Origin of the sequence: Veillonella ratti, assembly GCF_003992115.1 — a bacterium.
In the GTDB taxonomy this organism is placed as follows: domain Bacteria; phylum Bacillota; class Negativicutes; order Veillonellales; family Veillonellaceae; genus Veillonella_A; species Veillonella_A ratti.
In genome coordinates, this window is sequence record NZ_RQUX01000003.1 from 1 (window position 1) to 115343 (window position 115343).

At 41.7% G+C, this 115343-nt stretch carries 116 protein-coding genes, 1 pseudogene and 3 riboswitches (1 of these 120 running past the window's edge); of the genes and pseudogenes, 55 read left to right on the forward strand and 62 right to left on the reverse strand.

Annotated features, from left to right (window positions below; translation table 11 throughout):
* Window positions 1-155: 155 nt before the first annotated feature.
* Window positions 156-278 (reverse strand): hypothetical protein, encoded by a 123-nt coding sequence (locus EO124_RS10370; RefSeq protein WP_277600389.1) that lies wholly within the window; start codon window positions 276-278, stop codon window positions 156-158.
* A 259-nt stretch (window positions 279-537) separates the two neighbouring features.
* Here EO124_RS10370 and EO124_RS01690 point away from each other — a divergent pair, with 259 nt between their 5' ends.
* Window positions 538-726, forward strand: coding sequence for a hypothetical protein (locus EO124_RS01690; RefSeq protein ID WP_127058070.1), 189 nt, complete (start codon window positions 538-540; stop codon window positions 724-726).
* A gap of 235 nt (window positions 727-961) precedes the next feature.
* Window positions 962-1324, forward strand: a complete 363-nt coding sequence (locus EO124_RS01695; RefSeq protein WP_127058071.1) for a hypothetical protein — start codon at window positions 962-964, stop codon at window positions 1322-1324.
* A gap of 88 nt (window positions 1325-1412) precedes the next feature.
* Here the strand turns inward: EO124_RS01695 and EO124_RS01700 are convergent, their stop codons facing one another.
* Together EO124_RS01700 and EO124_RS01705 are read right to left on the reverse strand one after the other, a co-directional pair.
* Complete coding sequence (locus EO124_RS01700; protein ID WP_241230645.1) at window positions 1413-2000, reverse strand: GH25 family lysozyme; 588 nt, start codon at window positions 1998-2000, stop codon at window positions 1413-1415.
* Between the two features lie 83 nt (window positions 2001-2083).
* Entirely contained in the window at window positions 2084-2695 is a 612-nt protein-coding gene (locus EO124_RS01705) for a sigma-70 family RNA polymerase sigma factor (protein ID WP_127058072.1), read from the reverse strand.
* Between the two features lie 575 nt (window positions 2696-3270).
* Between EO124_RS01705 and EO124_RS01710 the strand changes: the two genes are divergently transcribed.
* The 10 genes from EO124_RS01710 to EO124_RS01755 all read left to right on the forward strand — a co-directional run bounded on the left by EO124_RS01710 (window position 3271) and on the right by EO124_RS01755 (window position 14485).
* Window positions 3271-4335, forward strand: a complete 1065-nt coding sequence (locus EO124_RS01710; RefSeq protein WP_127058073.1) for a hypothetical protein — start codon at window positions 3271-3273, stop codon at window positions 4333-4335.
* Window positions 4336-4418: 83 nt separating this feature from the next.
* Window positions 4419-4553, forward strand: a riboswitch (FMN riboswitch).
* 181 nt (window positions 4554-4734) lie between these two features.
* On the forward strand, window positions 4735-6000 hold the full coding sequence (gene ribD, locus EO124_RS01715; RefSeq protein WP_127058074.1) for a bifunctional diaminohydroxyphosphoribosylaminopyrimidine deaminase/5-amino-6-(5-phosphoribosylamino)uracil reductase RibD: 1266 nt from the start codon (window positions 4735-4737) through the stop codon (window positions 5998-6000).
* Complete coding sequence (locus EO124_RS01720) at window positions 5981-6682, forward strand: riboflavin synthase (RefSeq protein ID WP_127058075.1); 702 nt, start codon at window positions 5981-5983, stop codon at window positions 6680-6682. The genes ribD and EO124_RS01720 overlap by 20 nt, the downstream gene beginning before the upstream one ends.
* Window positions 6683-6769: 87 nt before the next feature.
* Window positions 6770-7966, forward strand: coding sequence for a bifunctional 3,4-dihydroxy-2-butanone-4-phosphate synthase/GTP cyclohydrolase II (locus tag EO124_RS01725; protein ID WP_127058076.1), 1197 nt, complete (start codon window positions 6770-6772; stop codon window positions 7964-7966).
* Window positions 7967-8048: 82 nt separating this feature from the next.
* On the forward strand, window positions 8049-8510 hold the full coding sequence (ribH, locus tag EO124_RS01730) for a 6,7-dimethyl-8-ribityllumazine synthase (protein WP_127058077.1): 462 nt from the start codon (window positions 8049-8051) through the stop codon (window positions 8508-8510).
* Window positions 8511-8667: 157 nt separating this feature from the next.
* Entirely contained in the window at window positions 8668-9558 is an 891-nt protein-coding gene (gene hslO, locus EO124_RS01735; protein WP_021842100.1) for an Hsp33 family molecular chaperone HslO, read from the forward strand.
* A 192-nt stretch (window positions 9559-9750) separates the two neighbouring features.
* Window positions 9751-10572, forward strand: coding sequence for an S-methyl-5'-thioadenosine phosphorylase (gene mtnP / locus EO124_RS01740; RefSeq protein ID WP_127058078.1), 822 nt, complete (start codon window positions 9751-9753; stop codon window positions 10570-10572).
* A 47-nt stretch (window positions 10573-10619) separates the two neighbouring features.
* Window positions 10620-11672, forward strand: coding sequence for an S-methyl-5-thioribose-1-phosphate isomerase (gene mtnA, locus EO124_RS01745; protein ID WP_127058188.1), 1053 nt, complete (start codon window positions 10620-10622; stop codon window positions 11670-11672).
* A gap of 143 nt (window positions 11673-11815) precedes the next feature.
* Window positions 11816-13060 carry an adenosylhomocysteinase gene (locus tag EO124_RS01750; protein WP_127058079.1) on the forward strand — a complete coding sequence of 415 codons (1245 nt, stop codon included), beginning with the start codon at window positions 11816-11818 and terminating at the stop codon, window positions 13058-13060.
* 90 nt (window positions 13061-13150) lie between these two features.
* Window positions 13151-14485 (forward strand): amidohydrolase, encoded by a 1335-nt coding sequence (locus EO124_RS01755; RefSeq protein ID WP_127058080.1) that lies wholly within the window; start codon window positions 13151-13153, stop codon window positions 14483-14485.
* Between the two features lie 236 nt (window positions 14486-14721).
* Here the strand turns inward: EO124_RS01755 and tpx are convergent, their stop codons facing one another.
* Window positions 14722-15237 (reverse strand): thiol peroxidase, encoded by a 516-nt coding sequence (tpx, locus tag EO124_RS01760; protein ID WP_021841871.1) that lies wholly within the window; start codon window positions 15235-15237, stop codon window positions 14722-14724.
* Window positions 15238-15508: 271 nt separating this feature from the next.
* Here tpx and EO124_RS01765 point away from each other — a divergent pair, with 271 nt between their 5' ends.
* From EO124_RS01765 to EO124_RS01825, 13 genes are all read left to right on the forward strand, one after another.
* A complete protein-coding gene (locus tag EO124_RS01765; protein ID WP_127058081.1) occupies window positions 15509-17254 on the forward strand; it encodes an ABC transporter ATP-binding protein in 1746 nt (581 codons plus the stop codon).
* Window positions 17251-19029, forward strand: a complete 1779-nt coding sequence (locus EO124_RS01770; RefSeq protein ID WP_127058082.1) for an ABC transporter ATP-binding protein — start codon at window positions 17251-17253, stop codon at window positions 19027-19029. The genes EO124_RS01765 and EO124_RS01770 overlap by 4 nt, the downstream gene beginning before the upstream one ends.
* 2 nt (window positions 19030-19031) lie before the next feature.
* Window positions 19032-19811, forward strand: coding sequence for a TrmH family RNA methyltransferase (locus tag EO124_RS01775; protein ID WP_127058083.1), 780 nt, complete (start codon window positions 19032-19034; stop codon window positions 19809-19811).
* Window positions 19811-20590 carry a nickel pincer cofactor biosynthesis protein LarB gene (gene larB / locus EO124_RS01780; protein ID WP_127058084.1) on the forward strand — a complete coding sequence of 260 codons (780 nt, stop codon included), beginning with the start codon at window positions 19811-19813 and terminating at the stop codon, window positions 20588-20590. Before EO124_RS01775 ends, larB begins: the two co-directional genes overlap by 1 nt.
* Window positions 20591-20594: 4 nt before the next feature.
* Window positions 20595-21041 carry a nickel pincer cofactor biosynthesis protein LarC2 gene (larC2, locus tag EO124_RS01785; RefSeq protein ID WP_127058085.1) on the forward strand — a complete coding sequence of 149 codons (447 nt, stop codon included), beginning with the start codon at window positions 20595-20597 and terminating at the stop codon, window positions 21039-21041.
* A 245-nt stretch (window positions 21042-21286) separates the two neighbouring features.
* Entirely contained in the window at window positions 21287-22141 is an 855-nt protein-coding gene (locus EO124_RS01790) for a ChbG/HpnK family deacetylase (protein WP_127058086.1), read from the forward strand.
* Window positions 22138-23160 (forward strand): lysylphosphatidylglycerol synthase transmembrane domain-containing protein, encoded by a 1023-nt coding sequence (locus EO124_RS01795; RefSeq protein ID WP_127058087.1) that lies wholly within the window; start codon window positions 22138-22140, stop codon window positions 23158-23160. Before EO124_RS01790 ends, EO124_RS01795 begins: the two co-directional genes overlap by 4 nt.
* Window positions 23153-23602 (forward strand): ACT domain-containing protein, encoded by a 450-nt coding sequence (locus tag EO124_RS01800; RefSeq protein WP_127058088.1) that lies wholly within the window; start codon window positions 23153-23155, stop codon window positions 23600-23602. The genes EO124_RS01795 and EO124_RS01800 overlap by 8 nt, the downstream gene beginning before the upstream one ends.
* Before the next feature lie 121 nt (window positions 23603-23723).
* The gene (locus EO124_RS01805) at window positions 23724-25013 is read left to right on the forward strand and encodes a homoserine dehydrogenase (RefSeq protein WP_127058089.1); all 1290 of its coding nucleotides are present in this window, start codon (window positions 23724-23726) and stop codon (window positions 25011-25013) included.
* Window positions 25014-25025: 12 nt separating this feature from the next.
* Window positions 25026-25940, forward strand: a complete 915-nt coding sequence (thrB, locus tag EO124_RS01810) for a homoserine kinase (protein ID WP_127058090.1) — start codon at window positions 25026-25028, stop codon at window positions 25938-25940.
* A 153-nt stretch (window positions 25941-26093) separates the two neighbouring features.
* Window positions 26094-26957 (forward strand): zinc metalloprotease HtpX, encoded by an 864-nt coding sequence (gene htpX / locus EO124_RS01815; RefSeq protein WP_127058091.1) that lies wholly within the window; start codon window positions 26094-26096, stop codon window positions 26955-26957.
* Between the two features lie 11 nt (window positions 26958-26968).
* Window positions 26969-27379, forward strand: coding sequence for a nucleoside-diphosphate kinase (gene ndk, locus EO124_RS01820; RefSeq protein ID WP_127058092.1), 411 nt, complete (start codon window positions 26969-26971; stop codon window positions 27377-27379).
* Between the two features lie 33 nt (window positions 27380-27412).
* Entirely contained in the window at window positions 27413-27919 is a 507-nt protein-coding gene (locus EO124_RS01825) for a cob(I)yrinic acid a,c-diamide adenosyltransferase (protein WP_021841858.1), read from the forward strand.
* Between the two features lie 143 nt (window positions 27920-28062).
* Here EO124_RS01825 and EO124_RS01830 read toward each other — a convergent pair whose 3' ends face one another.
* Window positions 28063-28404 carry a hypothetical protein gene (locus EO124_RS01830; RefSeq protein WP_127058093.1) on the reverse strand — a complete coding sequence of 114 codons (342 nt, stop codon included), beginning with the start codon at window positions 28402-28404 and terminating at the stop codon, window positions 28063-28065.
* Between the two features lie 116 nt (window positions 28405-28520).
* Between EO124_RS01830 and cobU the strand changes: the two genes are divergently transcribed.
* The 26 genes from cobU (at window position 28521) to dapA (ending at window position 50903) form a co-directional block, all read left to right on the forward strand.
* Window positions 28521-29096 carry a bifunctional adenosylcobinamide kinase/adenosylcobinamide-phosphate guanylyltransferase gene (cobU, locus tag EO124_RS01835; RefSeq protein ID WP_127058094.1) on the forward strand — a complete coding sequence of 192 codons (576 nt, stop codon included), beginning with the start codon at window positions 28521-28523 and terminating at the stop codon, window positions 29094-29096.
* On the forward strand, window positions 29096-30619 hold the full coding sequence (locus tag EO124_RS01840) for a cobyric acid synthase (RefSeq protein ID WP_127058095.1): 1524 nt from the start codon (window positions 29096-29098) through the stop codon (window positions 30617-30619). Before cobU ends, EO124_RS01840 begins: the two co-directional genes overlap by 1 nt.
* On the forward strand, window positions 30619-31596 hold the full coding sequence (gene cbiB, locus EO124_RS01845; RefSeq protein WP_127058096.1) for an adenosylcobinamide-phosphate synthase CbiB: 978 nt from the start codon (window positions 30619-30621) through the stop codon (window positions 31594-31596). The genes EO124_RS01840 and cbiB overlap by 1 nt, the downstream gene beginning before the upstream one ends.
* Window positions 31593-32333, forward strand: coding sequence for an adenosylcobinamide-GDP ribazoletransferase (gene cobS, locus EO124_RS01850; protein ID WP_127058097.1), 741 nt, complete (start codon window positions 31593-31595; stop codon window positions 32331-32333). The genes cbiB and cobS overlap by 4 nt, the downstream gene beginning before the upstream one ends.
* A gap of 130 nt (window positions 32334-32463) precedes the next feature.
* The gene (locus EO124_RS01855; protein ID WP_127058098.1) at window positions 32464-33372 is read left to right on the forward strand and encodes a GHMP family kinase ATP-binding protein; all 909 of its coding nucleotides are present in this window, start codon (window positions 32464-32466) and stop codon (window positions 33370-33372) included.
* Between the two features lie 13 nt (window positions 33373-33385).
* Complete coding sequence (locus EO124_RS01860) at window positions 33386-34594, forward strand: aminotransferase class I/II-fold pyridoxal phosphate-dependent enzyme (protein ID WP_127058099.1); 1209 nt, start codon at window positions 33386-33388, stop codon at window positions 34592-34594.
* Window positions 34548-35180, forward strand: a complete 633-nt coding sequence (gene cobC / locus EO124_RS01865) for an alpha-ribazole phosphatase (protein ID WP_127058100.1) — start codon at window positions 34548-34550, stop codon at window positions 35178-35180. The genes EO124_RS01860 and cobC overlap by 47 nt, the downstream gene beginning before the upstream one ends.
* Window positions 35181-35196: 16 nt before the next feature.
* The gene (locus tag EO124_RS01870; protein ID WP_127058101.1) at window positions 35197-35943 is read left to right on the forward strand and encodes a pseudouridine synthase; all 747 of its coding nucleotides are present in this window, start codon (window positions 35197-35199) and stop codon (window positions 35941-35943) included.
* 60 nt (window positions 35944-36003) lie between these two features.
* Entirely contained in the window at window positions 36004-37074 is a 1071-nt protein-coding gene (locus EO124_RS01875; protein ID WP_127058102.1) for a M24 family metallopeptidase, read from the forward strand.
* A 14-nt stretch (window positions 37075-37088) separates the two neighbouring features.
* The gene (efp, locus tag EO124_RS01880) at window positions 37089-37646 is read left to right on the forward strand and encodes an elongation factor P (protein WP_006556749.1); all 558 of its coding nucleotides are present in this window, start codon (window positions 37089-37091) and stop codon (window positions 37644-37646) included.
* Between the two features lie 86 nt (window positions 37647-37732).
* Window positions 37733-38107 (forward strand): Asp23/Gls24 family envelope stress response protein, encoded by a 375-nt coding sequence (locus tag EO124_RS01885; protein WP_021841847.1) that lies wholly within the window; start codon window positions 37733-37735, stop codon window positions 38105-38107.
* A 21-nt stretch (window positions 38108-38128) separates the two neighbouring features.
* On the forward strand, window positions 38129-38527 hold the full coding sequence (locus tag EO124_RS01890) for an Asp23/Gls24 family envelope stress response protein (protein ID WP_021841846.1): 399 nt from the start codon (window positions 38129-38131) through the stop codon (window positions 38525-38527).
* Entirely contained in the window at window positions 38511-39020 is a 510-nt protein-coding gene (gene nusB, locus EO124_RS01895; RefSeq protein ID WP_127058103.1) for a transcription antitermination factor NusB, read from the forward strand. Before EO124_RS01890 ends, nusB begins: the two co-directional genes overlap by 17 nt.
* Before the next feature lie 12 nt (window positions 39021-39032).
* Window positions 39033-40058 (forward strand): tRNA (adenosine(37)-N6)-threonylcarbamoyltransferase complex transferase subunit TsaD, encoded by a 1026-nt coding sequence (locus EO124_RS01900; protein ID WP_241230646.1) that lies wholly within the window; start codon window positions 39033-39035, stop codon window positions 40056-40058.
* Window positions 40059-40118: 60 nt separating this feature from the next.
* Complete coding sequence (xseA, locus tag EO124_RS01905) at window positions 40119-41324, forward strand: exodeoxyribonuclease VII large subunit (RefSeq protein WP_127058105.1); 1206 nt, start codon at window positions 40119-40121, stop codon at window positions 41322-41324.
* Window positions 41317-41544 carry an exodeoxyribonuclease VII small subunit gene (gene xseB / locus EO124_RS01910; protein ID WP_127058106.1) on the forward strand — a complete coding sequence of 76 codons (228 nt, stop codon included), beginning with the start codon at window positions 41317-41319 and terminating at the stop codon, window positions 41542-41544. The genes xseA and xseB overlap by 8 nt, the downstream gene beginning before the upstream one ends.
* Window positions 41545-41671: 127 nt before the next feature.
* Entirely contained in the window at window positions 41672-42550 is an 879-nt protein-coding gene (locus EO124_RS01915; RefSeq protein ID WP_127058107.1) for a polyprenyl synthetase family protein, read from the forward strand.
* 1 nt (window position 42551) lies between these two features.
* The gene (locus tag EO124_RS01920; protein WP_127058108.1) at window positions 42552-43019 is read left to right on the forward strand and encodes a divergent PAP2 family protein; all 468 of its coding nucleotides are present in this window, start codon (window positions 42552-42554) and stop codon (window positions 43017-43019) included.
* A 35-nt stretch (window positions 43020-43054) separates the two neighbouring features.
* Window positions 43055-43858 carry a TlyA family RNA methyltransferase gene (locus EO124_RS01925; protein WP_127058109.1) on the forward strand — a complete coding sequence of 268 codons (804 nt, stop codon included), beginning with the start codon at window positions 43055-43057 and terminating at the stop codon, window positions 43856-43858.
* An 8-nt stretch (window positions 43859-43866) separates the two neighbouring features.
* Complete coding sequence (locus tag EO124_RS01930; RefSeq protein ID WP_127058110.1) at window positions 43867-44748, forward strand: NAD(+)/NADH kinase; 882 nt, start codon at window positions 43867-43869, stop codon at window positions 44746-44748.
* Window positions 44745-45371, forward strand: a complete 627-nt coding sequence (gene mnmM / locus EO124_RS01935; RefSeq protein ID WP_127058111.1) for a tRNA 5-(aminomethyl)-2-thiouridylate-methyltransferase MnmM — start codon at window positions 44745-44747, stop codon at window positions 45369-45371. Before EO124_RS01930 ends, mnmM begins: the two co-directional genes overlap by 4 nt.
* Before the next feature lie 3 nt (window positions 45372-45374).
* Entirely contained in the window at window positions 45375-45830 is a 456-nt protein-coding gene (gene argR, locus EO124_RS01940; protein WP_021841836.1) for an arginine repressor, read from the forward strand.
* Window positions 45831-46013: 183 nt separating this feature from the next.
* On the forward strand, window positions 46014-47687 hold the full coding sequence (gene recN, locus EO124_RS01945) for a DNA repair protein RecN (protein ID WP_127058112.1): 1674 nt from the start codon (window positions 46014-46016) through the stop codon (window positions 47685-47687).
* A gap of 108 nt (window positions 47688-47795) precedes the next feature.
* Window positions 47796-47963: riboswitch (Lysine riboswitch) on the forward strand.
* 113 nt (window positions 47964-48076) lie between these two features.
* Complete coding sequence (gene dapB / locus EO124_RS01950) at window positions 48077-48874, forward strand: 4-hydroxy-tetrahydrodipicolinate reductase (protein ID WP_127058113.1); 798 nt, start codon at window positions 48077-48079, stop codon at window positions 48872-48874.
* 91 nt (window positions 48875-48965) lie between these two features.
* Window positions 48966-49997 carry an aspartate-semialdehyde dehydrogenase gene (locus tag EO124_RS01955; protein ID WP_127058114.1) on the forward strand — a complete coding sequence of 344 codons (1032 nt, stop codon included), beginning with the start codon at window positions 48966-48968 and terminating at the stop codon, window positions 49995-49997.
* 24 nt (window positions 49998-50021) lie between these two features.
* Window positions 50022-50903, forward strand: coding sequence for a 4-hydroxy-tetrahydrodipicolinate synthase (gene dapA / locus EO124_RS01960; RefSeq protein WP_127058115.1), 882 nt, complete (start codon window positions 50022-50024; stop codon window positions 50901-50903).
* A gap of 147 nt (window positions 50904-51050) precedes the next feature.
* Here dapA and lexA read toward each other — a convergent pair whose 3' ends face one another.
* Window positions 51051-51734 (reverse strand): transcriptional repressor LexA, encoded by a 684-nt coding sequence (lexA, locus tag EO124_RS01965; RefSeq protein ID WP_021841831.1) that lies wholly within the window; start codon window positions 51732-51734, stop codon window positions 51051-51053.
* A 270-nt stretch (window positions 51735-52004) separates the two neighbouring features.
* On the opposite strand from lexA, the gene EO124_RS01970 reads away from it, so the two are divergent.
* A complete protein-coding gene (locus EO124_RS01970) occupies window positions 52005-52319 on the forward strand; it encodes a LysM peptidoglycan-binding domain-containing protein (RefSeq protein ID WP_127058116.1) in 315 nt (104 codons plus the stop codon).
* A gap of 173 nt (window positions 52320-52492) precedes the next feature.
* On the opposite strand, the gene EO124_RS01975 is transcribed toward EO124_RS01970, so the two are convergent.
* From EO124_RS01975 to EO124_RS01995, 5 genes are all read right to left on the reverse strand, one after another.
* The gene (locus EO124_RS01975) at window positions 52493-53491 is read right to left on the reverse strand and encodes a site-specific integrase (RefSeq protein ID WP_127058117.1); all 999 of its coding nucleotides are present in this window, start codon (window positions 53489-53491) and stop codon (window positions 52493-52495) included.
* 171 nt (window positions 53492-53662) lie between these two features.
* A complete protein-coding gene (locus EO124_RS01980; RefSeq protein ID WP_127058118.1) occupies window positions 53663-54502 on the reverse strand; it encodes an ABC transporter ATP-binding protein in 840 nt (279 codons plus the stop codon).
* Window position 54503: 1 nt separating this feature from the next.
* Window positions 54504-55454 (reverse strand): FecCD family ABC transporter permease, encoded by a 951-nt coding sequence (locus EO124_RS01985; RefSeq protein ID WP_241230648.1) that lies wholly within the window; start codon window positions 55452-55454, stop codon window positions 54504-54506.
* 68 nt (window positions 55455-55522) lie between these two features.
* The gene (locus EO124_RS01990) at window positions 55523-56635 is read right to left on the reverse strand and encodes an ABC transporter substrate-binding protein (protein WP_241230649.1); all 1113 of its coding nucleotides are present in this window, start codon (window positions 56633-56635) and stop codon (window positions 55523-55525) included.
* 223 nt (window positions 56636-56858) lie between these two features.
* Window positions 56859-59678, reverse strand: a complete 2820-nt coding sequence (locus EO124_RS01995; protein WP_127058120.1) for an FAD-binding and (Fe-S)-binding domain-containing protein — start codon at window positions 59676-59678, stop codon at window positions 56859-56861.
* Window positions 59679-60220: 542 nt separating this feature from the next.
* On the opposite strand from EO124_RS01995, the gene EO124_RS02000 reads away from it, so the two are divergent.
* Window positions 60221-60733 carry an S-adenosylmethionine decarboxylase family protein gene (locus EO124_RS02000; RefSeq protein ID WP_021841824.1) on the forward strand — a complete coding sequence of 171 codons (513 nt, stop codon included), beginning with the start codon at window positions 60221-60223 and terminating at the stop codon, window positions 60731-60733.
* Between the two features lie 144 nt (window positions 60734-60877).
* On the opposite strand, the gene EO124_RS02005 is transcribed toward EO124_RS02000, so the two are convergent.
* On the reverse strand, window positions 60878-61555 hold the full coding sequence (locus tag EO124_RS02005; RefSeq protein ID WP_127058121.1) for an HAD hydrolase-like protein: 678 nt from the start codon (window positions 61553-61555) through the stop codon (window positions 60878-60880).
* A gap of 164 nt (window positions 61556-61719) precedes the next feature.
* Between EO124_RS02005 and EO124_RS02010 the strand changes: the two genes are divergently transcribed.
* The gene (locus tag EO124_RS02010; protein WP_021841822.1) at window positions 61720-61971 is read left to right on the forward strand and encodes a (2Fe-2S)-binding protein; all 252 of its coding nucleotides are present in this window, start codon (window positions 61720-61722) and stop codon (window positions 61969-61971) included.
* A gap of 131 nt (window positions 61972-62102) precedes the next feature.
* Here EO124_RS02010 and sufU read toward each other — a convergent pair whose 3' ends face one another.
* The 39 genes from sufU to EO124_RS02205 form a co-directional block, all read right to left on the reverse strand.
* Complete coding sequence (sufU, locus tag EO124_RS02015; protein ID WP_127058122.1) at window positions 62103-62537, reverse strand: Fe-S cluster assembly sulfur transfer protein SufU; 435 nt, start codon at window positions 62535-62537, stop codon at window positions 62103-62105.
* 37 nt (window positions 62538-62574) lie between these two features.
* On the reverse strand, window positions 62575-63804 hold the full coding sequence (locus EO124_RS02020) for a SufS family cysteine desulfurase (RefSeq protein ID WP_021841820.1): 1230 nt from the start codon (window positions 63802-63804) through the stop codon (window positions 62575-62577).
* Window positions 63805-63826: 22 nt separating this feature from the next.
* Entirely contained in the window at window positions 63827-64876 is a 1050-nt protein-coding gene (locus EO124_RS02025) for a SufB/SufD family protein (RefSeq protein WP_127058123.1), read from the reverse strand.
* A 9-nt stretch (window positions 64877-64885) separates the two neighbouring features.
* A complete protein-coding gene (gene sufB / locus EO124_RS02030; protein ID WP_021841818.1) occupies window positions 64886-66295 on the reverse strand; it encodes a Fe-S cluster assembly protein SufB in 1410 nt (469 codons plus the stop codon).
* A 9-nt stretch (window positions 66296-66304) separates the two neighbouring features.
* Window positions 66305-67048 carry a Fe-S cluster assembly ATPase SufC gene (gene sufC / locus EO124_RS02035; protein WP_006556777.1) on the reverse strand — a complete coding sequence of 248 codons (744 nt, stop codon included), beginning with the start codon at window positions 67046-67048 and terminating at the stop codon, window positions 66305-66307.
* Between the two features lie 369 nt (window positions 67049-67417).
* Window positions 67418-68671 carry a diaminopimelate decarboxylase family protein gene (locus EO124_RS02040; RefSeq protein ID WP_127058124.1) on the reverse strand — a complete coding sequence of 418 codons (1254 nt, stop codon included), beginning with the start codon at window positions 68669-68671 and terminating at the stop codon, window positions 67418-67420.
* A 170-nt stretch (window positions 68672-68841) separates the two neighbouring features.
* Window positions 68842-70242 (reverse strand): phospholipase D-like domain-containing protein, encoded by a 1401-nt coding sequence (locus tag EO124_RS02045; RefSeq protein WP_164726534.1) that lies wholly within the window; start codon window positions 70240-70242, stop codon window positions 68842-68844.
* A 219-nt stretch (window positions 70243-70461) separates the two neighbouring features.
* Window positions 70462-71088, reverse strand: coding sequence for a single stranded DNA-binding domain-containing protein (locus EO124_RS02050; RefSeq protein WP_127058126.1), 627 nt, complete (start codon window positions 71086-71088; stop codon window positions 70462-70464).
* 299 nt (window positions 71089-71387) lie between these two features.
* Window positions 71388-73016: a chaperonin GroEL gene (groL, locus tag EO124_RS02055; protein ID WP_127058127.1), complete on the reverse strand. Its 1629-nt coding sequence runs from the start codon at window positions 73014-73016 to the stop codon at window positions 71388-71390.
* Window positions 73017-73095: 79 nt separating this feature from the next.
* The gene (groES, locus tag EO124_RS02060; protein WP_127058128.1) at window positions 73096-73383 is read right to left on the reverse strand and encodes a co-chaperone GroES; all 288 of its coding nucleotides are present in this window, start codon (window positions 73381-73383) and stop codon (window positions 73096-73098) included.
* A 210-nt stretch (window positions 73384-73593) separates the two neighbouring features.
* Entirely contained in the window at window positions 73594-74169 is a 576-nt protein-coding gene (locus tag EO124_RS02065) for an ANTAR domain-containing response regulator (RefSeq protein ID WP_127058129.1), read from the reverse strand.
* 103 nt (window positions 74170-74272) lie between these two features.
* Complete coding sequence (locus tag EO124_RS02070) at window positions 74273-75766, reverse strand: sensor histidine kinase (RefSeq protein WP_127058130.1); 1494 nt, start codon at window positions 75764-75766, stop codon at window positions 74273-74275.
* 21 nt (window positions 75767-75787) lie between these two features.
* Window positions 75788-76828: a tRNA (adenosine(37)-N6)-threonylcarbamoyltransferase complex transferase subunit TsaD gene (tsaD, locus tag EO124_RS02075; protein WP_127058131.1), complete on the reverse strand. Its 1041-nt coding sequence runs from the start codon at window positions 76826-76828 to the stop codon at window positions 75788-75790.
* Window positions 76825-77280 carry a ribosomal protein S18-alanine N-acetyltransferase gene (rimI, locus tag EO124_RS02080; RefSeq protein WP_438873610.1) on the reverse strand — a complete coding sequence of 152 codons (456 nt, stop codon included), beginning with the start codon at window positions 77278-77280 and terminating at the stop codon, window positions 76825-76827. The genes tsaD and rimI overlap by 4 nt, the downstream gene beginning before the upstream one ends.
* Window positions 77276-78061: a tRNA (adenosine(37)-N6)-threonylcarbamoyltransferase complex dimerization subunit type 1 TsaB gene (gene tsaB / locus EO124_RS02085; RefSeq protein WP_127058133.1), complete on the reverse strand. Its 786-nt coding sequence runs from the start codon at window positions 78059-78061 to the stop codon at window positions 77276-77278. The genes rimI and tsaB overlap by 5 nt, the downstream gene beginning before the upstream one ends.
* Window positions 78045-78566, reverse strand: coding sequence for a tRNA (adenosine(37)-N6)-threonylcarbamoyltransferase complex ATPase subunit type 1 TsaE (gene tsaE, locus EO124_RS02090; RefSeq protein ID WP_127058134.1), 522 nt, complete (start codon window positions 78564-78566; stop codon window positions 78045-78047). The genes tsaB and tsaE overlap by 17 nt, the downstream gene beginning before the upstream one ends.
* 5 nt (window positions 78567-78571) lie before the next feature.
* Window positions 78572-79552: a thiamine-phosphate kinase gene (gene thiL, locus EO124_RS02095; RefSeq protein ID WP_127058135.1), complete on the reverse strand. Its 981-nt coding sequence runs from the start codon at window positions 79550-79552 to the stop codon at window positions 78572-78574.
* A gap of 203 nt (window positions 79553-79755) precedes the next feature.
* The gene (locus EO124_RS02100) at window positions 79756-80322 is read right to left on the reverse strand and encodes a GerMN domain-containing protein (protein ID WP_127058136.1); all 567 of its coding nucleotides are present in this window, start codon (window positions 80320-80322) and stop codon (window positions 79756-79758) included.
* A 5-nt stretch (window positions 80323-80327) separates the two neighbouring features.
* Window positions 80328-81554 carry an N-acetylmuramoyl-L-alanine amidase family protein gene (locus EO124_RS02105; protein ID WP_438873607.1) on the reverse strand — a complete coding sequence of 409 codons (1227 nt, stop codon included), beginning with the start codon at window positions 81552-81554 and terminating at the stop codon, window positions 80328-80330.
* 375 nt (window positions 81555-81929) lie between these two features.
* Entirely contained in the window at window positions 81930-82883 is a 954-nt protein-coding gene (locus tag EO124_RS02110; protein ID WP_438873608.1) for a ComEC/Rec2 family competence protein, read from the reverse strand.
* 129 nt (window positions 82884-83012) lie between these two features.
* Window positions 83013-84563, reverse strand: coding sequence for an NAD(P)H-hydrate dehydratase (locus EO124_RS02115; RefSeq protein ID WP_127058139.1), 1551 nt, complete (start codon window positions 84561-84563; stop codon window positions 83013-83015).
* 117 nt (window positions 84564-84680) lie between these two features.
* Window positions 84681-85043 (reverse strand): holo-ACP synthase, encoded by a 363-nt coding sequence (gene acpS / locus EO124_RS02120; RefSeq protein ID WP_127058140.1) that lies wholly within the window; start codon window positions 85041-85043, stop codon window positions 84681-84683.
* Window positions 85044-85208: 165 nt separating this feature from the next.
* A complete protein-coding gene (gene rpe, locus EO124_RS02125; protein WP_127058190.1) occupies window positions 85209-85856 on the reverse strand; it encodes a ribulose-phosphate 3-epimerase in 648 nt (215 codons plus the stop codon).
* Window positions 85857-85860: 4 nt separating this feature from the next.
* On the reverse strand, window positions 85861-86721 hold the full coding sequence (gene rsgA, locus EO124_RS02130) for a ribosome small subunit-dependent GTPase A (protein ID WP_127058141.1): 861 nt from the start codon (window positions 86719-86721) through the stop codon (window positions 85861-85863).
* Window positions 86722-86728: 7 nt separating this feature from the next.
* The gene (gene pknB / locus EO124_RS02135; protein WP_127058142.1) at window positions 86729-88660 is read right to left on the reverse strand and encodes a Stk1 family PASTA domain-containing Ser/Thr kinase; all 1932 of its coding nucleotides are present in this window, start codon (window positions 88658-88660) and stop codon (window positions 86729-86731) included.
* Window positions 88661-88675: 15 nt separating this feature from the next.
* The gene (locus EO124_RS02140; protein WP_127058143.1) at window positions 88676-89377 is read right to left on the reverse strand and encodes a Stp1/IreP family PP2C-type Ser/Thr phosphatase; all 702 of its coding nucleotides are present in this window, start codon (window positions 89375-89377) and stop codon (window positions 88676-88678) included.
* Between the two features lie 26 nt (window positions 89378-89403).
* Window positions 89404-90444, reverse strand: coding sequence for a dual-specificity RNA methyltransferase RlmN (gene rlmN, locus EO124_RS02145; protein ID WP_127058144.1), 1041 nt, complete (start codon window positions 90442-90444; stop codon window positions 89404-89406).
* A gap of 182 nt (window positions 90445-90626) precedes the next feature.
* On the reverse strand, window positions 90627-91976 hold the full coding sequence (gene rsmB, locus EO124_RS02150; protein ID WP_127058145.1) for a 16S rRNA (cytosine(967)-C(5))-methyltransferase RsmB: 1350 nt from the start codon (window positions 91974-91976) through the stop codon (window positions 90627-90629).
* Entirely contained in the window at window positions 91969-92751 is a 783-nt protein-coding gene (locus EO124_RS02155) for a DUF116 domain-containing protein (RefSeq protein WP_127058146.1), read from the reverse strand. Before EO124_RS02155 ends, rsmB begins: the two co-directional genes overlap by 8 nt.
* Window positions 92744-93709 (reverse strand): methionyl-tRNA formyltransferase, encoded by a 966-nt coding sequence (gene fmt, locus EO124_RS02160; protein ID WP_127058147.1) that lies wholly within the window; start codon window positions 93707-93709, stop codon window positions 92744-92746. The genes EO124_RS02155 and fmt overlap by 8 nt, the downstream gene beginning before the upstream one ends.
* Window positions 93710-93718: 9 nt before the next feature.
* Complete coding sequence (gene def, locus EO124_RS02165) at window positions 93719-94243, reverse strand: peptide deformylase (protein ID WP_127058148.1); 525 nt, start codon at window positions 94241-94243, stop codon at window positions 93719-93721.
* 11 nt (window positions 94244-94254) lie between these two features.
* Window positions 94255-96435, reverse strand: coding sequence for a replication restart helicase PriA (gene priA, locus EO124_RS02170; protein ID WP_127058149.1), 2181 nt, complete (start codon window positions 96433-96435; stop codon window positions 94255-94257).
* Window positions 96436-96626: 191 nt separating this feature from the next.
* The gene (locus tag EO124_RS02175; RefSeq protein WP_127058150.1) at window positions 96627-98303 is read right to left on the reverse strand and encodes a malolactic enzyme; all 1677 of its coding nucleotides are present in this window, start codon (window positions 98301-98303) and stop codon (window positions 96627-96629) included.
* A 363-nt stretch (window positions 98304-98666) separates the two neighbouring features.
* Window positions 98667-99857 carry a methionine adenosyltransferase gene (metK, locus tag EO124_RS02180; RefSeq protein ID WP_021841791.1) on the reverse strand — a complete coding sequence of 397 codons (1191 nt, stop codon included), beginning with the start codon at window positions 99855-99857 and terminating at the stop codon, window positions 98667-98669.
* 54 nt (window positions 99858-99911) lie between these two features.
* Window positions 99912-100010, reverse strand: a riboswitch (SAM riboswitch).
* A 59-nt stretch (window positions 100011-100069) separates the two neighbouring features.
* Window positions 100070-101251, reverse strand: coding sequence for a bifunctional phosphopantothenoylcysteine decarboxylase/phosphopantothenate--cysteine ligase CoaBC (gene coaBC, locus EO124_RS02185; protein ID WP_127058151.1), 1182 nt, complete (start codon window positions 101249-101251; stop codon window positions 100070-100072).
* A gap of 29 nt (window positions 101252-101280) precedes the next feature.
* Window positions 101281-101493 carry a DNA-directed RNA polymerase subunit omega gene (gene rpoZ, locus EO124_RS02190; RefSeq protein WP_127058152.1) on the reverse strand — a complete coding sequence of 71 codons (213 nt, stop codon included), beginning with the start codon at window positions 101491-101493 and terminating at the stop codon, window positions 101281-101283.
* A gap of 6 nt (window positions 101494-101499) precedes the next feature.
* A complete protein-coding gene (gmk, locus tag EO124_RS02195; RefSeq protein WP_021841788.1) occupies window positions 101500-102126 on the reverse strand; it encodes a guanylate kinase in 627 nt (208 codons plus the stop codon).
* Window positions 102127-102134: 8 nt separating this feature from the next.
* Window positions 102135-102401 carry an extracellular matrix/biofilm regulator RemA gene (gene remA / locus EO124_RS02200; RefSeq protein WP_006556813.1) on the reverse strand — a complete coding sequence of 89 codons (267 nt, stop codon included), beginning with the start codon at window positions 102399-102401 and terminating at the stop codon, window positions 102135-102137.
* 25 nt (window positions 102402-102426) lie between these two features.
* The gene (locus EO124_RS02205) at window positions 102427-103308 is read right to left on the reverse strand and encodes a YicC/YloC family endoribonuclease (RefSeq protein ID WP_127058153.1); all 882 of its coding nucleotides are present in this window, start codon (window positions 103306-103308) and stop codon (window positions 102427-102429) included.
* A 164-nt stretch (window positions 103309-103472) separates the two neighbouring features.
* Between EO124_RS02205 and EO124_RS02210 the strand changes: the two genes are divergently transcribed.
* On the forward strand, window positions 103473-105221 hold the full coding sequence (locus EO124_RS02210; protein WP_127058154.1) for an Rqc2 family fibronectin-binding protein: 1749 nt from the start codon (window positions 103473-103475) through the stop codon (window positions 105219-105221).
* Between the two features lie 122 nt (window positions 105222-105343).
* On the opposite strand, the gene EO124_RS02215 is transcribed toward EO124_RS02210, so the two are convergent.
* The 11 genes and pseudogenes from EO124_RS02215 to EO124_RS02265 form a co-directional block, all read right to left on the reverse strand.
* Window positions 105344-105796, reverse strand: a complete 453-nt coding sequence (locus EO124_RS02215) for a hypothetical protein (RefSeq protein WP_021841785.1) — start codon at window positions 105794-105796, stop codon at window positions 105344-105346.
* A 20-nt stretch (window positions 105797-105816) separates the two neighbouring features.
* Window positions 105817-106305: a pantetheine-phosphate adenylyltransferase gene (coaD, locus tag EO124_RS02220; RefSeq protein WP_021841784.1), complete on the reverse strand. Its 489-nt coding sequence runs from the start codon at window positions 106303-106305 to the stop codon at window positions 105817-105819.
* 4 nt (window positions 106306-106309) lie between these two features.
* A complete protein-coding gene (gene rsmD / locus EO124_RS02225) occupies window positions 106310-106864 on the reverse strand; it encodes a 16S rRNA (guanine(966)-N(2))-methyltransferase RsmD (protein WP_127058155.1) in 555 nt (184 codons plus the stop codon).
* An 83-nt stretch (window positions 106865-106947) separates the two neighbouring features.
* Window positions 106948-107949 (reverse strand): NAD(P)H-dependent glycerol-3-phosphate dehydrogenase, encoded by a 1002-nt coding sequence (locus EO124_RS02230; RefSeq protein WP_127058156.1) that lies wholly within the window; start codon window positions 107947-107949, stop codon window positions 106948-106950.
* Window positions 107946-108551, reverse strand: a complete 606-nt coding sequence (gene plsY / locus EO124_RS02235) for a glycerol-3-phosphate 1-O-acyltransferase PlsY (protein WP_127058157.1) — start codon at window positions 108549-108551, stop codon at window positions 107946-107948. The genes EO124_RS02230 and plsY overlap by 4 nt, the downstream gene beginning before the upstream one ends.
* Window positions 108551-109885 (reverse strand): ribosome biogenesis GTPase Der, encoded by a 1335-nt coding sequence (gene der, locus EO124_RS02240; protein ID WP_021841780.1) that lies wholly within the window; start codon window positions 109883-109885, stop codon window positions 108551-108553. The genes plsY and der overlap by 1 nt, the downstream gene beginning before the upstream one ends.
* Before the next feature lie 147 nt (window positions 109886-110032).
* Window positions 110033-111940 carry a bifunctional 4-hydroxy-3-methylbut-2-enyl diphosphate reductase/30S ribosomal protein S1 gene (locus EO124_RS02245; protein WP_127058158.1) on the reverse strand — a complete coding sequence of 636 codons (1908 nt, stop codon included), beginning with the start codon at window positions 111938-111940 and terminating at the stop codon, window positions 110033-110035.
* Window positions 111941-111950: 10 nt separating this feature from the next.
* On the reverse strand, window positions 111951-112568 hold the full coding sequence (locus EO124_RS02250) for a lysophospholipid acyltransferase family protein (protein WP_127058159.1): 618 nt from the start codon (window positions 112566-112568) through the stop codon (window positions 111951-111953).
* 14 nt (window positions 112569-112582) lie between these two features.
* Window positions 112583-113257: a (d)CMP kinase gene (cmk, locus tag EO124_RS02255; RefSeq protein ID WP_021841778.1), complete on the reverse strand. Its 675-nt coding sequence runs from the start codon at window positions 113255-113257 to the stop codon at window positions 112583-112585.
* A 25-nt stretch (window positions 113258-113282) separates the two neighbouring features.
* Complete coding sequence (locus EO124_RS02260) at window positions 113283-114536, reverse strand: BaiN/RdsA family NAD(P)/FAD-dependent oxidoreductase (RefSeq protein WP_127058160.1); 1254 nt, start codon at window positions 114534-114536, stop codon at window positions 113283-113285.
* Window positions 114537-114670: 134 nt separating this feature from the next.
* Window positions 114671-115343, reverse strand: a pseudogene (locus EO124_RS02265) (pseudouridine synthase) (its annotated part continues 44 nt past the right edge of the window); the annotation flags it as partial.

Sequence of the window (115343 nt, forward strand, 5' to 3'; positions counted from 1 at the left end):
ATTTGAAGGACAAAATAAAAAAATAATAATTTTTCTATAAAAAAAGGCGATGAAAATTCATCGCTTTTTTTAAATTAAATTTAGCACATAAACATAAGGAATTTAACTACTTATTAATAGAAGTGGTTAATTATTCATTTAAGATTTTTTTTGAATTAGTCCCCTATTGTACTCTTCTTTTTCCGTTCTGGTTCCGGATCGGCCACGATGGTATAAATGGCTATTGTTTTTGGAGCCGCTTTTTCTGCAACAGGTTCTGCTTTTACTAATTGCGGCATAGGTTCATGAGCTTACCCGTCAGTTGTTGGATGAGGGACATGATGTGTTGTTGTATCAGCAAAGCTCCCTAATCGTGTTAATACGGCGCTTAATAGTTGATAAAATCTCAATACTAAATGCCATTTAAATTTTAATGAAAATATAATGAGTAAGCAGTTATCTAGTTTATATTTTTTTATCTCCCACCCTTATGTCCGGGTGTTTTGCTACAGTAGGTATGCACCGATAATTATATGTTTAGGCGAAGGGGAGGATATTATGGAAAGAATCAAGCATTTATTTTTAATTATTGAGAATAAGCCTGAAGATGTAAAGTTTATGGAACGAGTCGATTCAAAGTTGTTTATGTTTATTACATTTTTCTTTTTATTTGCATTGCCAATCGGAGGAGTATTACATGGTACATTTCACATAACAATACCAATGGATGAAATATTTTTTTGTTAGCGCCTCATGGGTATTGAATACGATTTGGGCACTATTTAGTAATCGGGAAGATAGTCATAATGTGAGATTCGCCATAAATTGTATATTGTGTCTGGGTAGTATACAAATTTTAGGTTCTTTTATTTTTATTTATCCCATTTATTCGCTGGTTATTCTGGTAGCTACACTTTTTTTGTTACTATTTCTAAATACCTTAACCGATAGTTTGAAAAAGTATTGGGAGGATATTATTCAGTTGCGTTGGGGATTCTTTGGCTTAATGCTTTTATGCTATGGTTTTGTCATTTATAATGAGACAGCGTATACTAGTATTCCGTATAAAATAGCTGATCCTATAACATATGCACTTGAATTATATAGTGAGTATCTTTGTTGTATTGCAATTTATATATTTCAAAAAGATGTTAAAAGCTTTTACAACGAGCAAACGGTTTTAGCACATCCGGATAGTGAGTCTGTATATGATATTGGTGATGAACTGGGTGGGCTGAATTGTGTAATGAAATCTTTTGCTGAGAGTTTTATCCATTTTATTATGCTATTAATAGTTTGCACACAGATAGGTATTAATATCTTAGCTGAATTTATATGGAAGTAACATAAAAAATGTTAGGAAAGTAAAAACCGGCGATGAATTAACAACGTCGGTTTTACTTTACCTTAATTTTCTCTAATTCATTATATTTTTACGACCACAACACATCCCCGTCAAACAGCGTTTCACCAATCCGCAGTGAATCGGTATACTGCCACATATGGGCAGACGGTAGATCGCAGGTGGTATTATACTGGGCGCACCATTTAGGGCACATGAGCTGGGTACCGTCGATGTGATGGGTCCACCAATCTAAATTGGCATACACGCCGGCATAGGCGTAACCGGCTTGCCAGGCCGTATTGATGAAGGCGCTGCAACGGTTGGTGATTTGTTGTGTGTCCCAATAAGGGGCTTCTTCCGCATCATACCAAAGGCCCATGGTCAGTCTTGCAGGGACGAGGCCGCAGTCATTTAAGATATGGGTGGCAAAAGCGGCTTCTTCGATGGCATCATTGCAGTTTTGCGCATATGAATAATAGTATACGTCAATGCTTATGCCTGCATTTAAGGCTCCGTTTACATTACGATAAAATTGACTATCCAAATGCCCGCGCCCATAGCCAAGGCGTATGATGGCAAATTCGATGCCTGCGTCACGTACCTCTTGCCAATTTACAATGCCATTATGTTCGCTCACGTCAATCCCGTAGTGTCTATTTAATTGATTCATTTTCATAGTATCTTTCGTATCTCCTTAGTATCGTATTTATAATTTATATATATTTATATTTATTTGTAGAAATTCATTGTTATTCATAGTTATTTATTCTGTTCTTCGTTAAAAAGCACGGTCAATGCTGCTAATGCTCGATGTTTATGTTGCTGCATGGCCTGTCGGCTGATGCCGTGTTGTTTGGCCAGTTGAGCCAGGGGAATGTTCTCAATATAATAAGCATAGAGTAGTTTTTGTTGCTGTGGCATGAGTCGCTTGAAGGCTCGTGCTACGGCTTTTTTATTTGCATTAGCTAAAGCTATTGTTTCGGCACTGTCGGAAGGGGCTAAGATATCCTCAAACGTCATGGTTTTATTGTCCCCGTCAGTAGATTGATCCATAATAAAAGTTTCCCGCTGCCATTGTTTCCTAAGTTTTCGAAACGCATTGTATTGACCGTATTTAATCCGACTTTTGACAAAACCGGAGAAGGGGACGTCGCCGTTAATGTCGTATTCTTTGACGGCCCTAATGAACACTTCCCACAGTAAGCTTTCCATATCATTGGCTTCACATTGTACGGCGCTCACATGAGCGTACTTGTGAATAAGTCCTTCGTATTTGCGACATAATGCTTTAAGAGCGGCCTGATTATTTTGCTGAGCTGCGTTAATAGTCGCCATTAATTGATTATCGCTCCATGCTACATTAGGAGTCATAGTAAAAACCTCTTTTCCTTATACGTTTAAACTAAAGATTTCCTCGAGGATGTTTCATTTTTAAATTTTGCAGCCTGCTATTACAAACTAATTTGTTGAAACGTGTATTGCAATCACGAGTCTTAGTATAGTAAAGTGGCGGTTTTCAAGCAAATCCGGGGAAAACTCGAAAAAGTTTACCACTTATGAATCTTGATTTATTGCGTGCCAAGGTATAGAGTAGAGCATGTCGGTAATATGTCTGATTTTTTCATAATTACAGTTTTATAATGACTAATAAATGATGATATTAGTACGCTATTTTTTGCGAAAATATATCGGGTTTGAAGAATCGGTAGTTGGGGGCAAGTAAATCCATTAGAATAGCGTAGTAACGCAAGTATTAAGTGTAGCGCATTTTAAATGGATACGCTGATTAGGAATAAGGCGGCTAAGTATTTTGACAAAAAAGAGACCATTTGACAGATTCTATTCTTGTTTATTGCTAAGAGTATGTATTTTTTCGTTAATAAGGATTTTTCAAATTTAAATTAATTGACCACGGGGATTTATCGTTATAGGGGAGTGTTGTATATATGGCGGAAAATGACACGTATACTTCGATCGAGCGAACGTATTGTATTGATGCCGGTAAAGATTTTATAATTCCACAGTATCTTAATTTCTTTCTGTGTATTTTGGAGGAGCGGTTGCAGGAGTCGTTGCTCGATACCGCGCCCATAGATTCTGTAATGAAGCCTTTTAATGAAGGATACATGCTCTTGGTGGAGTATTTGAAATTAAATATATTTTCCAGGCGGCATGCAGATAAAATCGTGGATATGTTCAACGATGGTTATATGAAGGCCATGGATCCTGAATTGCTTTGGGAGGAAGAAGAATATGCGGATTATGTCGAAGATGCCCATATCATTATTTCTAAAATCTGCCATTTAGTACATTATGAGCAGCGTTATACCTGTCTTACTCATAATCGGTACTCCATGTTAGCCCCATTTTCCCTGCATGATTTGATCAATGCTACCAGACTTAGTAATAAAGAAATGACCTGCAAATCTAAAGAGAGGCGGGAGTTTACGTATGGTCGTATTTATCTCAAGGGATGTCGGCGTATCATACGCGATATCAATGTCGCTTTAGTGAATTTTGGCTATAAAGAATTGTCCTCGCCGTTCCAAATTTTATTATGCCGAACTATGGATTTGTATGACATAGTAGAGCGTTTGAAGAACATGGTAAGCTACATTGAAGTTTCGAAAAAGATTCCACGGCCTTACATACGTCGTGAAATGGAATCGGTGCATCAGTCTTTTCATGCCTTTGAAGCCGCCTTTTTGAATGCGTTTTCACAACAAGCGACCAAGAGCGATGTACCCGTGGGTATTAATAATCAGTCACATCAAGGCGGACCGACGTCTCTTAATTCACAACCTCATAAAGTAAAAGTGGCACGAGTTTTGAAAAGTTTAGCCGTCAACTTGGCTTCGCTCCGTTGGGGCCTGTATTTTCTCACACTTAATTACGGCAGCGGTTATATTAATCAATTTGGCGAACTGGCAATCAAAAAAGGAAATGTGAAAAATAGAGCTGCCGGTAGAATACAAAAACGGATAGTGCAAACCTCTTGCACTATCAGCTAAATGATAGTATAATCAACTATAGAAAAGATGCTCGATTTGATACTAATTAGATTCGGAAGAGTCATCTTAAATAATTATATATAGATAGTCTTTGAGGCAAGGTGCGGAATGTAAGCATTCCAATTCCTGACCGGCGGTCATAGTCCGCAAGCTCTGAAATGGGTTGACTCGGTGCGATTCCGAGACCGACAGTATAGTCTGGATGGGAAAAGACACGCTATACGTTTGCGTTTTAATTAAGCTGTTAGGATTCAAGGCGTTTGCCTTATGATTTGCTGTGAATCAATTAGAGGTAATTGAAGGCTTTCAGCAATTTTAAACAATAAACGATATATAACGTAAATAACTCAAGGACTATAGATACTATAGTCCTTTTTTGTTAGGAGTTGAGTTCATAATATGAGAGATGAACAATATACGGGGAAGCCGCAGACAGCTGAATATGAACAAGATAAGCAGTATATGTTGCGGGCATTAACGTTGGCCAAGCGGGCGACCGGTTTTACACATCCTAATCCTATGGTGGGCGCGGTGGTTGTGAAAAACGGTAAAATCATCGGCGAAGGGTATCATCAAAAAGCCGGCGAGGCTCATGCCGAGGTACATGCTCTAAAGGCAGCCGGTGAAAACGCCAATGGGGCGACACTTTATGTAACGCTCGAACCTTGTGCGCATTACGGCAAAACACCGCCTTGTGCGAAGCGTGTTATCGAAGCGGGCATTAAACGGGTTGTAGTTGGTTTAATTGATCCGAATCCGTTGGTTGCCGGTAAAGGTATTAAGATGATTCGCGAGGCGGGGATTGAAGTAACTACCGGAATCCTCGAAAAGGAATGCGCTAAACTGGTGGAAGGTTTTCTGACATTTATAAAGACGGGCAAGCCTTTTGTCACCTTGAAGTCGGCCATGTCGCTGGACGGTAAGATTGCCACGCGAACCGGTCATTCACAGTGGATTACGAATGAAACGGCACGCATGGACGGGCATAAACTTCGAGCCCTTCATGATGCGATTTTAACCGGTATCGGCACGGTATTGAGTGATAATCCGAGTCTTAATTGCCGTTGGCAACCGGAAGACGTCAATGAGTATGCAGTTCATCAGCCGGACGTAATTGTTCTCGACAGCATGGGCCGTACACCAACGGATGCCAATATATTTAAACAAATAAATCGTAAAGTATATATCTTCGTAAGCTCAAAGTGTGAAGCATCTCGTATTAATGAACTGGAAAAGGCCGGTGCACAAGTGGTTATCTTGGCTGATACGACTAATACGACTGACACGCTTGGCACGACTGACACGCATGACACTGATGATGCTTCGGCGATAAAACAATCCGGAGCAACAAAAGCGCAACTACCGATTGAAGAGATTTTAACAAAATTGGCTGAACTTGGTTTTACTTCGGTCCTCGTTGAGGGCGGCAGTCAGGTTATTGCCTCATTTGTGGAAGCACGAGCTTTTGACAAAATCGTAACTTATATCGGGAACACCATAATTGGTGGTCAGGCAGCTTTAGGTGCCATCAGCGGTACGGGCATTGATCAATTGGCCGACGGTGTTGATTTAGTCTTTGAATCGGTTGAAATTTTAGCTAATAATATACGAATTGAAACATATTTAGCAGGAAGGAGCGGTGCCTATGTTCACGGGGATTATTGAAGAAGTGGGTCATGTGGTCAGCGCTCAACGGAATGCGCAAGCCATGCGACTCACCATTGCGGGTGACGTGATTTTTTCAGATATGAAAATCGGTGATTCCATTGCGGTTAACGGTGTTTGCCTTACCGTAACATCCTTTGCGGGCAAGCAGTTCGTAGCCGATGTTATGCCGGAATCGGTGAATATGACGACGTTTTCTAAATTTACATCCGGCCAGCCGGTTAATTTGGAACGAGCCATGGCGTCAAACGGGCGCTTCGGTGGCCACATGGTAGCTGGTCACGTAGACGGCCAAGGGCGAATTCGTCAAATCCGTAACTTGGATAATTCGGTAGTGTTCACAATTGAGACGACACCCGATGTATTGGACTATATTATTTATAAGGGCTCTATCGCTGTTGACGGCGCCAGTCTTACCGTTTCCAAACGAGAGAGCACGTATTTTGAAATATCCATCATTCCTCACACCATAGCCAATACTGTATTGGCTAACGCCAAAGTGGGCACGGTAGTGAATTTAGAAACCGATATAGCCGGTCGTTACATTCGTCATTTTATGACGCTCGATAAAGAACCTAGTTCGGGTACCGGAGCAGCCAATGCTTCGAGGGCAACCGGTGAGGCCAAGCAGGAGTCAAAGAGTTTTTCAAAAGACTGGCTCATGAGCAAAGGCTTTATCTGATAAAAACAATATAATTAACAAGCAACAAAGAACTCATAACAGTTTATTTTTATAGATTTACAATTCATGTTTTAAGGAGATGCTAGTATGGCGAAAACAGTGAACACCATTGAAGAAGTATTAGAGGATATCAAGGTTGGCAAACCGGTTATTATCGTGGACGACGAAAAACGCGAAAACGAAGGGGACCTCATGATTGCCGCTGAATTTGCAACTATGGAAAATATCAATTTCATGGTTAAAGAAGCGCGCGGTATTGTTTGCACACCTATGAAAAAGGTTGATTTGGACGCCCTTCAAATCGGTCAAATGGTGACTAAAAATACAGATAATCACGAAACGGCTTTTACCGTAAGTGTTGACCATGTGGATACGACGACCGGTGTTTCGCCATACGAACGTGCTTTGACAATTCGTGCGTTGGTTGACGGTAAAGCTCGTCCGGAAGATTTCCGTCGCCCGGGCCACGTATTCCCATTGCAGTATAAAGAAGGTGGCGTGTTGGTTCGTCAGGGCCATACGGAAGCATCTATTGATTTATGCCGTTTGGCAGGCCTTAAGGAAGCATCCGTTATTTGCGAAATTACCAAAGATGACGGCAACATGGCCCGTCTTGATGATTTATTGGCATTTGCCGAAAAGCACGATTTAAAAATTGCGTCCGTTGCCGAACTTATCGAATACCGTAAATTGCACGAACCAATCATTACCTTGGCAGCTGAATCTAATTTGCCGACTGAATTTGGCGATTTCAAGATTTTTGTTTTCAAAAACTACTTGGATCACAAAGAACATTTAGCAATTGTTAAAGGTGATGTTAAAGATTTTGAAAATGTCCTCGTACGCGTTCACTCCGAATGTCTTACCGGCGATGTATTCGGTTCTAAACGTTGTGACTGCGGTGAGCAGCTTCACAATGCTTTACGCACCATTGAAAAAGAAGGTAAGGGCGTTGTTGTGTACATGCGCCAGGAAGGTCGCGGCATCGGCTTAACCAATAAGATTAAAGCGTACGCTTTGCAGGAAAAAGGCCTCGATACGGTGGAAGCCAATGTGGAATTAGGTTTCCCGCCTGATATGCGTGAATACTCGTTGGCGGCGCAAATTATTCGTTTCTTGGGCATTAAGAGTGTAAATCTTATCACCAATAATCCAATTAAGAAAAACAGCTTGGAACACTGGGGCATTAAAGTAAATAAACGCGTTCCGGTGATTGTAAAAGCCAATAATATCAATGCCGGCTATTTACAGACAAAAAAAGAAAAAATGGGTCATTTACTATAATTAAGATGAGCCTATTATTATAATTTAGAAGAAGTTGAAGCTTTAATTTTTAGAAAATCGCTTAGACTATTAGGAGGCTATTATGATGGTTACAGAAGGTAAATTATTAGGCACAGGAAAACGCTTTGCTATTATCGGTTCTCGTTTTAACGAATTCATTACATCCAAATTAATCGGTGGCGCTATGGATGCATTGTTACGTCACGACGTAGAGGAAGAAAATATTAACACAATTTGGGTGCCGGGCGCTTTCGAAATTCCGATTGTTGCCAAAAAAGCAGCTCTTAGCGGTAAATATGACGCTATCATCTGTGTTGGTGCCGTAATTCGCGGATCCACAACTCACTATGATTATGTATGTAGCGAAGTTTCCAAAGGTATCGCTCATATCAGCCTTGAAACAGGTGTTCCGGTTATGTTCGGTGTTCTTACGACTGAAAATATCGAACAAGCCATTGAACGTGCCGGCACTAAAGCAGGCAACAAAGGTTTCGATTGTGCTATGGGCGCTATTGAAATGGTTAATTTGTTGGAACAAATCTAAGAGTTTTATAGTAAGTGAGTATCAGTGCCAATTATTGGAAGTATAATTGGCACTGTTTAATTATTAACGTTAAGTGGCGTTTAATATTTTAGTTGAATTTTATGATTTAATTTTAAGTTGAATTTTTAAATTACACGTATCAGAAAGGAAAATAGATATGGATTTTATTCGTCGTTATACGACTAAAGAAGGTGTACGTATGGCCTTTGCCGTAACGACTGACACTGTAGAAGAAGCCAGAGTGCGTCACGATTTGAGCCCTGTAGCTACGGCGGCTCTCGGCCGTACCATGACGGGGGCCCTTTTAATGGCAGGAGATTTTAAAAACGAAGAAAATGTAAGCTTACGTTTGAACGGTAAAGGCCCGTTAGGTGTTGTTCACGTGGATGCTTTCAGTGACAACACAGTGCGTGGTTATGTGGATAACCCACATGTGGAAGTACCTTTAAAATATGCCGGCAAACTCGATGTAGGCGCTGCTGTCGGTCATGATGGTGAAGTACAGGTAACTCGTTTTACCAAACTTCGTCAAGATTACACGTCCCAAAGCCCTATGCAAACCGGTGAAGTAGCGGAAGACTTAGCCTACTATTTATATACCTCCGAACAGATTCCGGCCACTATCAGCTTAGGTGTTCTGGTAAATACGGACAGAACGACTAAGGCTGCAGGCGGTTTTCTCGTGCAGGCTCTGCCGGATGCAACTGATGAAGCATTGGCACAAGTAGAAGCTAATATTAATGAATTGGGACCAATTTCTCACTATTTAGAAGCGCATCCTAATGGCGAAGGTTTAGTAGAAAAAGTATTGGCCGGTTTGACGTGTGAACAAGTATATGAAGGGGATGTAGCCTTTAAATGTACTTGCAGCCGTGAACGGTTTGAACAAATTTTGGCTACCTTGCAGCCTGCCGATAAGGAAGAACTTCTAGAAGATGAAACGACTGAGCTTGTTTGTCATTATTGCAATGAAAAATATCAGTTCAGCCGTGATGAATTGAAACAGATTTTTGCAGAAGCGTCCCGTAACGATGGCGCAGCTCATTAATCAGATTTTTTGATAAACATGTTTTGACCTTCAAAAACAAATGATTAACGCAATCAGTTAGATTGTGGTACAATAGAATAGACGAGCCTTAGGGCAGTAACTAAGGTATGGAATCTCCGGGGCTCAGGCTCCGGAGGTTTATTTTTTAGTAAAAAAGATAATTGTAAAGAAAGATAAGACGAGGTGACTATAATGGGTGTAATCGCAGTTATTGGCGGTACCGGTGTGTACGATCCATCTATGTTTGAAAATATTGAAGAAAAGACTATGCAAACGCCGTATGGTGAAATTGCTTATACCAGTGGCAGCTATAAGGGTAAACAGCTTATATTCCTGGCCCGTCACGGTAAAAGTCATTCTATTCCGCCTCATTTGATTAACTATCGCGCCAATATTTGGGGTCTCAAAAAATTGGGCGTAACCATGATTGTATCCACTACGGCGGTAGGTTCTTTAAATACGGATTTTGCTCCGGGCCATTTCGTTTTGGTAGATCAATTCCTTGACTTTACAAAATCTCGTGTGTCTACGTTCTTTGACGGTAACGGTAAAAAAGTCGTTCATTTAGGCGTTGGTAATCCTTATTCACCGGCGCTTCGTAAGGTAATTATGGAAGCCGCATCGGAACTCAATATCGATGCTCATAACGGTGGTACTTACGTATGCACGGAAGGCCCTCGCTTTGAAACGCCGGCTGAAATTAAGATGTTCAAAATGCTTGGCGCCGATACGGTGGGCATGACGAATGTTCCGGAAGTGGTGTTAGCGGGCGAAGCTGAAATTGCTTATGCCACGATTTCTATGGTAACCAACTTTGCTGCCGGTATTTCGCCGACTGAACTAACGCATCAGGAAGTACTTGATATTATGGCTGAAATGTCCGATAAATTTAAAGCCTTAATTTTGCGTACGATTGAAAAACTTGATCCGGATCAGGATTTACCATGTCATCATCGTTTGGCTGAATACGGCGGTTTTAAAGCGGCCTTAGGTAAAGAGGGCGAATTACTATGAGTTTAGAAGAAGCAGTTCATACATTGGATACGTTAAAAAGCGAATCCATGAAGAGCATTACTTGGAACGGTAATTCTTTGATTTTATTAGACCAAACAAAATTACCGAACCGGGAAGAATATATCGATTGCACTGACTGGCGTCAGGTGGCAGAAGCCATTAAAAAATTACGTGTCCGCGGGGCGCCGGCCATCGGCGTGGCCGCCGGTTACGGTCTTATTTTGGCTGCCCGTGAGGCCATTGAATCGGCACCTGATGAAGTAACACAGCGGGCTAATTTCTTGACATTTGCCAATACTTTAAAAGAAACACGCCCTACCGCCATTAATTTGGCTTGGGCCATTGACCGTATTGTGACAAATATCGTATTTCCTTGCGACACCATGATTAACGCGTTGCCGTTAATCGAAGCGGAAGCAAAAGCTATTGATTTGGAAGACCAAGGTTTAAACGCAGCTATGGCTAAAGCGGGGGCTACTCTTTTCGAAGGAAAAAAAGGCATTCGCATTTTAACGCATTGTAATGCCGGTGCTTTGGCGACAGCCGGTTTGGGTACCGCTCTTGGCGTTGTTCGTGAACTTCACGCTAACGGTCAATTAGAACGGGTATACGCGGATGAAACGAGACCGCTTTTGCAGGGCGCTCGCTTAACGGCTTTTGAACTTCACCATGACGGTATTCCCGTTACGTTATTAACCGATAATATGGCCGCTTATGCTATGCAGCAAGGTCTTATCGATGCTGTTATCGTCGGGGCCGACCGCATTACTACGGAAGGGGATGTGGCCAATAAAATCGGTACTTACGGCGTAGCCTTAGCGGCAAAAGCTCATAATATTCCGTTTTATGTAGCCGCACCGTACAGCACTTTTGATTTTACCTTGGCTAAAGGCAGTGATATTCCAATCGAAATGCGAAGTGCCGATGAAGTTAAATGCTTTGCCGGTATCCCGACCGCACCGGACGGAGTCGACGTTTTGAATCCTGCTTTTGACGTAACACCGCATGAACTCGTAAGTGCTATTATCACGGAAGAAGGCGTTTTAAAAGCACCTTACAATAAAGCGATTGCCGATTTACAAAAGAAGCTTGTACGCTAACGCGTTCTATATGAATCAGTTGATGGATTTCAAATAATATAGTTCAGTCTAAATTAGGCGTACCTAGGTTTATATACTCATTACTACAAAATTTACTTATATCGGTATTATTATAGATGTTTTTCAAGAAAGAAGAGGTTATCATGGAATCATTAATCAGAGACATTAAGTTGGCACCGGAAGGACGCAAAAAGATTGAATGGGTGTCCAATTTTATGCCTGCCCTTAACAGCTTGCGCGAAGAATTCAAAGCCAGCCATAAATTTGAAGGCAAAACCGTCGTAGTAAGTGTTCATTTGGAAGCTAAAACGGCGTATTTGTCTACGATTTTAAAAGAAGCCGGCGCCGATGTTATCGTAACCGGCTCTAATCCATTATCCACTCAGGATGATGTAGCGGCAGCGCTCGTTGATATGGGCCTTACCGTATATGCTTGGCATGATTGCTCCGAAGAAGAATACTTCATGTTCTTAAATAAAGCCTTAGACCATAAACCGCATATTATCATTGATGACGGTGGTGACTTGGTAAACTTATTGCACACCACCCGTACCGATGCGAAAGAACGTCTTATCGGCGGTTCCGAAGAAACAACGACGGGCGTGCATCGTCTCCACGCGTTGGCTAACGAAAATAAATTGACGTTCCCAATGATTGCCGTTAACGATTCTTATTGTAAATACCTCTTCGACAATCGTTACGGTACGGGCCAATCCGTATGGGACGGTATCATGCGTACCACTAACTTAACCGTTACCGGTAAAAATGTAGTCGTAGCCGGCTACGGTTGGTGCGGTAAAGGCGTAGCTATGCGTGCCAAAGGACTTGGCGCTCATGTTATCGTTACCGAAGTGGATCCGATTAAAGCCATCGAAGCCGTATTTGACGGTTTTAAAGTAATGCCTATGATTGAAGCAGCTCCAATCGGTGATATTTTCATCACCGTAACCGGCTGTAAAGATGTAATCCGCAAACAACATTTTGAAGTAATGAAAGATAAAGCCATTATGTGTAATGCCGGTCATTTCGACTGCGAAGTAAACGGTGTCGAACTTGCCGAAGTAGCTGTTTCTCATAAAAATTTTCGTAAAAACATTGAAGGGTACAGCTTAGCTGATGGACGAACTCTCTACTTATTAGCCGGTGGGCGTCTTGTTAACCTCGCCGCTGGAGATGGTCATCCTGCGGAAATCATGGACTTGTCCTTTGCTATGCAGGCATTGGCTGCTGAATATTTGCTTGACCATGGTAAAGATATGGAAGCAACAGTTCATATTTTGCCGCATGAACTGGATGTACGTATTGCTAAAGTTAAATTACAGAACATGGGCTACGATTTAGATGCCTTGACTCAAGAACAATACGATTATTTGCATAAAGTTCAATAAGAGACTGCATCGAAGGATATAGGCACAAACGGTTGTGTCATGTATTCTGAATAGAGTACGTTGGTAGCGGTTCAACTAAAGGAGACATAAATGGCTGATATTGTAATTCGCAATATTGATTGCATTACCGGGGAAAGTGCCGAATCCGGCAAAGACATGTTGCGTAATGTAACTTTGATTATTAAAGATGGGTATATCGATAAAATTTTGACCGAAGAAGAAAGTCAGACACCTTTTGGTCAAGAGTTAATCACTAAAGAATGCGGTAATGCGGCATACATTTTAGACGGTCACGGTCGTGTAGCTGCACCGGGTCTTGTCAATACCCATACCCACATCGCTATGGGCTTATTCCGTAACTACGCGGATGATTTGGAGCTCATGGATTGGCTTGAAAACGCCATTTGGCCGGCCGAAGCTAAGTTAACCAGTGAATTGGTAGAAGTCGGTACACGCTTAGGTATTGCTGAAATGTTCCGTTCCGGCACCACTTGTTTCAGTGATATGTATTTCTTCATGAACGATACGGCCAAGGTGGTAAAAGAAACCGGTATTCGTGCCGTTTTATCGCGCGGTATGGCTGGTGTGGCACCTACAGCCGAACAAGCCTTGGTGGATAGCCGTCATTTATTCAATGATTGGCACGGTTTTGACAATGACCGCATCAAAGTAATGCTTGGGCCACATGCGCCATATACTTGTCCTGATGACTATATGAAAAAAGTCATGGATCTTAGCCATGAATTAGGCGCTCAAATTCACATTCACCTTTGTGAAACTAAAGGGGAAGTGGCGAACGTAATTAAAGCAACCGGCAAAACTCCGATTGCTCACTTCAATGATTTAGGCGTGTTTGATACGGGCTGTGTGGCGGCTCACGGCGTCCATTTAACGGATGAAGACCTTGATATCATGAAAGCCAAAAATGTGCGCGTTGCTCATAATCCGCAGTCCAATCTTAAATTAGCCAGCGGCATTGCCGATGTGCCGGCTATGCTCGCAAAAGGTATCACAGTAGGTCTCGGCACCGACGGATCCGCCAGCAACAATAATGCAGATATGCTTGAAGAAGTGCGCTTAGCGGCTACGCTCCATAAAGCAACTCACTTTGATCCGAAAGCCATCCCGGCGCATCAAGCCTTACAATTAGGCACCGTTGAAGGAGCTAAAGTGCTTGATTATAGCGATTTGGGGCTCATTAAGGAAGGCTATCGTGCCGATCTTTGTTTATACGATGTAACGGGCATGCATTGGTTACCACGTTACAATGATGTAGCCTCTTTGGTGTATGCGGCTAATTCTTCTGATGTTCAGACAACTATTGTAGCCGGCAAAGTAGTCATGAAAGACCGCGAATTACTCACCATCGACGAAGAAAAGTTACGTCATGACGTGATGAGTAAGACTGAAATATTTAAACAATAGAACATATATTGTGTAATATAGTCATAAAAGCGGTTGCTCATCCAATCAAAATGAGAGCTAAAAAAGAGGTTTCCTCATCCAACCAAAATGAGAGCTAAAAATTAAACTACGGCAATTTTTTGCCGTAGTTTTTTTGCGCTGTTTTGAATTAAAGACGAGGGAAATTAGGGGCATAGGACAAAAAAAGAGTGCCGAGCCAATGCTCGACACTCTATGTGAGTTAATCAAGTTAATCCTTAGATTAATTTTTTAACAGCATCAACAGCTGCATCAAAGTTAACGGAGCTTGTTACTTCCGGAACATATTCAACATAAGCCACTTTGTCGTCTTTACCGATAACAACGATACCGCGAGTTAACAAACGAAGTTCTTCAATCAAGAAACCGTATGCTTCACCGAAGCTTGCATCTTTGTGGTCGGAAAGGGTGATTACGTTATCAACACCGGCAGCACCGCACCAACGTTTCTGAGCGAATGGAAGGTCCATGGAGATAGTCAAGATAACTACGTCGTCGGAAAGTTCGGTAGCTTCTTTGTTGAACCAACGAGTCTGAGCGTCACAAACGCCGGTATCAAGGGAAGGAACTACGGAAATAATTTTTACTTTGCCTTCATAGTCTTTTAAAGTTTTAGCGCCTAAGCCGTTATCTAAAACAGTAAAGTTAGGAGCTGCGTCGCCAACTTTTACTTCTTTACCTAATAATGTCATTGGATTGCCTGCGAATGTAATTACACCGGTACGTTTTTCCATAATGAATAACCTCCTAAGATTAATTCAAAATTTAATGTTTAATTTATCTGACAGAGAACAATTTTCACTGCCTCGTAGAGTGGAGACGGTTATTTTTATAAATGCCGTACAACTCCGCTTACCATATTAAGTATAGCATGATAGAATTTATAAGTAAAATAAAAATTGATGATTTTCGATGTGATATAAACTATGTTACAATATAGAAGTAAAATATATCATTTTATTTTTATAGATAAAATAAAAAATCTAACTATTTTTGGAGACGATAATGAAAAAACTGACTATTTTTTCACAATTTTTTAAAGGCTATGGGCCCGTCTATTTGCTGGGCGTTTTGATTCTGATTACGATTAACATTCTGTTTTTATATGTTCCGCGCCTCATCGGGGAAGCCATTAACACCTTATATTACGGTAAGGAAGGCCTTACTACATATATAGGGTACTTTTTTATGTTAGCTATTGTTGTCACTGTGCTAAAATTTTCATCCCGACATTTGCTGTTGGGATCCATTCGTCGCTTTGAATTTTTACTGCGTCGTCGTTTATTTGATCATGCATTATATATTCCTACGGCCTATTATGAAAAAAATGGCCCCGGTAAGGTTATGGCCTTAATGACCAATGACGTAACATCCTTGCGCGTTTCCTTAGGCCTGGGGGTAATGATTTTAGTAGATGCCATCTTTTTCGGTATTTTTTCATTCTTCTTGATGGCTAAAGAAATCAGCGTTTCTTTGACGGCACTTACTTTATTACCGATGCCGTTTATTTTAATCGGTATGCTCACCGTGAGTCGCCGCATGCGTAAGCGTCAAAAAGAAGCACAGAATACGTATAGCGACATGACAGAGTTCGCTCAAGAATTATTCCTCGGCATGCCCGTCATTCGTGCCTTTAATCGTGAAATGCGCAGTTTATGGCGCTTTAATAACATTAACAAGGTAAATTACGATAAGAACATGCGCGTTGCCTTGCTCGATTCAATCTTGGCACCGCTCACGTTCGTGGCTCCTTTTATGTGTCACGCCATCGCCATTTTTATCTGCGGTCGCTTAATCATTGCTAATGAAATTACCGTAGGCGATTTCGTAGCTGTGAACGGCTATTTGAGCTTAATTATCGGCCCTATTATGGGGATTGGTTCCTTGTTATCGGTGCTTCAAAAAGGGTTGGCATCCTTGGATCGTATTTACGACTTCCTCATGATTGAAGAAGAAAAACCAACCGACGAGGAACGGGAGTTACCATTGACCACGATTACCGTGAAAGATTTAACCTTTACCTATCCGGAAACAAAAGTACCTATGCTGCACGATGTAAACTTAACGATTAAACCGGGTGAATTTATCGGTATCGTCGGTGGCCCGGGATCCGGTAAATCTACGCTATTTAAATTGTTATTGCGTTTACACGATACGCCGCAAGGCAGTATTTATGTGGGGGATGAAGACATTACGTCTATGCCGCTTCAAGTGTTGCGGCGCAGCATTGCCTATGTACCGCCGGAACCGTATTTGTTAGGCACTACTATCGGTGAAAACATCGCCTTTGGGGAAGCGTCAGATCATACGTTGGAACTTTCGCAAGCGGCGGAACGAGCGGCTTTGACACGTGATTTAAGCGAACGCCTGGCGCCGGCGGCTAAACGACTAAAAGAAGGGGGCACCGATTTATCGGGCGGTCAAAAACAGCGTGTTAATATTGCTCGCGGTCTTTATAAAAATGCACCGTACTTGCTCCTGGATGATAGTTTCTCCGCTTTGGATACCATCAGTGCCGGTACGATTATAAACACTTTACGCCAAGGTCGTAATCAAAGTTTATTATTCATTTCCCAACGTTTGGAAGCACTCCGCGAAGCAGATCGCATTATTGTTTTTAAAGAAGGTACCATTGTCGAAGAAGGTACTCATGAAGCGCTTATGGCCAAAGAAGGCGAGTATTATCGCTTATATGCCCAGCAGCTTGATGAACCGCTTATCGGTGTAGTTGAGGAAGGAGGGGACCAATGAGCAAGCAACATACCAGTTCCTATACGGTACAGGAAGAGGCTCAGTTAACGAAGCATCAAGATATCTTGCTATTAAGCCGTTTAGGTCAATATATAAAGCCGCATTCCTTCCTGCTTTTGTGGGCCGCTCTGTTTTTGTTGATTGCCATGGGCCTCGACTTACTGCGCCCGCTTTTGATGAAAACCGTAATCGATACGGCCTTTCCGCAACGCGACATCGGCATTATTACAGAATATGCCGGTATCTATTTTATGACGATTTGTTTCAGTATTATTGCCTTGTTTGTGCAAAACTATACGTTACAAAAATTCGGTCAAAGCATTATTTTTGAAATTCGTAATATAGTATTTTCCAAGATTTTAGCGCGCACACCGGCTCATTTCGGGCAATTGCCAATCGGTAACTTGGTTACACGAGTAACCAATGATACGGAATCACTGCGCACTTTATACACCGATGTAGTGTTAAAGTTGGGCAGCAGTGTGCTCATGATTATCGGTATTTTAATATCCATGTTCGCTATCGACGTAAAGTTGGCGTCCTTAGTGTCCTTGCTGGTGCCGATTATGGCGGTTATTATTTTTATCTATCAAAAATACAGCCGTAAAGCGTTCCGCGGTGTCCGTACCAAATTGGCCGCTTCCAATACGTCGGTGCAGGAAATGCTCAACTTCATCGTTATTATTAAATCCTATGTGGGTGAAAAAATTATGGCGAAGCAGTATGACCGCATCAGTCGTGAATTTTTAGAAGCCGGTTTATTCGAGGTTAAAACCTTCGCCATCTTCCGCCCGATAGTGGACGGCTTACTGTTCGTAATTTTTATCGCTATTTTCAGTTTTACCAATTGGTTCGACTCGGTGACGGAAGCAGGTACCGTATTTGCCTTCATCCAATATATGGATAAATTTTTCCAGCCGATTAAAGAAATCGCCGAAAAATATAATAACTTGCAAAGTGCCTTAGCCGGTGCGGAGCGTTTGGTGCCGATTATTAATGAAGAGTCCGACACGACCATAGAAGCGGTGGCAATTCCGGAAGAGTTTAAAACGATTAACACTATTGAATTTGACCATGTATGGTTCTCCTATGATGATTCCGATAATTATGCCTTAAAAGATATTTCCATTGCCATCGACGGTGGACAATTTGTGGGCATTGTAGGACCGTCCGGCGGCGGTAAATCTACCTTGATGAGCTTATTAATGGGCTTTTACCGACCTACCAAAGGTACGATTCGCATCAATGGCTACGATACAGCCAATTATGCGCCGGCTGTCTTGCGTGAAGTAATGGGCTATGTATTCCAGGATAGTCATTTGTTCAAAGGGACTATTCGTGAAAATCTCTCCCTATACGATGACACAATTCCTGAAGACAATCTCATAAAAGCGGCCGAAAAGGCCCATTTGCACGCCATGATTGAACGACTGCCGCAAGGCTATAACACGCCGGTTGGCTATTTAGGTTCTTTATTATCCACCGGTCAGAAGCAGTTGTTAGCATTAGCTCGCGTTTTGGTGCGCGATCGTAAGGTTCTCATCTTTGACGAAGCAACGGCACATATTGACAGTCATACGGAACAATTGATTCAAGAATCCATTGAAACGATTCGCGGTGAAAAAACGATTATCAGCATTGCCCATCGTTTATCGACTATTCGTTCGGCTAATTGTATTTATATGATTAAGCACGGACAAATTGTAGAGCAGGGGGATTATGAATCATTAATTGCACAAAAGGGTGAATTCTTTGCACTTTGGGAGGCGAAATAAGGTTGGAGCTCATTACGTCAAAAGATAATAAAACATTAAAATATGCACAATCTTTACAGCGCAAAAAATACCGCAAAATACATGGTGAATATTTAGCGGAAGGTCTTCGCACCGTAAGTGATATGATGTCTACCGGTCTGGTAACCACGATTTTTCTAAGAGAAGACAGGAACTACGAGGCAATAATATCGGAAGCGGAGCAACGAGGCATCAAGTTATGGTCGGTGCGCAGTGATTTGATGCATACCATCGAATCTACCGTAAACGGCCAAGGCATCGTTGCCATTGTGAAAAAGCAAACTCATGATATTAACAATTTAGTTATTACCGATGGCCTATATGTCTTACTTGATGAAGTGCAAGACCCCGGTAATTTGGGGACTATTATTCGTACCGCTTTAGCGGCCGGTGCGAAGGGGCTCTTTTTAACCAAAGGCAGTGTAGACCCTTATAATGAAAAGACCGTTCGCAGCACCATGAGTGCCATCACTAAAATACCGATTTTTGAGAATGTTACCGTTGAAGATGTGGCGGACCTAATGGAAAACAGTCAGTTAACGGCCTATGCGACCGCCTTAGATAAGGCTGTGGCTATTCAAGATGTAACATTTGCGAAGCAAACCTTATTACTTTTAGGCAACGAAGCGAATGGGCTCAGTGAAGCGTGGTTCAACATGGCCCATAATCGGATAACTATACCCATGTATGGACCTATTGAGTCCCTTAATTTATCGGTAGCGGCCGCTTTATGCATGTATGCAGTGAGAGAGAGTTGGTTATAATGAATGAACAGGACATCAGCCAAATTTTAAAAGCTTATAAAAATGGTACCCTTGATTTAGAAGGATGTAAGTCATCGATTATCGAATTGATTAGTCAAACGGTCCAAAAAGAAGAACGATCTCGTAATTTACAAGATGCCGTACTCGATTTGGATCGCGCCAAACGACAGGGGTTCCCCGAAGTGGTCTATTGTGAAGGTAAAACCGATGAACAGTGTATTATGATTCTAAAAGAATTGAATTTACACTACGGTACATATATGGGCACCAGAGCAAGACCGAGCATTTATGATGCTTTAAAAACGGTCATTCCTGAAATTGAATACGATGAAACGAGTCGCATTATTTATCGGCATAGTGACAAAGTCATACATAATGAGGGACGTACTATTGCGGTAGTAACAGCGGGGACAAGTGATATTCCAATCGCCGAAGAAGCCGCCGTAACCGCGGAGCTTATGGGGAATGAGGTGACTCGCATTTATGATGTTGGTGTAGCGGGGATTCATCGTCTATTTCATCGTTTAGATGATATTACATCCGCCAATGTCGTTATTGTAGTAGCAGGCATGGAAGGTGCTCTGGCAAGTGTAATCGGTGGCCTTGTGACGAAACCGATTATAGCCGTGCCTACCAGTGTAGGCTATGGCGCTAATTTTAAAGGCTTAGCAGCCTTGTTATCCATGTTAAATTCCTGTGCCGCCGGAGTCGGTGTAGTGAACATCGATAACGGTTTCGGCGCCGGCCGTTTGGCTCATATGATTAACAGTCAGAGGTGAATGTATGAACTCACAATTAATTCAAATTGAAGCCAATATCGACAACATGAATCCGGAACTGTATGGTCCCTTATTGGATACCTTGCTGAAGGGCGGCGCCAATGATGCGTGGTTAACCCCTATTATTATGAAAAAGGGAAGACCGGCTATTATGCTCAGTGTGTTGGCACCTAAAGAACAATTAAAGGATATAAGCCGATTGATTTTTGAGAATACCACCACTATCGGTTTTCGATATTTTGCGGTAGACCGTATAATTTGTGAACGAGAATTTGAAGAGATTTTTTATAAAAATCAAAAGATACATGTAAAAAAGGCATTTCACGACGGAAAACTGGTAAATATTTCCCTTGAATACGAAGATTTAGCTAACGCAGCACTTACATTAAATATTCCTATAAAAATTTTAGAAAAAGAAGTGTGGGCCACCTTAACAAGTCCCGTATTTTAGTGTAAAATATAGTCTCTCACACTAATTGTTTAAAATTCAAGATGAAAAGTATCATCTGTCGTGATTTAGTGCATCATGACGGTAAATTTTATGGTAATATTATCAGCAGTTCATTAATTGTTTATAATTTTTTCCTAAAATTAGTGTGTAATAGTAAAATTCCACTATACACTACCAATAGACATATGTTAAAATAACATATATCCTCTTTAAATGATTAAATATTAAAAAAGTAGAAGGTGCATATGATACGATTAATTGTTAATGCCGACGATTTCGGCTTACATCAAGCCGTTAACGAAGGTATCATTAAAGGGCACAAAGAGGGGATTATCACAAGCACATCGTTATTGGCCAATGGCGATGCTTTTGACGAAGCAGTTGCTATGGCTAAGGAAAATCCTCGATTGGGGATTGGCGTCCACACAGCCCTTGTGGGTGGTCTTAAACCACTAAGCGGCGCCGACAAAGTACCGAGCCTCGTTGACGAGCACGGTCGATTTTTTACCTCCTATCCGCAATTTATTAAGAAAGCGGTATCGGGAGATATTAATTTTGAAGAAGTTTATCAAGAATTGGATTTACAATTCGAAAAAGTGGTATCCTCCGGACTTACCATTACGCATGCGGACGGACATCAGCACTTGCATGTATTGCCGCAAATCACACCGATTATGACATCCTTATTGAAAAAATACGGCATTAAAAAGATGCGCATTCCCGCGGAAGATCGTTTTTTCCGCAACGGAATTAATCAATGGGGGCGTTTTGCCGGTAAGGTAGGTTTGGCGGAAGTGGCCGATAAAGCATACACCTTTTCAAGTCGTATGGGTATTTGGTCACCACGTTATTTCTGGGGGATGATGAGTGGCGGTCAGCTCACGGAAGAACGATTAATGGAAATTCTTCATCGTGTAGCCGGTACTCGTGGCAGTCATGAAATTATGACCCATCCCGGTAATAATAATCGGGTTCTCAATGCTTTATTCCCTTGGGATTATCACTGGGAAAGTGAGTTAGCCGCTATGTGTGCGGAACCGGTAAAAGAGTTTATCAAGTTCCATCAGATTCAGCTTCTCAATTATGGTGAATGTGAATGAATAAGATGCTCAAGCGAGGCCTATTGTTAGGGCTTTTGCTACTGGTTATTTCAGGGCTCACTATTTATTTCACCATCGATTTAAAAGCGTTACAAACTCTGGAAACCTTTAATATTACATCCCTGTTGTTGGCCTTGATTGCGTTGGCTGTGGGTATGTATTTTGACGGTTTACGTTTACAGCGGTTAGTACAAATGGGCGGCTATAAATTACCGATTAAAGCTATTTTACGTGTCATATTCGGTAACTATTTTATGGCCATGCTGACACCCGGTGCCAGCGGCGGTGCAGTGGCTCAGGTTTTAATTCTTAAGAGTTACGGTGTACCCGTTATGAAAGGGGCGCCGATTGTACTAATTCGAACCGTATTTTCTATTTTGTTCTTAATTGCTATGTTACCGGTTATATTTTTACACGGCTCCATAACAATTCCTTACATCAGCAACGAAGCTTTGATTCAAATATCATTTATTATGGTACTTTGTACAATTTTTGGCTTATATCTGTTGCAGACCAATTTAATGAAACGATTTGTTTACATTGTAGCCGAGCGGTTACAAAGTGGTCATCCTAAAAGTTGGTTAGCCAAATTAGCTGAGTTAAATGAAGGTTTTAGCTTAATCTATGCCAGACCATTTCAGTCCATAGTGGTTTTCATTGAGTCCGGTTTGAGTCTTATCGCTTTATATACGATAGCACCGGCACTTATGATGGCCTTTACATGGGATATACCGATTGTGGAAGTCCTCAATCGCATGATTTTATTAAATCTTATTTTGTATTTTGCCCCTACACCGGGTGGTACAGGTGTAGCAGAAGGTTTATTCGTTTATTTGTTTGAGTCATTTTTGCCGTTAGGGACTGTCGGAATTGTCGCAGTTGGCTGGCGTGTAGTGGCTGAATATTTGCCGTTTTTCATTGGCATGTATTCCGTATTTACCCTCTACGGTCGTCAATTTGTAGCCGGCGCGGCAATGACTGATGAACAGGAAAAAGATGGAGGTAGTAACATTGGCTAAGTTAAAGAAAGACAAATTTTATTTGGTTCAAGAAGACATTCTTCCTGAAGCCATTAAAAAGACGATTAAAGTAAAAGAAATTCTAAAATTAGGCGAAGCTAAAACGATTAACGAAGCGGTTGAACGCATGGATTTAAGTCGTTCCGCCTACTATAAATATAAGGACTATGTATTCCCGTTTTACGAGATTGCCCAAGGTAAAATCGTATCTATTACGGTATCCATGTCTAATGATCCGGGCATGTTATCCAGCATCTTACGGGCTATTGCCGAAAGTAACGGCAGTATTTTGACAATTAACCAAGATATTCCGCTTCAAGGCATTGCTAACGTAACAATTGCCTTTGAAACCAAGGATCTGTCCACTACATTAGAAGAATGTTTGGATAATATCCGTAGTATCCGCGGTATCTTGAAAGTTGAAATTTTAGGTCAGGCTTAATCGAAACAGATTGATTACTCATTTCAACGTTAAAGAATATGGCTAATAAAAAAGAAAAATAGGCTTAGCCCCGACTTATTTAATAGGCCGGGGCACTCTTATAAGAGAGAGGGAGAAGAAGATGGAACAAGTTAAGGTCGCTTTACTGGGATTTGGGACCGTAGGGCAAGGAACATTTGAATTATTAGTTAAAAACCGTGATTTAATTGCTAATCGCACCGGTGTATCGATTGAAGTCAGCAAAATTTTCGTGCGTAATGCCAAAAAATACAGCCACATTACGTTGCCGGAAGGTACGCAGTTTACGAATGATGTAGACTCGATTTTTGAAGATCCGTCCATTCAAATTATTGTGGAAGTTATGGGCGGTGTCACTTTCGCTCGTGATTGTGTTGAAAAAGCTCTAAAAGCTAAGAAAAGTGTAGTTACGGCCAATAAAGATTTGTTGGCTGAAGCAGGCCCTTATTTATTGGATTTAGCCGGTAAAAACGGCGTTGATTTACGTTACGAAGCAAGCGTATTAGGCGGTATTCCGATTATCCGTACCCTCTATGAATCCTTAGGGGGAAATAAAATTACGGAAATCGTAGGTATTTTGAACGGTACAACTAATTTTATTTTGTCCAATATGACTGAAAAAGGCGCCGGCTATGCCGAAGTATTGGCGGAAGCGCAGGCTTTAGGCTACGCCGAAGCAGATCCGACGGCCGACGTGGAAGGGCTCGACGCGGCTCGTAAATTGGCTATTTTATCATCCATTGCCTTTAACCGTCGTATATTCTTTGAAGACGTATCCGTAGAAGGGATTACTAAAATCGACGCTACGGATATTGCCTTTGGTAAAGAATTCGGTTATACCATTAAATTGTTGGGCATTGCGAAAGAAACTAAAAAAGGCTTGTCGCTTAATGTGCATCCGTCTTTTATTTCCAGCAATCATCCGCTCGCGTCGGTACGCGGTTCCTATAACGCTTTATATGTTAAGGGCAACGGCATCGATGACGCCATGTTCTATGGCCGCGGCGCCGGCAGCTTGCCAACTGGCAGCTCTGTCGTAAGTGACATCATGGAAATTGCCAAAAATATCCAAACTAACCACCTTGGTCAGTTAAAACCATTCTATTTCTCCGAAAAGAATTTATATGCGTCCGGTAAAATTGAATCGTCCTACTACATTCGCATCTTAGTAGACAATTCCACCGGTGTTTTGGCAAAAGTCGCGTCAAAATTGGCGGAACAGCGCATTTCCGTACAAGCCGTAACGCAGCGTAATGAAAGTGAAACGACCTCTACGTTGGCTATTGTTACATCGTCTTGTCCACGCTCGTATATTTCGAATGTAATTGATGCCTTCAATAATCTTCGCGTCGTTCGTGAAATCGGCAGCGTTATTCCTATTATGACCGATTAGGAGGCAATGCAGATGGATACAATTACAGTTAAAGTACCGGCTACCAGTGCCAATTGCGGTCCCGGATTTGACTCTCTCGGGCTTGCCTTGGAGCTTTATAATACATTTACCTTCACGCCCGATAAAACGGCTACCGCCAACACATATAGCTTTTCCGGCTTTGATGCCGATACGTTGGCCAAAGAAGATCAAACTTATAATTTAGTGGGACAGGCCATGCAAGCTGTTTTTCAAAAAGCAAGCTTCGAGCCTATATATGGTAACGTTCACAGTGAAACGGTAATTCCGCCGTCCCGTGGGCTCGGTAGTAGTTCCACGGCCATCGTAGCGGGTTTACTCTTGGCGAATCGCTTATTGGCAAAACCACTTACGACGCATGAACTTTTAGTCTTGGCCAATGACATTGAAGGACATCCGGATAATGTGGCGCCGGCCTTATTAGGTAATCTTGTGTGTGCCGTCAATGATCCGAAAGAACTTTTATATACAACCGTGGCCTTACCGGAAGAGTTACTTTTCGCCGTAGTGGTACCGGAAGTGTCTGTTTCAACGGAATATGCACGGAGCGTTTTGCCAACGACTATTGCGCATAAAGAAGCGGTGGCTAATGTAAGTCATGCCACTTTATTTGTTACGGCCTTATTGCAACATAAATTGGATTACTTGCGCATCGCTTTGGAGGATTATCTTCATGTGCCATACCGCAAAGCGCTCATTCCTCATTGTGAAGAAGTGTTTGAGGTTGCTCGTAAAGCAGGTGCCTATGGAGCCACTATCAGCGGCTCCGGTTCTACCTTGATTGCCTATTGCCCGCGCTCAACAGCACAAACTGTAGCCACGCGTATGGGCGATGTGTTTAATAACAATAATATTCCATGCCGTACTTATGTGCTGAAAGCCGATACGGTAGGGGCTCGATACGTATGATAAATGTTTATAAAATTGCCAAATGAAAGCAATTACTATATAATTATACTGTGAATAGAATGTTACTAAAATCAGGAAACAAGTCTATTCATCAGGACGTAGCTTACTGAGTAGCAAGCTACACATTTATCTTAAGAAAGAGGCAAAACAAATATGAATAATGTTAAGACTGCTGTTTTACTGGCATTGATGACGGGGTTATTGATGGTGATCGGACAGTTGGTCGCCGGACGGGCCGGTCTCATGACAATGTTCCTTATCTCCATGGCTATGAATTTCTTCAGCTATTGGAATAGTGATAAGATTGTACTTAAAATGTACAATGCACAGCAAGTTTCGGGCACGGACAATCCGGAATTATACAATATGGTAGCCGGTTTGGCCAAACGCGGTAATTTGCCGATGCCAAAGGTGTATATCATCAACTCCGATGTACCGAATGCATTTGCCACAGGTCGTAATCCTGAGCATGCAGCGGTAGCGGTTACGACAGGGATTATGAATCTCTTGACGGATGATGAAATCGAAGGCGTACTGGGTCACGAATTAACTCACGTTAAACATCGCGACACTTTAATCAGTACAGTGGCTGCCAGTCTGGCCGGTGTAATTACCATGATCGCCAATATGATGCAAATGTTTGCTATCTTCGGTAGCAGTGATGACCGTGAAAGAGGCAATCCAATCGCAATGTTGGCTACCATTATTTTGGCACCGATTGCGGCCGCTTTAATTCAGATGGCTATTTCACGTTCCCGTGAATACCTCGCCGATGAAGGGGGCGCCGAAATGAGCGGCAAACCATTAGCTTTAGCTTCGGCCTTAGCTAAAATCGATTATTACTCTAAACATGGCATGTTGCCGGGCGGCGAAGCTCAGCTTGGACCAACAGCTCACATGTTCATCATTAACCCCTTGGGAAGTGTGAAAGATTTAGCAAGCTCACTTTTCAGCACACATCCAAGTACAGCATCTCGTATTGAAAAATTAAAAGAATTAGCAAGTCGTATGCGTTAGGAGGCAGTCTTATGGAACACACGTTAGTACTCGTAAAACCGGACGGAGTGAAAAAGAAAATTTGCGGTGAAATCTTGGCTCGTTATGAGCGCAAAGGTTTGACAATCAGCGCTTTAAAATTAATGCAAGTACCGCGTGAGTTAGCCGCTGCCCATTACGACGAACATAAAGATAAACCGTTCTTCCAAGAATTGATTGATTTTATTACGTCCGGCCCGGTTTTGGCTATGGTACTTAGCGGTGATAATGCAGTAGCAGCCGTTCGCCAGTTAAATGGCGCTACGGATCCGTTAAAAGCTAATGCCGGCACTATTCGCGGCGATTACGGTTTGGCTATTAATGAAAATGTTGTTCACGCCTCGGATGCGGTAGCAACGGCAAAACGTGAAGTTGCCCTTTGGTTCCCTGAATTCAAAGCGTAATATATCTTTCTTTTTACAAATGAGGTGATTAGTATGAGTGGTAAAGTATATACTAAGACTGGTGATAAAGGTTCTACATCTCTTTATACGGGTGAGCGTCTTTCCAAAGCATCCCTTCGCGTAGAAGCATATGGTACGGTTGACGAACTTCAATCAGTATTAGGTGTTGCACGCGCTTTTTCTGAACATGAAGATATTCAACAGGTTATCTATGATATCGAAAAGGAATTGTGGCAGCTTATGGCGGATGTGGCCAGTCTCGGCCAGGAACCGAATATCACGGATGCTCATATTGAAAATTTAGAAAAGATTATCGACAGCTATGACGCTAAAATGGAACCGCTCACTAAATTTATCGTACCGGGCGATAAAAAAAGTTCCGCCTTATTGCATCAATGCCGTACGGTAACTCGCCGTGCCGAACGCGCTTTATGGCGTCTTGCCGAGTCCGGGGAAACCGTTCACGATGTGGATATTCGCTATTTAAATCGTTTGTCCGATTGCTGCTATATGTTAGCACGTGCCGAATTTGAACTATAAGTTAGTGGCAGTAACTTCATAAGATTTGACACGTGAATACGGTCACCAATATAAAAAAGCTATGTTACCGAATTATTCGCGTAACATAGCTTTTTCTTTTGTTATATAGATAGTTTTAAACTAAGCGATTTAATAATAACTGACTATTGCTGGTCGATAGTGCCTTTATTGAGTACATCTTCAGGACTTGGATAGTAGAAGAAGACCGTCATGATTTCATAATTAAATTTTTCACGAATTTTTGCCGCTAAAATAGTTTCGAATTCGATGAGATTATTAGGATCGAGATTGCCGTCTTCAACAAGCACCAATAACTGGGGGTCCACTTCGGGGGCATTATCCGGCAGTACTTCACGGCTTAAGGGGATATTAACGATAACACGAGCCGTTGCTACGTACTGATCATTTTGATCGGTAACCACGGCACGATACGTATTTTCCCATAAAGTGGCCATTAATTTTACAAACAAGTTTTTCATTTCCATAGGTATACACTCCTTATCAGTCTTTGATTTATTGTATACTTATTCTAGAAATAATTTCAAGGGTTTATGATATACAAAATCCTTTAAATGTAAATGTAAGGGAGAGGATATTTCTCATGTCGATAGTAGAGAGTCGAATTATATTGTGCACCGGCGGGGCACGCAGCGGTAAAAGTGAATTTGCGGAGCGACTCGTTTTATCCTTGCCCGGCCAAAAAGGCTACGTTGCAACGGGTCAGATTTTTGACGATGAAATGGAAGATCGCGTCAAAAAACATAAAGCACGGCGCGGTAATATATGGCATAATTTTGAGATTCCTTATGACATAACCGCTTCATGGTCAAAGATTTTAGACAGCTGCGACGTTATTCTTATTGATTGTTTGACTATGTATGCCACTAATGCTATGCTAAAAAAAGAGCCTCAAAATCAAGCTGAGTGCAATGAGTTGGCAGATTCATTAGTAGCTGAGTTTAAAGAACTCATAGATAAAACACATAAAGCTGATAAAACAGTAGTTTTTGTAACGAATGAATTGGGTCTCGGAATTGTTCCCGAAAACAGAATGGCTCGATTCTTCCGTGATATTGCAGGCTTATTAAATCAAACTGTGGCCCAAGCGGCCGATGAAGTATATTTAACAATCAGTGGCATTACCACAGAGCTAAAGGCTAAGGAGGTTCATATATAATGGCAAAAAAACTCATGTTCCAAGGAACCAGCTCAAATGTAGGTAAAAGTATTTTAACGACGGCGCTTTGCCGTATTTTTTATCGTCGCGGCTTAAAAACAGTACCGTTCAAAGCCCAGAATATGGCGTTAAACTCCTATGTAACGCGCTGGGGCGATGAAATCGGCCGTGCTCAGGTGGCACAGGCGGAAGCCGCTGGCATCGATCCGATAGTACAGATGAATCCGGTATTGTTAAAACCTACAGGCAACCAGTCCTCCCAAGTAGTTCTCATGGGGAAACCGGTTGGTGTATACAGTGCCAAAGAATACCACACCCATTATTCCTTAACAGCTCTCGATAAAGTAAAAGAAAGTTTGGACTTTTTAGATAAAAATTTTGACATGATTGTCATCGAAGGGGCCGGCAGCCCTGCGGAAGTTAATTTAAAGGCTAACGATATCGTAAACATGCGCGTAGCCAAAATGACAAATTGTCCGGTTATGCTTATTGCCGATATTGACCGTGGTGGTGCTATTGCGTCCATTGTGGGAACGTTAGAACTTTTGGAACCGGAAGAACGAGATTTGGTAAAGGGCATTGTTATCAACAAATTCCGCGGTGACATTAATTTATTAAAACCGGCTCTTGATTTCATTGAAGAACGTACGGGTCGCAAGGTAGTAGGGGTAATTCCGGCCATCGACAATCTGGATATTGACGAAGAAGATTCCGTAGCCCTTGAAAGCAAACACACCACCATTAACCGTGAAATTACCATTGCGGTTATGCAGACACCTAAAATTTCCAATTTTACCGATTTTGATGCCTTGGCTTATGAACCGGATGTAGCAGTACGCTTTGTAAAACCCGGTGACGCCATTGGTGAACCGGATATGGTCATTTTACCGGGTTCCAAAAATACCTTAGCCGATTTAAAATACCTCGAAGATCGAGGCTATGCCGAAGATATTAAAGCGCTTGCCAAAAAGGGCGTACCTGTATTCGGCGTTTGCGGCGGCTATCAAATGCTCGGTGAAAAACTCCATGATCCGGACGGTGTGGAAGGAGATATTCCGGAACTTAACGGCCTTGGTTTATTACCGACTGAAACAACTATGACGGGCACGAAGATGACCCACCAAGTTTCGTTTAACACTACTAAATTGCCATTCCTGGGCATCGATTATAGCGGTGAAAATTTACGCGGTTATGAAATCCATATGGGGGACACCCACGGTGTGGGGACTGTGGCTGATTGTTTTGCTATAACGTCTCGCAGCGAAAAACCGGTGGACGTTATGGATGGTTTCGTCAATGAATCAGGTCTTGTTATGGGGACCTACATTCACGGCATTTTGGATAATGACAGCTTACGTCGTCAAATCTTGAACGCCTTACGCAAGCGTAAAGGGCTCGAACCACTGGACGAAGTGTTCCATTACTTTGAACATAAAGATGCGGCCTATAATCGCTTAGCTGATATTGTGGAAAAACATCTTGATATGGATTATATCGACAAATTATTAGAGGAACAGGCATAATGGACTGGTTTCTACATAATGCATATTATTTTATTCCTTTGTGGGCCTTTTTACTGGATTGTATTGTGGGTGACCCAAGAAGCCGATTCCATCCGGTGGTCCTCATTGGTGATGTTATTTCTTTCTATGAAAAATTTCTCTACGGCGAGCGTGACAGTAACGGCAAGAAGTTGTTATACGGCGGTTTAACTGTACTTTTAACATTGTTAACCGTTACTGTTATAGGTTTTCTGCTGATTTTAATTGCCGGCACAATCAATCCTTGGGTTGGCTATGCCATGCAGGTCATTATCGTATACATTACGATCAGTCCGCGTTCACTGGCGGAGGCAGGGCTTGAACTCGCTCAATTGTTGCGCAAAGGCGATCTACAGGAGGCCCGTCGCAAGGTAGGCTGGATTGTAGGTCGTGATACAACCGAGCTTGATGAAAGTGAAATTACTCGTGCTACTATTGAAACGGTGGCGGAAAATACGGTGGATGGCATTATTTCGCCTTTATTGTTCTTTGCTGTTTTCGGCCCTTTAGGTGCCTTATTTTATCGAACAGCCAACACCATGGACTCCATGTTGGGGTATAAGAATGATAAATATTTGTATTTTGGCCGTATAGCGGCACGTTTTGACGATGTTTTCAATTGGCTGCCTGCTCGTATAACTTTTCTCTTATATACGTTTACTGCCTTTATTTTACGTCATGATTGGCGTAACGCATGGCGCATCGGTTTGCGTGATGCCAAGAAGCATCCGAGTCCTAATGGGGGCTATGCGGAAGCGCCGGTAGCCGGGGCACTTCATATTCGTCTCGGTGGTTATAATAAATACGGCGACACCATGACATTTCGTGCCTATATGGGGGACCCGGACATGAAAATGCGAGGTGTTCATATTCAAAAAACGATTGGCATGATGTATGTTTGTTCTTTACTAGGCGTTGTTATCAGTGCCGTATTAACTAGGATTTTGGTGATATTATGAAGTCATTTTTTATTGGCTTACAGTTTTTAACACGTTTAAAATTGGTCAATCAGACGGAATGGGATATTCACGACTTTGGTAAAAGCGTCGTAACCTTTCCGCTGGTAGGACTTGTTATCGGTGCCTTCATGGCTCTTATTTATTGGCTGTTGGTACCATATATACCGATTACATTATTAGCTTTATTATTGGTTGTGTTCGAGTTTCTTTTTACCGGTGGCTTACATGCGGACGGGTTCATGGACACCTGTGACGGCCTTTTTTCGGGCCGCGATCGTGAACGTAAGTTGGAAATTATGAAAGACAGTCGCGTCGGCTCAAATGGGGTCGTTGGCTTTGTTTTTCTTACCTTATTGAAATGGCAATTAATCGCCCATGTCAATCCAACCATACTTTTACAGTTTTTATTCTTTATGCCGATTATCAGTCGCTATTCCTTAGTGCTAAGTATTCGACTCTTTCACTATGCTCGTCCCGAAGGGATGGGGAAGGCCTTTGCCGTATATTCACCAAAACAAACCCTTCTTTGGACAACACTTATTGCCTTATTACCGGCTGTATATTTCCATTGGCTCTACGCCATCTTCCTCGGTTTAGGAATCTTAATCAATTTAGTTTTAAATTCCTATATTTCCAAACACCTTGGTGGCGTAACCGGCGATACGTACGGTTTTGTTATTGAATCATCGGAATTATTATTGGTATTGGCCGCTGTAGCTGTTGGTATTACTTTATAGTTGTTTTTATAAGTAATATATCTGGTATCAATGAATTCTTTGCATTGTAACAAGGTTTCAAACAAAACTTTTACAATGTATTTACATTGATTTGTGTTATTTTGTGTATATTAGTATGGAGGAACGACAGGTGTCATATTATGTACGAGCACCAGGGACATGCGGTGAGTTTTTGCAAGGGTCCATTGATGGTCAACCGTTTTTGGTTACCTGTCCTATTAATCGCTATTCCTATGCGTTAAGCGGTGTAAAACAACCGCTTAGACCTTATTATTGTTCGCTGCAACCGAAAGCTGCTTTAGCGGCTCAAAAAGTTATCAATTCTTTGGTAGCTGAAGGCACACTGCCAAATAGCCCGGCTGTACAGCGCGCTTGGCGTAGTCCTGTTTATGTGCGTTCAGATATTGCCCAGGGCAAGGGCATGGCATCCAGCAGTGCCGATATTAGCGTAGCCGCCATGGCTACGGCTTTGGCTTACGGACGTGCGCTTACCTTTGAAGAGCTAAAAGAGATTTCTTTAAGTATCGAGCCCAGTGATGCTTCTTTTTATCCCGGTGTAGTTCAGTTTGATTATATTAAAGGAAAAATAACCGAACCCCTTGGCAAGTGTCCGCCAATGAAAATTATGATTTTTGACGAAGGCGGCGAAATTGATACAGTCAGTTTCAATGCGCAGCACGGACTTCATGACCTGATTGCCGAAAAAGAACCGTATATCAAAGAATCATTGGCTCTTTTTAAAGAAGGGATTACTACCCATAATGTGTCTTTAATCGGTCAGGCCGCTACCTTAAGTGCGTTTGCGAATCAGCGTATTTTACATAAACCGTTATTATATGCGTTGCATGAAATCGGTAGTCATTTTAACAGTGTAGGCACGATTATTGCCCATAGCGGCACAATTATGGGACTTTTATTCCCAACCGACGGGGCACCGCTGGCTGATTGTCGCGCCGCTGTTCATCAGGAATTACCGGAGTTATTATATTTAGATACCGTCGAAACAACCAACGAAGGTATCACTTTTATGAAGCGTTAGGAGGTGCTCAGCCATGAACAATACCCACGGTGGTAACATCTATAAAGTGGCGGCCGCTCATAACGTAGCACCACAGGATATTACTGATTTTAGCGCTAATATTAACCCCTTAGGCATGAGCCCCAAAGGGCAAGCCGCTTTGACGGCTCACTTAAGTGAAATCATTCACTATCCGGATCCGGAATACACAGTCCTTCGCCGGACAGTAAGTCAGGTTATGGACGTACCTGATGAGAACATTCTGGTAGGGAACGGAGCGGCCGAATTATTGTATGCCCTCATGACCTTACCGGGTATCGAGGAAGTATTGGTACCGGCGCCGGGTTTTTCCGAATATGCCTTAGCCGCACAGGCTCAAGGCCTATCGGTCTTAGCCTATTCGATGATTCCTATGGCCGCTGATGGTGAAGTAGAATCGGCAAATGAATCTCATCATTTATTTGGGAGTGCTACACCGCATCAGCCGATTACCCATTTTGCGGTTCCTTATGAAGATTTAAAAGCCCATCTCAAACGCTGTGCAGAAGAACAGGTGCGAACAATAATCTGTCTCGGTAATCCGAACAATCCGGACGGCAGTTTGCAAACGCTGACGGAAGTATTCGAAATGGCTGCGTTAGCCCAAGCTTCAAACAGCTTACTGCTTATTGATGAATCATTTATTGAGTTCACCAATGAATCTCATAGTCTCCGGCCTTATTTAGCAGAATATCCGGCCATTGTTATATTGCATTCACTGACCAAATTCTATGCAATACCGGGTTTACGCTTGGGCTTATTATTGGGGGATACGAATATATTAAAAAGTATTGCCGTTCATGTACCGACTTGGTCGGTTAATCATTTGGCCCAGCAATATGGGATAGAAGCCCTTCAAGACGAAGTGTATCGTCAAAAAACACGAGCCGTTGTAGCCCGTGAAAAAGAGTGGCTCTATGGCGCCATTAATGCATTCGATTTTATAACAGCTTTACCGCCGACGGTTAACTTTATGCTTTTACATTGGCAACCGCAACATCCGAGTCTTGCCGATTTTATGGAATTTTTAGAAAATAAACAGCTTCTGATTCGCAGTTGCGAAGCCTATGACGGGCTTGGGCAAGGGTGGTTTCGGATTGCTGTTAAAGATAGAAACCGTAATGAATTATTGATTTCATATGTAAAGGAGTTCGCCCATGCACACAATTTACTTAGTTCGCCACGGCCAGACGGAATGGAATAGCAGTGGTTTTTATCAGGGATTTACGAATGTTCAACTCAATCAGACGGGCATTATTCAAGCTGAAGCGGTGGCTAAGGAATTAACATCCGTACATTTTGACTCCATTATTTCCAGTGATTTAGATAGAGCCCGCATCACGGCGGAAAAAATTCTGGGAGACCGTCAAATCCCGTTTAAAACGGATGAACGACTTCGCGAAATTAATTTTGGCGATTGGGAAGGCCTTACCTATGATCAGATTGAAGCCAAATGGCCACAGTCGATCTACACCATGTATCGTCGTCCCGATGAAGTTAAAATCTCCAACGGCGAATCTTTCCAGGATGTTCAAGAACGTGCTTGGCAAGCCGTAACGGACGAAATGAATACAATCGGAGAAGATAAAACTATCTTAGTTGTGGCTCATGGCGGCACCAACCGTACTTTAATCTGCCAAATGCTAAGCTTACCGCTTCATTTTGCCTGGAATTTCAGCCAAGGTAACACTGCCATCAGCCGTGTGGAGTTTTACGGCCTTACAGAAGATGATCATAATACTTTGAGTCTTTTAAACTACACGAAACATTTGGAAACGATTCAGTTATAATAGTTCGGATTATACTATGAGATTACGTTTAGATAAATTTTTAGCCAATAAAGCATTGGGCAGCCGTAAAGAAGTGCATGCTCTCATAAAGCAGGGTCTTGTTACGGTGGATGGTGTAGTGGCTAAGAAGAAAGATATGCCCATCGATATACCGGAGCAAACGATTTCGGTAAATGGTGAAATTATCGACAGCCGCCAAATTTATTATGTAAAGTTTAATAAACCGACCGGTTATGTATGTGCCATGGAGGATGCTCGTCATCCTACGGTTATGGATATTTTGCCGCCCGAATTTCGCACTATGGGCGTAGGCCCGGTGGGACGCCTTGATAAAGATACGGAAGGCCTTTTATTACTTTCCAATGACGGCGCCTGGGCACACCGCATTATCAACGGCAAAAAACATGTGCCCAAACGATATTATTTTGAATATAGCGGTACCCTTAGCGAAGAGGGCTTAGAACGCATCCGCACCGGTATCATTTTAGGTGACGGTACGGTATGCAAACCGGCTGAAATCATCTTACCCGGTGCAGTGGCCGGTAAATCAGAAGATTCGGATGCCGATGATACCGTTTTACTTAAGAGTGCCGAAATCATAATCGAAGAAGGCAAGTATCATCAAGTTAAACGCATGATAGGGGCGGCCGGCGGTGAAATCACGTATTTAAAGCGCCTCACTGTGGGCCATCTTGATTTATCAGACATCCCGAACCCCGGTGATTTTACCTATCTTGAAGCGTCAGACTACGAAAAACTATAGTCAAAACGCTCATTTTGTGGTATCATGAAATGAAAAAATTTATAGCAAGGGAGTCTTATCATGAACGGCTTATTACGCCTACAGGATTATTTGACTGCGCACCAGTATGATGGCATACTCTTGCTTAGCCAGACCAATCTGAGATATTTTGCCGGTTTTACAGGGACTACAGCCATAGGCTTTGTAACACCGAATACAGCATTTATAGTAACTGATAGTCGTTATACGGAACAAGCAGAGAACCAATGTGAAGGCTATGAAGTCATCCAATACACCGGTTCTAATTGGGAAACTATAGCGGATATTGTCAAAAATCATAATATTACATTATCTGTCTGTGCGTTCGAAGGCAATTATGTGCCGGTTGACACGTATATGACATTTTCTGATATTTTGGTAGGCAGTAAGTTTAAATCTGTTGATTTAACACCTTTACGGGCTGTTAAACGGCCGGATGAACTTACGCTTATGAAAGAAGCTGCCCGCATTGCCGATGAAGCGTTTGCCGCTTTGTTACCGCAATTAAAACCGGGCATGACGGAACGGGAAGCACGCGTCATTTTAGAAATTGAAATGTTAAAACGTGGCTCTGAAGAACCGTCTTTCGATACCATCGTGGCCTCCGGACATCGCTCCAGTATGCCACACGGCGTAGCATCTGATAAAGTCATTGAAACAGGTGATTTTGTTACCTTTGACTTTGGCGCCGTATACCAAGGGTATCATTCGGATATGACCCGCACCATTGTAATGGGGGACGCATCCGATTTGCAACGCAAGCTCTATAAAGTTGTGCTTGATGCGCAGCTAAAGGGGCTCGCCGCTGTAAAAGCCGGTACTACAGGTAAAATTGTAGACGCCGCTTGCCGCGACAGTATTGCGGCCGACGGTTATGGCGATTATTTCAATCACGGCACCGGTCACAGTGTAGGGCTCGACATTCACGAAGAACCGGTGGCATCGCCGCGTTCCGATACTATATTAGAGCCTAATATGATAGTTACTGTGGAACCGGGCGTATATCTTCCCGGGGAAATAGGTCTTCGCATTGAAGACAGTGTTATAGTTACTGACGATGGCTATGAGCTAATCACTCATACCTCGAAGGAATTAATAGAAGTAAAAGGTTAAACGGAGGGATTTAAATGATTTCTAGTAATGATTTTCGTCCGGGCGTAACAATTGAGCTCGATGGCAACGTGTGGCAGGTTGTAGACTTCCAACACGTAAAACCGGGTAAAGGTGCTGCATTCGTACGTTGTAAATTAAAAAATTTACAGACCGGTTCCGTAGTTGAACGTACTTTCAACGCCGGTGAAAAAGTGCCTAAAGCACATGTTGATCGCCGTCGTATGCAATACTTATACGAAGCTGACGGCGCTTATACGTTCATGGACAATGAAACGTATGACCAAGTAGAATTGAATCTTGAACAATTGGGCGAAGCTAAAAACTTCTTGCTTGAAAACATGGAAGTTAGCATCGTATTTTTCCAAGGCATCGTAATCGGTATCGATTTACCGGTAGCTGTAGAACTTCGCGTTGTAGAAACTGACCCTGGTATCCGTGGCGATACGGCAACAGGTGGTAACAAACCGGCTACATTGGAAACCGGCTATGTTGTTAAAGTGCCATTGTTTATCGAAGTGGGCGATGTTCTTCGCGTCGATACACGCACCGGCCAATACATTGAACGTGCGTAATATCAATTAATTTTAAAAGCATTTGTCTTTAACGTACGTTGTTCAAGGCAAATGCTTTTTATGCTATTAAAGAAAGGCAGGGTACTATGAGTGATAAGAATGCATTCTTTGAAGGAGTGACTAAAATAAGCGATAATGTGTATGGCACTATTGCTTCCTTAAAAGCATTGGAAGTGAAAGGTGTCGCTTCTATGAGTACCACTGCAGGCGATGATTTTGCCAATTTAATCGGCATGAAAAGCCAATGGGAAGGCGTTAGTTTACAACGAACATCGGATAACAGTATTACCATCGACTTATATCTTGTTGCTCGTTACGGCTATCGTATTCCCGATGTGGCTTTGCGCGTTCAGGAACATGTAAAAACCGGCATCGAAACATTGACCGGCACACATGTAGAGGGTGTTAATATCTTTATTCAGGATATTGCCTTTGAAAATACAGGCGTTAAGTACATTTAATCGGGAAAGGAGCGATACCAAGTGGACGTAAAATCAAATAATCCGCAATTACAGGTAGATGTGTCCGATGAGGTTCTATTGCAGATAGCTCATCATGCATTAACTTTAATTCCGGGCTATCATTCACTAAACAGTAATTTTTACACCGGTATGGTTGACGGCATTGCGCGCAATTTTGGTCAAAAACGCTTGCCCGGCATTAATGTAAAACATCGCAAAGAAGGCCTTGAGATCAATATATATATTAATGTCCTTTACGGCTATCCCTTGATGACAATGGCTACCCAAATTCGCCAACAAATTAACAAAGATTTAAAAGAATCCTTAGATCTGGATTCGGTGCGAATCGATGTACATTTTGAAAATATAATCGATCCTAATCAAGTAACAGAGGAGTTAAATAATGAAGCAAAATCGTAATCGCCGCCAAGCACGGCAGTATGCTTTCCAATCTTTATATGCCAAGGAATTTCATAAGACTGAAGATTCCGTAATTATGCCGGAAGAAGAATCCGGTAGTACCGGTGCCATGGATATTGCCTATGCAGAAGCGATTATTAACGGTGTAACGGCTAATCAGGAGATTTTAGATAATCTGTTACAGGCCCACTCGCCAAAACGCAAAATAGGACAATTAGGAGCAGTTGAGCGAAACGTATTGCGCTTAGCAGCTTGGGAACTTACTGTTTCCGCCGAAGCCATCGATCCTCGCATTATTATTAATGAAGCCGTACAATTGGCGAAAGATTTCGGTTCCGATAAAGGCTATAAATTTGTAAATGCCGTATTGGATGCCATTGCCAAAGAAAAAGGGTCTTCAAAAGCGGCACCTATATCCGAGGTGACTGAGTCTAGCGATGCTAAAACTAAGGAAGCTAAAACGTCCGATACTGCTTCAGACCTTAAGGCCTAAACGAGGCATATTATGAAAGTTTATTTAGGATTAGATACAAGTTGTTATACTACATCCTGTGCGTTGGTCAATGAATCGGGTGAATTAATTGGCCAAGCCAGAAAACTATTAGACGTAAAACCGGGCGAGCGTGGGCTGCAACAATCACAAATGGTGTTTCAGCATACCCGTGCCTTACCCGATTTAATTAAACAATTGCCGTCAGGTGTCCAACTAGCGGGCATTGGAGTCAGTGCGTTTCCGCGCCGTGAAAAGGATTCCTATATGCCTGCTTTTTTGGTGGGCCGAGGCATGGCAAAAAGCTTAGGTCATCTAAATGACGTTCCCGTCTATGAGTTTTCACATCAGGAAAATCATATTCTGGCCGCTTTACGTGTTTTAAACTGTGTGCCGGACGAACCGTTTTATGCGCTCCATGTATCGGGCGGCACAACGGAACTATTATATTGTGAACCGGCTGAAGAAACCTTTTTTACGGCCCGATTAATGAGCGGTGCCTTAGATTTACATGGCGGCCAATTTGTCGATCGTATCGGCGTTGCTCTAGACCTACCGTTTCCGGCGGGTCCGCATATGGAACGAATCGCCAAAACACTATGCGATGATCCCAAAGCACTAAAAAAGACAGTGAATCGCTTGGAATCTGAATCAAATGGTGATTTTAAAATGCTACCCGTATCGGTAAAAAACGGCGCCATCAGCTTTGGCGGCCCTTGCAGCGAAGCCGTGCGCCGTATTGAACGAGCTAACAACGGGCATATGCTTACCGAGGATTATAAAGCGCAGACGGCTTTAACCGTATTCCACTGCATGACTCGTTCACTGCAAAAAATGTTAACTTTTCATTGGGAACAACGCCCGGCCGGTACTTTAATTGCCGTAGGGGGCGTCATGGCCAACAGTTATTTACGCCAAGCCCTGGTTGATTTCGGTCAATCCCGCAAGGTTAAGGTCCTCTTTGCACCACCTGAATACAGTTCCGATAATGCCACCGGTGTGGCTTACGGAGCCGCTTTACTGGATGCTGAAAATAAATAGCAAATAAATAGGATTAAAGCTTTTTATAATAAGGAATAAAAGGTTCACAGGAGGAATTATATGGATGTTTTCTCCATTACCAAATTAAACAATCTAATAAAACGAGTGTTGGAGCGGGAATATGTACTGAAAAACTGTTATGTAGCCGGTACGATTGCCAATTTAAAACGCCACAGCACCGGTCATTACTATTTTTCACTAAAAGACGATGATGCCTCCGTCGATGTAGCCCTTTGGGCGGGAACGGCGCAGAAAAAAGGCTTCGTTGGTCAACTGGAAAACGGCCTCTTTGTAACCATGCGGGCTACTATTAATTTCTATGAAAAAACAGGCCGTTTAAGTCTCATCTGTAATGATATGGAAATCGGTCAGAAGAGCCCGTATCAACTTGCCTTCGAGGCGTTAAAGAAAGAATTGACAGCCCTCGGCTATTTTGACGAAAGCCATAAACAGCCATTGCCGGTTATGCCTACTACGATTGGCCTCGTTACATCCGAATCAGGTGCCGTGCTCCATGATATTTTGCATGTAGCTCGCCAGCGTAATCCGTTCGTACAGTTTAAACTCTTTGCCGTACCGGTGCAGGGTGATAAAGCCGGTCCCGTTATCGCGAAAGGGATTGAACGAGCTGATGCGGATACCGAGGTGGAACTCGTAATTGTAGGACGCGGCGGGGGATCCATGGAGGATTTATGGTGCTTCAACGACAGAGCCGTAGTAGAAGCTGTGTATAACTGTAAGACGCCTATTGTATCAGCGGTAGGCCACGAAACGGACTATACCCTTTGTGACTTTGCCGCCGACGTACGCGGTGCTACGCCCAGTCATGCAGCAGAGCTTACGGTCTATCCCGTAAGTTATCTTTTAGAGCAGTTAGAAGCGAAAGAAACATACTTGCATCAATACATGAAACAAATGATAGAAACAAAGAAACAAGAGTTGCAGGCTATTTTTAATCGCAAATTAGGCATTCCCGCTTTAACATTAATCCACCAAGAAAGTTCTAAACTCAGTGAGTTACAACATCGTTTAAGCGGTGCCGTGCAACAGGCTGTCGGCAAAAAGCAAAACGATTTGTTGCTCATGGGGCAGCAACTGGAATTATTGAATCCGTTGCATTTATTGTTGAAAGGGTATACTAAAATAGAACATGACGGTTCACCGATTCATTCCGTCACCGCCGTAAATGTAGGGGATACCGTGAATATTACTATGAACGACGGCTCATTAACAGCCAAGGTAGAGGAGATTATAACAAATGGCTAACACACTTAAGAATTACGAAAAAAAATATGCAGCCTTGGAAGAAATTGTACGCACCTTGGATGCTAATGAATTATCCGTTAACGACTTATTAACACAATATAAAAAAGGCCTTACACTCGTGAAAGAGTGCTCCGACATGCTGCAAAGTGTGGAAGGGGAAGTACGTCAAATTATTGAAGAAGTCCGCATCGGCAGTGAAGGTCAGAAATATTTTTTCTGAAATATGCAAAATATTTGCTTATTTACTCAATAATCTATGTATAAAATCTATAAAATGATGTATAATAACTATATTCAAACGAGTCAGTAAAACTGACTTTACAGGCCGTTCAGAGGCAGGAGGATATATGTTAAAAGAGTATTTAAAGGCGAGCAAAACATGGGTGGAAGATTATCTCAAAGAAGTGTTAAACTCGCCCAATACAGAATATGAGAAACTTTATGAATCCATGCGCTACAGTTTACTCATGGGCGGTAAACGGATTCGCCCGATTTTAACGAAAGCGGTTATGGAATCCTTCGGTGTTTCACCGGAACCGTATAAGGAAATTGTGTGTGCCATCGAATTAATTCACACCTATTCCTTAATTCATGACGATTTACCGGCCATGGACAATGACGATTACCGCCGCGGCAATCTGACAAACCATAAAGTATATGGTGACGGGCTCGCTGTTTTGGCAGGTGACGGCTTATTAACATATGCCTTTCAACTAATCTGTCAAAATAAAGCAGCCACACCGGAACAGCATCTTAAATGCGTGTTAGCCTTAGCCAAGGCAGCCGGACCGGAAGGTATGGTCGGGGGGCAGGCCTTCGATTTATTGTCGGAAGGACGCCACATTCCACTATCGGAACTGCAAGTGCTCCATCGCGGTAAAACAGGGGCCTTATTCTTGGCGGCTATCGAAATCGGTCTGATTCTCAGCCACGCTTCAGCAGATGTCCATAAAGCCTATATGACTTATGGCGATCAACTGGGCTTATTGTTCCAAATTACCGATGATATTCTCGATGTAACGGGCACCATTGAGGATTTAGGGAAAATGCCCGGTAGTGATGTAAAACAAGATAAATCCACCTATGTATCCGAATTAGGTGAAGCCGGGGCTCGCGCTAAAGCGGATGAAACCGCAGCAGCCGCTAAAAGTGCCTTGGCTTCGGTACCAAACAATACAACCATCTTGGAAGCATTAGTAGACTACCTTGTACATAGGACGAATTGATATGCAATTTTTAAATGAATTATTCGATAATTACATTGCGCTGAGTGCCTTTCTGGGTTGGTTTTCAGCACAAGCTTTAAAATTTGTCATCGTATTACTGCAGTATAGACGCTTCCAATGGGAACGCCTTATCGGATCTGGAGGGTTCCCCAGTTCTCATTCGTCGCTCGTAGTCGCTTTATCAACGGCTACCGCTTATATTCATGGCTTAACTTCAGATTTATCGGTAATCTGTATTACCTTTTCACTTATCGTCATGTATGACGCATCCGGCGTACGCCGTGAAGCAGGGCGACAGGCACAAATTTTAAACCAATTAATGGAACATTTCAAAAAGCGTAATATCCCGGTCTATCTGGATGACGGTCATGTGCTCAAAGAGCTCTTGGGACATACGCCTTTTGAAGTATTCGGCGGCGCCTTTTTAGGCTATGCCGTTGCCTCCATTATTTACTATAACTTTCTATAACTAAGATGCTTTAAGTGTACGAACTAAGGAGTTTTATGAGTACTAAAGAACGGTTAGACGTCTTATTGGTGAATCGCGGTCTTTTTGAAAGTCGTGAAAAAGCCAAAACAGCCATCATGGCCGGCCAAATTTTTATGGGCACTGTCTGTGTCGACAAAGCGGGTACCAAGGTGCCGATTGATGCGGATTTAAGCGTTAAAGGCAATACGTTACCTTATGTTAGTCGCGGCGGGTTAAAACTGGAAAAAGCGTTACAATTATATCCCATCGATTTAACTGATGCGGTTATGGTTGATATTGGCGCTTCTACGGGTGGTTTTACCGACTGTGCTCTTCAAAATGGGGCCGCCAAGGTCTTTGCTATTGATGTGGGCTATAACCAACTGGCTTGGTCACTACGGCAAGATAAACGCGTCATCAACATGGAAAAGCAAAATATACGAACCGTTACGCCGGAACAACTGGGGGAACTGGTTGATTTCATTTCCATTGATGTGGCGTTTATTTCACTGGATAAAGTACTGCCGGTAGCCGTAACGCTCCTTAAGGACACGGGCTCTTTAGTAGCTCTTATTAAACCGCAATTTGAAGCGGGTCGTGAAAAAGTGGGCAAGGGCGGTATTGTCCGTGACCCGGCTACGCACGGCGAAGTGCTGACACGCATTTTAAATGTAGCCGAAGAAGTGGGCTTACATCTTCATGGCGTAACCTATTCACCCATCAAGGGGACTGAAGGTAATATAGAATTTTTGGGATATTTTAAAAAGACGACGGACGGTGCCTTAGCGATTACGCCTGAATTGGTTGAATCAGTGGTAGCTGCCGCGCACGAACTGTAGGTGATGATATGCGAGTAGGATTTATTCCTAACATGGGGAAAGAGAATATTATTCCTATTTTGCAAGAGGCGAAGAGCCTTTGTGAAAAAAACGGCTTGGACGTATGGCTACCGGCCGATTTGGAGGAGTTTAACTTACCGGAACTATTAGGTGTTCCGACTAAGCAAGTATTGCCTAGACCTGAATTTTTTAAGCATCTTGATATGGCCTTCAGTTTCGGCGGTGACGGTACCTTAATTCACTTAGCCCGTCAAATTTATGAATATAATGTTCCCATTTGCGGTATCAATTTAGGGGAATTGGGCTTCTTAAATCAAATCGAATTAGCTGATATGGAAGACCGCATCAAGAAAATCGCCAACGGTGATTTTCGCGTGGAAAATCGTATCCATTTGGCTGCGGAAATCCGCACACCTCATGGCGTAAAAAAATTAACGCCGGTCATTAATGAAGTAGTTATTACTCATGAAAAGCCGGGCCGTATGGCGCGTATTAATTTAGCGATCAACGAAGGGTATACGCAGATGTATCCTGCCGACGGTTTAATCGTAGCTTGTTCTACAGGATCTACAGGCTATAACTTATCGGCCGGCGGTCCGATTATGGCACCGGACAACCATTCTATTATTGTTACACCGATTGCACCGCATCTACTGCAAAGTGTATCTTTGGTGTTAAAAGAAAGTGCCCGTATCGATTTAACGATGCCGAAACGTCAAGAGAAACTCCATATTTGTATCGACGGTACTTTCGATTATCAGTTTAGTAATGAAGACAGCCTTCACATCGAAGCCAGTGCGCTTTACAGTCGCTATGTGCGCTTCTATGACGTAAAATTCTTTGCTACCTTATTCCGCAAATTATCGGCACGAAGAGATGAGCTTTTATGATCAACTATAATCATGTTGTACAGTTCCAACACATTTTTTGGGATGAGCAACTTAAAAGTGCCAAAACAATCGTAGATGCTACGGCCGGTAATGGCCATGATTTGCTGTATCTGGCCCAACATTGTTTTCCCGGCAGCACCCTGTGGGGCATCGATAAACAGACAAAGGCCATCGAAGCTTCCACTAAGCGCCTACATACAGAATGTGCCCGCACAGATATAACGTATCACTTGGTACATGGTACGCATGAAGATATCTTAGCAACAGGCAATCCGGCAGCAGCCCAGAACGATGGGCATACGACGAATACTAAATATAATACCGCTATTACTAATATTGACTTACTTATTTTTAATTTAGGGTATTTACCGGGTAGTGATCATACCATGATGACAAAACCCGATTCAACTATACAAGCCATCAAGGGAGGCTTAAATTTATTAAATCCTAAAGGGCTCATCACTATCGTTACCTATCCTGGTACACCGGAAGGTGAGCGAGAAGACAAAGCAGTATGTGAGTTTATAAGTACTTTGCCACAAAAGTCATATGATGTAGCCACTTGGAAATTAGTAAACCAAGCAAACAAACCTCCCATTTTATATATTATTAAAGGACGGTGACCTATGAAACGTTACAGATATAATAAAATCAAAGAAATCGTACAATCTCGCTCTATTGAAACGCAGGAAGAATTGGCAGCCGCTTTAGCCGCGGAAGGTATTGAAGTTACGCAAGCTACGGTATCCCGCGATATTAAAGAATTAATGCTCATTAAAATTCCTACCGGTGACGGTCATTATCGTTATGCTTTATCGCCGGAAGAGAATGTACTCCTTATCGGTAATCGCATTAGTCGCCTGTTCCAGGAATCCATTACGCGTGTAGATTTCACCATGAATCAGATTGTATTGCATACCTTACCGGGTTCCGCTCAATCTGTGGCATTTGCCATTGACCACGCTAAATGGGCTGAGTTAATCGGCACCTTGGCCGGTGATGATACGATTTTATTAATTGCACGCTCCGTGGAAGACGTACAGCCGATTTTAAAACGTATTTCCGATCTTATGAAAGATTAATATGTAACTATTAAGCCTATGCGCCCTTATGCGTATAGGCTTAGTGATTATTAGCGGCATCATTTATGTTTGCCTCGTATAATTACTATTTATATTTGCTCCGGATGCTTATTATTTATATTTATCTCGTATAATTATTATTTACGTTTTATTACCTGTAAAGGGATTAAGGACTTGTAATCTATGCTCACACAAATGGGAATTCGTAATTTTGCCTTAATTGAACAGATGAATTTACAATTTTCGGACGGCATTACCATCTTTACCGGTGAAACCGGTGCCGGCAAATCTATCCTTATGGATGCCTTCAGTATTCTGTTGGGCGAGCGGGCCAGCAGTGATTTTATCCGCCACGGCAAGGATGCCTTTGTCATTGAAGGTGTCTTCGATGTAACTGACGATACGGAACTGTTAGATCTTTTAACGTCTAAAAATATTCTCGTGGAAGAAAATCAGCTCATTTTATCGCGCTCGTTTAACCGTCAAGGAAAATCTACTATTTTGGCTAATGACCAGGCAATCCCACTTAAAGCACTACGTGAAATCGGCCTTTATTTAGCGGATATTCACGGCCAATATAGCAATCAGCTCTTGTTGAATCCTGATGTGCATCATAAATATTTAGATGAATGCACCAAGGAAGGGCAAAATGCCTTTGACACTTATGTAAAAGCCTACAAGAGCTACAAAACAGCAAAATCACAACTAGACGGCTTGGAAGCCATGGCTGCGGAACGAGCCAGAGAACTGGATATGCTTCGCTTTCAAATTGATGAAATTGAAGAAGCACAACTGAAACCGGGGGAAGACGAAGCCTTAGCGGCGGAACTTAAGCGATTAGACAGCTTTGAACATCTGGATAAAGTATTAGGCGCTTGTTATAATGCCTTCTACAATGATCGACATGCCATCTTGGAAGCGGTCAACAGCATTAAATCGGAAGTACAGGATTTGGTTCGTTATGACGAGGAACTCAAAGACTTATCCGAATTAATCAATTCTGCCTATTTTCAATTAGAAGAAGCGGCGCAAGGGCTTGATCGCTATCGGGATTCCATTTCCTATGATGAAGAGCGGTACGCCTATTGTCAGGAACGAGATTCCTTAATTTACGGTTTAAAACGCAAATATGGGGAAACCATTGAAGAGGTTTTAGAATTTGAAAACAAAGCGCAAGCCCGATTGGAAGAATTGGAAGCCCAGAGCTATGCTAAAGAAGATTTAGAAAAAGCCGTTCAACAAGCCGAAGCCGATGCAAGAACTAAATTAGCTGCCCTTACTGCGATTCGTGATACAAACAGTGCCATAATTGCCGAACAATTACAAAAGCAGTTAAAAGACTTAGGGATGAGTAAAGCTAAACTTCAGTTTGTCATTGAAAAAAGCGACGAACTATTACCGTTAGGGGCTAAACGTATCGAACTATTATTCAATGCCAATGCAGGGGAGGACCTATTGCCGCTCCACAAAGTGGCCTCCGGCGGTGAAATCTCGCGTATTGCTTTGGCTTTTAAAACGGTATTTAATACCAAAACATTCAAGACTTTGGTATTCGATGAAATCGACGTTGGTATTAGCGGCGATATTGCCTTACAGGTAGCGGCTAAAATCCAACAACTCAGCAACAGCACTCAAGTATTTTGTATAACTCATTTGCCACAAACCGCAAGTATTGCCAAGCATCATTACCATCTGTCCAAGCAGGAAGTGGATGGACGCACCGTATCAAGCCTTACCGAGCTTAGCGAGGAAGAACATGTGGAACAAATTGCCCGCATGATGTCCGGTCAAAACTTCTCTCATACGGCTCTTGCTACGGCGAAAGAAATGATTGAACATTTTAAAAATAAGCATTAATAGCTTTACCTCGGTTATAGTTATAACTATGTATACAGAATACGATTTGACGCCATCAGAAAATAAATGTATACTATTGGTAATCACTTTTGAATTTTGAATTAAATATGCGGAGATAGAGGCGCGATGCTTAAGAGTACTTGTAAGGAGCCCGGCAAGGCTGTGAGATATAAAGAAAGGGAGAATCGCCGAAGTTTGTTTGTGCCGACAAACATAGCTGGTTGTGCATTGAATAAGTGTATGACTGTCATCATTTGATGGAGTGCTAGCTCATTGTTCTGACTATCATAGTTTTGTTATATTCATATGATAAAGCGCATAGTCGTTCAGGTATCCATACCAAGATCAGTGGCAGCTATCCGCTGGTCTTTTTTTTGGGAGGAATGAACATGATTACAGTAATGGTATGTGGTGCGACCGGCAAAATGGGTCGCGAAGTCGTAAAAGCTGTTCATAATGATCCGGACTTACAGTTTATCGGTGGTATCGACCCTAAACAGGCCGGAGAAGATGCCGGTACAGCTGCCGGTATCGAATCATTGGGGCTGCCTTTATACGAAAGCTTAACAGCCGCTTTAAGCTCTAAAAAGCCGGATGTTATCGTTGATTTTACCAGTCCCGCCATTATTTTTGAAAACGCTAAAACTGTTTTAGGCGCCGGAGTTCACATGGTAATCGGAACTACCGGTCTTACCGCTGAACAGCGTGATGAATTAGCGGCCATCGGTAAAGCCAATAATGCTAATTGCTTAGTGGCACCTAACTTTTCACTGGGCGCTGTTATGATGATGAAAACAGCAGCCGATTTGGCACCCTATTTCCCGAATGTAGAAATTATTGAATTGCATCACAATCACAAATATGATGCTCCGTCAGGAACGGCCGTATTAACAGCCAAGCTTATTAATGAAGCTAAACAGGCAGCCGGTGCGGTAGGGGCTGAAGATTTAACTCGTGAAAGTTTACCCGGCGCTCGCGGTGCCAAGGTGGATGACGTAACGATTCACAGCGTTCGCTTACCGGGTTATGTGGCTCATCAGGAAGTTTTATTTGGGGGTTATGATGAAACACTGACGATTCGCCACGATTCACTCAGCCGTTTATCCTTCATGCCGGGCGTAGTTTTAGCTTGTAAGAAGATTGCTGAAAAACCGGGCCTTACTTACGGTCTGGAACATTACTTATAATTTTAAAGATAAGGTATGATTAAGGTATTTAAAAGCCCTTCGCCATACTATTGCTACAATATTTATTTTTATTAAATTGGGAGAGATACACATGAGAAAACCAAATGTTGCTATTTTAGGTGCTACCGGCGCGGTAGGGCAAGAATTTATTAAATTAATCGAAGAACGCCAATTTCCGTTTGAAAACCTTAAATTATTGGCATCCGCTCGTTCAGCCGGCACGGAATTAACAGTATGCGGTAAAACTTATGTGGTAGAAGAAGCTACCGCCGATTCTTTTGAAAACGTTGATATTGCTTTATTCGCAGGTGGCTCCATATCCAAAACATTGGCACCGGAAGCGGTAAAACGCGGTGCTATTGTTATCGATAACTCCAGCACCTTCCGAATGGATCCGAACGTACCACTCGTAGTACCCGAAGTAAATCCTGAAGATATCGATACTCATCAAGGAATTATCGCCAATCCGAACTGCTCTACCATTATTATGGCTTTAGGGCTTAAACCGCTCCACGATTTATCGCCGATTAAACGTGTTGTCGTAAGTACATACCAGGCCGTATCCGGCGCCGGTAAGGAAGGCATTGACGAATTGGATAATCAGGTAAGTGCCCACATTCAAGGGAAACCGATGGAAGCCCATATCTTACCTAGTGCTTCCGCGCCTAAACATTATCCAATCGCTTTTAATGTAATTCCGCAAATTGATGTTTTCTTGGACAACGATTATACTAAAGAAGAAATGAAAATGGTCAATGAAACGCAGAAGATTTTGCATGATGATTCCATCCAAGTCGTTCCGACCACAGTTCGTATTCCGGTATATCGTTCCCATTCCGAATCTGTTTTGGTAGAAACCGAAGCGCCTGTAAGTGTTGCTGATTTTAAAGCTGCCTGTGAAAAATTCCCGGGCCTTGTGGTTAATGACAATCCACAAGAACAAGCGTATCCGATGCCGCTTTACACATCCGGTAAGGATGATTGTGAAATCGGCCGTATTCGCAAAGATTTATACAACGATAAAGGCATGAATTTCTGGATTGCCGGCGATCAAATCCGCAAAGGGGCTGCCTTAAATGCCTTGCAGATTGCCGAGTATTTGGTGGAACACCAATCATTTTAAAGAATAGTTTTAGAGGAGGTTATTATGAAAACCTTAGGTCGCGTATTAACAGCTATGATTACACCGTTTAACGCGGATGGTTCAGTAGATTTTGAAGGAGCGCTCACATTAGCCAAGCATTTACTAAACAATGGATCTGATGGTCTTATTGTGTGTGGCACTACGGGAGAAAGTCCCACAATTGATAATGAGGACAAACTTAAGCTATTTGAATTAATCGCGCGCGAGTGTGGTCATTTAGGTTCCATCGTGGCCAATACAGGTTCCAATAATACCCAACGTACAATAGAATTGACCAAGGCGGCTTCTAAAACAGGCGTAAATGCCGTAATGGGGGTAGTACCTTATTACAATAAACCAAATCAACGCGGTTTATTTGAACATTTCAAAGCTATGGCTGAAGCTACTGATTTACCGGTCATCGTATACAATGTTCCGGGCCGTACAGGCGGCAAAATCATGCCGGCTACTATAGCTAAATTGCGTGAAGTTTGCCCAAATATTGCCGCTGTTAAAGAAGCGAGTGGTGATATTAATGTAGCGGCTGAAATTTATCATTTATTACCGGAAGATTTCATGATTTACAGTGGTGATGATGGTTTAACTTTACCGATGCTCGCTGTAGGCGGTTGCGGCGTTATTTCTGTAGCGGCTCATGTAGTGGGCAAGGAAATGAATGAAATGATTCAGGCCTATGAAGCAGGGGATGTGACTAAAGCCAAACAAATCAATAAAGACTTATTCCCTATATTCAAAGCCATGTTTGTAACAACTAATCCGATTCCTGTAAAATACGCAGTTCGTCAATTAGGTTTACCGGCCGGTCCGTTCCACTTGCCGTTATGTGAACCGTCAGACGAAGAAGCAGTCGTAATTGATGCTGCTATTAAACCATATATTAAATAAGCCAAGCACTGCATTACAACAACAATAATAAAGAAGAAATTTATAAAAATAAAAAACGAACACTTGTTTCTTAAGCCAAAATTCGGGCAGACAAACAAGTGTTCGTTTTATTTTATTTAATTGAAAATATAAATGACAGACTGACTATTAAATGTGATCACGAATTAAACCGATAACTTTACCCTCGATAGTACAGGAATCTGTATAAATGGGTTCAAACTCACTGTTTTCAGGCTGTAAACGAATTCGATTGGCTTCACGATAGAAGCGTTTAACTGTTGCTTCGTCATCAATACGGGCTACTACAATATCACCGTTATTAGCGGTTTGTTGATTACGAACGATGAGTAAGTCACCTTCATACATGCCGATATCACGCATCGACTCACCGCGTACACGAAGGAGGAAACATTCGGAATTACCAATTAAGGATAAAGGAAGCGGAATAGTAGCTTCCTGGTTCTGAATAGCCGTTACCGGTGTACCGGCTTGAACCGTACCGATTAAAGGAACATTACGTAAACGAGCCTGGAGCATTTCAAATGTTTCGGAAGAGGTAACCTGTTTATCAGCAGACACCTCTACTTTAGGCGCCATTTTAGGCTTAAGACCAACAACTGTAATAGAGCGGTTCTTATTTACATCACGGGTAATATAGCCAAAACGTTCTAAAGTATTAAGATGGCTCTGAACCGTAGAAGTAGAGCTCAATCCCATATACTCACAAATTTCACGAACACTGGGGCAGCGAAATTTAGTTTCTAAACACATGGTAATATAGTCCAAAATTTTCTTTTGTTTTGAGTTAATATCGGTAGCAGGTCGTCTCACGGCTATAACCTCACAATCTAAAATACTTAAAATCTGTCATTAACTAAATAGTCATATATTATGAAATGTAATTTATAAAAATTGGCGTACATAAACTATCTCAATGTTATTATAGAACGTATTAACAAATATTGTCAAATAAAAGTTCGATTTTCAGCTTGACCGAACATTTATTCGTGTGATATACTAAGCGTGTAAACAAACATATATACCGTTAGTAATGTTCGTTTAAATACTATTTAGAAAGCATAGTTCAATGGGGTGATTGTTATGAAACGCGATTTTTTAATTGTTTTCAGTATGTTCTTAACCTTAACTGTAGGTTATTTTATGAATACGCCAAGCATTGAGTTAGATACACATAATGTACGCACCGTAACCGTAAAAGCCGGTGATACTGTTTGGGGCATTGCTTCCCAATATGCCAATGATCATATAGATATCCGTGAAATGGTTCACGCTGTAAGTACGTTAAATAAAATAGACGAAACTGCCAGTTTAGAACCGGGTCGTACGCTCAAAATACCTACTGTAAAAACACAGAACGATAAAGTATTCAGTGAATACGTAGCTCAAAATGAATAATTTGTTCGATTTTTAATCTCGAACAAATCATTCAAAGTTACTAATTATGTTGACAATTTAATATACATATAAAAAAGAGCTTCCCAGCGGCTGGGAAGCTCTTTTTATTCGAGTTAAATTAATATCCTCCACACAAAATAGGATAAATTCATCCTATTTTTGTGCTATAGATCTTATTTACGTTTATTACCAAATATCGTACTAATAGGATTATCCACAAATTTATTGGCTTCGTTGATATAGCGACGTACCATATTAACGCTATGATGACGTGTTTGACGCATAATGTTACGTTCTTCAACACCAAATGAAGCTGCGGTCGTAGCAAAACCGTGACGCAAACTGTGCGCGCCATACATTGCCGGGTCTAAACCTATAAGTTCAACATATTTCTTTACAATCTCCGCAATGCTTTTATCACTCAAAGCCGTCTTGCGAATGTCCATTTTCTTCGTAAAACCTCTGAAAATTGGGCCACTTTTAATACCAGTATACCGGAGCCACGCCTTAACGGCCCTTACAGCGCAAAATTCGGCGTATTCGATATAAGGGATGGCTACAACCGCACCTTGACCTTCCTGGTCAGCTTTTGACGAGCGTACAAAGATTTCTAGCCCTTGAGGTGAAAATGTTAAATCTTCCACCATTAAGGCACTGATTTCACTACGTCGAAAAGCGCCCATAAAGCCGATTAGAAGAATAGCTTTATCTCTAAGCAGTTGTATTTCCGGTAAGTTAAGCGATTCCATCTCCTTAAAAATATCCTCCAAATCTTCTAAAAGGATAGGGGTTTTACCTTGCTGATACGTTCCTTTAAGTCGACGAATACCACGCAAAGCGGAACTTACTAAGGATGACTTACAAGGATTATCGGCTAAGCCGGCAGCATTGAAGTTTTCAGAAATAGCACTGATACGCCTTGATATGGTATTTGCTTTAGCGTGATCGGCTAAATCGTTAATATAGTTAACAATAGTTTCCGGTGAAGCCGGGAAAAAATCAACATGACGGGATTCACACCAATAGACGAAATCATCCCAGTCGGATTCATAAGCATCAACAGTATTATCTGATTTAGAAGACAAAATGCTTAATTTAGCTTTATCAGAGAGTTTGCTGCTGGCCATGAGTATTTCATTGTCACGTAGATAAAAATGTTTGTTAGATGGCATATAGAAGACTCCTTAAAGTGGCTAAAACACAGATTAGGGCTGGATTAGGGCTATTTTTATATAAAAAATTACTTCCGATAATATATCGTTATCGGAAGTAATTATATCATATCACTCTATTTACTTCAATAGCTGTCTATTTTCAGAAATCTGTATATAAAACTATTATATCTATATAACTGTAAAAACAGGTATATCTTTACCATTTACATTAAGTGATATAATTTTAGTTTTAATTCCAAAATATTCTTCCATAGATTCTTCTGTAATAATTTCAGGCGTTTTGCCAAAAGAATACTTTAAATGACCAAGCAATAATGTTTTGTCAGAAATTCGCAAAGCATGATCAGGATAATGTGTGTTAATTAAACAAGTTAATTCGTATTTAATGACTAAATCATTGATTAACTTTAATATCTTCGACTGATTTTTAAAGTCTAAATATGATTCCGGTTCATCCAATACGAGTATCTTAGGCTCACCGGCTAAAGCTCTAGCTATAAACACTAATTGTAATTGACCACCACTAAGCTGTGTCGATAATGCATCTTTTAAATGGTAAATCCCCACTTGTTCCATCGCATTTTTAACAATCGCCTTATCAATGTTTCGCGGTGTTCCAAAAATACCAATATGTTTAGCACGGCCCATCATGACTACTTCTTCAACTGTATAAGGAAAAGATAAACTTTTAGCCTGTGGTACATATGTTATCAATTTACTTTCTTCTGAGTCACCGGTTACTTCTTTGTTTAGAATAAAACTACTACCACTTGTCCATTTCATGATACCTGTTATGCATTTTAACAATGTAGTTTTACCGATACCATTTTGCCCTAGTATCGTCAGTATTTGTCCTTTTTGTAATGAAAAGCTAATATCCTTTAAGACGAGTTGACTATTTAAGTAACTAAAGCAGCCCTGTTTTACTTCAAGTATTGGAATTTCTCTGTTCTTTATTTCTACATTATTTTCTATAGAAAACTCTTTTCTATTATCTTGGATTGTCATTTTATAAGCCCCCTTTCAAATGTTTAAAAAGGAAAGCAAAAAATGGTGCACCTACTAAAGCCGTTAAAATACCAATAGGAATTTCTGCAGCACTTACCGTACGAGCTAAAAAATCTACTAAGATCATAAACGTAGCTCCTATTAAACAACTTAAAGGCAGTAGCTTCGAATGGTTAACACCTATAATCATACGACATATATGAGGAATTACGAGCCCCACCCAACCGATTACACCGGTTGCCGTAACACAGGCCGCAGTTATAAAAGTCGCTAATACAATTACTACCTTTCTGGATTTTTTAGGATTTACACCTAATGCCAATATTTCATCTTCACTAAGTGACAAAATATTAATGCGCCACCGCATAAGTAATAAGATTACGCAACCAATAATAATGGGCATCCCTATAATCAATAAGTTCTGATAAGAAGCACTGCTAAAACTTCCCATGAGCCAATATGTAATGGCCGGTAATTTATCATATGGATCTGCTACATATTTAATAAGAGATATTAAAGCGCTCCCTACTGCCGATATAATCATACCTGCCAACACTAAGGTTAATGTTGTAGATTCGCCTCTTAATTTAGACAAATTATAAGTTAGCCAAACGCTCAAAATACCACAACCTAGTGCTATAATCGATGTCATATACTCATTATAAGACATCAAAATCCCCAAACAGGCGCCTAATGCAGCACCTGTACTAACACCAAGTACATCAGGACTTACTAGCGGATTTCTAAAAATACCCTGGAATACGGCTCCGGATAACGCAAGCCCCATGCCTACCAGACAATTTAGCAAAACACGAGGCAAACGCAAATTCCAAATAACAGAATAATCTACATTATTAGGCAATTCACCGGTTAAACCGGCCCATAAAATATATATAACTTTATGAGGTTCTAGTACATAACGACCACCAAATAATGATAATGTAAATACCATAAAAAAGACAATAAAACAAATTACTGTAATATACAAATTACGGTTCACTATATTCATTAGACAACCTCTTACAATGTCGGAATCACCGGATTTACATTGCTTTTCAAAATATCGTTAACTTCTTCTTCGGATAAATCATACTTCAGATAATTATGATAGAAAGATTTTAATTCTTGTGACATGGAGTAATCATTAAAAATCTCCGGTTGTAAGACCTTACCTAACCAGCGCATCATAAGAGGTGTTTCTACTGCAGGAGCATCCCAGCGGTAAATCCCCATCGGAGCTTTATATATTTGTTTAGTTTGTAATGCCTTCACCTGACTCCAATCTTGGCCGGTTATCTTGTTATTATATAAATCTTCTGGCATAAGTTTAGAGAAGTTACTAATAACAATAACATCAGGATTCCAAGCCAAAATTTGTTCCATCGTAGTTGGCTTCCATTGACCTGAAATATCTTTGGCAGCATTAATACCACCGGCACTTTCTATCATAAGTGTATTGACAGAGTCTTTGGCCGCTACATTTAACTTTTCATCTCTTAAATATAAAACCTTTTTTTTAGGCTGTGCTTTTAATGCTTCTTGTTTACCTTTAAAGTAATCAGCACTTTGAATATGGTAATTTACTAATGCCTCTGCTTCTTTAGGCTTATTAATAATATTACCAACCAATATCATCCCTTTTTGAATGTCTTCCAAAGTACCGTATTTAATTTGTACCGATGGAATCCCTAATTCTTTTAACTTCTTGGCTACTTCCGGCTGATAATCCCAAATAACTACAACATCTGGTTTTAATTTGGCTAACTCTTCATAATTTACATTAAAATTATTATCTACAAAAGTAGCGTTAGCATTTTCCATATTAGGTGCCATCGTTTTTAAGATACTGTCTTCATATGCTTTTTTTGCCGATGGATGCATAGCCGCAATTTTATCACCGGAACCGTCAACTGCATAAACTATAGTCGCCCAAGGAATAGGCACAATTGCAATTTTATTCACATCTTTTGGCATTGCAACTTCATTACCTACTAAATCGGTAACTACCTTTGTCGTCTGCCCTTTTTCTTCTTTTGATTCCGAATTGCCACACCCCACGACAAATAGAGTAATAAAAGCTATACATAAGCCAATAATTACCAATTGAATTTTATTTCTTAGAACTATCCCCACACCAACAACCTCCTTAAAAACCTACAATAAATAAAAATAAATACCTTAATTTTTATTGTACCGTTTTGTTTGATACTTTAATAATAACTATTGTTCATATGTTGAATTATAAACAACAAAAAGCAACAATATAAAGAAGTAATATCTTTATATTGCTGCTTTCCTTTAATTTACTAGTCTTACTAAATTCTATTAATTAATTAACTAACAAACAAATAGTATATTATTTTCTTGTGGAACAACGATCCAACAAATATGCAATACTTACAAACGGAATGCCGCCGCTTTCGCCAAGACCGATTTCACAAGTAGAACTGGAACTTACACCTAAAGTTACACCTAAGTTTTTAACTTCTTCGGCTAAGTCTTTAGTAGATGATTTATTAAGTTCCGGTGTGAAGAAACCTTTTTGACCGGCAAAACCGCAACATGCGAAAGCTTTAATATTGAATACTTTGTCGGTACATGCACGCGCTAAGTTTTCAATATAATCGCCTTTATTCAAGGTTTTAATCTTACACTGTTTATGAACGATAACAGATTCATTGCATTTTGTTACATTCAAGTTTGGTAAAATCGTGTACAAGAATTCGGAAATATCAAGAATCTTCAAGCCTTTAATATGTTTGAATGCATGATTGAAGCAAGCGGAATGGTCAATAACAATCGGATAAACCCCGCCTTCACTGGCTTTAGTAAGCGCTTCAGTCAAATCAGCTAAAGCTTGTTTGTCGATTTCTTCATAATTTTCAAAACTTAAACCACAGCATAAGTTTTCAATATGTGGCGGATAAATTACATTGTACCCTGCCTTATCGCATAAGCTTTCAAATACTTGTTGTAAGCTACGGGTATCATCATAACCTTGGTTTTGACGGAATGCACGGTTAGCACAAGTACTGAAGTATACTACATTTTTCTGATAAGCCGGATTACGTTTGTTCGTCAATTTGTACGTATTAGCTTTTGGCATTGTTTCCGGTACATATGGTGTTAAACCGGTAATCTGATGTGCATCTTCGGAGATTTTTGCCAATAAAGACTTAGTAGCTATTTTACCGGCTACACCACCCAAAGTGGCCCCTACTTTAGCGGCTTTTAAGGTATTGCTAAAGTTGTTATAAATAGCATGGGCAATGCCACGGCCCTTCGGATTGATTTTACGCATGGAAATGGCAATTTGTGCTGTATCGATGCCCAAAGGACAAAGCATGGAGCACATGGAACAAGCAGCACAGGTATCAACACCATAGTATTCATAGCCTTTTTTTAGTTCTTCGGCCATAGCTGTATTACCTTCTTTAAGCAAGCGCTGTTCTTCACGAAGTAAGGAAATACGTTGACGAGGTGTTAAGGTTAAGTTACGGCTTGGACAATTACGTTCACAGAAACCGCATTCCATACACATGTTATATAATGGATCGATATCGCTCATAGCTTTTAAATTCTTTTTGTAGACATCAGGATCATCAGTAATCATAACATCCGGATTTAATAAGCGTTGAGGGTCAAAAATTTCTTTAATACGACGGTTAACGGCATAGGCTTTTTTACCCCATTCCAATTCAACAAATGGAGCAACCATGCGGCCTGTACCATGTTCGGCTTTAATGGAACCTTCTACACCGGCTACACGTTCTGCCATTTCTTTTACAAGGCCGGCAAAATTATCCATTTCACGCTGTTCATTGAAGTTTGGTGTAATGATAAAGTGAACATTACCGCTCAAGGCATGACCGAAGATAATACCGCTGTCTTCGAAATCATATTTTTTGAACAATTCCGTAATCATTTCGATACCATCGGTGAAGTCTTCAATTTTAAAGCAAACGTCTTCGGTAATAACCGTAGTGCCCGGACGGCGAAGACCGGCAGCAATCGGTAATAAACCTTTACGAATTACCCACCATGCATCATATTCCTTAGCATCTTTGGAATATAAGCTTGGAATAACTGTCGGAATGTCTTTCAACTGATCCTTAATGTATTCTAAGTTAGCATCCAAAGTAGCTTCATCATTGCTTTCCGATTGGAATAAAATACAGCTGGTCCCTTCCGGTACATTATGTACGAAAGATGGTACTTCCGGTAACTGCTGTACGCTCTTAAGACTTAAGTAGTCCATCATTTCAGCGGCCACTACTTTATCGCGCGACATATTGGCCAAGGCTACTACGGCACGAGATGCATCGTTGAGTTTAGCAAAGAACAAGAGCCCGCAACCTTTGTATTTAGCGTCATCTACACAATTATAAACAACTTCGCTTACAAAACCGAGGGTACCTTCACTGCCGATGAAGATATGGTTTAAAATATCTACAATATCTTCAAAATCAACTAGGGAGTTAATACCGTAACCGGTTGTATTCTTAATTTTGTATTTACGACGAATTAAGTCTACTAATTCACTATCAGCCATGATTTCACTGCGCAAATTAAGTACATCATCAATCAATTTGCTGTGCGTTGCCATGAACTCTTTAACACTTTGCGGATTACCGGTATCGAGAATTGTGCCGTCTGCCAATACAGCACGCATAGAGCGAACCGTTTTATAAGAGTTTTCAACTGTGCCGCAACACATACCGCTGGAGTTATTGTTAAAAATACCACCTACCAACGCTGTTGTAATGGTAGCGGGATCCGGACCGATTTTCTTACCGTACGGTTTTAATGCTTCGTTCGCATCAGCCCCGATTACACCGCAAGCCAAACGAATGGCATTGCCGTTTTCAAGAACTTGTACAAATTTAAAACCATCATTGGCAACGATTAATACATCTTCAGAAGATGCCTGACCGGATAACGAACTGCCTGCAGCACGGAATGTAACCGGCGTACCGCAACGATTGGCCAATAATACTAATTGCACTACTTCTGCTTCCGTATTAGCTTTTACAACTACTTTCGGTAAATAGCTGTAGCAAGATGCGTCAATACCGTAAGCATAACGCAATAGAAAATCAGTGAATACCCTGTCCGGTGAAATTTTCTTTGCTTCTAATACAAAAGTGTCATAATCTCTCTTCAACTGTAAGCTCATATTAGGACCTCCCACATCGTATTGTGCCACTCAGCACTACTGTACGACTTCATATAGATTTAGGATAGCATACCGAACTTATCATGTAAATCAACCATATAGGTATAACCAATACTCATATGTAAATAGACCTTGCAAAAGCCTACAAATTACAGAAAAGTCAAATTCCTCAATGTACATTTGATTACACGAAATGAATAAAATTTTTATTTTATAGATTAATAATTCATAAAACTCATTTTAAAGTTAATTAATAGTAATTCTCATAACACAAAGTAATTTAACCCTCTTTTTATGATTTTGTACACAATGTATTCGATTTATCGTTTACCATTTTACAATTAGCCCTGTTTCAAGGTATAATAAAACGATATAAGAATACATAAAAGTCATAAAATAATTGTACTTACGCTCATACTAAATAGGATATTACATTCCCGAGCGCTAAGTTCCAGCAGCTGTGTAACGAGAGATTAAATAATAAAAGAAAAAAAACTCAATTTATCTAATATACGACGATACTCAATAAGGAAGGTGTAAGTATGTCTAACGCAATAGGAACTCATTTATTAATAGATTTATATACTTGTTTAGAAGACGTAGTCAATTCCCCGCTAATCATTCAGGAAAGCGTGACTAATGCTTTGGAAGCAGCACAACAGCCGATTGATGAAATCAGTTGCCAAGTTCTTGATGACGAAGTCGTGTTATTTGCTGTGTCCCCGCACTGCCACATTGCCGTTCATGCCTATCCGGACATGGGCTATGTAGCCGTAGATATTTATACCTTTGACTTGCCGCTCCAAGCAACCTTAATCATGCGTGTTTTAAAACAATCTTTTGGTGCCGAACGTGTTAAAGCAACCAGCATCAACCGAGGCGACTTCGGCTCTATTCGCGATATGAAACCGCGCAAGAAAACATCCCTATCTGCTATGGCTCGCGTTACCCGCACTCGTATGAGCCTAAAACAAACCGGTTCTAAGTTAAAAAACACCGGTAAAAAGGTATTTAACGTTATTGCCAAAAAACGCGATCCCCAACCTCGTGACTAACAGCTAACCGGCTTACTAAGATAACGGCTAATAAGCTATGAAAGCCGATAAAATTAAAATATCAGCAACAAAAAAGCTATTCTCTATATTATAAATATCACATTATAATAGGAGAATAGCTTTTATTCGTTATGTAATTATATATTACAGTAAGGTATCTACCGCAATATTTAAGATAACATCAGACGGGGTGTCACAAAGATAGTCGGCACTGGAGTTTTCCAACTCTTCGCGCGAACCATAGCCATAAGTCACCGCTACGGCACGACAGCCTAATTTTTTAGCGGCTTCCATATCATACTTGCGGTCACCTACCATATACCAACCGGTAATGTCTTTTTTGGTGCGATTGGAGGAAATTTCTTGCATGGCAGCTAACGCTTCTTTCAAAACATCATCTTTATGAGTGATACCACGCGCTGCATCAGCTCCTTTGATAATTTCAAAGTATTTGGTAAGGCCGAAGTGTTCGATTACTTCATTGGCCAAATGCTGTGGTTTAGCCGTTGCTACCGCCACATAGGTATTCGTTTGACGCAACGTAACCAACATGCGTTCTACATCTTCGTATACACGATTTTCAAACTTACCGATAGTTTCATAGCGTTCTTTAAAATAGCCGTACGTTTCCGCTGCTTCCGCATCGTTCATGCCACAATGCTCGCGCAAAGAATCAACAATAGGCGGTCCGATAAAGAGTGTTAAGATATCATCACCGGGTACCGGTACCCCTTTCTTTTCCAATGCATAGACAACGGATTTTTTAATGCCTTCCGCAGAGTCTGTAAGCGTGCCATCTAAATCGAATAAAACGCAAATCATAGGTTCTTCCTTTCTTTATTAACTCGTTCATTCTTATTAACATAGAATTTGCAATCTATGATACAATAAGGTTACAGATAGATTTAACTAATGAGTTTTGAATCAGATTTTATGTATAAGTATATGTACAGAAAGCTATACTGAGTAGTATAGGAGGTAAAGTTATGGATTTTGAAGAACAAAAAGTTCCCGACAGTATTTTGGACAAGTATACCAAAGTTTGTACCTGTCGCAGCATTTCCCGCAAAACAATAAAAGAAGCTATTAATGACGGTTGTGATACCATTCCTAAAATCAGAGAACGTACGGGGGCCGGTACCGGTTCCTGCGGTGGTAAAAACTGTGGTGTCCGCATCGTTAAGCTGTTGCAGGATATGGGCAAATTACCAAAACCGGGTGCCAAAAAAGATGAGTAATTCATTATTGAAAACCCTGACATACAATTTAATCTGAGTCCTTTCCGGGGACTGTTAAAAAGGAGTTAACGCATAGCAACAAGGTTGTTATAGGTTAACTCCTTTTCTGTATCTCAGCAATCACACATTGCTTAATTTGCTTCTTTTTTTAATGCTTCTTTAAGCGTATGCCATGCCAATACGGCACATTTTACACGAGCCGGCATATTGGAAATATTTTGAAGTGCCATGGCATCTTCCAACTCTTCCAATTCAGCTTCATCCGTTACTTCCTTTTTAATCATGCCAAGGAAAAGATCGACTAAGCGAAATGCTTCTTCAACGCTCTTCCCTTTGATGATATCAATCATCATGGACGCGGATGCTTGGCTGATGGCACAACCCGAACCGGTATAAGCTGCATCTTTTACGATACCGTCTTCTACATCGACCTGCAACGTCAAGTCATCACCACAACTTGGATTATGACCATGTTCAGATACGGTAAACGTATCCAATAAGCGCTTATTACGTTTATCCTGATTATGTTCTAAAATTAACTCAGTATATAACTGATCCATCTCCATACTAAGGAACTCCTTCTATGTTTACTGTAACCTCGGTTTAATCTTCAAAGCCCATGGTAGGTCTTACTTTTTTAACAGCGTCCAAGAAGATATCAAGATCTTCTTTACGAGTGTAGACGTACATGCTCATACGGTTCGAGGCCGGTACTTTATAGTACGCGCCAAGAGGTTGAGCACAATGATGGCCGGAACGAATGCAGACGCCGTAGCTGTCTAAAATCGTAGCCACATCATGAGGATGTACATCATCAATAGTAAAAGCAATAACGCCATGCTTTTCTTGCGGATCTTCGGAACCTAATACATGAACATGCGGAATCGCCACAAGTTTAGGCAATACATAAGCTACCAACTCTTTTTCATAGGCATTGATATTGTCCATACCAAACTGTTCCAAGTATTCAATGGCTGCCTTCAATGTTACAGCACCATGTGCATTTGGTGTACCGGCTTCAAATTTATACGGTACTTCATTGTAGGTAGTGCTCTGTTCTTGCACATACTCAATCATATCACCACCCAATAAGAACGGTGGCATTGCTTCTAATAAATGACGTTTACCGTACATAACACCGATACCTTGGGACGCACACATTTTATGACCGGAAAAAACGAAGAAATCGCAATCCAAGGCCTGTACATCAATCTTTTTATGAGGTGCCGATTGAGCCCCGTCAAGAACAACTACGGCGCCTACATCATGAGCGCGTTTAGTCAATTCGGCTACCGGGAACTCCATACCGAGCACGTTGCTTACATGAGCAAAGGCTACAATCTTAGTATGGCTGTCAATTTTATCCATTTCACCATCTTTAAGATGACCGCTTTCATCAAGATACATATATTCCAAAGTAGCACCCGTAGTTTCGGCTACACGTTGCCAGGTTACCAAGTTGGCATGGTGTTCAGCAACGGTAATTACGATTTTGTCGCCTTTCTTTACATTATGCATACCATAGCTGAAAGCAATTAAATTGAGACTTTCCGTAGTATTACGTGTCAATACGATTTCTTCACGGTATTTGGCATTGATAAACCGCTGCACCGTGTCACGAGCGGTTTCATACGCTTCTGATGCTTCCACAGCCAAAATATGAGCTCCGCGATGCGGATTACCGTTATGATTCTTTAAATGAGTTTCCAAAGCATTAATTACATATTCCGGAACTTGAGTCGTAGCGCCGCTGTCTAAATACACCAAGCGATGACCTTTATGTTCCCTTTGCAATATAGGAAAATCTTTATAAGCTTCTGCAATCGACTTCATAATACACCCTCTTATTCTTCAATTAAATTTTGGCCCGTACGGCTTGCAATACAATCTCTTCTAATTCTTCATCATTAAGTCGATCAATAACAGGTCGCAACATGGATTCTACAATAATATGTTTAGCTTCATCTTCGCTGAAACCACGACTCATCAAGTAGAATAATTTAGTCTTATCGAGCTGACCGGCGCTAGCCGCATGGTTACCTACTACATTGTCTTCTTTACAAAGCAATAACGGTAAAGATACGGATTTAACAGTCGGATCAAGTAATACACAAGTATCTTCTTCCGCACCTTCGGAAGCAATACTGCCACGAATGAAATCCAAGGTACCGCGGAATGATTTTTTGGCATTGTCGCCCAACGCACCAAGTACATGAATATCGCTGACGGATTTAGGTGCTACATGGGACATAAGCATGGAAATGTCGAATTTCTGGTTATTATCGCCCAAGTAAGCTAAATCATGAACAATGTGAGCTTCTTCACCTACAAGATCTTGCGTATAGTGCAAGAAGCTTTCACCGCTGCCTAATTCTACGTTCAAGTATTCTACTTTACTGTTCGCCGCTAATTGACTGTAACGATGTTCAATCTGCTGTACCCCTTCACTGAGAAGCTGTACTTTTTTGAAAACTACGTTAGCATTTTCAGCTGCTTTTACTTCGGTTAAAAGGTTCAAACCACCGGTTTCGACTTCCCCTTTAACTACATATAATACTTCCAAAGAAGCATCTTTAGCCACGTCGATAGCCAAACGAGTTCTGTCGCCTACGCTTTTACCCTCGGCATCAATCGTGATAATTACTTTTTCTTTACCGCCGGCAGGCACTGTAATAGCCATGCCTTTAGTAAAATCATCGGTAACCGCTTTTAAAGAAGTGGCTTCCGCTCCTTCAAAATCAGCTTTTAACAAGGCTTTAGCAGTAAGTTCGGTTACAACCCCTTCATTGGCGCTGACCGTAACTGCTGCAGCTGTATCGCCACCGGCAACCGTACCTTCAGTATGATTTACTTGTAACCACCGGAAAGTAGGTCTTGGGAGCTCATTAAATAATACGTTACTCATCTGTACCTCCTAACCGATAGAGCCTTCAAGCTCTAAGGAAATCAAATTATTCATTTCTACGGCATATTCCAACGGTAATTCTTTGGAAATCGGTTCAACGAAACCACGTACCAACATGGCACGTGCTTCTTCTTCACTGATACCGCGAGTCATTAAGTAGAAAATAGCTTCATCGGAAATACGACCGATTTTAGCTTCATGACCCAAATCCACATTGTCGTTTTCGATAGAAATGGAAGGAATTGTATCAGACTGAGAAATTTCATCCAACATCAAAGATTCACAAGAAACGGTTGCTTTCGCGTGTTCTGCTTTTTTACCGATGTTCAATACACCACGGTAAATAGCAGCGCCACCGCTCTTGGAAATAGATTTGGAGTTAATATTGGAGGTTGTATGAGGTGCTACATGCACAACTTTAGCACCGGTATCCAAGTACTGACCTTCACCGGCAAAAGTTACACCGGTAAATTCACAATGAGCGCCTTCACCGGCTAAAATACTCATTGGATATAAGCAGGATACCTTAGAACCGAAGGAACCGGATACCCATTCAATGGTGCCGTTTTTGCCAACCGTACAACGTTTTGTATTCAAGTTGTACATGTTTTTAGACCAGTTTTCAATGGTGGAATAACGAAGTGTCGCATTATCTTTAACAAATAACTCAACACAACCGGCATGTAAGTTGGCTACATTGTATTTAGGTGCTGAACAACCTTCGATGAAGTGTGCTTTAGCCCCTTCTTCAATAATAATCAAAGTGTGCTCGAACTGACCGGCGCCCGGTGCATTCAAACGGAAATAGGACTGAAGCGGAATATCTACTTGTACACCCTTCGGTACATATACGAAGGAACCGCCGGACCATACAGCACCGTGCAAGGCGGCAAATTTATGGTCGGTTGGTGGCACCAATGTCATAAAGTATTGTTTAACAATGTCTTCGTATTCATGAAGCGCTGTTTCAATATCAGTATAAATTACGCCTTGTTTTACAAGATCTTCCTGAATGCTGTGATATACAACTTCAGAGTCATACTGAGCGCCTACACCGGCGAGGGACGTTTTTTCCGCTTCCGGAATCCCCAAACGGTCAAATGTGCTCTTAATATCTTCCGGAACTTCGTTCCAGTCACCCTTCATGTCAACTTTCGGTTTAACATAGGTAACAATATTAGCCATATCAAGACCGCTAATATCCGGAATCCAGTTTGGAATATCTAATTCATTGTAGATGCGCAAAGATTTCAAACGGAAATCAAGCATCCATTCAGGTTCGTTTTTATTTTCCCATATTTCGCGGATAATATCTTCCGTTAAGCCGGCATCAGATTTATAAGAATATTCGAATTCATTCTTTATATCGTAGACGCCACGGTCCATATCCTCCACATATGTTTTCTTTCTAGTTTCCATGAGTGCCTCCTAAACTAACGCTTTGTAAGCATCATAGCCTTTGCTTTCGATTTCAGCCACTAACGATGCGTCGCCTGTTTTTACAATACGGCCATCAATTAATACGTGTACGAAATCAGGTTTTAATTTCTGTAAAATGGAGTTGTGGTGAGTAATAATAAGTACAGCATTATCCTTCGTATGGAAACGATCTACACCGTCAGATACAATACGAACTGCGTCAACGTCAAGACCGGAGTCTGTTTCATCGAGCATAGCCAATTTAGGGTTCAATACGGACATTTGCAAAATTTCATTCTTCTTGCGTTCGCCGCCACTGAAACCTTCGTTTACATAACGCTGTGCATAGGATGCGTCGAAGGACAATTCATCCATTTTAGTTTTCAATTCTTTTTTGAATGCCAAAGCACGTACGTTTTCGCCGGTTACAGTTGCTTTTGCGGTACGAATGAAATTTTCTACCGTAATCCCCGGAATAGCAATCGGATTCTGGAAGGACATAAAAATACCGGCTTTAGCGCGATCGTTAACGGCTTCGTCGGTAATGTCTTCACCGTCAAAGGTAATAGTCCCTTCGGTTACTTCATATACAGGGTTACCCATGATAGCATTGGCCAATGTGGATTTACCGGCACCGTTAGTACCCATTACTACATGAATTTCACCTTTATTAATTGTTAAGTCGATACCTTTTAGGATTTCTTTGCCCTCTACGGACACGTGTAGATTTTCTACGCGAAGTAATTCTGACACTGTACAGTCACTCCTTTTATAAATTAATTATATAGTTAAGTCATAAATAGCTTAATTGCTAAATGTTATAAAAAAAGCGGTATCCCACCAAAGTGAAACACCGCCTTATCAGCAAAATTATTCTACCACTTCGGTAAACAGCAATTCTTACAACATCTATTCCTAATAAACATTATACAATCTAACTGTTTACTGCGCAAGTTAATTTCTACTAAAATACTATGAATTTGTTTATAATTATTGAATATTTTAAATATTATGAAAAAATATGACTCTTATTAGATTTTTTAACATTTGAAAAATCAGACTCACACTGTTTCAACACTAATTAATTATATCACAGTTTACAGTAAAAAGATAGAATTTTTACTATAAATCACTGAAATCCAATGTTGCAAATAAATCATCTAAGGTTTCGGCGCGACGGATTTGGGTTACGCTACCGTCTTCGTTAAGAAGTAATTCAGCGGAACGCAATTTACCGTTGTAGTTAAAGCCCATGGAATGACCGTGTGCACCGGCATCGTGAATAACAATGCGGTCACCTATATCAATTTTCGGCAATTTACGGTCGATGGCAAATTTGTCGTTATTTTCACAAAGCGAGCCGGTTACATCATACACATGATCAAGTGGCGCATTCTCCTTACCCACCACTGTAATGTGATGGTAAGAGCCGTACAGGGCCGGGCGCATTAAGTTGGCCATACAAGCGTCAAGACCGATGTAGTGCTTATAAATATCTTTGCGGTGAATCGCGGTGGCTACCAAATAGCCGTAAGGGCCGGTAACCATACGACCGCATTCAAAGGCCAATGAAATCGGACTGTGACCATTGCCGATAATCATAGTTTCATAGGCTTCTTTGATACCAGCACTTAAGGCTTCATAATCTACCGGTGTTTCTTCCGGACGATAGGCTACGCCGATACCGCCGCCAAAATCGATGAAATCAACTTCGATGCCTGTTTCTTTTTTCACACGAAGTGCCAAATCAAACATCAATTCAGCCGTGCCGATAAGCCCTGTAATATCAAGCTCATTGGACACCACCATGGTATGTAAACCGAAACGCTCTACCCCATGATTTTCACAATAATTGATGGCTTCAATAATCTGATCACCGGTCATACCGTATTTAGCTTCCTCCGGTAAGCCGATAATCGTATTGCCACCGTGTTTTAAAGGACCAGGGTTATAACGGAAGGCCAAACGACTCGGTAATTCTCCATGTTTTTCCAAATAAGCTACATGGGTAATGTCATCAAGATTGATAATAGCGCCCATCTCCATGGCTTTAGCATATTCTTCATACGGTGTATCATTGGATGAAAAAATGATATCGTCCCCCGTGATACCCACTTTTTCACACAAAATAAGTTCAGCCAAAGACGAACAGTCAGCACCTACCCCTTCTTTTTGCAATAAGCGCATGATATAAGGATTTGGCGTTGCTTTTACGGCAAAGTATTCTTTAAAGTCTTTCGCCCAGCTGAAAGCTTTAATAAAACGGCGAATATTGTCTACAATCCCTTTTGCATCGTAGATATGAAACGGCGTGGGATACTCTGCTATAATCTCTTCTAAACGCGCTGCCGACACGGGCAATGTTTTTTCATTCATCTATCTCTCTCCTCAATATTAATACCTGTCGAATAACTTCTATGTAAGATTATACTTAATTTCATAGGTCTACGTCAATTCTATAGAAAAAGAGATGTAAAGTAACAGCACAATCTCTTTACACCTCTCATTTAGGATTTTAATATATATTATTATAAAAATTTTGCATCCTAAAAATAAAAAAATAGTTCTTTATAAGCATCAATTTTTTTAGAATTAAATATCTTTTCAACCAATTCCTCTCTCTTATCTTTTTTATTTTTGTAATTAAATGACAATAGATTCATACTACCAACTAAATACCACTTATCATCAACCAAGAATAATTTAGCATGCGTATTACGTTCAAATGTAGAAAAAAGATTTTCACAGTTTTCACTCTTGAAAACATTTTCTATTATTTCAATTGCTTTTCGAGAATTAATAAGCTTTCTTTCGTTTTCTTCAGCATATTGTTTAATTTTACTATCTTTTCCCATGCCAAAAATTATTTTCACGCTAACCCTATTCTTTGCTAAACGTTTAAATTCGTTCAAATAACTATTCACAACTTTCTCAGTAACCCACGGAGAAATTATGCAAATTTCATGTTCAGCACTATGCAAACCTTCTCTAAATGCAACTGCTATTTCTTTATTTCTAAGTATTTGAGCATTCTCAATCTTTTGAGCTTCTATACGTTGTACCTCATCTTCAAAAGATTGTTTCATAATTGCCATTTCATGACGAAGTTTTTTATTTTCTTCTTTTTCTTCCTCCAAAAGTTTTTGTATCTCTTGTTTCTCAGTAACAGCTTCTTCTTTTTCGCGAATTGCTTCTTCTCTAGCATTAGCTAAATACTTATTCTCTTTTAATAGCTCATCTTTTTCTAACAGGCTTCGTTTATGTTCATTAACTAATAAATTACATTGATTTTCAGCAATTGATAGTTTTTCTGTAAGATTTTCCACCAATGCTTTATCGCCTTGAGCATTTTCTAATTCCTGCTTCAGTTGATTAATCGTATTCACCATTTGATTTATATCATTTTGTTGCTGATTTAATATATGATTTCTTTCATCAAGTGTTCTATTATTAGTATTGATTTTAAACTCAAGATCTTCGATTTTTTTATAATCCTCTTGTATAATCATTTCTAATTTTTTTACTTTGTTTTGTAAATCAGCATTGTACTTATATACACTTGAAAGCTCTAATTCAAGTTCTTTAATACGTTTTTTTAAATTCTCATCCCCTTCTTCAAACTTTTCTTCTTTATTATTAATAAGAACTTCTATCTGTTCTTTATATTTTGTTTTATCACTTAAATCACTCTGCTCATACTTCGCCTGCAATACACTTAACCAAACTTCAAATGTTTCCTCAATCCTTAGATTCAGCTCTTGCTTCAGTTGATTATAATCAATATTATTTCCATCATTATTTACTTTATTTAAAATATCTTTTATTATTACATCACTACGTTTAGATAATCTTTTAAATTTAAAATATGCATCAAAGTAATAATATGTATTAAACGCCACCCAAAACGAAAAACCCCCTACAGAAACTATACCAATACCTTCGTACAAGTAAAAACCTATACTTAATAATAGAAATAGATATAAGAATGGATCATACCATTTTAAAATATATCTCCTATCTAAAGTATATAGAAATGAAAAAAATTGCACCCAATACAATAAGCAATGCACCCGGTATACTTTCGTGATTAAATAGCTCTATATGTACTACTGACATCAAAATAATAGAAATTATTATGAGTTGCTTTTTTAAGAATATACTCATAGTTATTTACCTACACTTTTAACAATAATTTCTAATTCACCTTTATAAACATCAATTTTACCATTAAGGATTATAGGTGTTCCGTTTGTATAAGCTTCATCTAGCTTTGTTGCGGAGTCGGGATTGCTTCCGGTATCAAATAAAACAGCTTTCATAGTTACAGAACGTTTATTAGGATCCGCAATTGTCATAAATTTGTTTATTTTACCATTTTTTTCACTGTCATACTTTTTTATTACAATAGCAGATACCGTAGTTTTAGTTCCCTTCCATGATTGATCAATTGAACTGATATCTCTTGCATTATCATTGTTAGATGACATGTTATTTGGTGTTACATTAGTTACCGAATTAGAATTACTATTGTTAGAAGGTAAATTATTAGTGCTACTGCTACTAGCAGTATTCTGAGTTGAAGTATTAAAACTAGTGCTTGAATTATTATTTTTATTTTCATTACTAGAATTTAAAGAGCCATTGCTGTTATTTGTATTTGTAACACTGGTTGTAGTTCCAACATCAGCATTATCAGCAGTTTTTGGTGTATAAAAATAAAAATATCCCGCAAGAACACAAATAATAATTACCGCTGCTGCAATTAAAGATTTTGTTAAAGATTCACGCTCCACAGCTTACATCCTCCCTTAAATACCCCTAACCGTAAAAGTTATAGACTAATGCTTTAGTTCATCTTTACCCCAAACAATCGCTAGACCCTATAGCGCTTTTTCTTGAAACTAAACATTAGTACTCATATTATATTAGATTAATTATATCATTGATTTATTATGAATAATAGATTTTTGTTCAATAATAATAGACATTTTAATAAAAAAAGATGGCAACCAAGATTTAACTTAGTCACCATCTTTAAAATTTACTCTATTTGCTATTGCATATTAAGTATTTATTAGGTTAGGTAGATTTATTACATCATACCGCCCATGCCGCCCATTGGAGGCATAGCAGGTGCTACAGGAGCATTTTCTTCTACTTTATCAGCTACGATGCTTTCAGTAGTTAATACCAAGGAAGCGATGGAAGCTGCATTCTGAAGAGCGGAACGAGTTACTTTAGCTGGGTCAACAATACCGGCTTTAACCATATCTACATATTCTTCAGTCAAAGCGTTGAAACCAACACCGGCGTCAGTATTTTTAACGCGTTCAACAACTACGGAACCTTCTAAACCTGCGTTGTAAGCAATCTGACGAAGAGGTTCTTCAACAGCACGTTTTACAAGGTTGATACCGGTCTGAACATCGCCTTCTTCTTTCAAAGTTTCAAGAGCAGGTAAGATATCGATAAGGGTTGTACCGCCACCGGCTACGATACCTTCTTCAACAGCTGCACGAGTAGCATTCAAAGCATCTTCGATGCGGAGTTTTTTATCTTTCAATTCAACTTCGGTAGCAGCACCAACTTCGATAACAGCTACACCGCCGGACAATTTAGCCAAACGTTCTTGAAGTTTTTCTTTATCGAATTCGGAAGTAGTTTCTTCCACTTGATTTTTAATCTGAGCAACACGCTGTTTAATAGCTTCGTTGTCGCCGGCACCATCGATAATAACAGTTTCGTCTTTGCTTACGCGTACTTGACGAGCTGTACCGAGGTCTTCCAATTCAACGCTGTCTAATTTGCGGCCCATATCTTCAGTAATTACGGTACCACCGGTTAAGATAGCGATATCTTCGAGCATTGCTTTACGACGGTCACCAAAACCAGGTGCTTTAACAGCAACTGCTTTGAAAGTACCACGCAATTTATTAACTACCAAAGTAGCCAATGCTTCACCATCAAGATCTTCAGCGATGATGAGTAATTCTTTACCTTGTTTTACCACTTTTTCAAGGGTTGGCAACATGTCAGCAATAGCGCTGATTTTGCGGTCTGTAATCAAAATGTAAGGGTCGTTCATAACGGCTTCCATTTTGTCAGGGTCAGTTACCATGTAAGGGGAAATGTAACCACGGTCAAACTGCATACCTTCTACTACGGAAAGGTCTGTCTGTAAACCTTTGGATTCTTCAACCGTAATAACGCCGTCGTTACCAACTTTTTCCATAGCTTCAGCAATAAGCCCACCGATTTCAGTGTCACCGGCAGATACGGAAGCTACTTGAGCGATATCTTCTTTACCGTTAACTTTGATAGATTTCTTTTTGATTTCTTCTACTAAAGTTTTAACGGCTAATTCAATACCTTTTTTCAAAATCATAGGGTTAGCACCGGCTGCTACGTTACGCATACCTTCTTGAATCATAGCCTGAGCCAATACAGTAGCTGTTGTAGTACCGTCACCGGCTACGTCGTTAGTTTTAGTTGCTACTTCTTTAACAAGCTGCGCACCCATATTTTCGAATGGATCGGCTAATTCGATGTCACGAGCAATGGTTACACCATCGTTAGTGATTGTAGGAGCACCGAATTTTTTATCTAATACTACGTTACGGCCTTTAGGTCCCAACGTAACTTTTACTGCATTTGCCAATGCGTCAACACCACGGCCTAAAGCGCGGCGAGCATCTTCGTTAAAAAGAATTTCTTTTGCCATGTCTATTACCTCCTGATACTGCCTTGCGGCAGATCTGATTGAATATATAAATTAGAAAATCGTTGTTATTGTAGATATATTATTTTTCTAAAATAGCTAAAATATCGCGTTCGCTAATTACGAGATGGTCAACACCATCAATTTTTACTTCTGTACCTGCATATTTGGAGAACATTACTTTATCACCAACTGCTACTTCAGGAGCAACACGCTGTCCGTTGTCATATACTTTGCCGGCACCTACAGCAATTACTTCACCTTCGGAAGGTTTTTCCTTAGCTGTATCCGGTAAAAAGATACCACTTTTTGTTTTTTCTTCTTTTTCAAGGACACGAATTATAACACGGTCGCCTAAAGGTTTCATCATTGTTAATCTCTCCTTTGTACTAATAGGTTTAAATTAGTAGTTTTGATTATTTATTTTATTAGCACTCACTAACATCGAGTGCTAACTACAATTATTATTATAGCCGAATTGAAAATAATTGCAAGTATTATTTTTGATTTTTTGACTTTTTACTAAAATTTTATCTTTTTAGCATGATTAATTTATAAGGGATAATAAAAAACGTCGTGACTATACACGACGTTTTTTAGCTGCTGTAATAATCTTTTCACAGGTTGCACTGATTGTTATTCGTTTATCCATGCTATAAGCTCGTAAACGCTCATAAGCGGCTTCCTCCGTTATTTTGTATAAATCTTGTAAGATGCCGGTGGCACGAGCTATCAATTTACGTTCTTCTAAACTTTGTTCAAGTCCTTCAATATCCGACTTCAACTGCATGTCTTCCTGAAAACGGTGAAATGCCATTTCTAAAGTAGGTCCCAGTTGATCTTCCCGAACCGGTTTAATTAAATAGCCATAAACACCGGATTCCCCCGCTTTTTTTACAAGATCCTGTTGGCTGTAGGCCGTCAAAAGAACTACGGGCCCCCAATTATGATGGCGAATTTGCCGGGCTGCTTCAATGCCATCCAGCTCCGGCATTTTCACATCCATCAAAATTACATCAGGCTGCAATGTTTTAGCCTTTGCTAAGGCCTCCACACCGTTTTTACCTTCCCCCACTACTTCGTAACCGGCCGCTTCCAACTGGTCACGTAAATCCATGCGAATTAAAGATTCATCGTCTACAATTAAAACCTTCATACGCGTGCCTCTCTTCTTAATCTCAAACTCTTTTTCTATATAGTTAGCTATTGTAAGCGTCAATATCTGTTATAAACAGAGATGCTACTGTAAGCATAATTACTCATTCCGGAAATGTTATGGTCACAATCGTTCCTTGATGGGGTGCACTCTTTCGAGCCGCGTCAGCTTGCATCTCATCCCGGTGTGCTCGATCTTCAATGGTCATGGTACCACACAATTCGTTAGTAACTAAATTTTGAATAATCTGTAAGCCTAATCGTCTAGAAGCTTTTATATCAAAATCATCCGGTAAACCACAGCCATTATCCGTCACGGTAAGTGTAATAAGGCCCTTAGCCAGTTGTCCCGCCACAACCATAAATCCGGACCTAATAGTATCTTCTGTTTTTAAACAACCGAAACCATGTTCAAAGCAATTAGATATTAACTCGTTTAGAATTAAGGACACATAACCGGCTCGCTGTGATGATAGTAATATGCTGTCGCCTATATATTCGCATTGTACATTGTCTTCATTCCGCAAAAAAGATCGTTTCAACAAGCGAATCAATTCCTCCGCAATGGTACGAAGCTCAATATAATCCTCTTCATAATGAGATATAACTTCGTGCACAAGAGCCATACTTTCAATACGGCTGACGCCTTCTTGAAGTGCTTTTTTAACCTGGTCCGAGTCGGAACGGCGAGCTTCCATGCGTAGTAAACCGGCTACGGTTTGCAGATTATTTTTGACGCGATGGTGAATCTCTTTAATAACGGAGTTTTTTACCATTAACTCCTGTTCCTTGCGACGCAATGCTGTTTTATCTTTTAAAAACAAAAAGCTCCGTTTTGCACGGGTGCCGGCGTTAATCGGTAAGATTGTCTGCTCTACAATAATATCGCCGTAAATTTCTTCCGCCACAGCCCCCCGATGATCGCGGATTGCCTGTTTAACCCAACTCATCTTCAAGGAGCCGCCGTAAATTGATGTACCTACCAGCCGTCTGTCAAAACCCAATAAGTCTACCAAATGAGACGCCGCTTCATTGGCATAAAGAATGATGCCTGCTTCGTCAAAAATAATAATACCGTCTTGATAGGACAATGGCATATACAGTTCAGCTTGATTTTGCTGTGGCACAATCATTGCCATGTAGGTCGTCTCTGCCAATACATCAGAAGCCGCCATAAGTGGCTCTTCCGTATGGGGCTCTAAGCCGTTATGAAGCATAGCAATACCACCGATGCATTTACCGCCGTTATCCACAATGGGAAAGGCCAATAAGCGTGCCAATTGCCCGTGTTTTCGCTCCATAAAGCCTTTGACTGAACGCCCCGTATGCAATAAATCCTGCCAAAGACCTACTTCATAAGGCTTCAATAAACGGATATCCGGCATAATCTCAGCCTGCGGCCAGTCTTTGATATGGCCAAAAACAAGAATCTGCTCGTCCTTAGCCATAGTAAATACACAAACGTCCTGTTGCGGTAGTGATGCGGCAAATGGCAGTAAGCGAACTACATTACGCATTAAACGCTGCTGTGGTTCGGATAAATCCGTATGCAGTTTTAATGTATCCCGCACTTCACTGTCCTGTAATTTCATAACCATAAATACCGCTCCTTAATTTAATTATATCGGCATAGATTTCAATGGTGGTGTTTGTCCCAATGGAATCGATGGTTTCACATTCAAATGCAAGTCGGCAAATTTGCCGGCTAATGACATGTAGTAAGCGCGACAGCCAATCATAGCCGCATTGTCGGTAGCCAAAATGGAGCTTGGCCGATAGAAGGTTAACCCGTCTTTTTCACAAGCTGCGGCTAAAGCATCTTGTAAATGCCGGTTAGCAGAAACGCCACCGGCCAAGGTTACTTTAGTTTGCCCCGTAGCATGAGCCGCTTCGATTGTCTTTTCAACCAATACATCAATGATAGCTTGCTGAAATGAAGCGGCCACATCGGCTTCATTAATGACTTCACCTTTCTGTTTAGCACTGTTAAGATAATTTAGAACAGCCGATTTCAAACCACTGAAACTGAATTCAAAATTACCTTTTTCCTGCAAAGCTTTAGGAAACTCGATAGCTGTCGGATTCCCATCGGCCCCTACCCGTTCTATCTGAGGACCGCCCGGATACGGATAGCCCATGACGCGAGCAATTTTATCGAAGGCTTCACCCGCTGCATCATCACGTGTTTGACCGAGTACTTCAAATGTTTCATAGTCTTTAACTACCACAAGCATAGTATGACCACCGGATACGACAAGACTCAAAAAGGGTGGTTCTAAATCGGGATGAGCCAAGAAATTGGCAAAAATATGGCCTTCCATATGGTGCACACCGATTAACGGAATATCCGTAGCAAAGGACAAGCCTTTAGCAGCTGCCACACCAACTAATAAAGATCCTACCAAACCGGGTCCATAAGTAACACCGATATGATTAATATCTGCTAAAGTTACGCCCGCATCAGCCAAAGCCTGATTAACTACGGGAATTACCTGCTCTATATGATGGCGGGATGCAATTTCAGGTACCACGCCGCCAAATTTTTGATGAATCGGCACCTGACTGGATATAACATTGGATAATACTTGGCGGCCGTTTACCAGCACAGCCGCTGATGTTTCATCACAACTGCTTTCGATGGCTAGGGTATATACTTTCACACCGTGGCCTCCTCTTCTTTGATTAATGACATAATGTACGCATCTTCCACGGGGTCTGTGTAATAGCCCTTGCGTAGGCCTTTTACGGTAAAACCTAAACGTCGATACATGGTAAGAGCCGCCACATTGGATATACGTACTTCTAAAAATATTTCGTTCATACCTTTTTTGAACAATTCTCTGATTAATTTACGAGTCATCATGGCCCCGTAACCGTCACGACGGTATTCGGGTGCGATAGCGATATTCGTAATCTGCCCTTCATCGAGTACCAACCAAGCACCGGCATAACCGATAACTTTATCGTCTACTTCGATAACCATGTACATACGCTGGTCCGTTTCTGCCAACTCCGTTTCAATAGCTTCCATGGACCAAGGAACTGAAAAACAGGCTTTTTCAATTTCAAAAATAGCTTCCGCATCATGAGCTTCAGCTCGACGCAAATTAATCATGATTTTTAACCTCATCGGCTAACGCCGTGGCCGCTTCAGTAACAACAACCGTTGGATTCGGCACCTTGCCGGCGGCAACCAACTCAGGATGTTTTGCATCCCAAACAACTTCGGCTTCGGAGCGACGAATATAATACGGCACGACATGAGCCGCTTCATTCGGCGCCTCGGCTAAGAAACGCGGCATGGCAGCGAGCAACACACCTGACGCCTTAGGAATCCGTAACGCCGGCGAAGCCAGTTGCAAATTAGGTCCGTAATCAGCCAGGGTATGTCCGAATTTAATGATACCGTCACCGGCTAAAATAACCGGCTCATCAAGCGCCGCTAAGGCCTTAAGCGCTTCATCGCGTGTTTTCACTGTAGGTGCTTGTTCGCATACTAACTTTCCGTTTATCCAACGATAACGACCTTCGTAAACATTCTTCTTTTGCGCATCTACCATAATGGCCAAGACACCGCTGAATTGCCAAAAATTATGAGCAATCCCATCCATAGTCATAACGCCCAACAACGGAATATTAAGAGCATAGGCTAACGCCTTAGCCGTACCCATACCGATACGAAGGCCCGTAAAGGATCCGGGGCCTATACTTACAGCTAAACCGGTGAGGGCTGTTTTGGCTACGCCGCTTTGTTTCAGTAATAATTCTATATGAGGCACCAACTGTTCCGAGTGCGTGAGACCCGCTTGGACCGTCAATTCACCAATTAAGCGTTGGTCATCCATGACAGCCACGCTCGACACGGCGCTACTCGTTTCAATTCCTAAATACATAGGTTCCTCCAATCTCTAAAAGTTCATCCTCTGAAAGTTCGGCCGTCCGCCATGAACTTAAACGGCTGCCGTCGGCTTCAGCAGTTAAACTGATTTCTAATACTTCTAACGGTAAGGCATCGGGAAACTTATCGGCCCATTCAACGATACTCAAGGTATCCTCCGTAAATTCCCCAAAGCCGATATTTTCCAGCTCCGATTCGTCATCGAGGCGATACACATCAAAATGATACAGGGTGCCATTCGCCGTTTCATAGGTGTTCATTAAAGCAAAGGTAGGACTCGTCACTTCTTCCGTAACGCCAAAGCCTTCTGCAACACCTTGTGAAAAATGGGTTTTCCCCGTTCCCAAATCGCCGATTAGCGCCACACATAACGGTCTATCCTGCTGTGCCATAGTGGCCATAAAGCGCCCTAATTGACGTCCTAAGGCTATCGTATCATCTACGGTAAGGGTTTTACATGCCATTACCGCTATTTTATTCTGAGAAGCAATATTTGTCATTGCCATCACTCCTTTTTAAAATGGTCATACCCTTTGGCTTCTACTAATTCCTCTTTTCCGTCCACAGTAGTAAGCCATACTTCACCAATCCCTGCAACTACACGGCCAATACAGTGAATCTGAGGGTGTTTTTTTATGTTTTCAGCTAAACTACTCGGCACGGTGCCTACGAGCTGAAAATCTTCGCCCCCATATAAAGCCCAAGCTAAAGGATGAGTACCTAATGCCTTAGCCGCCTCAATTAGTTCATTGTGAAGGGGTATACGCGTTTCATCAATCAACATATTAACCTTCGACGCTTTTGCAATTTCATTCAGTTCGCTGCCAAGGCCGTCACTAATATCGTTAAGCGATGTAGCTCTATGTTCACGGAGCCAATTACCTAAAGCAACCTGTGGTTCCGGACGTTGATGAACTTTTTTTATACTCTCAAAGCCCTCAAGGTCCGCTAATAAAGCGGCCAATCCGGCTGCCGAACTACCGATTGTATTCGTAACAACGACTAAATCACCTGCTTTAGCGCCACTGCGAAGAACCGCTTCACCGACCGGTGCTTCGCCGACTACGGTCACATTAAGTACCAAAGGACCTTTAGTAGTCACCGTATCACCGCCTACAATATTTACGCCGTATGTATGGCAAATTGCTTTAAAGCCTTCATACACCGCTTCCATATAAGCAATCTCCGTGTCGGATGGCATAGCAGCCGCAATGACGGCCTGCCTTGGCGTACCGCCCATGGCCGCAATGTCGCTAATATTAGCCGCCCCTAAACGATAACCTACATCATAAGGGGCTGTCGTTTTATCGGAAAAATGTATACCTTTTACCATCATATCGGTCGTTATGAGTTGGTCATAATTATTCGTCGTGCGATACACCGCACAATCATCGCCGATGCCGCACACAATGGTTTCAGGATTTATTATTGTATTGGATTTTATCGTGTCAATAAAGCCAAATTCGCCACGTTCGGATACTTTCATCGTTCTCCCTCCGTAGGTAACTCATGTTCGAATCTTATTTATTATAGCATATTTTTATACGCAGTGCGTATCATCAGTACGGTTTACTACTAACGGTGAGCGCCTTTTAGTAACAGTCAAATTGAACCCAATAAAAAAGCAACGGCTGTACCGAACTATTCGATACAGCTGTTGCTTGCATTGAGTGATTTCTGTCACCGCGTTTATTTTACGATTTGTTGTTCCATGCGTCCCATAGGTTCGCTCAGATCATAACCGCCGTACAGGTTGACAGTCTTACCTTCGACCAATATCTGTACTTTTTTTACATTGTCAAAGGAGGTAGCCGTATTGATGATAGATGCCAAACGAAGCTGGGCACTCAAACCATCTACCTGGCCGCCGTCAAGGAATTGTTTAGACAAATTAATCTTCGCCAAACCATCTTTAATGTTTACATCTTTGACTTCAACATTTTTAGGGAATACGGGATAGCTTTGACGGCTGTCTTCATCAAAGAGGAATGAAATCGCGTATTTCAACGTTTTCTTATCACTGTCTACCGTAATTGTCTGAGGGCGTACGCCTCTACCGTCATCACGGGGTACATAAATAACCATTTGGGCCATTTTATCTGTATTAGCGTTGCTCTGAGATTTAGACGTGCTTGAGCTTGCTACAGCCTGGTTATTACCAAGTTCAGAACCGCTCGCTGTAGGACTGCACCCGGCTACAACTAACACCATAACAGCTAAGAGGGTGGTAACAAATAATTTTGCATTACGTATCATATCACTTACCCCCTAAAATAACTTTCAATACCTGCTGCCACTTCGTCAGCAAATTGTTGTTGTACATCGGCTTTTTTCAGAAGTGCTTCTTCCTTAGGATTGGAAATAAAACCTAATTCCAAGAGAATAGCCGGCATGAGAGAACGACGCAATACATACAAGTTCCCCGGTTGGATACCGCGGTCACCGGCAAAACCGGATTCATCGGCAATTTTTGCCTGAATACGTGAGGCTAACCGTGTATCATACTGAGTTTTATCATAGTAGTATGTGGAAATACCACCTACATTCGGATTACTGAAGGAGTTGATATGAACACTTACGAAAATATCGGATTTATTAGCCGTCCCCACATCAACACGAGCCTGTAATTCATCAGGGCCGGAAGCATTAGGACCGTATACGTCCACGTCAGTAGTACGTGTCATATTAACCTTAGCCCCTTTAGCTTCCAAGGCCGCTTTCAACTTCTTGGAAATAGCTAAGGTAATGTCTTTTTCCATCGTCCCGTTTGGTCCGATAGCACCGGGATCACTACCGCCATGACCCGGATCAATGGTAATTACTTTACCGGCAATACCGCCACTGGTGCGATAATCGATTGTCACAGCTTTAGGCTGACTGGCCGTTGCGATAACGGTCGGCTTTTTAGGTGTTGTAGTAGCCGTTGCCTTAGTATTGCTTGTTTTAGTGGATGTATTCTTAGTCGTTGTTTTTTTGTCTGTTTTTACCGTAGCACTGTTGGTCGCCGTATTTTTAACATTCTTGTCGGAACCGTAATATACGCTGCGCGGTGCTACCCCTTTTTGCTGAATATCAATGACCATACGATCGGGCCGATTGTTGGCTTTATCTTTTTTTAGTGAAAACACATTTACGTCGCCTACATCAATTGATTTAGGTGTGTTTAACACAACATTAACATTCTTGCCGTCTTGCGATAATTTCGCATTAGTTACGATATTCTTATCCATCGTAATCGACGTATCATCGGTTTTAAGTTTTACATTTTTAAGTTGTACGGTTGTGGTAGTACCGGCTTTATTAATAGAAGCCGATGCTTCAACCGGTGCTGTCAAACTAAGAACGACACGTACAAACGGAATTGGTGCATCAGAACGCGTTACCCAGGTCACATCTGTCACATCTGCCGCTCTGACGCTCATAGCCCATAAAGGCAAAATCATTACTGCCATTACTAAGGCAAACCATATTTTACGCAACAATCTCACTCCTATCAATGGCCACACACTACAATGGCCGGTCAAACTATCTCTAAATATCTTTGTGTTCGTTTTTATATACCCATAAGCAGTATAAAAAGCCTAACTATCGGCTTAAAACCTTAGGCATGTTTACTTAATTATACCACAAGATTTCGGAGACCCCTTGATTTTGCTGCATTTTCACATATCATTCACAAAACAAACATACGCTCCTCCTACTCTCAAAGCCTATATAGAAGGGTTTCGAAGAGTAACGAGGAGCGTATGTTCTTATTATGAAATTTTAAATTTTTACTTGACAAGATTTCTTAATACAGAAAATTTATTACTTAAAACTCAATAACAGCGCATGCAATTTGATTTTTGTATCCACAGCTAATATTAACGTTCCGATGTTACCTGCCAAGTGTTGCCATCCGTGTGAATACGAATGGTGCCTTGTCGAGCCGTTGTATAAACCATAACGTTTTCAGCCGCTAAACGATCTAACGCTTCCCTCGTAGGATGACCATAATCATTGTGTAAGCCTACGGAAATAACAGCTGTTTCGGGACGAACAGAACGTATAAAGTCCTTTTGAGATGAGCTTGCACTGCCATGATGACCTACTTTTAATATGCGACTGGATAATTTAGTATTTTCTTCTTTAATCAGTTTATTTTCTTCAGCTCTTGATGCATCACCGGTAAATAACATAGAAAATTTACCAAATACAAGCTTACCCACAATACTATTATCATTAGGATCCGGCTGGCCTTTTTTATCCATAATATACTGACCTTCTTCCGGTGCATACACGATAAACTGAGCACCACTGCCCAAGTCAACGGTCATTCCTTTATATAAAGCGCTATGAGGTATTTTCTTAGCCTTAATATGCTTCATATACGTCTTATAAACCGAAGTGCCCGCTTCCATACCATTATCATATACATGACCAATAGGAATGCCCGCTTTAATAAGCGCATAAAAACCACCCATATGATCCGCATGAGGATGAGTGATAATTACATTCTTTAAAGACTTCACATTGTACTTCTTTAATTGAGCAATAAGCCTGTCACGATGGTCTACATCACCCGTATCAATCAGCGTATACTCATCGCCCACGCGAATAAGATGTGCATCCCCTTGCCCAATATCCAAGGTATATACGTCTAGGGTACCGGAAATCGCCGAACTGCTACCACCGGAGTCAGAGCTTGTTTGGAAAATCTTATTAAAACTATCGCCTATTGTCGTTCCGGAAGCAGTACTACATCCGGTAAGCGCGAAGAAACTTACTAAAAAGGCAAAAACTATGGCTACATATTTTTCCCAAAATTTATTATTCAATTGCATACTTCACCTAACAAATTAAAACACCAAAAGAACAATTCTACCATAACTCTAAGTAACTAAAGATTAGTCGTTATTTAGCGACAGCTATTTACTATGAACTACCGCTAAATAACGGATTACTGCTTATTCCACATCAAAATCCAACAATTCAGTTATGGTATACGGCAACTGACGGCTAACTTCAGACGGTGTGTAACCGAAGTTTCTATCCTCGTATAGAGCATCAGCGGCAGCGCCATGCAAGTATACACCGGCCATAGCCGCTTCCAACTCTTCAAGGCCCTGACCTAAGAGCCCGGCAATAATACCGGTTAAGGTATCACCCATGCCACCGGTACCCATACCTTCATTGCCGCTATAATTTACTGCCACAAGGCCTTCCGGTGAAGCGACTACGGTCGGCGCCCCTTTAAGTACTAAAACAACTTTGTATTTTAAAGCAAATTGACGAGCAATTTCTACCCGATTTGCTTCAATTTCTTCCACGCTAAGCCCGGTCAAACGAGCAAATTCACCGGGATGCGGTGTTAAAATAGCCGGGAAATCGCGCTTAGCGAATTCGTCGCCTATAGTATCCATATTGCCGATTGCCCAAAGTGCATCAGCATCGATAACGAGTGGCGCATCCGTAGTTGTTATAAAGGTCTTAGCAAGCGTCATACTTTCTTCACTGCGTCCAAAGCCCGGCCCGATAGCGACCGCTTCTTTTTCAGAAGCATGCATGCGTAAATGCAATAAACTGCCAAACGATCCAGTTAACACTTCCGGCATGATTTTAGATTGTAACATTTTTAAACAATCCGATGGCACTACGGCTGTTACTTTACCGGCACCGGCGTGTACCGCTGCTTCCGCTGCCAAAAGAGGAGCCCCAATCATACCGTCAGAACCGCCGATAATCAATGTATGTCCATTGGTACCCTTATGAGCAGTTTCTTCCCGTTCCGGTAATAAAGCAGCCACTAAATCCGGTGTAATCAATTCGGTTGGATAATTTTTGTTTTCATCATCCAGCAAAGCCATTTCCCAGGAAAAGCCAAGGCCTTTAACCGCAATATTGCCACAATAGGAACGGGCCGGATATAGTAACATACCAATCTTAGGCGCCCCAAAAGTAACCGTTATATCCATGGCCATCGTGCCATTGGCAACAGCCCCGGTATTACTATTCATGCCGGACGGAACGTCAATGGCTACCAACAAAGTATCGGGATAGGTTTCTACGTGAGCTTCTATACGGTCCAAGATTTCCTGAATAGAATCGCGTAATTCGCCGGTTAAACCGGTACCTACCAAACCATCCACAATCACGTCGGCCGCTTCGAAAACATCGCCGTCTTCAATTGTTAAAACCGGAATTTCCAAAGCATCAATAGCCGCCATCTGTTGGTCAAAAAGTTCTGAAGCCTGACTATCATCATTTGGGATAACAATACGAACTTCATGACCCCATTCTTCCAACTGTCGAGCCGCCACCAAACCATCGGCCCCATTATTGCCTTTACCGGCAACAATAACAATCTCTAAGGGTGATTCAATGTCATCAAATGCTTCCACAATGGCTTCCGCCACACCACGGCCGGCATTTTCCATTAATACGGCTAATGGCAGACCGCCTTTTTCAACAGCCCATTGATCGATGAATTTAGCCTCTTCCTTCGCTAAGATACGCATAGTAGCTCCTTTCTACATAAAATAAATATCGTCGATGACTTTATATCTTCTTCTAAGTCATGACATCTATAACACCACTTTTATATAAGCGGGTTAACACTGCAAAATACTTACTTTTTAGAGTACTACTACCGTGGCCACTGCATAGTCTCGGCAATGGCTGATAGATAGTTCCAAGGACGTAAACCCTTTTTGATCGAATATATCTTTAAAAACACCGTCTAACCGTATAAAGGGTGCTCCATATTCATCGCGTCGAATCTCTATGTCCTGAAAAGTCCCCTGCCTAAAGCCAATGCCTAAGGCTTTTACATACGCTTCTTTAGCCGCATACATACCTGCTAAGGAAGCCGCTTTTTGTTTGCCGCGACTTTCCGCATAGGCAAGCTCATGGGCAGTGTAGACTCTTTTGGCAAAAGAGTCTTTAGCCACAGCTTGTTCGATGCGAGCGATTTCAATAATATCTGTTCCCAGTTTCATATTTCATCAACCTTCGTAACACATTGTTTAGCTAGAATTCCATTAAATTCGCCGTAATTGCAATGGTTCGTTGCTGCAGCAATAGTTTACTGAAGCTGCAATCGTTCAACTTAGACTGCGGTTTAACTTCAAAGAAAAAGCTCCTGACAAGCAGGAGCTTCACTATTAACCTCGCAAAGAACGAATCATTTCACTACGATTGTTTGCACCGAATACAGCCGAACCGGCCACTAAAATATCAGTGCCCGCTTCACGCACGAGTGGTGCCGTTTCTAAATTAACGCCGCCGTCAACTTCAACAACAGCTTTGGTATTTTCATAATAAGCAAGTAATTTTTTTGCCTTCTGAATCTTGCGAACCGCATGAGGAATAAAAGACTGCCCACAAAAACCGGGGTTAACGCTCATAATTAATATCATGTCCAAATCGGACGCGATATCTTCAAGCGTTGATACCGGTGTAGAAGGATTCAAAGAAATCCCGGCTTTCATGCCATGAGCTTTAATTTCCTGTACTAAACGATGCATGTGCGGTGTCGCTTCCGCATGGAATGTAAAATACTCAGTACCGATATCGGCAAATGTTTTCACATAGTCAGCCGGATTGGTCACCATCAAATGAACATCAAACGGTAACTTTGTATGGGCACGCAATGCCTTAATTACCGGTGCACCAAAGGTAAGATTCGGCACAAAATGACCGTCCATAATATCGATATGCAATAAATCAGCGCCACTTGTTTCAACGCTTTTAATTTCTTCCTGTAAACGCGCAAAATCTGCGGATAACATAGAAGGGGCAATCTTTACCATAATTTCACCATTTCCTTTGACTGCGAATTTCATCGCGAATGACTAAGTACGATTCATAACGCCCCGTCCCTATCCGCCCGTCTGCAACAGCGTCTTTGACGCCGCATACAGGCTCATGCTCATGATAGCAGGGACTGAACTTACAACCTGATTCAGCAGCTAAAAATTCCGGATAGAGCGACGGCAAGCGTTCCTCTGAAATCTCACTGAAATCGATAGCACTAAATCCCGGTGTATCCATAATAAAGGAATCTTCATCCAGACTGTACAGCGATGCGTGACGAGTTGTATGACGACCTCTCTTTATTTTATCACTTACTTCACCGGTTTGAAAAGCAAACGACGGTTCAATAGCATTTAAGAGACTGCTTTTGCCTACACCGGATGGTCCGGCAAAAGCACTTACTTTGTGATGAAGTTGTTCTCGCAAAGTATCAAGGCCTTCACCGGTTCGGGTAGAGGTTTCAATCACCGTATACCCAATGCGGCGATATAAATCGGCCAGTGCTAAGGTATTTTCATCACGAAGGTCACATTTATTAATACAAAGTACTAAAGGAATATCGGCATGTTCAATCATAATGATTAATTTATTAAGCAATAATTCGTTAATATCCGGCTCATGAGCCGCTACTACCAAAATAACCTGATCAAGATTGGCTACATGAGGCCGTTTCAGTTGATTGTGACGCGGTACAATGCCTTCAATCGTACCGGCCGGGTCAAAACTGACACGATCCCCTACCAAGAGGGAGTAGCAGCCCTGCTTCAGACGGCCGCGCACTTTACACTCGTGAACCTCGCCATGCTCATCTTGCACGTAAAAATAACCATTCATATTTTTTATTACAATGCCTGTATTCATAGTCCTCCTATAATGTTTGATCTTGTACTAAAGCACCGTTCAAATATACTTGAATCTGTACGTGGCCCGTGCCGGATACATCTTTAACAATACGTTCGCCCGGTTGTGCATTGCCGTCAAATACGGTACGGGAACCACTGTCATCACTAACCACAATGCGAACGGCCTGATTAGCTTTACCGGACGGTACCGTAATATCTACCGTACCTTTCGTGACATTACTGTTTGACGTATTAGCAGCCGGTGCCGCTTTTTTAGCTTCCGCCGTCAACGCAACGGATGTATTGGCATCCAGCGAGCTTCCCGCTTCCGGACTTTGCTGCGTAATTACCGCGGTGTCATCACCGGCGCCGCTAATTGCTGCATTAAGACCTAAGGAAGCTAATGCGTCTTTGGCATCTTTAACAGTCATACCTACTAAATTAGGTAATTCTACTTTTTTACTCTTCACACGATTTACCGTTACGTCTACGGTAGCGCCTTTAGTTACTTTGGAATCTCCCGGAGGCGATTGCATCAAAATAACACCATCTTCTTTACTGTCATCAGTACCTGCGGAAATCTTGCCGATCACGAGGCCTAAGTTCTTGAGTCGTGAACGAGCCTGGTCGATTGTCATACCCGTAATGTCAGGCATCGTAATATCGCCAACGCCCTTACTTACAACGAGATGAACCGTACGTTGTTCCTTAACCTGTTCATTCGCTTCCGGGCTCTGTGAAATAACCTGACCTGCCGGTACATCCGGATTAGATACTTCACTTACCGAAACACGCAAATGATTATCTTCCAGAATATGTTTAGCTACCGTTACTTGTTTGCCTACCACATTCGGCACATCTACAGTGGCATTACTCCAGAAGTTACCAAAGCTTAAGAAGGCCCACACGAAAGCTAATAAGAAGACGATAAAGGCACCCAATAAAATATATTTCTGCGGCAAGCGGCTCAGTTTAGCCATCCAACCTTCTTGCGTCGGTTCACCGCCATAATATACTTCATCGTCATCATCGGTTTCACCATAGGATGTTTCCGGTACCGGTGTCAACACCTGGGTGCCAAAATCATGAGGTGCCCGTCGGCCGCTGTTACTGTTCACAAAGCCTTGTGACATACGTAACGCGGCTATCATTTCCGTAATATTGCTAAACCGGTCTTCCGGTCGTTTCGCTAAGGCCTTAATGACCGCCGCTTCCAACAAAGTCGGAATACTCGGATTATAACGAGTCGGCGGGATTAAACGTTCCCGTACATGCTTCAAAGCCACACTGATTGGCGTTTCCCCTTCATAAGGAACGCGCCCGGTTAACATTTCATACAGCACAGCGCCCAAAGAATAAATATCGGTACTGCCGTTAACCGGTTTACCGCTGGCTTGTTCCGGCGACAAGTAATGAGCGGACCCCATAATAGAGTTCGTATACATCATGGTAGTACCGGCATTCATGGCGCGAGCAATGCCGAAGTCGGTTACCTTAATGCGCCCCTGTTTAGTAATCAGCACATTATGAGGTTTTATATCACAATGCACAATCCCCATTGCATGGGCGTGTTCGAGTCCTTCAGCGATAGCAATGGTAAATTTTACCGCATTATCAATGGATATACGTTCATGACGGGTAATATATTCTTTTAAGGTTTCCCCTTCAATATATTCCATCACTATATAGTGATAGCCTTGGTCAAAACCAACATCATACATGCTTACGATATTGGGATGACTTAATTTACCGGCCGCTTGTGCTTCGCGCTTAAAACGGGCTACGAAATCATCATCACCGGCAAAGTTTGAATGTAATATTTTTACAGCCACGGGACGACCTAATAGCGTGTCTTCGCCTTTGAAAACATCAGCCATGCCGCCAACGCCAATCTTAGATATTATTTTATAGCGATTATCAAGGATTAACCCTTGTAATTTAGTTGCCTTCTCTTTCATGTTCTCACCTCGTTCTTAGCCTATAGTACCAATAACTATGGTTACATTATCGCGAGCCCCTTGATCATATACCAAGTCCATTAAATCTTCAATCAAGCGTTCATCTTTCGGTTCATTCCGAAAGGCCGCTTCAATTACGGCTTGTTCAATATAACCGGTGAGACCGTCAGAGCATAAAAGTATTCTATCGCCGGGCACTACTTTTTGTACGCCTGCATCAATTTCTACAACAGGCGACACACCAACTGCCCGTGTCAGCACATTGCGTTGTGGATGTTGCAACATATCATCCGCCTTTAATTCACCTGCTTCATAGAGCGCCTGAACCATGGAGTGATCTGTACTGATTTGAATAAGTCGGTCCTCATGAAATACATATAGACGGCTATCCCCTACATTGGCCCAATATAAATCGCTATCCTTAACATAAGCAACAACTGCAGTTGTGCCCATGCCCTCCAAGGACGGTGTTGCTTTAACTCTTTCATATACAGCTGTATTGGCTTTAGCTACGGACTGACGCAATGCCTCAACCGAAACTTCCTGCCAATTCTGTATATCGCAAGCCAGTGTGTCAACTACCATAGTGCTGGCAATTTCACCGCCTTTGTAGCCACCCATACCGTCAGTGACAATACAAAAGGATTCTCCAATGTAAAAACGGTCTTCGTTGCGTTGACGCACCAAACCGATTTTACTCATGCCTATACTCTTCATAGGGCCTCCTTTACCTGTGATACCGATTACTCGCTTTCTTTGTTGGCCTGTTGAATTTTCAACTGACCGCAAGCAGCTTGAATGGCATCGCCCATTTCTTTGCGAACCGTTACGGATACTCCGTAGGAAGCCACAATATTTCTAAAAGCTTCCGTTTGACGGCGCGAAGGTTTAAACAATTTAATATGTTCATTTCCGTTAACCGGAATTAAATTGACATTACAATTTGGGAAGGATTTTACCAAAGCTCCCAATTCGTGAGCATTCTCAATAGATGAGTTAATGCCGTCAATTAAAATATATTCAAAGGTTACACGGCGATCCGTTTTTTCATAATACGTCTTAACCGCCGCCAACACATCTGCTAAATTATAGTGTGCGCCAATCGGCATTATTTCACGACGAATCTTATCATTCGGGGCGTGAAGGCTCAATGCCAATGTAATCGGAATACCTTCATCGGCTAAGAGATAAATATTTTCTACTACGCCACATGTAGATAATGTCATGCGACGATAGCCGATATCAAACGCTTCTTTTTCATGCAAAAGGCGAAGTGCATTGATTGTATTCGTATAATTTTGAAGCGGTTCACCGGCGCCCATCACAACGATGGAATGAATCCGTTCTTTTAAAAGGGCACCGAACAATAAGACTTGCGCCACAATTTCGTGAGTTTCTAAATTGCGATACAAACCGTCGGTAGTCGATGCACAGAAAACGCAACCCATGGCGCACCCCACTTGTGAAGATACACACACGGAATTACCGTACTGCTGTTTCATCAATACCGTTTCCACACGATTACCGTCTGCCAGTTCAAGCAAGAGCTTCTTAGTTTGGCCGTCAGGTGTTGTCTTCTCCGTTACGATTTTCGGCACGGAGATAGCACAATTGGCACCAAGCCACGCTCGTAACTCGCCCGGTAATTGTTGCATATCCGCAAAGTCGAATACGTAGCGTTTATATATGTAATCCATTATTTGCTTGGCTCTGAAACGAGGAAATTTTGCCTCTGTTATAACAGCCTGCAATTCGGTTAGGTTCTTACCCAATAGTTCTATCATAGTTATATCCTTATTCTATGAAAATCATAATCAAATACTTTGAAAATCATATGTTAATAATTTACAGGATGGATAGAAGTCAATAGCGGTATTCAGATACAAATCAAAATACCCGTATCTAATATATATTGGCTATTTAGCCACTAAACTCCTTTAAAAACTATAAATTTCACGTAAAATTTTTATAAAGCTTTACGAAGTCGTGCAATAAAGAATCCATCCATTTCATCACGATGCGGCCATAAGGTAACCATCGGTCCCTCAGCCTCAAAAGGTAAGAATGAAGACGCATCTTCTAACGTAAAATCAGCATGCGTTTTCAGGAAATTCTCCACTACTGCTTCGTTTTCCCCCTTGTTAATCGTACAAGTAGAATACACGAGGACACCGCCCGGTTTTACCGTTTTGGCTGCCTCGGCAATAATCTGCTTTTGCAATTTAGGAAGTTCTGTCAAGGACTCCGGTGTTTTGTGCCAACGCATGTCAAGTTTACGTTGTAAAATACCAAGTCCCGAGCAGGGTGCATCCACCAGTACCCTGTCAAACTGATTGTACCACGTTTCCGGCATTTGGGTAGCATCTTGCAAGTTAAAATCTGCAATTGTTACACCTAACCGCTTCGCATTAGCCGCCATAAGCCCTAATTTATGCTCATGAATATCATCCGCCGTAATATGGCCTTGATTGGCCATACGCGCCGCTAAATGCATGGTTTTACCACCCGGTGCCGCACAACAATCGAGAACGTTTTCACCCGGCTGCGGATCTACCACATACGCTACCGCCATAGACGCTTCATCGGTAAACGTAATTAAGCCGTCTTTTACAAGGGGCGCACTTTCCAGTGAACCTGTATGACGTGTAATATGGACCGCTTCCGGCAATTTCCCGGTAGGTTCTGCCTGCCAACCGGCTTTTTCAAAAGCCGCCATACCGTCAGCCACAGAGGCTTTCAAAGTATTGATGCGGGCCGTCAACTTCGGTCGTTCGTTAAACCAAGTACAAAGCCCAATAGTTTCTTCTTCGCCATACGTCTTGAGCCAATGTTCCAATAACCAGGTCGGCTGATTGTAAATGAACGCCATGCGCTCTATATCATTTTTGGCAAGCTCGTCAATGCTGTAGCTATCGCGATTGCGAATGAAATTACGAAGCACGCCGTTCACAAAGCCATCGAGGCCGCGAGCCATTTTTTTAGCCAGTTTAACACTTTCATTGACGGCGGCACTGTCCGGTACTTTATCCATGTAAATAAGCTGATAGAGCCCTAAGCGCAAAATTTCCACTACAATCGAGGATAATTTGCGTAACGGACGTTTAGCGAGTGCCATAATAATGGCATCTAAATAATTGCGACGTCGTACGACGCCGTAGACGAGTTCCGTGAAAAAACGACGGTCTACATCACTTAATTTATTATCGCCCAGCATCTGCTGAAGTACGATATTAGCATAGGCGCCGTCGCGATTAATCTGCAATAAAGCTTGCACCGCCAAACGGCGTATATTAACTTGTGCTGTTCCTTTATCCATTGATTAATTTCTCCACCACTTCTTTAATTCGACCCGTATCAACCCGCGTATTACAGCAAGGTCCGCAAGGTCGTTCATTCAGAACGCCTACTACGGAAATCGGAAATACATCATTCATGCCGCTTACCAAATCCCGTTCACAGGCGATGGCAACAATAGCTTTCGGCCGAATGTTTTTGATCATCAAACGCGCCAAGGTACCACCGGTTACAACCACGAACTTACAACCGTAAGTATCGGCAATATCCAGTAAGGTGCCGACCTGACACCGGCCGCAACGTTTACAGTTATGTACATCAGTCGTTACTTTGTGTACACAGTCGCTTTTTTGCAAACAATGAGGTGTTAACAAAAGCAAACGATCCGCCGGTACTTTGTACAAATTTAACTCAACCAAATGATTAATCAAATCAATCAAAGACTGACTCACCTTATCCTTGGATGCTCCCACCACTTTACCGGCCAGGAGGACCAAAGGGAAAAATGCATAGAGCCAGCGATTGCTGATGCGGAGCCATATAGGATGAATCCGCCAGTGATTCGTTGATGCCAGGAGCATACTGCCCCACATTATCCAGCATAATAGCGGGAATATGGCAAGGAGTGTTTCCACCCCATAGGCAATAGGTAAACCTAAGCGATGTAAGCCGGGCCACAGCAAATATGCCAAGGCCGCCCAAACAAGGGTAATGCCGGCAAACACGGCGAAGGTTAATTTAAAATATAAAGGATAACGCCCCAAAACGGGGTGAGCCTGCTGTTCTTGATTACGCATTGAAAATGAGTCCTGCCTTTACTTGGTGACCACGACAAAAATCGCCAGCCGACATGCGTTTCTTATTATCCGGCTGAACTTCCAACACTCTCACTGCTCCCTCACCGGCAGCTACTACAAAATCCTGTTCGTTCACTGCCAAAATAGTACCGGCTTTTTGACCGGCCGATAAATTATGCTGCTTCATATCATCCGTTGTCAGCGCTTCAGCTTGCCACACTTTTAACCGCTTGCCGTCTAAAAAGGTAAAACAGCCCGGTGCCGGATTAAGGCCGCGAATCTGATTAGCTAATACATCGGCACTATTTTGCCAATCGATAGCTCCCATCTCTTTGGTAATTTTCGTAGTATGAGTAGCTTTAGCGTCATCTTGTTTCACCGGCTGTAATTCACCGGCCTGTGCTTTGCTTAAGATGTCATTAATGACTTCACCGCCCATAACGGCCAAACGGTCAAATAATTCGCCCGTCGTTTCCCCGTCTTTAATGTCGGTTTTCACAACATCCAAAATATCGCCCGTATCGAGTCCGTCATCCATTTGCATAATAGTCACACCCGTTTCGGTATCACCGTTTAAAATGGCCCAATGAATCGGTGCCGCTCCGCGATACTTAGGTAACAAAGACGCATGCACATTGATACAACCGTATTTTGGCAAACGAATGAGCCATGGCGGTAAAATTTTACCATACGCTACTACGACGATAATATCAGGCGCCAATGACTCCAATAGGGTTTGTGCCGCTTCATCACGCAAAGTATTAGGCTGATAAACCACTACGTCGGCCGCTAGCGCACACTCTTTGACAGGTGGCATTTGAACTTTTTTACCGCGTCCCTTTTGTTTATCCGGTTGGCAAAAAACGCCAACTACTTCATTAGGGCCATCAATTAAAGCCTGCAAAGTAGGTACGGCAAAGTCCGGTGTCCCCATAAATACAACTCGTAATGAATTCATGAAAACCTCCTAAACCTCTACTGCTTCACCGGCGGATTTTTTTGCATCCGCTGCCGCTTCCTCCATAACCTCAGCCGCTTCCTCTTTTACACGATATGCAGCTTCGACTTTTTCAATAAATAAAATACCGTCTAAATGGTCGATTTCATGCTGAATAATACGCGCTAAGAAACCTTCCGCTTTCAATTTTTTCTTCTTGTTATGACGGTCGATATAATGAACTTCAATGTCTTGATAGCGCTTTACGTCACCAAAATAACCGGGCACACTTAAGCAACCTTCAAGGCCAATCTGTTCCCCATCGCCTTTAACGATTACAGGATTGATGAATTCCTGCAAGCCCGTACCGTCATCAACTACGATAATACGTTTCGACACATTAACCTGTGGCGCCGCCAAACCGACACCGTCGGACACACGCATAGTTTCCGCCATATCGTCTAAGAGCTGGCGCATTTTTTTATTTACAAAATCTACAGGCTCTGCTACCTGTTTCAAGACAGGATGACCTGCTTTAATAATTTCTAATACCATATTGCCTCCTATTAAACGGGATCCACGTCAATTTGCAGTCCCTCTTGTGTAAAAATCCACGATGTATATATATATTCTTTTATTTTCTCTAAATGATTACCCCGCACCATAATCGCTACGCGATATAAATCGCGCACCTTTTTAATGCCTTCCTGATAGGGCCCCATGACATCCAGTTCCCCCGGTACGGCAAACGGTTCCAGCGCCGCTACTATACGCTCCGCTATGTCCATGGCTTTCGCTTCCTCTTTATGTTGAATGCGAAAATGCATCATAAAACCTAATGGCGGATACCCCAGTAGTTCACGAGCTTTTATTTCTTCTTCGTAAAAACCCACATAGTCATGAGCCTTACTCTTTATTATAGCATAATGTAAGGGATTATAGGTCTGAATTACAACTTGACCTTTACCGGTACTGCGCCCGGCTCGTCCCGCCACCTGCGTAAGTAAGTCAAACGTCCGTTCCGATGCGCTGTATAAAGGAATATTCAGTACCGAATCGGCCGTTAAAACCCCCACTGCGGTTACCCCTTTAAAATCATGCCCTTTGGCCACCATTTGCGTGCCCAGCAAAATATCATAACGACCTTCACCAAAGTCATTTAAAATCTGTTCGCCATTGCCTTTTTTAGCTGTCACATCTTGATCGAGCCGAGCTATACGGGCACCTCGGAAATTGCGTTGCAATTCCTCTTCCACCTTCTGCGTGCCGGAGCCGAAGAATTTAATCTTATGACTGCCGCAATGGGGACAAACCTTAGGTACCGGTTCATGATGTTCACAGTAATGACAACGCAGTTCTTCACCTTCACGATGGTACACCATGGCAATATCGCAGTGAGGACATTTGATGGGTTCACCGCAATCGCGACACATGACAAAAGTACTAAAACCGCGACGATTTAAAAGGATAATCATTTGCTCTTTATTAGCTAAGGTCTGGCGAATTAAATGACTCATAGCACCGGAAAAAACAGAATAATTACCGTAAACCATTTCTTCCTTCATGTCAATAATCTGTACTTTAGGCAAGGGCTGATGAAAAATTCGATGTTTCAATTCCAGCAAGGTATATTGCCCCTGTTTTGCCAAGTAGTACGATTCAATCGATGGCGTAGCGGACCCCAAAATGAGGGGACAACTATTAGCTTCGGCACGCCAACGGGCTACCATGCGTGCATGGTAACGCACCATGTCTTCCTGCTTGTACGAAGTATCATGTTCTTCGTCCACGATGATTAAACCGATATCATCAGTGGGAGCAAACACGGCGGACCTGGCACCGATAATAATATGGCTGTCCTTACGTCGTAAGCGCTCCCAATTATTATACCGTTCGCTGATGGTAAGCTTACTGTGAAAAACAACTACTTCATCGCCGAAAGTATCCACGAAACGCTTTACAATCTGATTGGTCAGCATAATTTCCGGCACTAACACGATGGCAATTTTATCTTTAGTCAAACAATCCTTAGCAGCCTTCATATAAATTTGCGTTTTACCGCTGCTCGTTACGCCATGAAGCAAGAATGTACCAGCTTCACTTGCTAGCACCGCTTTTTGAATGGGCTCATAGCAGCGTAATTGTTCGTCCGTTAATGGCAAATCCTTGGCTTGACGGGTATCAAACTTCGTCTTTGTCTTACTGTACCGTTCTTCTACGGTAATCCCTTCATAGGTCATAACCTGTTTTATAACGGGTAAAGTAAATCCGTCTTTTTGTAGACTATGAACTGATGCGGTACCCAATTCCTGTAAATAAAAGCCGAGTTCCCTTTGACGTTTGCGCTTCGACGGAATATGTTCCGGCTTAAACCAAGGTTCAACCAGTAACCATTGTTCCTTTGGCCGTTCATAGCTTTTTAATTGCTTTTTATCGATTGTAAATAAACTGAGAGCTTCGGACAACGCACAAAGATAATACTCACTTAAGCGCTTCGCCGTAGCCAGCATTTCCGGCGTAAACCATGGTTCCTTATCCAATACTGCTTGGATAGGTTTAATTTGATACGACGGTATTTCTTCCAGCTCACGATAGCCGATAAGAATTCCTTCTTCACGAGTACGCCCCAAAGGGACAGCTACACGTGTGCCCGGCATAATCGTGCCTAAATGTTCCGGCACGGCATAGCTGAACGGACTATTCATTTTTTTAGCCGGTCGATTGATAATAACCTCTGCTACACGCATGCTATCCCTCCTTTGCAGTATTTTTTATTATACCATTTTTTTCGATATTTTTAAATAATAGACAGGTCAATTCGAATACAAATAATGCGTATTTTGAGTGTGGACTCTAAAAAATTCCCTCCCCGAACTTCGTTAATGAATAAGTCGCTCGCAGAGGGAATTTACTTTGCCTTTTTCAGGCAATTATTTAATTATTCTTTCGTTAAATCTTTATACTCAGGAATCCACTTAATGGACTTCACGGCACTCGGTACTTCTTCTTTGGAAATCGTTGCCACGTTCTGAGCTACAGCTTCATTAGCTACAGCAATAGCAATCGTTTCAGAGAATTCCGTAAGTTTTGATACCGGCGGAATCGTAGCCGCCCCCGGTTTCGTCACGTCAATGATACCACCCAAGGAATGCGCCGCTTTGGAAATCATTTGGTCCGTCAATAATTTTGCCCCTGCCGCAATCGCCCCAAGACCAAGTCCCGGATAAATCAAAGCATTATTAGCCTGACCAATGTCATACGTAACACCATTATAAGAAACCGGTTTAGCCGGAATCCCCGTTGCAACCAAGGCTTTGCCGTCAGTCCAGGTAATGAGCTGCTCCGCCGTTGCTTCCGCCAGTTCCGTTGGATTACTCAACGGGAAGATAATCGGACGTGCCGTATGCGCCGCCATTTCTTTAACAATAGCTTCACTGAAGGCGCCGCTCTTCGTGGAGGTGCCTACCAAAATTGTCGGATGAATGGCTTTCACACAGTCTTCAAGGGTCGTTAATTTCTTCGTATCGCCGCCTAAAGACGCTTTAACATACTCATTATCTTCCAATTCGCTGCGTTTGCGAGCAAACGGTTTTTGTTCCGGTGTTAAATCATCCATATCGTCGAATAAAAGGCCCTGTTTATCTACCAAGTAGAATTTCTTGATAGCCTCTTCACGCGATACCCCTTGGTCCACATATTCTTGTAAAACGCGATTAGCAATACCGCAACCGGCCGTACCGGCACCGAAGCACATGTACACTTGGTCTTTTAATTCTTCACCGGAAATTTTTAAACCACCTAAAATACCGGCTAAAGAAATAATACCGGTTCCTTCAATATCATCGTTAAAAACGGGATATTTATCTTTGTAGGTATTCAAAATATTGGCTGCATTATCACGACCGAAGTCTTCGAAATGAAGATATAAATTAGGAAATAATTTTTCAACAGTCTGAACGAATTGATCTACAAATTTATAGTACGGTTCACCGCTCACACGTTTATGTTTATTGCCCAAATATAGCGGATCATCCAATAGTTCTTGACGATTGGTCCCCACATCGAGCACAACCGGCAATACACGCTGCGGATCCAAACCGGCGGCCACCGTATACACCATCAGTTTACCGATAGAAATGGCAACGCCGTTAAGGCCCCAATCACCGATACCTAAAATAGCTTCCGCATCGGTTACGACAATTAAATTAATATCACGGCCATAAGCCGCATTTTTTAAAGCGTCTTCCATATTTTCCGGGTTATCAATCGATAAAAAGGCGGAATTCTGCGGCGTCGTATAATATTCGCTGTAATTACGAATCGTATCGGCAATACATGGGTCATACACAATCGGCAAAAACTCTTCAACATGCTGACTGAACAAATAGTAGAACAAGGTACGGTTATGGCTAAACACCTTCATTAGGAAATGGCGTTTATCCACATCGTTAGTTTTCATAGACATAGCTTTATATGCCTGATCTGCCTGCTCTTCAATGGTCTGAATTTTGTCGGGAATCATACCCTTCAACTTAAACAGTTCACGTTCTTCAGCAGTGAATGCCGTTCCCTTATTCAAAAAAGGGTCATTAATAATATCATATGCATTTTTCATATAAATCCTCCTTCTGAATTACCGCTAATTCAAAAATAAAAAAATACATACGTTATCAGGGTATTATGAACGCCGATAATTGATAAACTAATTCAGTATCAAAATATGCTATATCGATATATTCAAACTTCTCTTCTTTAATTATACAATAAGTATTACTATCATGGTCAAACACCTTTTTAATAATGAAAACAATTTCACAAATTGAATAAAAAACAACCAGCAGAGTAAGTAATAATATCTATCAAAAAAGCAGAGACCATATCGAAGATACAATCTCTGCTCTATAGATTTAAAATTAAACTCAGCTTGTTAAAATGTAAGCCATTTAAAACTTACTCTGTTTAATTTCAGATTATTTAATTATAAACCCGCTTCTTTGCGAAGAACATCAGCTTTATCAGTGTGTTCCCAAGGCAAATCAACATCGGTACGACCGAAGTGACCGTAAGCTGCCGTCTGATGATAGATTGGACGGAGCAAATCAAGCATTTCAATAATGCCGGCCGGACGAAGGTCAAAATGTTTCTTAACGAGTTCGCCGATTTGCTGTTCGGAGATTTTACCGGTACCGAAAGTTTCTACCATGATGGATACAGGTTTAGCTACGCCGATAGCATAAGCAATCTGAATTTCACATTTATCGGCAAGACCGGCTGCTACGATGTTTTTAGCTACATAACGAGCTGCATAAGCCGCACTACGGTCAACTTTTGTAGGATCCTTACCGGAGAATGCACCGCCGCCGTGACGAGCCATACCGCCGTAAGTATCAACGATAATCTTACGACCTGTTAAGCCGGCGTCGCCTTGCGGGCCACCGATTACGAAACGACCGGTTGGGTTGATGAAGAATTTAGTATTTTCATCAACAAAACCTTCCGGTAATACCGGTTTGATAACCAATTCTTTAAGGTCAGCTTCGATTTGTTCACGGGATACTTCAGGACCGTGCTGCGTGGAAATTACGATGGTTTCAATACGTTTAGGCACGCCGTCAACGTATTCAACAGTTACCTGAGTTTTACCGTCCGGACGAAGGTAAGGCAAAGTACCGTCTTTACGAACTTTAGTCAATTGACGGGATAAGCGATGTGCAAGAGCAATCGGCATTGGCATGAATTCTTCAGTTTCGTTAGTTGCATAACCGAACATCATCCCTTGGTCACCGGCACCGATTTTATCAAATTTATCTGCGCCGCCTTCACGGGTTTCCAACGCATCGTCTACACCCATAGCGATATCGGCAGATTGTTCGTCAATAGCTACATTAACGCCGCAAGTATCGCAGTCAAAACCGTATTTAGCACGAGTGTACCCGATTTCGCGAATCGTTTCACGAACAATATGATTAATATCTACATAACAGTTAGTGGAAATTTCACCCACTACATGAACTTGACCTGTTGTTACAAGTGTTTCACATGCTACATGTGCCGTTGGATCTTGAGCAATAATCGCATCAAGTACGGCGTCTGAAATTTGGTCAGCGATTTTATCAGGATGACCTTCCGTTACGGATTCAGATGTGAAAAATACATGTTTTTCAGCCATTTACCCTTTACCTCCATAAAAAAATTCCTCATCAGCCAAGCGATGAGGAATATAACCCCATCTTTCGGCATATACCGTTGGACTTAGCACCTTTTCACATGAATGGTTGCTGTAGCTTCACAGGGCCTTTCCCTCCACTACTCTTGATGAGACAAAAATTACTATTAATTTAATTGTGATAGTTTATATCACTGATTCATTATACTATGGAATTACAATTCTGCCAAGGCTGAAATAATTCGCTTAGCGACATCACTTTTTGTCATAAGTGGTAATTGCATAATTTGACCACCCGGATAAATAAAAGTAACTTCATTGGTATCAACGTTAAAGCCTGCATTTTGTTTGCTTACATCATTAGCTACGAGCATATCAAGATTTTTGTTAATTACCTTTGATTTGCCGTACTCGATGACATTTTGTGTTTCCGCTGCAAAGCCGATAAGTTTTTGATGAGTTTTATTCGCACCTAGACCTTTCAAGATATCCGGATTCTTAACGAGTTTAAGCTCTAAGGTATCCATTTTCTTGATTTTGGTATCTGCCATGTTCTCCACGCGGAAATCCGCTACAGCTGCCGCCATAATTACGGCATCACAGTTTTCATAACGACTGTTAACGGCTTCTTCCATATCACGTGCTGAGTCAACAGGTACGTACTCTACGCCATATGGTACAGGTAAACAACTTGGTGCGGCAACCAATATAGTCCGTGCGCCTGCCAACGCGGCCTGTTCCGCAACGGCATAACCCATTTTACCGCTGGAACGATTGCCGATATAGCGGACCGGATCGATGGCTTCCTGCGTACCGCCGGCCGTAACAATAACAGTTTTACCTTCCAGTAAATCACTTTTCATCATATGGAAGGATAACCATTCCACAATTTTCGCCGGTTCCGGTAAACGGCCCTTGCCGACTATACCGCAAGCCAAGTGACCGCTGTCGGCTTCCAAAATATGCATCCCCAACTCCCGTAAGGTATTCATATTACGCTGTGTAATCGGGTTTTCATACATATTAGTATTCATCGCCGGACATAAGAAAATAGGCACTTCGGTAGCCAATAGCTGCGTAGTCAACATATCATCAGCAATTCCGGCTGCCATTTTGCCAAGCACATTAGCCGTAGCCGGTGCCACTAAATAGGCATCGGCCCATCGAGCTAATGAAATATGCTCCACATTCCAATCATGTACATCTTCAAACATTTTAACAGCCACCGGATGGCCGCTGATTTCGCCGAAAGTCATAGGTGATACAAACTTGGTGGCATTTTCTGTCATAACGACTTTAACTTCCGCTCCCAATTTACGTAAGCGGCTAACCACCTCTACAGCTTTATAGGCAGCAATACCGCCCGATACGCCTACAATTATGTGTTTATTTTTCATCCTCTGCCCCTGTTGGAATTAAAATTTAATTATTTAATACCGTCTTTGGTACGTGTAAAACCGATTTTATCTTCCGCAATTTCATGTAATGCTACCGATACCGGTTTATCTGTGTCGAGACCGGATACTAAAGCATGGTCACCATCGGTAAGCTCACGAGCACGTTTCGCTGCCAAAGTAACCAAAGTGTATTTACTGTCTACATGTTTTTCCAAGTCTTTTAATAAAGGTTTTACCATCATAACGCATTACTCCTTTTTCCCGCCATACTGTTTATAAATGTACTGGATTTTTTCTTTATTTCGTTTAATTTTGCAAGCTTCAGCTCGTAAAATAGACGCAACTTTTTCAACCGCATCTGGCAACACATCATTTACTACGATATAGTCATAGCGGTGAGCCAACGCAAGTTCCGAACTGGCTTTCGATAAGCGCTTGTCAATGACATCGGCCGCATCCGTCCCGCGATCGCGCAAACGATTCGACAAAATATCTAAAGACGGCGGTACGATATAAATAAAAACGGCTTCGCTAAAGCGCTCTTTAACTTGCATAGCACCTTGAATATCAATTTCCAAAATAACGCTCTTACCTTCTGACAACAAGTCCATTACATGTTGTTTTGGCGTACCGTAAAAATTGTCGTACACTTGTGCATATTCAAGAAATGCATCTTCTTTAATTAAACGCTGAAACTCTTCTTTATCTCTAAAAAAGTAGCTAACCCCTTCTTCTTCACCGACACGGGGTGCACGAGTTGTCATCGATACGGAATATACAAGATTAGGCATTTGCTGGCGAAGGGCCGCACAAATTGTGCCTTTACCCGCACCCGAAGGGCCGGATAAGACAATTAAGATTCCTCTATCCGACATAATAACACCTACGCTTCCGTTGTTTCAGACGGTGTAGCCTGTACAATACGATGTGCTACGGTTTCCGGTTGGATAGCGGATAAAACGATTTGACCGCTGTCCATAACGAGAACGGCACGAGTCTTACGACCATATGTGGCATCAACGAGTACGCTCTTTTCGCGAGCATCTTGAATCATTCGCTTAATAGGAGCCGATTCAGGACTGATAATCGCAATGAGGCGATTTGCTGAAACCATATTACCAAACCCGATGTTTAAAAGTTTTGTATTCATACTTAGTGACTCCTTACTCTACTACCTACTCTATGTTTTGAATTTGCTCTCTAATCTTCTCTAATTCACATTTCAATACTACAACGCGGTCAGTAATTTCTAAATCAGATCCTTTTGATCCCATCGTATTTACTTCACGATTCATTTCCTGTAACAAGAAATCTAATTTACGGCCAATCGGTTGATTCTCTTTGAGTGTGTCTTTTAATTGTACCACATGTGAGCCAAAACGTACAATTTCTTCTGTAATATCTGTTTTGTCACTCATAATGGCTACTTCCTGCAAAAATCTATCCATGTTAATATCTAAATCAGTTTTAGACAAGGTTGCTTCGATACGTTGCTGCAAACGTGTTTCATATTTCTTAACAGCTGCTGTTTTGTTGGCATCTACGGCTTTTAACACATCTTCCAGTTTGGTAATACGACTTTCGATTTCTTTTGCTAAATGTTCCCCTTCGGCAGCCCGCATATTTATTACGCCGGTGAGAGCATCACCTAATGCCTTCAAAGCCGTTTCTTGAAGCTTCGATTCTTCAAAAGGAACATCTTCTAAAAGAAGCCAATCCTGAGATACGGTCATCATATCACGCAAGGCCACTTTCTTAATATCTTGCGCAAAACCGTTTTTAACCAAAAACTCGCGAATCTGCAATGCCAATGATTCATTCACGGTAAAAACTTTTTCCCGATCCCGTGTATTGCGTAGCGAAATATTGACTTCCACCTTACCGCGTTGCAATACACTTTTAATCTGACGGCGCAGCTCATTTTCAAAAAAATTCAACGTGGATGGCATATTAATATGCAGATCCAAAAACCTTGAATTAACCGTTTTTATTTCAACCGTAATCTGTAACGCCTCATCAGCGGCTATACCACGACCGAAGCCCGTCATGCTGTTCATAATAAAATAGGTCCTTTCCTTTAATTTTCGTCAATTTTCCTTAATTTTAGATTATTTTCTTATTGTTTACATTTTAACATGTTAGGCCTATAGGGTAAAGCGTTCAAATAGGTCATAAGTGTGATATACTTAAATAATAAATATGTTTAGTAAAGGAGCAATTTATGAATTTAGATGGTTTAACCTTAGCCGTTTTGACCAAAGAACTTTCCGATCAATTAGTGACCGGTCAAATCCAGCGGCTATTACAAATAGATAAAACTACAATCGTTTTAAAAGTTAATACTCACCAGGGTAATAAAGACCTGGTTATTACGGCCGGCAATTTACCGGCTTGTTATCTCAGCCACGGCATTACGGATTTACCGAAAGAACCGACTGCGCTTTGCATGTTTTTACGCAAACATTTAGAAGGCGCTCGTATTACGGCAATCAAGCAATTAAACGGTGACCGAATTCTGCGCATCAATGCAGACAAGCTGGCTCTTGACGGTTCCCTCATTTCAAATCGGATTTACATTGAGCTAATGGGGAAATATTCCAACTGTATTTTCGTTCAAGACGGCCAGATTCTGGAAGCACTCATTCACGTTACACCGCTCATGAACCGCGAACGTTCCATCGCTCCTAAACTCACTTATGAATTACCGCCAAACAGCGAACGGGGCAGCCTTTTTGAGTTCAGCAACGAAGAAATCGGCGAATTACTTCACAACTTCGGTCAAGGCACCGTAGCCGAAACAATTCGTCGTATTTTTAACGGTTTCGGTCCGGCTCTCTTAAAAGAGGTATGTTATGAAGCCGGTGTAACCGAAAAAACGGAGTTCGCATCACTCACTCCTGAACAAATTACGTCTCTTGCAGCGGCTCTCATCAATTTAAAAGAGGCTATTAATGATGCCAAGCAATTATATGAATACGAAAATGCGAACCATAAAAAGTTTTACAGCCCTGTGCCCCTTACCTATTTATTGGCGCAAGGCGGTCAGTTAACGGCTACCTACGATTCCATCTCACAACCGCTTGAAGTCGCCGTTGTAAAACAAGGCGGCATCAATACGACCACTCGTGAATTAGAACGAACTTTAGAACAGGCTATTAAAAAAGAAGAACTCCGTCACAGTAAGATTGAAGCGGAACTTAACGATAGCTCCAAAGCCGATGAATATAAGGCTTTCGGCGATTTATTGATGATTAACGCCTATCGCGATACGCAATACGAACCAAATATCACCTTAGACAATATTTTAGTAAACCCCGTTGAACCGATTACCATTCCCCTCGTGCCGGAATTAACCGTTGTAGAGAATGCGCAAAATTATTACAAACTCTATACGAAGTTAAAAAATCGTAAACAAAGCGGCTTATATCAATTAGAGCAAAGTAGTCGTCGCATTGACTATCTTCAGTCCGTTTTATACAGTTTAACCATTGCCGATAGCAAAGAAACGGTTCAAGAAATCTACAATGAATGCGAACAGGCCGGGCTTTTGAAGAAATCTAAAAAACCGGTTAGTTATAAGGCACCGAAACATAACTTCATGCATTTTCAAATTGACGGCGGTGAAATTTTCATCGGTCGCAACAATCAGCAGAATGAATATTTAACCCATCGTTTCGCCAAGCCTGATGATATGTGGTTCCATACTTTGCAGGTACAAGGCAGTCATGTTATCTTACGCACCCAAATCGGCGAACCAACCGATGAAATGCTTACTTTAGCCGCCCGCTATGCCGCCTATTTCAGTCGCGCTCGCGAGTCCTCCAAAGTAGCTGTCGATTACACGCCGGTTAAATTTATAAAAAAACCACCGGCATCGCCATTAGGCTTTGTTATTTATACAAATCAGAAAACAGCGGTAATCGACCCGAAAGAACCGGTATTAAATAAAGAAACGAATCTCTACGAATAAGCAAAAAAGCTCTCAGGAAATCCCCTATACCAAGTATAGCAAGGATGCTTCCTGAGAGCTTCTTTATTATTTCAAGCTTACAATGACCGGCATTGTCAACAAAATCGCCAAAAATAACGCAATTAATCGCGATTGGATTGTTTTAAGCTTTCGCGGTTTTGGCGCAAGCTTTCCAAAGTTTTTTCCAAATTGTTTTCAATATAACGCATTACATCTTGAGCATATTGAATAGAACTGTTTTTCAATTCTTCGGAAGATTGGTTAGCCAAGGTAATAATTTGGTTAGCCTGAGTTTGAGCCTGTTTAACAAGTTCGCTTTCTTCCGTCAATTTTGCAATATAATCTTTGGCCTGAGCAATCAAAGTATCGGCCTGACGCTGTGCATCTGCCAAAATTTTATCTTTTTCAGCCATAATACGGCGGGATTCTTCAAGCTCCAACGGCAAAGATTCATTAATGGCATCTAAGACACGCATAATTTCTTCTTCTTCAATGACACGTTTGGTGGTCATAGGAATGCGACCACTGGTTTCAATTAAATTTTCCAAATCTTCTAAAAGTTTTTCTGTTTTCATTCTCGCCACTCCTATTAGTACTATTCACTACGATTCGCAAATTTTGCTTCTAACGCTTCTTTTACTGCATCCGGAACTAAGCCGTCAAGACGACCATTAAATCGCGCTAATTCGCGAATTCCCGTGGAACTGACAAATGAATACTTATTATTCGTCATGATAAAAACGGTTTCAATATCGTCATCCAAAAACTTTGAAAATAAAGCTCGTTGGAATTCATATTCAAAATCAGCAAGCGCTCGCAAGCCTCGAATAATCATAATACTGTTTTTTGATTTTGCATAATCAATCAACAGACCTGATGCACAATCTACTTCAACATTAGGTATATGGGCTACGGAGGCTTTAATCAATTCAACTCGCTCATCTTGAGTAAACAAATTATTTTTATTCGGATTAGTTAAAACCGCCACAATCAACTTATCTACAAGCTTACTCGCTCGTTCAAAAATATCGACATGCCCGTTTGTCACAGGGTCAAAACTCCCTGGGCAAATGCCTATACGCACTATATTAGCTCCTTTCAAGCTCATAGGGTACACAATACGTCACCTTCGTATAACCAAAGCGTTGTTCCCTAACAAGGCTCCAACCTTCCGGCAATACAAGCGGTTCGTTTTCATGATGCTCCACAATAAGCATTCCATTTTCTTTTAGTAATTGCTGATTCACGACTACAGCCAACGTTGCGGCCACAAAACCTTGTTCATATGGCGGATCCGCAAAAATATAATCAAACTGACGACCGGCTAACTGTTTAGCCGCCGTTTCAATCGATGTTGGTATCACTTCAACCGCGTCTTCCATATGACAATGCTCAATGTTCGCTTTAATAATTCGAGCTGTCCGTTTATCAACGCATACGGCCAGTGAGGCACCGCGACTGACAGCTTCCAATCCGAAAGCGCCTGTACCGGAGAAAAAATCAAGTACGGTGGACTCAATCAGACCGTAATTAGTCAGTATATTAAAAATACTCTCCCGCACACGATCCTGTGTGGGTCTCGTACTCATCCCTTTCGGAGCTTTCAATATATGACCTTTAGCACGTCCTGCAATAATTCTCATACTTCCCTCTTTATGCCTACACTTGTCTTTTAATTATAGTATATAATGTTCCAAAATAAAAGTACATTCCTAGGGAAAAATTATTATAAGAACATTTCATCTTTCAAGTTGCGCCCCATCAGCTCCATAAGTGCTGTTTGAGGCGATTTTTGATGGTATAAAACTTCGTATAAAGCTTCTGTTATAGGTAAATCCAATTCTTTTGCTTTAGCGATTTCATACACTGTTTTTACGGCAAAAAAGCCTTCTACCACCATATTGGAGTGATTCATTATATAATCCATAGTCTCACCGGCTGCCAATTTCTGACCCGCTGTGCGGTTACGACTATGACGACTCATACAAGTGGTAATCAAATCGCCCATACCGGCGAGCCCGGCATAAGTTTCGCGACGTGCCCCCATAGCCACACCAAATTTGGTCATCTCGTGAAGACCACGTGTCAAAAGAGCTGACTTACAATTATCACCAAGCTTCATACCATCTGCAATACCGGCCGCTAAGGCGATAATATTCTTCGTTGTGGCTGCCAGTTCTACGCCCGTCATATCTTCATTCACATAGACCCGGAAATTAACAGTACTTAAAGCCTGTTGCACTTGCTCCGCCGTTGGTACCGTTCGTGCCGCCACAACCGTTGCAGCCGGTAAATCACGGCCTATTTCCTCGGCATGATTAGGTCCGGATAAAATAGCTAAGTGATCCGTAATATGGCCTACAACCTCATCAGCCACTTCGGATAAACGCTTACCCGTCTCTCGTTCAATCCCCTTAGAGCAAATAACTACCGTCGTTTTTGCAGAAATATATGGGGCAAACTGCTTCAGTGTATCACGCACATAAATAGACGGCGTCACAATCAAAAGGATATCACTGTTTTCGGCCACTACAGCCGGTACATGACTGATATTTAAGTTTTCCGGCAAGGCAACACCGGCCAAATATTCTTTATTTTCACGATCCGCCTTTAAGCGCGCCGCCTGCTCTTCACGGCGACAGTAGAGCCAAGCCTCATTGCCGGCCTGAGCACTTTTACAAGCCAGTGCAGTGCCCCAGCTGCCGGATCCTATAATTCCTATTTTCATTTAGAATCATCACGCTCCGTCCGTTCAACTTTTAATTCTTGACCGCGCAAAAGACGCATAATATTTTCACGATGACGTAAAATTACGAATAAAGCGGCCACTGTACCGAATACGACGTACCATAAAGGTTCACCGAAGGCAATCATCAAAATCGGTACTAACGCGGCCCCTACGATGGAGCCTAAGGACACATATTTGGTAAAGTACACGATAACGGCCCATGTAGCGAAACAAATAGCCGAAATCAAAGGTACTAAAAATATCAACACCCCGAGCCCCGTCGCTACACCACGACCACCTTTGAAGCCCAAAAATACCGACCAATTATGGCCTACCATAGCTAAAATGCCACCTAAAAGCATCAAATTCGGATCCGGTGAAAAAATAGCAACCCCTGCCATACCTTTACCGGCATCGCAGAGAAATACCGGTAAAGCTGCCTTCATACCCAGTACGCGATACGTATTCGTCGCACCGATATTTTTACTGCCGTATAAACGGACATCTGTATTGAAAAATAATTTACCGATAATTAAACCGCTGGGAATGGAGCCTAAAAGATATGCCACGACTGCCAATCCGATAATAGTCATAGTATCCATTAGTCGTCATCATTTCCCTTCTTACCGCGCAATATCAGGCGAATCGGGGTACCTTCAAAACCGAAGGACTCACGAAGTCTGTTTTCCAAGAAACGCATATAGGAGAAGTGAATTAATTCCGGTTCATTTACAAACAGTATAAAGGTCGGCGGTTTTACGGAAGCCTGCGTCATATAATAAATCTTCGGCAAACGACCGCTTCTGGACGGTACCGGATTGACGTTCTGTGCATCCGATAATACTTGGTTCAACACACTTGTAGAAATACGCATGTGTTGCTGTTCGGATACGAATTTAATTAAATCGGCTAAACGATGGATACGCTGTTTCGTCAATGCGGAAGCAAAAAGAATCGGCGCATAACGCAAAAAGCCCATTTCATCGTAAATATCTTCCGTGTAACGGATAGTCGTTTTATCGTCTTTTTCTACTAAATCCCATTTGTTGACTACGATGATAATCCCTTTACCGGCTTCATGGGCATAACCAGCAATTTTCTTATCCTGCTCGGTAACACCGTCCACGCCGTCCAATACGAGAACAACGATGTCAGCTCTATCTACGGACCGTAAAGAACGAACGATACTGTAACGTTCTACCGGTGCATCGATTTTTGCTTTACGACGCATACCGGCCGTATCGATAAGCACAAACTTCTGGCCCTCATGAGTCCAATGTGTATCGATGGAGTCACGAGTTGTACCGGCTACATCACTTACAATAACACGATCCTGACCCAATAAAGCATTTGTTAACGATGATTTACCTACATTCGGACGACCGATTAAAGCTACATGAATAGTATCTTCTTCATCTTCAGCCGTTGCCGAATCAGGGAAATGTTTTACCACATCATCCAATAAATCGCCAAGGTTCATTAAGTTTTTAGCGGAAATACCGATAGGATCGCCAATACCTAAATTGTAAAATTCATAAATGTTGGCTTCCTGATTTACACTGTCAATTTTATTAACAACCAATAATACCGGTTTACCACTGGCACGCAAAATATTCGCTACTTCTTCGTCAGCCGGTACGATACCTTGTTTGCCGTCAACGACAAATAAAATAACATCCGCTTCTTCAATAGCAAGTTGCGCCTGTAAACGCATCATTTTAGGAATTACATGACTGTCGGCGGTGATGAATTCAATCCCGCCCGTATCAATCATGGTAAATTCTCGGTTAAGCCATTCCGCATCGAAATAAATTCTATCACGCGTTACGCCCGGAATATCTTCAACAATGGAAATTCGTTTATTTACAATGGCGTTAAACAATGTAGATTTTCCCACATTAGGACGCCCTACCACTGCTACTAATGGTTTTGCCATATTGTCACCTCAATTTTTACACAAATTATCACACTATATTGTAACATATATAAAGCAATCCATAAAGAAGGGATAATGCAAAAGGAGCCATAAAGGGCCAAGCCCTTTACAGCTCCTTATATAAGCGCTACGCGCTATTGGTTACAATTATTCAGCGTCGGATTCAGCTGTTGCAACTGGTTCCATTAACTCAGTTAAAGCAAGGCCAAGTTTCTTTTCATCTTTGTTAAGAGAAATAACTTTAACTTCTACTTCTTTACCACGAGTCAAGTAGTCTTCTACTTTAGCATTACGCTGTTTAGTGATCTGAGAAATGTGAAGTAAACCTTGGATGTCGTCGTTAACAGCTACGAATGCACCGTAAGCTACCAAACGAACTACTTTACCGGTAAGAACGTCGCCAACTTTGATAGTTTCTTCAGCTACGTCCCATGGGCTCTTAGTCAATGCTTTCAAGGATAAGGAAAGTTTGTTGCTTTCTGCATCAAAGGATTGCAATTTAACTTCGATTTCCTGGCCTACGGACAATACGTCTTCAACGCGTTTGATTTTGTGCCAAGAAATGTCGGAAATGTGAAGTAAACCTTCGATACCACCGATATCAACGAAAGCACCATAAGGCATAATTTTACGAACAATACCTTTATAGTTATCGCCAACATGAATGTTTTTCAAGGCTTCTTCCAATTTAGCCTGGCGAGCTACTTCCAATACAGCACGACGGGAAAGAACCAAACGGTTTTTCTTTTCGTCGATTTCCAATACCTTAGCTTCGAATTCAGTACCTACTAAGCTATCGAGAGATTTAACGAAGTGTACATCCCCTTGGGAAAGTGGAATAAAACCACGAAGGGATTTAACAGTTACAACAAGACCTGCAGGGATAGCGTCCACACCTTTACAGATGATTGGTTCGTCTTTTTCCTGAGCTTCCTGTACATACTGCCAATCTTCGTCTTTAGCCAAACGAGTGATGGACAAGTAGATAGGATTGTCTTCCTTGATGTGGTTCATAATAACGGCTTTAATCTGATCGCCTTCTTTGAGCACGTCTTTAGCAGAGGCAGGTGCCGGATATGCGATTTCAGTACGATTCAAGGTTGCTTCTGTTTTGTAACCGAAAGAAACATATGCTTTGTCGTCTTCTACGGATACAACAGTACCTTCTACTACAGTGCCTTTCTTAAAGTCTTCTGCCCAGTCAGCTTCGTTAGCTAACAATTGTTCAAATTCATTCATTGTGTCAATGACCTCCTTAATTATCCAGTCGGGTGTCGATGCACCGGCTGTAACCCCTACCGTTTGAACATGGTTGAACCAGTCCAATTGTAATTCAGCAGCGGTCTCTATATGGTAAGTAGTACATCCAACGTCACGACAGACCTCTGCTAATCTGTTTGTGTTGCCGCTGTTCTTACCGCCTACCACAATCATAAGGTCCACCGTTTTTGCGAGTTCTACCGCCGAATTTTGACGTTCTTGAGTAGCTGTGCAAATCGTTTTGAAAACCTTTAGATTTTGAGTTTTTTCCTCTAATATATCTATTATACTTTGAAATTTAAATTGTGAAAAGGTAGTTTGTACAACTACGCCCCTATTTTCCACGAAAGGCAGAATTTTAGCTTCTTCTTCAGTTTCTATAACTATGCCTTTGTTTTGTGCCCATAAATTGATGCTAATTACCTCAGGATGCTTTTTTTCACCCAAAATGACAAGCGACATTCCCGAGTCAATGACCGATTTTGCATCTTGTTGAGCTTTTTTTACATGGGGACACGTTGCGTCCACCACTTTAAGTCCTTTATCGGTCGCTTCTTCATACACCGCCGGTCCCACGCCATGAGATCGAATGATTACTGTGCCGCCGGGAATTTCATCCAACGAATCCACGGCATACACGCCATGTTCTTCCAAATTGGAAACCACTTGCGGATTATGAATGATAGGACCTAAGGTATAACTGCGCTCTAACTGATCTGATGTGTCTTGAGCCATATTAACAGCCCTCTTCACACCATAACAAAAACCGCAATTTTCTGCAATACGAATTTCCACGCCTGACTCCTTATCGTTTAAAATCCGGATGAGCCGCCCGATAGTCAGCCATAAGACCTTCCAGAGCCACCCTGACTTTATCATTTAATTCGGCAATGGCTTCCGGTGTAGGTTTTGCTTTCGCTACGGGAATCGGTTTACCGATTACGGCCGCCACTTGACCGCGTTTCATCTGATACGATCCCATAATAGCCACCGGCACTACAGGCACACCCGTACGAAGCGCCATCGAAGCTACGCCGTCATGGAATCGGCCCAACGTATTATCCTTCTTTTGCCGGGTTCCTTCCGGAAAAATGCCGAGCACTAAATTATTCTTCAATAATCCCATAGCATGGCGAATGGCGATTTTATCCACGCCGCCACGTTTTAAAGGAAACGCGCCCAACCAGCGACAAAAGAAATTGGAAATCGGATTTTTAAATAATTCTTCTTTGGCCATAAAGCTTACATGGCGCGGCAGGGCACGCCCTACGATACACGGATCGTTGTTGCTCTTATGATTGGGAGCCACAATGACCGGCCCTTCTTTCGGGAAGTTTTCACGACCTACCACATCCGCTTTATAAATCCAACCATATACGACTTCAAAAGCCGAGCGCCATAAACATTCTGAAACTTTATCCATGAATACGCTCTCCTTTACTTTTCTGTTGCCGTAATCAATTGTACCATACGAGCAGCGGTTTCATCAAAAGATAAATTATCAGAATTGATAACTATCGCTTCCGGTACACATACAAGGGGTGATTCTTTGCGATTCGTATCCATTTCATCGCGTGCCATAACACTTTCTTTAATCGTATCCAAGGATACGGACTCTTTATCCGGCGTTTCCAACCAGCGTCGTTTGGCGCGAGCTTCTACGGATGCCGTCAAATAAATTTTTAATTCCGCGTTAGGTAAAACCACCGACCCGATATCACGGCCGTCTAATATAACACCCCCTGCACTGGCCATGGCACGTTGCTGTGCCACTAAAAAGTCGCGAACAGCCTTAATGGCTGCAATTTGTGATACGGCACCGTTTACCTCTTGCGTGCGAATTAAGGACGTTACATCCTCACCATTCACAAACACCTTGAAAGCATCTTCGGTAGGTTCCATGCGTAGCGACAAGTCAGGCAATAAAGCTGCTACCGCCGCCTCATCGGTGGGATTCACGCCGGCTTTTAAAACAGCCCACGTAACGGCCCGGTACATAGCCCCCGTATCAATATATAAATAGCCAAGCTGTTTGGCTACGGCTTTAGAAATACTACTTTTACCGGCCCCCGCAGGACCGTCAACAGCTACCGCAATACGCTGTTTACTCATCAAAAAACTCCTCTCCATAATATGCTTAGTCGGCTGCTTCACCGTGTACGGCATGCTGTGCCGCCACATAGCCGGTGGCAAACGCCGCCTGCAAATTGAAGCCCCCCGTAAAAGCATCTATATCCAATACTTCACCGGCACCGTAAAGTCCTGCAATCAATTTAGATTCCATTGTTTTCGGTACAAATTCCTTAACCGAAATGCCCCCCGCCGTTACAATGGCTTCCGCAATAGGTCGCATCTGTTTAAACGTCAAAGGCATATGTTGTAACACGTGAACCAAGCGTTGGCGCTCTTCACGGCTGATTTGATTAATAAATTTATCCGGCGTAAGATTCGCTAACTCTATAATAACAGGAATTAAGCGTTGTGGTAAGAGGTCTTTTAAACCATTTGCCAATTGTTTTTTGGAATAGGTCACAAAATCTCGCTGCACACGCTGATCCAGCTGCTCCACGGTCAGCGCCGGTTTCAAGTTAATTTCGAGTCGAATAGGACCTACATTCTTTTTCTTCATTAGCTTACCTACCGTATGACTCAAAGATAATACGATTGGACCGGTAATGCCAAAATGAGTAAACATCATTTCACCGAATTGTTTAGCCTGCACTTTATCTTTAGCCACAGCCGACAATTCCACATTACGAAGACTTAAACCCATTAAATCTTTAACCCACGCTTCCTTCGTCTCCAAAGGTACCAATGACGGACGTAAATCCGTCACCGTATGGCCCACCTCTTTGGCCATAGCATAGCCGTCACCGGTAGAACCGGTAAGCGGATAGGATAAACCGCCCGTAGCCAGAATAACGGCATCGCCATAATAAGTTTCTTTATCGGTAACCACGCCTTGAACCTTATTGTCTTTTACAATAATATGCTTAACAGCTTCATTTAAATGTAAAATGCCGCCATAACCTTTATACACTCGCATAAACATATCGCGCACTTCAAGCGCCAAATCGGACACCGGAAAAACGCGGCCACCGCGCTCAACTTTAGTGGCGAGCTTCCATTCATGGAGTAAATCCAATAAATCGCGATTATCAAACTGCTGATAGGTACTCATGAGGAACTTGCCATTCCCCGGTGTTTTCGCGATAAAATCACTGATAGGCGCATCATTGGTAATATTACAGCGGCCTTTGCCGGTAATGCCCATCTTTTTACCTATCATGTTCATTTTTTCAATCAGGGTCACCTTAGCGCCTTCACGAGCAGCAATAGTAGCTGCCATAAGACCGGCTGCACCGGCTCCCACTACAATGATATGTTTCATGGTCGACCTCCGCCGGAACGACGTTTAGCACCACGCACCGCGCCGTTGCGACCGAACTGTTTTTTATTGTCTTTCGCCGGCATTTTTCGACCTTTAGCGCCGTCGCCGGTTCCTTTGCCGAACGGTAATTTGCAAAGTGCTTTTAACTGACGCAGCTCTTCCCCCGTAAGTTTACGATAAGCACCGCGTTTTACTCCGGCTAAGGTAAGACCGCCGTAAGCAATGCGTTTCAAGTTGTACACACTATATTTAAAATGCTCAAACATGCGGCGCACTTGACGATTACGACCTTCATGAATCGTAATTTCTATAAGCGACGTATTCGTCTTGGCGTCAAAACCATAATCCACAATTTCCGCCGGCAACGTAGGACCATCTTCTAAAGTAATACCCGAACTCAATGCCTCCAAATGCTCGTCCAAAACACGACCTTTGATTTTCACTTCATAGGTCTTGGTCACACCTTGTGACGGATGCATCAAAGCCTGAGCCAAAGCACCGTCATTGGTGAATAACAACAAACCTTCCGTGTTGTAGTCAAGGCGACCTACCGGATATACACGGTTCTTAATGTCTTTCAAATAATCCATTACCGTAGCGCGTCCCTGCGGATCACCCACCGAAGTAATGCTACCTTTCGGCTTGTTAAAAATATAATATTCCAATGCTTCCGGTTCAATGCGTTGTCCGTCAATTTTAACGCGGTCCACGGCTGGATTAATTTTAACCCCCAATTCCGTAACCTGACGACCGTTCACCTGTACCTTCCCGGCCACGATTAATTCTTCTGCCTTGCGCCTTGATGCA

Bases quoted from the DNA above. Each gene is read 5' to 3' on its own strand.
- EO124_RS01770 (WP_127058082.1), top strand. From the start codon at position 17,251: ATGAGCAAGCAACATACCAGTTCCTATACGGTACAGGAAGAGGCTCAG.
- EO124_RS02215 (WP_021841785.1), bottom strand. From the start codon at position 105,796: ATGAAAACAGAAAAACTTTTAGAAGATTTGGAAAATTTAATTGAAACC.
- ribH (WP_127058077.1), top strand. From the start codon at position 8,049: ATGATGGTTACAGAAGGTAAATTATTAGGCACAGGAAAACGCTTTGCT.
- EO124_RS02000 (WP_021841824.1), top strand. From the start codon at position 60,221: ATGTCTAACGCAATAGGAACTCATTTATTAATAGATTTATATACTTGT.
- EO124_RS01805 (WP_127058089.1), top strand. From the start codon at position 23,724: ATGGAACAAGTTAAGGTCGCTTTACTGGGATTTGGGACCGTAGGGCAA.
- EO124_RS01710 (WP_127058073.1), top strand. From the start codon at position 3,271: ATGGCGGAAAATGACACGTATACTTCGATCGAGCGAACGTATTGTATT.
- EO124_RS02005 (WP_127058121.1), bottom strand. From the start codon at position 61,555: ATGATTTGCGTTTTATTCGATTTAGATGGCACGCTTACAGACTCTGCG.
- EO124_RS01975 (WP_127058117.1), bottom strand. From the start codon at position 53,491: ATGCCATCTAACAAACATTTTTATCTACGTGACAATGAAATACTCATG.
- htpX (WP_127058091.1), top strand. From the start codon at position 26,094: ATGAATAATGTTAAGACTGCTGTTTTACTGGCATTGATGACGGGGTTA.
- rsmD (WP_127058155.1), bottom strand. From the start codon at position 106,864: ATGAGAATTATTGCAGGACGTGCTAAAGGTCATATATTGAAAGCTCCG.
- rsmB (WP_127058145.1), bottom strand. From the start codon at position 91,976: ATGGATAAAGGAACAGCACAAGTTAATATACGCCGTTTGGCGGTGCAA.
- sufU (WP_127058122.1), bottom strand. From the start codon at position 62,537: ATGGAGATGGATCAGTTATATACTGAGTTAATTTTAGAACATAATCAG.
- EO124_RS02020 (WP_021841820.1), bottom strand. From the start codon at position 63,804: ATGAAGTCGATTGCAGAAGCTTATAAAGATTTTCCTATATTGCAAAGG.
- rsgA (WP_127058141.1), bottom strand. From the start codon at position 86,721: ATGAATACAGGCATTGTAATAAAAAATATGAATGGTTATTTTTACGTG.
- cobS (WP_127058097.1), top strand. From the start codon at position 31,593: ATGAAGTCATTTTTTATTGGCTTACAGTTTTTAACACGTTTAAAATTG.
- cobC (WP_127058100.1), top strand. From the start codon at position 34,548: ATGCACACAATTTACTTAGTTCGCCACGGCCAGACGGAATGGAATAGC.
- hslO (WP_021842100.1), top strand. From the start codon at position 8,668: ATGGATTTTATTCGTCGTTATACGACTAAAGAAGGTGTACGTATGGCC.
- EO124_RS02140 (WP_127058143.1), bottom strand. From the start codon at position 89,377: ATGAAGAGTATAGGCATGAGTAAAATCGGTTTGGTGCGTCAACGCAAC.
- argR (WP_021841836.1), top strand. From the start codon at position 45,375: ATGAAACGTTACAGATATAATAAAATCAAAGAAATCGTACAATCTCGC.
- xseB (WP_127058106.1), top strand. From the start codon at position 41,317: ATGGCTAACACACTTAAGAATTACGAAAAAAAATATGCAGCCTTGGAA.
- EO124_RS01980 (WP_127058118.1), bottom strand. From the start codon at position 54,502: ATGACAATCCAAGATAATAGAAAAGAGTTTTCTATAGAAAATAATGTA.
- cmk (WP_021841778.1), bottom strand. From the start codon at position 113,257: ATGAGTAAACAGCGTATTGCGGTAGCTGTTGACGGTCCTGCGGGGGCC.
- recN (WP_127058112.1), top strand. From the start codon at position 46,014: ATGCTCACACAAATGGGAATTCGTAATTTTGCCTTAATTGAACAGATG.
- EO124_RS02115 (WP_127058139.1), bottom strand. From the start codon at position 84,563: ATGCGTATCTTAGCGAAGGAAGAGGCTAAATTCATCGATCAATGGGCT.
- EO124_RS02025 (WP_127058123.1), bottom strand. From the start codon at position 64,876: ATGAGTAACGTATTATTTAATGAGCTCCCAAGACCTACTTTCCGGTGG.
- tpx (WP_021841871.1), bottom strand. From the start codon at position 15,237: ATGGAAAAACGTACCGGTGTAATTACATTCGCAGGCAATCCAATGACA.
- rlmN (WP_127058144.1), bottom strand. From the start codon at position 90,444: ATGATAGAACTATTGGGTAAGAACCTAACCGAATTGCAGGCTGTTATA.
- priA (WP_127058149.1), bottom strand. From the start codon at position 96,435: ATGCGTGTAGCAGAGGTTATTATCAATCGACCGGCTAAAAAAATGAAT.
- EO124_RS01830 (WP_127058093.1), bottom strand. From the start codon at position 28,404: ATGGAAATGAAAAACTTGTTTGTAAAATTAATGGCCACTTTATGGGAA.
- der (WP_021841780.1), bottom strand. From the start codon at position 109,885: ATGGCAAAACCATTAGTAGCAGTGGTAGGGCGTCCTAATGTGGGAAAA.
- EO124_RS01870 (WP_127058101.1), top strand. From the start codon at position 35,197: ATGAGATTACGTTTAGATAAATTTTTAGCCAATAAAGCATTGGGCAGC.
- nusB (WP_127058103.1), top strand. From the start codon at position 38,511: ATGAAGCAAAATCGTAATCGCCGCCAAGCACGGCAGTATGCTTTCCAA.
- EO124_RS01900 (WP_241230646.1), top strand. From the start codon at position 39,033: ATGAAAGTTTATTTAGGATTAGATACAAGTTGTTATACTACATCCTGT.
- rpoZ (WP_127058152.1), bottom strand. From the start codon at position 101,493: ATGATGGTAAAACCTTTATTAAAAGACTTGGAAAAACATGTAGACAGT.
- EO124_RS01930 (WP_127058110.1), top strand. From the start codon at position 43,867: ATGCGAGTAGGATTTATTCCTAACATGGGGAAAGAGAATATTATTCCT.
- EO124_RS01795 (WP_127058087.1), top strand. From the start codon at position 22,138: ATGAATAAGATGCTCAAGCGAGGCCTATTGTTAGGGCTTTTGCTACTG.
- EO124_RS01765 (WP_127058081.1), top strand. From the start codon at position 15,509: ATGAAAAAACTGACTATTTTTTCACAATTTTTTAAAGGCTATGGGCCC.
- EO124_RS01700 (WP_241230645.1), bottom strand. From the start codon at position 2,000: ATGAAAATGAATCAATTAAATAGACACTACGGGATTGACGTGAGCGAA.
- gmk (WP_021841788.1), bottom strand. From the start codon at position 102,126: ATGTCGGATAGAGGAATCTTAATTGTCTTATCCGGCCCTTCGGGTGCG.
- tsaE (WP_127058134.1), bottom strand. From the start codon at position 78,566: ATGACAAATATTGCTTCTCAGAATAAAATAGCGGTAATGGCATGTAAA.
- efp (WP_006556749.1), top strand. From the start codon at position 37,089: ATGATTTCTAGTAATGATTTTCGTCCGGGCGTAACAATTGAGCTCGAT.
- sufB (WP_021841818.1), bottom strand. From the start codon at position 66,295: ATGGAAACTAGAAAGAAAACATATGTGGAGGATATGGACCGTGGCGTC.
- EO124_RS01860 (WP_127058099.1), top strand. From the start codon at position 33,386: ATGAACAATACCCACGGTGGTAACATCTATAAAGTGGCGGCCGCTCAT.
- dapB (WP_127058113.1), top strand. From the start codon at position 48,077: ATGATTACAGTAATGGTATGTGGTGCGACCGGCAAAATGGGTCGCGAA.
- EO124_RS02175 (WP_127058150.1), bottom strand. From the start codon at position 98,303: ATGAAAAATGCATATGATATTATTAATGACCCTTTTTTGAATAAGGGA.
- EO124_RS01720 (WP_127058075.1), top strand. From the start codon at position 5,981: ATGTTCACGGGGATTATTGAAGAAGTGGGTCATGTGGTCAGCGCTCAA.
- EO124_RS02155 (WP_127058146.1), bottom strand. From the start codon at position 92,751: ATGCGTAATCAAGAACAGCAGGCTCACCCCGTTTTGGGGCGTTATCCT.
- EO124_RS02205 (WP_127058153.1), bottom strand. From the start codon at position 103,308: ATGAACAGCATGACGGGCTTCGGTCGTGGTATAGCCGCTGATGAGGCG.
- EO124_RS01840 (WP_127058095.1), top strand. From the start codon at position 29,096: ATGGCAAAAAAACTCATGTTCCAAGGAACCAGCTCAAATGTAGGTAAA.
- metK (WP_021841791.1), bottom strand. From the start codon at position 99,857: ATGGCTGAAAAACATGTATTTTTCACATCTGAATCCGTAACGGAAGGT.
- EO124_RS01885 (WP_021841847.1), top strand. From the start codon at position 37,733: ATGAGTGATAAGAATGCATTCTTTGAAGGAGTGACTAAAATAAGCGAT.
- EO124_RS02210 (WP_127058154.1), top strand. From the start codon at position 103,473: ATGAATTTAGATGGTTTAACCTTAGCCGTTTTGACCAAAGAACTTTCC.
- thiL (WP_127058135.1), bottom strand. From the start codon at position 79,552: ATGAAAGTATCCGAACGTGGCGAATTTGGCTTTATTGACACGATAAAA.
- EO124_RS01875 (WP_127058102.1), top strand. From the start codon at position 36,004: ATGAACGGCTTATTACGCCTACAGGATTATTTGACTGCGCACCAGTAT.
- EO124_RS02260 (WP_127058160.1), bottom strand. From the start codon at position 114,536: ATGAAACATATCATTGTAGTGGGAGCCGGTGCAGCCGGTCTTATGGCA.
- EO124_RS10370 (WP_277600389.1), bottom strand. From the start codon at position 278: ATGCCGCAATTAGTAAAAGCAGAACCTGTTGCAGAAAAAGCGGCTCCA.
- xseA (WP_127058105.1), top strand. From the start codon at position 40,119: ATGGATGTTTTCTCCATTACCAAATTAAACAATCTAATAAAACGAGTG.
- tsaB (WP_127058133.1), bottom strand. From the start codon at position 78,061: ATGTATTTAGGAATTGAAACGAGTAGCGCCGTGTCGAGCGTGGCTGTC.
- mtnP (WP_127058078.1), top strand. From the start codon at position 9,751: ATGGGTGTAATCGCAGTTATTGGCGGTACCGGTGTGTACGATCCATCT.
- EO124_RS01995 (WP_127058120.1), bottom strand. From the start codon at position 59,678: ATGAGCTTACAGTTGAAGAGAGATTATGACACTTTTGTATTAGAAGCA.
- EO124_RS01690 (WP_127058070.1), top strand. From the start codon at position 538: ATGGAAAGAATCAAGCATTTATTTTTAATTATTGAGAATAAGCCTGAA.
- EO124_RS01955 (WP_127058114.1), top strand. From the start codon at position 48,966: ATGAGAAAACCAAATGTTGCTATTTTAGGTGCTACCGGCGCGGTAGGG.
- EO124_RS01750 (WP_127058079.1), top strand. From the start codon at position 11,816: ATGGAATCATTAATCAGAGACATTAAGTTGGCACCGGAAGGACGCAAA.
- def (WP_127058148.1), bottom strand. From the start codon at position 94,243: ATGGTATTAGAAATTATTAAAGCAGGTCATCCTGTCTTGAAACAGGTA.
- cobU (WP_127058094.1), top strand. From the start codon at position 28,521: ATGTCGATAGTAGAGAGTCGAATTATATTGTGCACCGGCGGGGCACGC.
- mnmM (WP_127058111.1), top strand. From the start codon at position 44,745: ATGATCAACTATAATCATGTTGTACAGTTCCAACACATTTTTTGGGAT.
- EO124_RS01755 (WP_127058080.1), top strand. From the start codon at position 13,151: ATGGCTGATATTGTAATTCGCAATATTGATTGCATTACCGGGGAAAGT.
- EO124_RS02010 (WP_021841822.1), top strand. From the start codon at position 61,720: ATGGATTTTGAAGAACAAAAAGTTCCCGACAGTATTTTGGACAAGTAT.
- larB (WP_127058084.1), top strand. From the start codon at position 19,811: ATGAATGAACAGGACATCAGCCAAATTTTAAAAGCTTATAAAAATGGT.
- EO124_RS02100 (WP_127058136.1), bottom strand. From the start codon at position 80,322: ATGATACGTAATGCAAAATTATTTGTTACCACCCTCTTAGCTGTTATG.
- groES (WP_127058128.1), bottom strand. From the start codon at position 73,383: ATGATGAAACCTTTAGGCGACCGTGTTATAATTCGTGTCCTTGAAAAA.
- EO124_RS01925 (WP_127058109.1), top strand. From the start codon at position 43,055: ATGAGTACTAAAGAACGGTTAGACGTCTTATTGGTGAATCGCGGTCTT.
- EO124_RS02065 (WP_127058129.1), bottom strand. From the start codon at position 74,169: ATGAAGGTTTTAATTGTAGACGATGAATCTTTAATTCGCATGGATTTA.
- EO124_RS01920 (WP_127058108.1), top strand. From the start codon at position 42,552: ATGCAATTTTTAAATGAATTATTCGATAATTACATTGCGCTGAGTGCC.
- larC2 (WP_127058085.1), top strand. From the start codon at position 20,595: ATGAACTCACAATTAATTCAAATTGAAGCCAATATCGACAACATGAAT.
- EO124_RS02070 (WP_127058130.1), bottom strand. From the start codon at position 75,766: ATGGTTATGAAATTACAGGACAGTGAAGTGCGGGATACATTAAAACTG.
- remA (WP_006556813.1), bottom strand. From the start codon at position 102,401: ATGAATACAAAACTTTTAAACATCGGGTTTGGTAATATGGTTTCAGCA.
- cbiB (WP_127058096.1), top strand. From the start codon at position 30,619: ATGGACTGGTTTCTACATAATGCATATTATTTTATTCCTTTGTGGGCC.
- EO124_RS02230 (WP_127058156.1), bottom strand. From the start codon at position 107,949: ATGAAAATAGGAATTATAGGATCCGGCAGCTGGGGCACTGCACTGGCT.
- ndk (WP_127058092.1), top strand. From the start codon at position 26,969: ATGGAACACACGTTAGTACTCGTAAAACCGGACGGAGTGAAAAAGAAA.
- EO124_RS01705 (WP_127058072.1), bottom strand. From the start codon at position 2,695: ATGACTCCTAATGTAGCATGGAGCGATAATCAATTAATGGCGACTATT.
- acpS (WP_127058140.1), bottom strand. From the start codon at position 85,043: ATGAAACTGGGAACAGATATTATTGAAATCGCTCGCATCGAACAAGCT.
- EO124_RS01790 (WP_127058086.1), top strand. From the start codon at position 21,287: ATGATACGATTAATTGTTAATGCCGACGATTTCGGCTTACATCAAGCC.
- pknB (WP_127058142.1), bottom strand. From the start codon at position 88,660: ATGAAAGAGAAGGCAACTAAATTACAAGGGTTAATCCTTGATAATCGC.
- coaBC (WP_127058151.1), bottom strand. From the start codon at position 101,251: ATGAAAAATAAACACATAATTGTAGGCGTATCGGGCGGTATTGCTGCC.
- EO124_RS01915 (WP_127058107.1), top strand. From the start codon at position 41,672: ATGTTAAAAGAGTATTTAAAGGCGAGCAAAACATGGGTGGAAGATTAT.
- ribD (WP_127058074.1), top strand. From the start codon at position 4,735: ATGAGAGATGAACAATATACGGGGAAGCCGCAGACAGCTGAATATGAA.
- mtnA (WP_127058188.1), top strand. From the start codon at position 10,620: ATGAAGAGCATTACTTGGAACGGTAATTCTTTGATTTTATTAGACCAA.
- EO124_RS02250 (WP_127058159.1), bottom strand. From the start codon at position 112,568: ATGGATAAAGTTTCAGAATGTTTATGGCGCTCGGCTTTTGAAGTCGTA.
- dapA (WP_127058115.1), top strand. From the start codon at position 50,022: ATGAAAACCTTAGGTCGCGTATTAACAGCTATGATTACACCGTTTAAC.
- EO124_RS02040 (WP_127058124.1), bottom strand. From the start codon at position 68,671: ATGAATGAAAAAACATTGCCCGTGTCGGCAGCGCGTTTAGAAGAGATT.
- rpe (WP_127058190.1), bottom strand. From the start codon at position 85,856: ATGGTAAAGATTGCCCCTTCTATGTTATCCGCAGATTTTGCGCGTTTA.
- plsY (WP_127058157.1), bottom strand. From the start codon at position 108,551: ATGGATACTATGACTATTATCGGATTGGCAGTCGTGGCATATCTTTTA.
- EO124_RS01970 (WP_127058116.1), top strand. From the start codon at position 52,005: ATGAAACGCGATTTTTTAATTGTTTTCAGTATGTTCTTAACCTTAACT.
- EO124_RS01725 (WP_127058076.1), top strand. From the start codon at position 6,770: ATGGCGAAAACAGTGAACACCATTGAAGAAGTATTAGAGGATATCAAG.
- groL (WP_127058127.1), bottom strand. From the start codon at position 73,016: ATGGCAAAAGAAATTCTTTTTAACGAAGATGCTCGCCGCGCTTTAGGC.
- EO124_RS01825 (WP_021841858.1), top strand. From the start codon at position 27,413: ATGAGTGGTAAAGTATATACTAAGACTGGTGATAAAGGTTCTACATCT.
- thrB (WP_127058090.1), top strand. From the start codon at position 25,026: ATGGATACAATTACAGTTAAAGTACCGGCTACCAGTGCCAATTGCGGT.
- EO124_RS01985 (WP_241230648.1), bottom strand. From the start codon at position 55,454: ATGGTATTTACATTATCATTATTTGGTGGTCGTTATGTACTAGAACCT.
- fmt (WP_127058147.1), bottom strand. From the start codon at position 93,709: ATGAATTCATTACGAGTTGTATTTATGGGGACACCGGACTTTGCCGTA.